Here is a 115,343-nt window from a genome sequence, read left to right on the forward strand (position 1 = left end):
GGCTTAACCATACAACACCCAAGGGGTTTTATCTCGCAAGAGACGACGGACTCCACAAACACTTGAATCGTGTATTGAGAACAAAACTAGTTAACTTTTCCAGATTGCTATTTACGGCCATGAGGCGGTAAATAAACCGAATTTGCTTGGCGACCATAGCGTTATGGACCCACCTGATCCCATGCCGAACTCAGTAGTGAAACGTAACAGCGCCGATGGTAGTGTGGGGTCTCCCCATGTGAGAGTAGGACATCGCCAGGCTTCAAATTTTGAAATTGGTCTTTGACGAATTTCGACACGTAATTGTGTGCTGGTATGGCTCAGTTGGTAGAGCGCACCCTTGGTAAGGGTGAGGTCCCCAGTTCGAATCTGGGTACTAGCACCATCTATTTTTTCAGCGACAATAGCACAATGGTACCACCTGATCCCATGCCGAACTCAGTAGTGAAACGTTGTAGCGCCGATGGTAGTGTGGGGCCTCCCCATGTGAGAGTAGGACATTGCTGAATACCTCTTTAAAACCCAGCCTTCGGCTGGGTTTTTTCATTTCTGCTCTTTGCGTTTTCCTCCCTATTGCTCGGTTTTTATTATCGCCTCATTAAGTTTCTTCATCATATCTCCTCTTCCCATCAATTCTTTTTACCTTGTTTTCCTTGCATGTGACTGCAAACTCTTATAGTTTTATTTGGATATCTGGACGTCTAAACTTCTTATGTCGTTTATCTGTCGTCATTGGGTTCTATGTTTAAGGAGTAAACTCAGATGCCAATTAAGATCCCGGATCGCCTTCCTGCGACTGATGTCTTACGTAGCGAAAACATCTTTGTGATGTCTGAAGCGCGTGCTGCCAGTCAGGAAATTCGTCCGCTGAAAGTCCTGCTATTAAACCTCATGCCAAAGAAGATTGAGACGGAAACCCAATTTCTTCGTTTGCTTTCCAATAGCCCATTGCAGGTTGATGTTGAATTACTACGTATTGATAATCGACCGACAAAAAACACGCCGACAGAGCATCTGGATACTTTTTATCGTCAGTTTGAGATGGTAAAAGAACGCAACTTTGATGGCCTGATCGTCACGGGAGCCCCACTGGGCTTGGTCCAATTTGAAGATGTGTTGTATTGGGAAGAAATTCAAACCATCATGGCGTGGGCAAAAGAGCATGTCACCTCGACACTCTTTGTGTGTTGGGCTGCACAGGCGGGACTGAAGTTACTCTATGATTTGCCCAAGCGAACACGCAAAAGCAAACTCTCGGGTATCTATACTCACCGTTCTTTGGATTGTCACCACCCTTTGCTGCGTGGTTTTGATGATTCATTCTTAGCGCCGCATTCGCGTTATGCAGACTTTTCGCCAGAATACCTACAGCAACATACGGATTTGGATATTCTCGCCACCTCCGCGCAAGCAGGGGTATATCTGGCATCGACTAAAGACAAACGCAATGTGTTTGTGACGGGTCACCCTGAGTATGATGTGGATACCTTACACAATGAATATATGCGGGATATGGGGGAGGGGATGGAACCGATGATCCCAGTGAACTATTATCCGGATGATGACCCTGAGCAAGCACCGATTGCGAGTTGGCGTAGTCATGGGCATCTGCTGTTTGCGAATTGGTTGAATTACTGTGTTTACCAGCAGACACCGTATGATTTGGACCGCTTCTCCGAAGCGAACTTTACCAAAGATGAATAGCACGACATTGCTAAGATGAAGATGAGAAAAAGGCCTGTTGAGACAGGCCTTTGTTTTATCTGTGTATAGAGGGAGGATGCTTATATGATCAATGCGGCTGTTTGGCTTCCCATGCTTTAGCTTTATTGATCAGCGGCACAATGGTGGAGCCTTGGATCAAAATAGAAAACACCACTACCGAGTAGGTCATCACCAGAATGATTTCCCGCACATCAATGTTCTTTTCTGGGATGACCATAACGCCTGCGGGGATCGCCATTGCCATCGCCAGCGCAAGGCCTCCACGTAGTCCCCCCCAAGTTAAAATCCTAATGGAATACGGATTATAGTCGCGGTAGCGTTGAAAGCCGACATAGGCCAGTTTCACGCTCAGATAGCGACCTAACAGAACCAATGGAACCGCCAGTACCATCAAGATCCAATCTTCATGGTGGAAAGTAAAGAGCAGCATGCTCATCCCGATAAGCAAGAACAGCACTCCATTGAGAAATTCATCCACGAGCTCCCAAAAATGATCGAGATGCGCTTCGCTTTCTTTGGAAAAGCCAATGTAGCGTGTCCAGTTACCGATCATGATCCCCGCGACGACCATGGCCAATGGGCCAGACACATGGATGACGTCGGCCAAGGCATAGCCGGCTGTTGGGATCCCTAATGTCAGTAGTAATTCCATGGAATGGTCATTGGTGGCACAGATCAGGTAATGGAAGAGTAGCCCGAGTACAAAGCCATAAATAATGCCGCCAATCGCTTCCTGTAGGAATAATTGTCCGACCCCCATGACCGTTGGGGTATGGTCACCAAACGCAATCGTGAAAAGGGTGACGAAAATGACCAACCCGAAGCCGTCGTTAAATAAGGACTCCCCTTCTATTTGGGTTGAAATGCGTTTTGGCGCGTGGAGTTTTTTGACAATGGCAAGCACAGCGATGGGATCCGTGGGAGAGATCAGGGCACCAAACAACAGGCAGTAGATGAACCCTAAGGGGATGCCGATGAGCTGACAAATGCCCCATAGCGCCCCACCAATAAAGAAGGTCGAGAACAATGTTGCACCGAGCGCCAATGTGGTGATTTCCCACTTTTGATCTTCAAGGTGAGGCAGTTTGATCCCCAGGCCGCCAGCAAAGAGCAAGAAACCTAAGATCCCTTTTAAGAGAAAGTCTTCAAAATTGATTTCAGTTAGGTGTTCGGCGGCAATGGTATCGAGATGGAACCAGCCACTTTGACCGGCGATGATGATAATGAGAGAAAGGATCAATGCGCCAGCAGTAATGGCGATAGTGGTCTGCATTTTTCCTATTTTGCTATTAACAAACGCAATGAGCATTGCAGCGGCGGCAAGAAAACAGAGGGTGCTGTAGACTGACATTCCGTGACCTCTAGGTGGAAGCTAAGTAAAGCATTTAATTGTAATAAAATATAAATCCATCCTATACCGATAGCCATGATTAATTTATCGATACTTTGCATTATTTATTCCATGAGACATACGATAGACGTCTAGATTTCCATTCTTGCTATGGTAGGATGTGAAATAGCTGTAACATTAAAGAAGGATGAATGTGGTGTTGACGAGCAAGGATGTACTTAAAAAGCGGATAAATGAGCAGATCTTGATCATTGATGGTGGCATGGGCACCATGATCCAGGGCTATAAGTTGGAGGAGCAGGATTACCGTGGCACACGCTTCGCGGATTGGCCTTCCGATCTCAAAGGGAACAACGATTTACTGGTTTTGACCCAGCCGCAACTTATTCAAGATATTCATATCGCCTACCTTGAAGCCGGGGCGGATATCCTTGAAACCAACACCTTCAACGCGACCACCATTGCGATGGCGGATTACGACATGGAAAGTCTGAGCGCCGAAATTAACTTGGTGGCCGCGCAGTTAGCCCGTGCCGCCGCCGATGAATGGACGGCAAAAACGCCGGACAAACCGCGTTTTGTCGCCGGTGTATTAGGCCCGACGAACCGTACTTGCTCTATCTCTCCGGATGTGAACGATCCCGGTTACCGTAATGTCACATTTGATGAACTGGTGCAGGCCTACTCGGAATCCACGCATGCCTTGATCCAAGGTGGCGCCGATCTTATCTTGATCGAAACCATTTTTGACACCCTTAACGCCAAAGCCTGTACCTTTGCGGTCGAAACCGTCTTTGATGAGCTGGGTTATAGCTTACCTGTGATGATTTCCGGCACCATTACCGACGCCTCCGGCCGTACGCTTTCTGGTCAAACCACCGAAGCCTTTTATAACGCCTTGCGCCATGTTAAGCCGATTTCTATTGGCCTTAACTGTGCCTTAGGGCCGGATGAATTACGCCCTTATGTCGCCGAATTATCGCGTATCTCTGAATATGCCGTCTCTGCGCACCCCAATGCTGGTTTGCCGAATGCGTTTGGTGAGTATGATTTGTCGCCGGAAGACATGGCTGAACATGTGAAAGAGTGGGCGGAAAGCGGCTTTCTTAATTTGATTGGTGGCTGTTGTGGGACCACACCCGAGCACATTCGTCAGATGCATGCCGTAACAAAAGATATTGTACCGCGAGCGTTACCCGAGATCCGCGTGGCTTGTCGCTTGTCTGGGCTTGAACCGCTGACCATTGAAAAAGACAGCCTGTTTATCAACGTGGGTGAGCGGACCAATGTGACCGGTTCGGCGCGTTTTAAGCGGCTCATCAAAGAAGAGTTGTACGACGAAGCGTTGGAAGTGGCGCGTCAACAGGTGGAAAACGGCGCGCAAATCATCGATATCAATATGGATGAAGGCATGCTGGATGCCGAAGCGGCGATGGTGCGTTTCTTAAACTTGTGTGCGACAGAGCCGGAAATCGCGAAAGTCCCTATCATGGTCGACTCCTCCAAATGGGAGGTGATAGAAGCCGGTCTGAAGTGTATTCAAGGCAAAGGGATCGTTAACTCCATCTCTTTGAAAGAAGGTAAAACCAAGTTTATTGAACAAGCCTCGTTGATCCGCCGCTATGGCGCGGCTGTTATCGTGATGGCGTTTGATGAGGTCGGGCAGGCTGATACCCGTGAACGGAAACTGGAAATCTGTACCAATGCGTATCGGATCCTTGTGGATGAAGTGGGCTTTCCGCCTGAAGATATTATTTTTGACCCGAATATCTTTGCGGTCGCGACCGGGATTGATGAACACAACAACTACGCCGTCGACTTCATTGAAGCCGTTGCCGACATTAAGCGTGATTTGCCCCATGCGATGATTTCCGGTGGGGTCTCTAACGTTTCTTTCTCTTTCCGTGGTAACAATTACGTGCGGGAAGCCATTCATGCCGTGTTCCTCTACCACTGTTTTAAGCACGGGATGGACATGGGGATCGTCAATGCCGGTCAGCTTGAGGTCTACGATAATGTGCCCGCTAAACTGCGTGAAGCGGTGGAAGACGTGGTACTGAATCGACGCGATGACAGCACGGAACGTTTACTTGATATTGCCGCTGAATATGCCGGTAAAGACGTCGGTAAAGAAACCGATGCGTCAGCTTTAGAATGGCGAACGTGGCCGGTAGAGAAGCGGTTAGAGCATGCGTTGGTGAAAGGGATCACCGAATTCATTGTGGCAGATACTGAAGAAGCTCGTGTGAATGCGGACAAACCGTTGTCGGTCATTGAAGGACCGTTGATGGATGGCATGAATGTGGTCGGTGATTTGTTTGGTGAAGGGAAGATGTTCCTGCCGCAAGTCGTTAAATCGGCGCGTGTTATGAAACAAGCCGTTGCCCATTTAGAGCCTTTTATTAATGCGACGAAAGACGTTGGTTCCACCAATGGCAAAATATTATTAGCGACAGTCAAAGGTGATGTGCACGACATCGGTAAGAACATTGTCGGCGTGGTATTGCAGTGTAATAACTACGAAATCATCGATCTTGGGGTCATGGTGCCGTGTGAAAAGATCCTCAAAGTGGCGGTTGAGGAAAACGTCGACATCATTGGCTTGTCTGGCTTGATCACGCCGTCATTAGATGAAATGGTGCATGTGGCCAAAGAGATGGAGCGACTGGGCTTTGATTTACCGCTGTTGATTGGCGGTGCAACAACGTCAAAAGCCCATACCGCGGTGAAGATTGAGCAAAATTACCGTCATCCTGTGGTGTATGTGAATAATGCTTCACGTGCCGTCGGTGTTTGTTCCTCTTTGCTGTCGGAAACACTCAAGCCGGGCTTTGTAGAAAAACTGCAAGCTGATTATGACGTGGTGCGAGAACAGCATGCCCGGAAACGACCGCGCACCAAGCCTGTGACACTGGAAGCAGCACGAGCCAATAAGGTCGTGATTGACTGGGCTGGCTATACGCCACCGGCACCTGCCAAGCCGGGGATCCATGTATTTGATGAGGTTGATGCGGCTATTTTACGTCCTTATATCGATTGGACGCCTTTCTTCATGACATGGTCGCTGATGGGTAAATACCCTGCGATTTTCGATCATGAAGAGGTTGGGGAAGAAGCACAACGCCTGTTTAAAGACGCCAATGATCTGCTGGATCGTGTAATACAAGAAGGCTTACTCAAGGTACGCGGTATGTGTGGGCTGTTCCCTGCCGCCAATGTCGGTGACGACATCGAGGTGTATACCGATGAGTCACGCACGACGGTCGCGAAAGTGCTGTATAACCTGCGCCAGCAAACCCAGAAACCTAAAGGCTATAACTATTGCTTGTCGGATTACATTGCGCCGAAAGACAGTGGGAAGTTGGATTGGGTCGGTGGGTTTGCTGTCACTGGCGGCGTGGGCGAGCGTGAGTTAGCAGACGCCTATAAAGCAGCGGGGGATGACTATAACGCCATCATGATCCAGGCCGTGGCTGATCGCTTAGCAGAAGCTTTTGCTGAATATCTCCATGAGCAGGTACGTAAAGACATCTGGGGCTATGCGCCGAATGAAAACCTCAGTAACGACGCCTTGATCCGTGAGAAATACCAAGGGATCCGCCCGGCACCGGGTTACCCCGCTTGTCCAGAGCACACCGAAAAAGGCAGCTTGTGGGAATTACTAAACGTGGAAGAAACTATCGGAATGTCACTGACCTCCAGTTACGCAATGTGGCCGGGTGCGTCGGTGTCGGGGTGGTATTTTTCCCACCCAGATTCCCGTTACTTCGCGATTGCGCAGATCCAGCCGGATCAGCGTGACAGCTATGCGGATCGTAAAGGTTGGGATATGTTGGAAGCAGAGAAATGGCTGGGTCCGAACTTGTCTTAACGGCAGGCGTATCAAACCATGGTGGTGCGTTCAGGTATCCCCGTTTTGGTATAAGGCCGATATGAATCGTGTATAAAAAAGGCGCTCAGTGAGCGCCTTTTTTTATGTCGAATAACGAAGGATTATTCAAACAAGGTGTGGTGCAGTGTTCTTACCACATCGCGTGATTCTTCAGTATTAACCAAGAAACACAGGTTATGGGCACTGGCACCAAAACAGATCATGCGTGGGCTGTATTGCTCGAGCGCACCAAACACTTGCGTCGCAGCGCCTGGGGCGTCGCCTAGTTTATTACCGATCAGCGCGATTAAGCAGAGGTTTTGTTCCACTTCCACACGGCACAACTTGCTCAGTTCAGCGGTCGCGGCAGCCGGTAAATTAGGGGCACCGCCGCAGGTGTCGGTTTGATCCAGCGTCAGTGACACGCTGACCTCAGAGGTGGTGATCAAATCCACAGAGACTTTATGCTCGGCCAAAATGCGGAAAACTTCGGATAAGAAGCCGTAGGCCTGGAACATTTTTAAACTGGTTAGCGTGACCATGGTTTGGTTACAACGCAATGCCAATGCTCGGAATTTCGGCGGGGCAGTGACGTGTTGACGGATCCACGTACCGCCTTGTTCCGGTGCTTTAGATGAACCAATAAAGACCGGGATCTTTTGACGTACTGCCGGAAGCAGCGTTGATGGATGCAGGATCTTTGCGCCAAAATTTGCCATTTCAGAGGCTTCACTGAAGCTGATCTCTTTGATGGGTTTGGCATTGGCGGTAATGCGCGGATCGGTGCTGTACATGCCAGGGACGTCTGTCCAGATCTCTAACGTCTCAGCTTGAATGGCTTCGGCAACCAGTGCGGCACTGTAGTCACTGCCACCGCGACCGAGGGTCGTGGTTTGGCCGTGTTCATTGGCCCCAATGAAGCCTTGAGAAACGACAATCGACTCACTGAGCAACGGTTGCATGCGCTGTGTGGCTAACTGACGAATAGCATCAATATCGGGGATAGCTTTTCCATATTGGCTGTCGGTACGCAGAATGTGGCGAATATCGAAACGTGCAGCACTTGCGCCCATTTCATTGAGAATTTGGGTAAAAAGATGCGTAGAAAGCAGTTCGCCATGGGCAACCAACTGGTCGGTCAATTGCTTGGAAGGGGTATGCGAGGCGTGCTTGGCCAAGTCTGCGACTTGATCTAGCAGTTGTTGGATCTCACCCGAAATCGTTTCGGGGTGCGCCAGTTCATTCAGAATAGACTGATGAATAGTATGAAGTTGTTGTAGCCGCTCTGAGCGCTGCTCGTTATCGGCAATTCCATTTGCTAACTCAACCAGCAGATTGGTAACACCGGAGCATGCACTGATTAAAACCACTTTAGCTTGTGGGTTATTTTTAATAATGCTAGCACTACGGCTCATGGCGGCATGATCGGCTACGCTGGTGCCGCCAAATTTCGCTACAGTGATCGGCGGAGGAACAGTAAAGTTATTATCAACAAAGCTCACAACGAGTCTCCCAGTAAGATAGTAGAAAGTCTAATACAAAGGGGGATGACTCGGGATCAAGATCCCGACAAGTGTCAGGGGAATCTAGCAGTCAGATCTTGGTAGATGGCATGACCAGAAGCTCCCCACCTTTCTCGGTCATAGTCATGAGAAAGGTGACAGCCAGAAGGATTCAACCTTCATAGCCGATATGCCATGCCCCCTGTCATGCCATATCTCGGCGTTACTCCCCCTCTCAAGATTGCGTTGGGGTGGGGCCCCGCAATCATCGATACCTGGGTAACGCTCCTCTTCTGTTTTCACCGGATGTGCAGGTCAGCGTGTGTGCTGAATCTCAGTGCCATCTGGATGAACAAAAAATGTGCTTTATTGAAGCGGATTTGCCTATATCTTGTCAATTCCCTTTAGCAGTTTTTTGCAATTTTTTGCAAAAAACTGTCATAACTGAGTCATAACCTTGTGCGCTTCATCAGTAGATCAACAACCTAGACAGCAGGAACGACGATCAGCTGATATAGTCATTAGGGCATACGGTTCAATCCATACACATCTTTTCATGCAGACCTTCACGGAGGAAATTCCATGACTTTTGGCAGCTTTTACCCCCCTCAGCGTACGTTAATGGGCCCCGGCCCGTCGGACATCTCTCCGCAAGTGTTACAGGCGTTAAGTCGCCCGACGATTGGCCACCTTGACCCGCTGTTTATTGGCATGATGGATGAGCTGAAACAATTGCTGCAATATGCCTTTCAAACAGCGAACCCGTTTACGATTGCAGTCTCGGCGCCGGGCAGTGCTGGGATGGAAGCCTGTTTTGTGAATTTGGTCGAGCCGGGCGACACCGTGATTGTGTGTCGTAACGGTGTATTTGGCGATCGCATGCGGGAGAATGTCGAGCGTTGTGGTGGTATCGCCGTCATGGTGGATAACGCATGGGGTGAAGCCGTGGATCCGGCTTTGGTCGCCGAGGCGTTAACGACCCATCCGGAGGCGAAGATTGTTGCGTTTGTTCACGCTGAAACCTCCACGGGCGCATTGAGCGATGCCGAGGCGATTGCCAAGTTAGCACGCCAGCATGATTGCCTGACCATTGTGGATGCCGTGACCTCGCTCGGTGGTGTACCGTTGTTGGTGGATGAGTGGCAATTGGATGCGGTGTATTCCGGTAGCCAGAAATGCCTGTCGTGCGTACCGGGGCTGTCTCCACTGACGTTTTCGGCACGGGCGATTGAGAAAATTCAGGCACGTGAAACCCCCGTACAGAGTTGGTTCCTCGATCAAAGTTTGGTTCTGGGTTATTGGAGCGGAGAAGGTAAACGCAGTTATCACCACACGGCACCGGTGAATAGCTTGTATGCCTTGCATGAAGCCTTGGTGTTGTTAAAGCACGAAGGGCTAGAAAATGCCTGGCAACGTCATCGTGATATGCACCAGGTATTGCGGACAGGTCTCGAACAATTAGGGATCACTTTTGTGGTGGATGAAGCCCACCGTTTACCGCAGTTGAACGCTGTGTATATACCTGAAGGGGTCGATGATGCAGCGATTCGTGCCCAATTGTTGAATGACTACAACCTCGAAATTGGTGCAGGGTTGGGGGTGTTGGCGGGGAAAGCGTGGCGCATTGGCTTAATGGGCTATGCCGCGCGACGTGAAAATGTCGCCTTGTGCTTACGAGCATTGGAAGGCTGCTTGAAATAGCGTTCTGCTCGAACAAAAACGGCTACCTCAGGGTAGCCGTTGTTGTTTGACGATCAGGGTGCCGTTGTTGGTGCTGATTCTGTGGTGAATATCCATGTCGCGGCTTGACTTGGGAACAAGTACAACGCCTCTTGATGGATTTGCGCCGCTTGCGACGTATTACCGAGTGCCAGATAGGCACTGATCAGGTTTTTATACAGATCGGGACGCGGCCAGATTTTGGCTTTTTCTTGCGCCCAGGTGATGTACTCATTGATCATGCCAGCGTTTTGCGTTGCGGTGCCGATCTGCAATTGCGTCAGGTGCAGATCCCATTCAAACCGATTGTGCCACGCCCAAGGGTTATTCACTTTCAGCAGATAATCGACGTTGATAGGACGCGTGGTTTCATATTTTGTCAGTAAGTAACCGGAATACAAGGTCGTGGCCATGTAGCTGGTGATCGCCATCGGCAGCAATAACACCACCATACGCAGCGGCAGCAAGTGTTTGATAGATTTCCGGTAGTACTTGGCCGTCAGGTTATCCACCCAATAGATCAAGATGATGAAAATTAACCAGTGCACCAAGGCGTGGTAGAACGGGTACTCCAGCTGCGTGTGCAGGGTGATCGGGAAAAACAAGCCAACCAATGCGAGTTGGGTGCCTGCACGGGCTTTTTTGACTTTCAGTAACACGGCCGTGGCGGCGATCAACAATGCCAGCAAGGGCACGATGCCGCCTTCTGCGGCCCAAAACGCCAATTCATTATGCGGATGATCAAGTCCCGCCATGCCGGCGGGGCGCGTTGGATCTGCATGGTGCCAGTGCGCCGTTTGCGTTAGGTAGCTGACTTCAAAGGTGCCGTAGCCATAGCCGGTTAACGGCTTATTGAAGAACATATCTACCGCTTGTGGAATGTGCATAGCCCGTGCGCTAACCAAGCTTAAGCGTTCTTCTTGTGGTGACCAGTCGGTACTGCTGCTGAGTGTCCATGAGACAGTCAGGCCCAGTACGACCATCAAGGACCAGATACGCCATTGGGCTTTCGCGCCAAACTGACGTAAGTACGGCAACATCATCAGACTGCCGACAACGGCGGCCAGCCAGCCAGTACGTGAGCTGAGCACGACCAACAGTGGGATGGTGATCACCGGGGTTAGTAACAGATACAGGTGTTGCCACGACCATTTGCCGCGGTACATCGGAATACGCGCCAATAGATAGCCTGACAGGACCAAGCCTGTGGCGAGGAAAGAGGCCATCACATTGGGTTGCTGGAAGATACCGTAAGGGCGGTTAGCCACCGTGTCGTAGCCGATGGGGTTGCCGGGCTCCAGCAGTAAAAATTGCACCCAACCAAACAGTGCTTGGATCCAGACGGCCGCGAGGATCAGCCATAACAAGCGTTGGCGTTGTTTATGGGTAAAAGCAAACTGTTGCAGTCCGACGAAAAAGAGCCATCCCGCCCACAGTCCCAGAATACGCGGTAAGGCTTCTTCACTGACCGCTTGTGGATAGAAAAGGGGCAATGACAACAGCACGCAGCAGACAAACAGTGCCACGGTGAGTCGCGAATAACGCCAGACGTGTTGACGGAATATTTCTAACAGACCAAAGGTGATGGCGAAACCAAACGGGATCCAACTCAAGGCGTTAAAAGAGAGTTCCAGCCCCGATCCGCCAGGATTGTGCTGAAAATAGTGCATGGTGAACAAGAACAGAATGCCGAGTGAAACCAGAAAGGGTTTCACCATGGGTTTACTGATCCCTTTCTCTGCCAGTGTGGTGCCTTTGACATAGAGCACAGTCATTGTGGGTCCCTGTGAAAGTGAAATGAGAGAGCCGCCATCAAAATAAAACCGGGCCTGATAGCGGCCCGGTGCGTGGAGGTCTTATTATCTTGCGGATTATTGTACTGACGTTCCGCCTTGCAGCAAAGGTTTCAGGAAACGAGCTGTGTGCGATCCCTCGACATTTGCCACTTGTTCAGGCGTGCCTGTTGCAATGATTTCACCGCCGCCACTGCCGCCTTCCGGCCCCAGATCGATGATCCAGTCTGCGGTTTTGATCACATCCAAGTTATGTTCGATCACCACAATGGTGTTGCCGTGGTCGCGCAAACGGTGCAGGACGTTAAGCAGCTGCTGAATATCATGGAAATGCAGACCAGTGGTTGGTTCATCGAGAATGTACAGTGTCTTGCCGGTGTCGCGTTTTGACAGCTCTTTCGCCAGCTTCACCCGTTGCGCTTCCCCGCCCGACAGCGTGGTCGCGGCTTGTCCCAGACGGATGTAGGACAAACCGACATCCATCAAGGTTTGCAGTTTTCGCGCAATGGCCGGCACCGCATCAAAGAAGGCACGGGCGTCTTCCACGGTCAGCTCCAGCACTTCATCAATGGTTTTGCCTTTGTAGCGCACTTCCAGTGTTTCACGGTTATAGCGTTTGCCTTTACACGTATCGCATGACACATACACATCCGGTAGAAAGTGCATTTCCACTTTGATCATGCCGTCACCTTGGCAGGCTTCACAGCGCCCACCTTTGACGTTGAAACTAAAGCGGCCGGGTTTGTAACCCCGGGCACGGGCTTCTTGGGTACCGGAGAACAATTCACGGATCGGCGTAAATATACCGGTATAGGTGGCTGGATTTGAACGCGGCGTACGGCCAATCGGGCTTTGATCGATGTCGATCACCTTATCGCAGTGTTCCAAATCTTGGATTTCACGGTACGGTGCTGCCTGACCGCTGGTGGCACCATTTAGGTGATGGTGCGCGATTTTGAAAAACGTATCGTTGATCAGGGTTGATTTGCCGGACCCAGAGACACCAGTGATACAGGTGAATAAACCGACAGGGATTTCTGCGTCCACGTTTTTCAGGTTATTTCCTGTTGCGCCCAACAGTTTGATTGTGCGCTCAGGATCCATTGGGACGCGCTCGGCAGGAATGGCAATGGCTTTTTCGCCGCTGAGGTACTGGCCGGTCAAGGAGTCTTTGTTCGCGAGAATATCAGCGAGCTTCCCTTCGGCGATAATGTTGCCGCCGTGCACGCCCGCGCCTGGACCGATATCGATGATGTGATCGGCCATGCGGATCGCATCTTCATCGTGTTCTACTACGATCACGGTATTGCCCAGATCTCGCAAGTGGATCAGAGTCTGGAGTAAACGTTCGTTGTCACGCTGGTGGAGACCAATTGACGGCTCATCCAGCACATACATGACCCCAACCAGACCAGCACCTATCTGGCTAGCCAGACGGATACGCTGAGCTTCACCGCCTGATAGGGTATCGGCGCTGCGTGACAGATTCAGATAATTCAGGCCAACATTGATCAAAAAGGTCAGGCGATCCCCGATTTCTTTCAGGATTTTTTCCGCAATTTTGGCTTTTTGTCCCGTTAGGTTGAGTTGGCTAAAGAAGTGAACCGCATCGCTGATGCTCATTTCGCTGACGGTAGGTAAAGGGGTGTCGGCAATGTAGACATTGCGCGCTTCTAGGCGTAAGCGTGAGCCACCACAGCTGCCACAGGGTTTGGTTGACACGAATTTAGACAGCTCTTCGCGCACGGAATTGGATTCGGTTTCGCGATAGCGGCGTTCCATGTTGTTGAGGATCCCCTCGAACGGGTGGCGACGCACGGTAATGTCACCGCGATCATTGATGTATTTAAATTCGATCTCGGTGCGGCCTGAACCACTCAGGATCACGCCCTGCACGGTAGGTGCTAGGCTGTCAAACGGGGCTTCCACGTCAAAGTCGTAATGATCCGCCAGGGATTTGAGCATCTGGAAGTAGTAGAAGTTACGTTTGTCCCAGCCCCGAATGGCCCCGCCCGCTAAGCTGAGTTCGCCATTTTGGATCACGCGGTCAGGATCAAAGAATTGCTGCACCCCCAAGCCATCGCAGGTGCCACAAGCGCCAGCCGGGTTGTTGAACGAGAACAACCGCGGTTCCAGTTCTTGCATGCTGTAGCCACAGTGCGGACAGGCGAAGTTGGCCGAGAACACGATTTCGTCGTGTTCGCCGTCGGTCATCGGGCTGACGACAACGGTGCCGCCAGACAGCTCCAGTGCGGTTTCAAACGATTCGGCTAGGCGCTGTTGTAGATCGTCGCGCACCTTGAAGCGATCCACCACCACTTCAATGGTGTGTTTCTTGTGCAGTTCCAGCGTCGGTGGATCGGACAGATCACAGACTTCCCCGTCAATACGGGCGCGGATATACCCTTGCGCGGCAAGACCCGCCAGTGTTTTTACATGCTCCCCTTTACGGGCTTTCACGATAGGGGCCAGCAGCATCATCTTGCTGCCTTCTGGCAGTTCCAGCACCTTGTCGACCATCTGGCTGACGGTTTGGGCGGCCAGTTCCACGTGGTGGGTTGGGCAGCGCGGTTCACCAACACGGGCGTACAGCAGACGCAGGTAGTCATAGACTTCCGTGATGGTGCCGACGGTCGAACGTGGGTTGTGGGAGGTGGACTTCTGCTCGATGGAAATGGCCGGTGATAAGCCTTCAATGTGGTCGACATCGGGCTTTTCCATCAAGGACAAAAACTGGCGCGCATAGGCGGACAGCGATTCCACATAGCGGCGTTGGCCTTCGGCATACAAGGTATCGAAGGCAAGGGAAGATTTCCCCGATCCCGACAGGCCAGTGATCACGATCAGCTGATCCCGAGGCAGCGTAAGGGAGATGTTCTTGAGGTTGTGGGTACGGGCACCCCTGACTTCGATCTTATCCATATTAGTATGCTTACTATTGACTCATTGGTGAATGCGGCATTATGGCACAGGGCAATAGACCGCGAAAGAAAAAGGCTGTATAAAAACACAGTCAGCTGTATAATTATTGCGCGTAGTTAGGCGAAGGGGGAGACCAAGCGAGGCGGATCATATTTGGTGTTGATTCCTCTCCCTTACCTGTTCTCAACAGGCCGAAGCATGATAGACTGCGCGATTAAGTATAAACTTTCAATAACGGCTCCGTGATCAGCGTGAGTCGGTAATGAGATCGGAGAGAACTATGGCCAGTCGTGGCGTAAACAAAGTTATCCTAGTGGGTAACTTGGGTAATGATCCTGAAATCCGTTACATGCCAAGTGGCGGTGCAGTAGCTAACATCACTGTTGCTACCTCTGAGTCATGGCGTGATAAGAACACCGGCGAACAGCGTGAAAAAACTGAATGGCACCGTGTTGCGCTGTTCGGTAAATTGGCTGAAGTAGCGGGTGAATACCTACGTAAAGGTTCACAGGTTTACATTGAAGGTCAACTACAGACCCGTAAGTGGCAGAACCAGCAAGGCCAAGATCAGTACACGACTGAAATCGTGGTACAGGGCTTCAATGGCGTAATGCAAATGCTAGGCGGCCGTCAGGGCGGTCAAGGTGCCCCAATGGGTGGCCAGCAGCAGCAACAAGGTGGTTGGGGTCAGCCTCAGCAGCCTGCAGCACAGCAGCAGTACAACAACGCGCCGCAGCAGCAGAACAACAATTTTGCGCCAGCGCAGCAGTCTGCACCTCAGCAGCAGCCACAATCGCCTGCACCGCAGTACAACGAACCACCAATGGATTTTGACGACGACATCCCGTTCTAAGTCTTGCCTTTTTTGAAAGTGCAAAAATAGACGCTGTCTGTTAGCAGACATGAAAAAGCCCCGCATCATGCGGGGCTTTTTGCGTGATGGGGGAAAGTAAAAACGCGGTTATTCAAACAAGAAGAAGTAGCCGTAAGCGACGATAATGGCGGGTATCGAAGAGTAGAGGGTAGCCACCAGTGCGGCTTTTGGCGCGAGTGCAATGGCTGGGAACAGCGCATCGCCGTCATTACTGATTGCATTCCCAAGTTGTGCTGACAAAGGAACGGTGCCTGACAAGTACAAGCCGGTCACTAGAATTTGTGGTCCACAACCGGGAAGTAAGCCAATCAATACACCCATCAGCGGCAGTAGCAACAGCCAGTTCGAGAAGACGCTGGCCAGATCAAGCCCGCTCCAGTAGATCGTTAATTCAAACACCAGAAACGCGGCGATCACCCAACTGGTCACAAAGTGGGTGTCTTGCGCGACGCGTTGGAACAGGTTCGCAGTACGGTGTTTCGGATCTTCCGACACGGCAGATTCATAGTCGGTGATATCACGGCTAGTGGCCCACAGCAGCATGGCGATCAGTGCGGCGCCTGCGCCAATCAGGCTGATCGTCTGTGGGGGCAGATGGAAGACGGCATCGACATCCATTTGCAGCGATCCCATGATGGCGATGACACTGGCGGGTAACAGCATCCATTGCCAGAATCGGCCTTGCAGGTGGATCATCGGTTGGTTGGTGTGCCGTTTCGCGGTTGACGCTGACATGGCCGTTGCGTCGTAAGACGGCGCGGGCTCAATACGGGGTGAAGGTCGCAGAAAATCGGTGCCATGCAGGCGGTCGATAAGGCGTCCGCTGATCACCCCCACGACAAAGCCTAAGGCGATGACAAATAGGCCTGTGCTGGGCTCGGCCGCAATCAGCAGGAAGGCGGCATCCCCCATGGTGGCGGTCAGTACGGCCACGACGGCGCCAAAGCTCAGTTTGCCGCGAACAAATTGGGTGATCACCACGATGGCGCCGCCACAGCCGGGCAGGGCCCCCATGGCGGCGGCAAAGACGACTTGCCATCGCGCGCTACTCGCTAACAGGGTGCTGAGCTTGGTCGTCCGTTGGTTCAACTGTGCGGCCAGCGCATGGTAAAGGGTGAGGGTAGCGGCAACATACGCAGCGACTTGCCAGAAAGCATCCGACAAGACCGCAATGGTTAGCGCCCGGGTGCCGGCAGAGGCCGCCAGTAAGGCGATCAGAATGATAGGGAGGATCAGCCGTTTATTGGCTAAGCGGCCTAAAGGTTGGGGTAAATAGTGATTCAGTACTCTTGGTAACGACGCCATTCGAGTTCTCCGAATGTGTTCTGCGCAAAAAGGTGTCACCATTTAAATGTAACTGAGAATCATTATCAACTGTTTTTTGTTATTCCTTATCCTCTCACTCACTCACGGGTTTGGCTTTGGCTTTGATGAAATCAATGAACAGCTTGGTTTTGACGTGGTTGTAGTCCAGCTTCGGGTAATAGGCGTAAGCGGAATTGACTGGCTGGCGTAACGTTGGTAATACCGGCACCAGTAACCCTTTGCTCAGCTCTCGGCGTACCGTGTTTTCCCCGACTAAAATGATCCCCATTCCCGCCACCGCCGCCGCCAATAAAGCTTCCGGGTTTTGCGTGGTGAAATTGCCTTTCAGCCGCAAACGCACGTTATTCTCAAACACGTGTTCTTGCTCATGACCATGGGTGCCAAAGAGCAAACAGTTGTGCTGCATCAATTGTTCTGCCGTTGCAATGCACGGCTTGCCCTCAAGGTAACTGGGCGCCGCGTAAAAGCCCGGCTGGAAATCAAACAGCCGCGTGGCGATATAGCTGGCGGAGTTGAAATCGGTCAGGGTTTTACTGATGAACACATCCAAGTTGAGATCCGGCAGCTGGCCGGGCGTAATGGTGTGCAATTCGACCTGAATATTGGGGTAGGTTTCGATGAATTCCGCCAAATAATGCACCAATAAACGGCTGCCTGTCGCAAGGGGCGCACCAATGCGTAAGACGCCGCTGACATCCCCGTACGTGGAGGTGGTTTCTGCTAATAATTGTTGCCAGTCATCCAGCAGTCGTGCACTGCGTTGGTAGAACAAACGCCCGGCATCGGTCATGGTTAAACTGCGAGTGGTGCGCTTGAGGAGTTGGACACCGAGTTGTTTTTCCAGCCAGGCGAGCCGCTTTGACAATGCGGAACTTGACGTGTTGAGCCGGGTCGCGGCTTGTGCCAGTGAGCCTTGATCGACAACCATGACAAAGCTTTTTGTGCACGTGATCCAGTCCATGTAATCTTGCTTCCCCTCGAAGTACCCGTGGCGTGTGATGACGCCCTGTTGGATGAAGGGCTAACAGTAACATGATTGCTTTACCGCGAAAGTGTTTTTCTCCGCCGTTTAGGGCGTGATGAAAGGGGAAATAGTCGATCTTGGCACTGACATTGTGTGGCAGAGAATGGTATTTTGAAGGCCGTTTCCTGTCCGTATTGAGGCTGACATTGCGCTTTATGCTGTGGGAAGACAGGGATTACATTGACTGATTTTGGCGGACTATGAGAAAAGCATCGGGCATGAAGCTCAGCAACCGGTTGGTTGCCTTCGTTACATTGATTGTGATTTGCGCCATCTTTGTCATTTTCATTGGCGGCGCATTCAGTTTTCGTAAGCTGGGCCAGGATTATCTCACCCATTATTTAGATGGGATCGTCGAGGTGATCGATCAGGAAATGGCCGCGCCCGAGGGGGCGATATCGATGTCCCGTTGGCTGCCCAAATTGTTGAAAGCCAGCAATGTGACCGCGTTGGAAATCGGCAGCGAGACAGGGGTGGTGTATGCCTTCAAAGGGCTGGATAAATTGCCCGATCCCAGCATTCTCCACCACAGTGAATACACCCTCAAACATAACCCCGGCTTTTACGTCCGTCTGCAATCGTTGCCGCCCTATACCGAGTTTGCTTATTCCATCGGGGCGATGTCCTCTATCAGTTTAGCCATTGGGATCATCATTCTGGGGCTGATCTGGGGTGTCGACTGGCTGCGTCGTCAGTTGCACGGTTCAGAGTTATTGGAACAGCGTGGGCGCATGATCTTGGCCGGTCGCGTGGATGACAATGCGATCGGCGACGATCATGAGTGGCCGGGCACCGCCAGCCTAGCCTTGGATCTGATGATCGCCGAGCTCAAAGATGCCCGCCAAGAGCGCAGCCGGTTTGATACCTTCATTCGTACCCACACTTTTTTGGATCAACTGACGGGCGCGGCGAACCGCGTGTTGTTTGATAGCCGCTTGCAATCGATGCTGCAAGATCAGGAAAACCACGGCGCGGTGATTGTGATCCGCATTGCCGACTGGGATGAACTGGTTAGCGATCGGGGCCGTGAAGTGGCCGATGAGCTGATCCAAGATGTCGGGGTGATCCTGTCTAATCTGGTACAGCGCTACCCAGATACCGTGTTAGCCCGTTACTTTGATGCCGAGTTTGCCATTTTGCTGTCCCAGCAATCGGTGAAAGAAGTCAAACTGTTCACCAACCAGATCATGCATGCCCTTGACCGTTTAGTGCCCGCGACGCCGTTAGAACCGGATAACTGGTGTCACATCGGAGTGACCTTCTGCACCAGTGGGGAGCGCCGTGGCCGTGTGATGGATGAAGCCGATATGGCGCTACGCAGCGCGCAGTTGCAAGGCACGAATAGTTGGTATGCGTTCAAGAAAGATCAGCAATTTGAGGATGCACGAGGCAGTGTGCGCTGGCGAACTCTGCTCGATACCATTTTTAATCGGGAAGGCCCTATCTTGTATCAACAGCCGGTTGTCATGTTGGATGAGCAGGTGCTGCACCGTGAATTACTGTCTCGGATCCGGGATGAAAACGGCATCTTGATCAAAGCGTCGCGCTTTATGCGTGCCGTCGAACAAGTCGGGTTCAGTGCCCGCATGGATAAGCTGGTGGTCGCTCAAACCTTGCGGCTGCTCAAGCAAGAGACCGCAACGGATGATCTGTCGGTTAACCTCAGTGTTGAAGCGTTGCTGGATAAATCATTCGTGAAATGGTTGCGTAACGAACTGCTGCAAACGCCACGGACGGTCTTGAACCGTTTATCGTTTGAGATCCCGGAAGGGGCACTGGTGAAACACCTGGATGCCATGCGTCCCATCTCGCGCATGCTGGTGGGCTTGGGCTGTAAATTGGTGGTCGATCAGGCCGGCCGTACCATTGTCAGCACGCACTACATCAAAGACCTTCGGATTGATTACATCAAGCTGCATCGATCTTTGGTGAGAGAAATCAACTTGCGCCAAGAGAATCAGTTATTCGTCAGGAGTATGCTAGGGGCTTGTGCCAATACTGACGCTAAAGTTATTGCCGTTGGGGTCGAAAACGCTAAGGAGTGGTATGTTTTACAGCAGCTGGGTGTCAGTGGTGGACAAGGTCGCTTCTTTGCACCTGAATTATCGGTCGAAAAAAGAACATCTTCTAATGATAAATTACTGAATATGTTTCATAAGCCCTCATAATTGTTCGGTAAATAACGACGAATTCAGGTAAACGCAGATATACTGGCCAAAAACTTGACGTACCTTCCAGTTTTTAGCGGTAAATCACACCTGTTTGTTTCATTGTCGTCGCGAATGCCGAGTTGTTTTAGAAGCCTGAAATGTTATCAATAAAAGTATTAAAGCAGAAAAAGCAATCCTCTGTGGCCGGCATCGCGCTGTTCGCGGATCGGCTGGCCTTGGTTTATCAGGTGGAGGCCGCATGGCTGACCGATGAAGAACCGATCCAAGGGATCACCGAGTGGCCTGAAGCCCTGTGTCGTTTACTCGACCGCCATCCGTTAAAAGGGTACGCCCTGCGCGTGGTACTGGGGCATGGTCTTTATCAGAGTATGCTGATTGATAAGCCGGAACTGCCCCGCGAGGAATACCCGACCGCCTTGCCGTTTCTGGTGCGTGAACTGGTTAATGAATCGCCCCAAGATTTGGTGGCCGATGGCTTTACCGCACCACTGAAAGAACGCCTGCAGGTATTCTGCACCCAACGCCGTCCTCTCGAATTACTTGCGCAAGCCTGCATTGATGCCGGTTACACGTTGTTGTCCGTGTCAGCCGAAGAAGTGGTGTGGGGGCAGTTAACGCACCCACAGCAAAGTCAGTTGCTGCTGCATCGTCGCGGCAATGACAACCTACAATTATCCGCTTTTAAACAACAAAGCCTGTGCTTTCAGCGTCAGTTGCGGGGCTTTGCATCGCCCCTGCTGCCGGTTGATAGCGATCCCGCAATCAATACCGCACTGCAACTTGATGGCTTGGCGCTGGAGTTGCAACGTTCGCTCGATTTCCTCAGCGCGCAATTGCGCGATGCGCCGATCACCCAGTTAGTGATGTCCTGTGATGGGGATGACGATCAATGTTTGGCGCAGGCACTGAGTGAGCGCCTGAGTGTCAACGTCGTTTCCGTGAAGCCGCCCCATGAGGCCTTACACAGCAACGCCTTCCGTATTGCCTATGCCGCAGTGATTGAGCCGGCAGAAAGTGGGATCAATTTTTACAGCGATACGTTACGCCCGAAGGTCGAGATCTTGACCTTCACGAATATGATCATGAGCTGGGGGATTATCGCTGTGGTGCTATCCGGTTATGCCAGCTGGCAGGGGTGGCAGCAACATCAATTGGCGCTACAGAAACGCGATGCTGACTATGAATCAGCACAAGTTCAGTTGCAAGTTCAGCAGACGAAATCGGCACTAACGCAACGCACCCCAAGTGCGTTGAAAATGCAACGCGCCGACCAACTGGCGTTGAAGCTAGCGAGTAAACAAGCTGTGCTGGCGGTGATCAGTCAGTATGACCAGCGTTTACAAGTGGGCTATGCGGCGATGATGCAGCAATTAGCGCAGGTTAAAAGCCCCGATATTGCATTGCAAGCGATTCAAGTGACAGGGTTGCAGTTGAGCTTATCCGGCGTGGCGCGCACGCCAGATGCCGTACCGACGTGGGTACAAAAGTTTCAGCCGTATCCTGCGTTGAATCACCGCCGTTTTAAGCAAATGAACTTGGAACGCAAGCCGGACAACACATTGTCGTTCACACTGCGAGCGGAGGCGGCGTCAACGACAGCCGCAACAGGAATGAAACAATGAAATACTGGCAAGCTTGGAGTGATAAATTTTCCGCCCTGACGCGCAGAGAGCAATGGCTCATCGCCCTGACCGGATGGGTGGGGTTGTTGTCTGTGGGCATACTCGGTGTGATAGAGCCGCAAATGAAGGCGCTCTCACACGAACAAAGTGCCTTGGTGATGCAGCGCAATGCCATTGTCACTCATCGAAATGCGTTGATCGTGCTGGCACGGCAACTTTCTGCCGATCCGAATATGAAAGTGGATCAACGTATCGCGCAAATTCAGCAAGAAAGTGAAGCACTGGACAGTCAACTTGGCGATCGAATCGCCAGTTTAGTGAGTCCTGCTGAGATGACACTTTTTATGGAACAAGTTTTGCATCACTCCTCCCGCTTAGTCTTGCAGAACCTCGTCACCTTGCCGCCCAAAAAACTGTTGGGTGAGGCGAATATGACACAAGACTATTACGTACATCCTTTGCAACTCACCTTTCGTGGGCGGTATTTTGATGTCGTTGCGTATTTGGCTGAGTTAGAAGCGTTGCCGGTGAAATATTATTGGCAAAGTTTGAATTATCAGGTGGAGCACTACCCCTGGGCGACGGTCGAATTGGTGGTATATACCTTGGGTGAAAGTGAGGCGTTCATTGGTGGTTAATCCGGTAAAGCGTGCTGCGACAATGTGCGTGGTGGTGCTAGCGAGTGTATTTACACCGCCCAGCGTTGCACAAGATGATCCGACCGCGCCGTTAAGCTGGCAAGCGCTAACCGCCCCCGTTCGTGCAACGAAGACGGTGCGCTTGCCCCAATTACAAAGCATTGTGTGCCAAGAGACGGTGGCATCGCAGTGCTACGCTATTTTAAATGGCCGCACGCTGGCGCTAGGCGCCCGCATTCAGGGATACACCTTGTCTGCCATCACAGAAGACGAAGTACGGTTAGCGCGCGGTGGTCGTCAGTGGCGACTGCGTTTGTTCGCCGATAACGTCATAACAGAATAGAACGAGAAGTGATTAATATGCGTGGATTAGTCGTAGTAGCGCTCATTGCTTCTTTGGCAGGATGTGCTGCCAATATGGGACACCGCGATCCGGTGGCAGTGAAAGGGGCGCTGAATCAAGCCGCCAATGAGGCTCACAGCCGGCCGCTGATGGCGTTGCCCGATTCCGTGAATGCCGATTTGATGCCGATCATCACCGGTCAAGATGCGATCTCCGCGCTGCCGATGGAAAAACGTTTTCGCGTCAACGCCCACAATGTGGATGCGAAAGCCTTCTTTGGCAGTTTGGTGAAAGGCACGCCGTTTAACATGGTGATCCATCCCGATGTGAAAGGCCGTTTGTCGTTGTCATTGCGTGACGTGACACTCGATGAGGTCTTGGGCGTGGTCTCTGATATCTACGGCTACCATACCACCCGTCAGGGCAATATCATTCAAGTGTTTCCCGCCACGCTGCGCACGGAAGTGATCCCGGTGGATTACTTGCAGCTGCAGCGTCGTGGCGTGTCCTTGACCTCACTGACCACCGGTTCGATCACCAACGGAGACACCGGTGGCGGCAGCAGCGATAGTGGCAATGACAGTGGTAATAGCAAAGGCAGCAGCACGACCACTGGCGGTACCACCATTGAAACCGTGTCGGAAAGTGATTTCTGGCGTCAGTTAGAGTTGGCGGTACAGGCCATGATTGGGGCTGGCGAAGGGCGTAGCATTGTGGTGTCGCCACAAGCCAGTTTGATCTCGGTGCGTGCTTTCCCGAATGAGTTGCGTGAAGTGAAAACCTTTTTGGGGATGTCACAAGAACGCCTCAAACGCCAAGTGGTATTGGAAGCCAAGATCATGGAAGTGACCTTGAGTGATGGTTATCAGCAAGGCGTGAATTGGAGCAACATCACCAAAACGCTGGGCGGCACCGACGTGATTTTCGGTCGCCCCTCGGTGGGCGATACCTTGCCGGGCGGCAATGCGATTTCCGCGTTGCTGGGCGGGCAAACCAACATCACGATTTCAGACGGTAATTTTGAGGCGGTGTTGAGCTTCTTAGATACCCAAGGGGATCTCAATGTGCTGTCGAGCCCGCGTGTCACGGCGGCCAATAACCAGAAAGCAGTGATCAAGGTGGGTAGCGATCAGTATTTCGTGACCGATATTTCGGGCGGGGAAGTGAACAGTGACGGTGGCAGTGCCTCACCAGACATTGAATTGACGCCGTTTTTCTCCGGGATCTCGCTGGATGTGACGCCACAAATAGATAACGACGGCGGTGTGTTACTGCATGTGCACCCGGCGGTGGTCGATGTAGAAACCGAAGTGCGTGACATTGCCTTGGGCGACTCGTTTGGCACCTACAAATTGCCGTTAGCAAAAAGCTCTATCCGTGAATCGGACTCTATCATTTATGCCCGCTCGGGCGATGTGGTGGTGATTGGCGGTTTGATGAAAACGTCCACGATTGATCAGGTGAGCAAAGTGCCACTGTTGGGCGATATCCCGGCATTGGGTCACCTGTTCCGCAACGTGAATAAACTGCAATCCAAGACCGAACTGGTCATTTTGCTGAAGCCGACGGTAGTGGGTGAGCAAACGTGGCAGCAGGAAATTGAACGTTCCCGCGCTTTGGTGAACGAGTGGTTCCCAAGCGAGGGATAAACCATGTATCAAACCCATTTCAATATGGTGTCAGCCCCGTTCGGTCTGACACCCAACACCCAACTTTTTCATGCCTTGCCACCGCACCTCGAAGCGATTGAAACCACCTTGTCTGCCTTGCGCATGGGCGAAGGGATCATTCAGATCGCCGGGGAAGTCGGCACGGGCAAAACCTTGGTCTGCCGCATGCTGATCAACCGTCTGCCTGCGCATATGGATCTGGCCTATTTGCCGACGCCGGCGTCATCGGGGCACGCGTTACGTTTGGCGTTGGCGCGTGAGTTAGGGCTCGCGTGTGTCGATGCTGAATCGGTTCGTGTCGCGTTGAACGATGAAGCCCGATTGATTGAGCAGTTGCAGCAGACCTTATTGCAACGTAAAGCGGCCGGCCGTGCCGTCGTGGTGATGATCGATGAGGCGCAAGCCTTGCCCGACGATGCGCTGGAAGCCATTCGTCTGCTGGGCAACCTCGAAACCGAACAGGATAAATTGCTGCATATTGTGCTATTCGCGCAGCCAGAATTGGATAGCCGTCTGGCGCAACATCACCTGCGCCAGTTTCGTCAGCGGATCACCTTTCGCAGTGAGCTACGACCGCTGACATTAGAAGAAACCGTGGCCTATATTGAGCATCGTTTAGCGAAATCCGGCTGCTATCAGCCGTTGTTTGAGGTGGCGTTGTATAAAGCCATTTGGCGGGCCAGCCAAGGGATCCCACGTTTGATCAATCAGTTGTGCCATAAAGCCTTATTGGCCGCATGCAGTGATCGGCGGGATGAGGCCAACCGCGCTGCGGTACTGATGGCGATACGAGATACCGTGGGTGCGCGCCAGCCGCGCTGGACGTACCCCGTTTTATGGGGATGGCAGTAGCCACATGAGTGAATTAAATAAAAAGCTGCAGGCATTGAGCCAGAAGCAAGGTGTGACGCTGTCTGATTTACAACCGGCCATCATCAAGCCGTTGCCTCGCGCTGTTTCATGGCGTTGGTTGGGGCTGGGTGTGTTGGCGATGAGCCTGACGGGTGTGATTGGCTGGTGGTTGGGATCGGCGGCAAGCCGGACGGAAACGGCACCTGTTGAGCCTGCGCTCTCGATGACAGCACGGTCAACAGCATCGACGGAAATACCGACTCAAACGGCAGTCGCGACGAAACCTGTAGACTTGCCTGCAAAGCTACCTATTGCTTCGCAGAGCGATGCACAAAGTGATTCACAAATAGATCTGCAGACTGCGCTTCCGGTTGAGGTTGCTGTTACACCTAAAACTGCGTCTGAAGCCATGGACGTCGCGCCGCCTGTTTTAGAAAACGTTACCGAGGAAAACGCCACCGCAGACAAACCGGCGGTGAAGCCATCTCCGGTGGAACAACCTGTGGTCAAAGAAACTGCCTTGAAAGTTCTCTCGGTGGACAAGCCAGGTGTCGATAAGCCGAGTATCGATAAGCGGATTGTAGTGAAGCCGATTGTAGAAAAGCCAGCGGCACCTTCTCAGCCGAGCGTGGCGGAAAAGCCAGTTAAAAAAACAACAGAGCCGGAGGCAGAAAAAACGCCAACTTCGCCTGCGGGATTAACCATTGAAACCGTGGACCTCGACGCAGCAGCCTTGGCACAACTGGAATACAAAAAAGCCGAGAAGGCCCTGAAGCAAGGGGACAGCCGCAACGCCATGACGGCCTTGGAAGCGGCACTGGCATATCGGCCGCACTGGGTGCTCGCGCGTCAAAAACTGGCCGCCTTGTATTACGGCCGTCAGGATACGCGCCGTGCCATGGCCGTATTACAACAAGGCTTACAGCTCGATAGCGGGCAGTCTGAATTACGGGTGACCTTGGCCAAATTGCTGGTCAATGAGTCGCAACAGCAGGCGGCCTTGAGTGTCTTGAATGCGTTACCGAAAGACGGTAACAGCCGTTATCTGGCCATGCGAGGGGCGCTCGCCCAGCAATTGCATCAACCCGCATTGGCTTTGAGCAGCTACCAGCGCTTGGTCGCGGATCACCCGTATGATGGTCGTTGGTGGATGGGCTTGGGCATCGCCTTGGAGCGCAGCCAAGCGTCAAGTACCTCAACGGCGCACAGTACGCCAATCACGACGGAAAAAGTGCGCCATGCCTATCAGCAAGCCTTGCTGATGGGGCAAATTTCCAACCAATCACAACAATTTATTCAGCAGCGCTTAGCGGTGCTGAGCAGTCAGAAGGGATAACCGTGCCAATCCGATTACGCAAACGCCTTGGGGATCTGCTGATTGAAGAAGGCATCGTCACGGCCGAGCAGATAGAGCAGGCGCTGGATAACCAGCAGTCGAGCGGCCGCAAACTGGGCGATACCCTGATCAGCATGGGCTTCTTGAGTGAGCAGCAAATGCTGCAGTTCTTGTCACGCCAGTTAGACATTCCTTTGGTGGATCTCAACCGGGTCTCGGTGGATCTGGAAGCGGTCACGTTATTGCCTGAAGTGCATGCCCGACGCTTGCGTGCCTTGGTGATTGGGGAGCGCGATGGCACCGTGCGGGTCGCCATGAGTGATCCGGCCGACTTGGCGGCGCAAGAAGCCTTGTATAACCAGCTGGGGGATTACCGGGTCGAATTGGTGGTCACCCCAGAACGCCAGTTGATTGCTGCGTTTGATCGCTATTATCGCCGTACCCAAGAAATCGTGTCGTTTGCCGAGCAGCTGCAGGCTGAGCATCAGCACATTGCGGACTACAGCTTTGGCCTTGACGACGATGACAGCAACGATGTCACCGTGGTGAAGTTGATCAACTCGCTGTTTGAAGATGCGATTCAGGTCGGCGCGTCGGATATTCACATTGAGCCTGACAGCGATGTGTTGCGGATCCGTCAGCGGATCGATGGCGTCCTGCATGAAACCCTGATCAATGAATCGGGTGTCGCTTCGGCGCTGGTATTGCGCCTGAAGCTGATGAGCAGTTTAGACATTTCAGAAAAGCGACTGCCGCAAGATGGTCGCTTCAACCTGAAAGTACGTGGCCAGTCGGTGGATGTGCGTTTGTCGACCATGCCCGTGCAACATGGCGAGTCGGTGGTGATGCGTTTGCTGAATCAATCGGCGGGGATCCTGAGTTTGGATCAAGTCGGCATGCCTGCGGATATTCTGCAGCGCTTCCGTCGCCAATTACGCCGCCCTCACGGCATGATCCTGGTGACCGGGCCAACCGGTTCGGGTAAAACCACCACCTTGTATGGGGCGTTGAATGAACTGAACAAGCCGGGAAAAAAGCTGATCACCGCCGAAGATCCGGTGGAATACCGTTTGCCTCGTGTGAATCAGGTGCAGGTGAACAACAAGATCGGCCTGACCTTCTCGACCATTTTGCGTACGTTTTTGCGTCAGGACCCCGATATCATTTTGGTCGGGGAAATGCGTGATCAGGAAACGGTGGAAATCGGTTTGCGATCGGCGTTAACCGGTCACCTTGTGCTGTCTACGTTGCACACCAATGATGCGATCGACAGTGCCTTGCGCATGATCGACATGGAAGCGCCCGGTTATTTGGTCGCGAGTGCGGTGCGTGCCGTGTTGGCGCAGCGTTTGATCCGCCGGGTATGCCGTGATTGCCATGAACCGGCCACGCTCGAACCCGCACAACAACAGTGGCTGGCTGCCCGTTTTCCAGAGGCGAGGCTACAGCGTTTCCACCGTGGGCGAGGGTGCCAGAGTTGTAACTTTACCGGCTACCGTGGACGTGTCGGGGTGTTTGAATTGTTGGAAATGACCCCTGAAATGATGGACGCCCTGCGAGCCGGCAATACCGTGTTGTTTGGTCAGTTAGCGCGCTTGTCTGAGGGCTATCAACCTTTGGTGGAGTCAGCGATGGCCTTGGCCCGAGAGGGGATCACCAGCATTGAGGAAGTGTTGATGCTGGGTGAAGGCGATGAATTCGTGTAACCGACAGTAAGACACACACCGCCCCCCAAAAAAGAAGCAGGATATAACCATGCCGGTCTTTACCTACCGTGGCCGTGGCAGCAAAGGCGAGCTGCTGCGCGGCCAGATTGACGCCGCCTCAGCCGATGCGGCGAGCGACAACTTGATCCGCCAAGGGATCATCCCGTTAGAGATCCGCGCCCGTCCGGCGCAGGCGATAAACATGGACTGGGAGTCGATGTTCAAGCGCCCCGTTCCATTGGATGTGTTGGTGATCTTCTGTCGTCAGCTGTACAGCCTGACCAAAGCCGGCGTGCCGTTGCTGCGATCGATGCGCGGCTTGAGCCAAAGCGCCAGTCATCCACTGCTCAAAAGCGCCTTGGAATCGGTGGTGATTGAGTTGACCAACGGTAAATCCCTGTCAGCCGCGATGAAAATGCATCCACGGGTTTTCTCTGGCCTGTTTGTGTCGATGATCAGTGTCGGTGAGAACACCGGCCGCTTGGATACCTTGCTGCTGCAATTGGCGCAGTATTACGAGCAGGAAGTGGAAACCCGCCGCCGAATTCAATCGGCCATGCGTTACCCGACCTTTGTGATCAGCGCTATTTTGCTCGCCATGGCGGTGCTGAACATCAAAGTTATCCCGCAGTTCTCCTCCATGTTTAGCCGCTTTGGCGTTGATTTACCCTTGCCTACCCGCATGCTGATCGGTTCGTCGAACCTGTTCGTCAATTACTGGCCGCTGATGCTTGGCGGCATGATTGCCAGTTGGCTGGGTGTGCGGTTATGGCGTCAAACCCCCAAAGGGGCGGAGCGTTGGGATCGATGGCGACTGAAAGCGCCGATAGTGGGGGATATCATCAATCGTGCCCAATTATCGCGCTTTTCCCGGACATTTTCTTTGATGGTTAGTGCCGGTGTGCCGCTGAACCAAGCGATCCAGATGTCAGCGGAAGCCCTAGGCAACCGCTATTTGGAAAACCGTTTAATTGCAATGAAACAAGGGATTGAAGGGGGTAACAGCATTGCCAATACCGCCAGCCAATCTGGCGTCTTTACCCCGTTAGTGCTGCAAATGATCGCGGTTGGGGAAGAAACCGGTCAGGTGGACGAACTGTTGCTCGAAGCCGCCGATTTCTATGATCGTGAAGTCGATTACGATCTCAAAACCCTGACGGCCAAGATTGAGCCCCTGTTATTGCTGGTGGTGGCGGGCATGGTGCTGATGCTGGCGTTGGGGATCTTCTTGCCGATGTGGGGGCTGCTCGATGTCGCGCGCGGCGCTTAAACGGGAATATGCCCCATTGATGGTGTGGTTGTTGCTGATTGTGGTGATCGTAGCGGCTTTATTCGCCCAATGGCCCCGTTTGCAACAGGCGACAGACGCCACGCGTGTCAAATTGCTGACGCAGACATTGTGGCGTAGCGCGGTCAGTTTGCGTCAAAAATGGGAAATTGAAAACAAGCCAGTAGATGCATCGCTAGGAGGTATTCATTATTCCTTTACGGAAAAAGGATGGCCGGTAGTATCCCATAATGGGCGAATTGATTGTGGTAAAACATGGGTTTTGCTGTCATCCCGTATTCAACCGGTTAAATACACGAAGGTGGTTGAAAAAAATGAAGTGAGATCAATCTATTATAATTCGTGTTATTACCAGCTTGAAGATGGAAAAGGTGTGGCATTATTTTATGAAAATGAGACAATATTCATCAGCAATTTTTTGACGCCCTTCCAAGAGTAGCGGTGTTGATTTGACAAATTAAAATCGGGCTCAGGGAAGAATGAAAAAGCAAACGGGTTTCTCGTTAGTGGAATTGGTGATTGTGATCATCGTGGTCGGTCTCTTGGCCGTGGCTGCCTTGCCGCGCTTTTTGAACGTGACAGATGAAGCCAAGAAAGCCGCCATTGAAGGTGTCGCGGGCGGGTATGCGACCGCGGTGCTATCTGTGCGTGCCCAGTGGGAAGCGTATGGGCGTCCACAAACCGACGGGCGTAACAATGTCAGCTATGACGGCACCGATTTCTTTCTGACCCAAGCCAGTGATGTGCCCTCTCCCAGCATCGGTTACCCGATCGCTTTGTCCAGTAAAACCGTGGAATCGATGACCGCGGATGATTGCGTGGCTCTGATGGACAATTTGTTGCAAAACCCGCCTAAAGTCACCCGCGTTGCCGCCGATGTACCTGAGGGCGATTTTCTGTTCTTTACCGATCTTGTCGTTGAAGACAGCCAGAATGCTTGTCGTTACTACCAATTGGCCTCTGCCGGTAGTGATGGCAGTGGCTCTACCAATGTGACCTCGGGTCATTACTTTACTTACCAGCCTGCCAAGGGTTTGGTGCAGACTGACATACGCTAAGCGTACTATTGAATGTAAATGGAGAATGTTATGAAACGTCAAGGCGGCTTTACGCTGATTGAGATGGTAGTGGTTATCGTGATCCTGGGTATTTTGGCCGTGACCGCTGCCCCACGTTTTTTGAACCTGCAAGATGATGCGCGCGCAAGCTCATTACAAGGCCTGAAAGGCGCGATTGATGGTGCGGCAGCGATTACGTATGGTCGTGCTGCAATTGAAGGGCAAGAAACGGTTAGTTCAGCAACCACCACTCAAGGTGCAATTCCTATTGCTTTTGGTTATCCACAAGCAACATCCGCAGCTTTGAATAAGGTTGTTAACGGTCTTGATGATTGGAAGCATGATACTTCTATTACTGGTAATAAGATTGCATATACTTACAAAGGTAATGCTTCTGCAGGTCAATGTATTGTGACTTATACACAAGCGGTTGATGAGAATACGCCAGCTAAAACCGAAATTACTTTTGGTGCTGGTTGTAACGCAGCTACTAATTAATTGCCATATAGAGCTCTTCGGAGCTCTATTGCCAGAAGCCATCATCGGTGGTGGCTTATGGCAATAGGTTCTCTTCTTTTCGGGTGATTCATGCCCCTTCATCCTGCTCCTCGGGCCGTACAACAAGGCTTTACGCTGATTGAACTGATCGTGGTGGTGATCTTGCTCGGGATCCTGGCGGTCACCGCTTCGTCACGCCTGATCGGGCGCAGCAGTTTTGATGCCATCGTGGTGCGTGACCAAGCCATTGCGTTAGCGCGTCAGATCCAGCGTGAAGGAATGGATGTGGTGAATAACCCACAAACGCCGACATACTGTGTGGCACTGCAAATTCGTCCTGATAAATTCGGTGCCCCCGCTTGTTCTGGTGCACATTCGGCAACGCGTTTTTTGATCGCTGAACGCGATCAGGTGAGCTTTCGCGTGAGCCAACCGGCACGGCAGAGTATGACACTCTTCTTTGACTGGCTCGGTCGCCCAATGACGGTCGAGACAAACCCGTTTCAACGTGCCTGTACCCCCAACCGTTGTGAAATTGCGATCACAGCCAAGAATGGCGAACAAGCCATGTTGTGCATTAACGCCGAGGGGCTGATCAATGACTGCGCGATTTAGTCCGGTGCCTCGTTCATATGCCTCTTCCCGTAAGATAGTTTCCCGCATCACGGCGTCGCGTGGTTTTACCCTGATTGAAAGCATTGTCGCCATCGTGATCTTGGCTATCGCTATGGTCACGATGACCAGTTTCCTGTTTCCGCAGGCTGAGCGTTCCGTCACGCCGTATTATCAGGCGCGCGCGGCTGCGATCGCCAATGCCTTCCTCAATGAGATGCTTGCCCGCCAGTTTGATGAATTCTCCGATCCTTATGGTGACAGTCGGGTGCGCTGTGGTGAAGTCGGTCAAGACGATAAGATTGTTACGTGCAGCGTGCCGGAGGCGAACGGCGTTTGGCCAAAAGATCACGCGATGGAATATTTTGAATATCGTGATCCGAACAGCAACCTGCCATTGGGTTACGGCTTAGTGCCTTCGGTGGCCAATGATGTCGATGACTTTCACGGCTGTTGGGGAGAGCTGTCTTTGTGCCAACAGCGTGATGACGCAACACGTTATCCGTGGCGAGGATTCATCGAAACCTTGCTCGATGATCACAGTGGCCGCTTGGACGATTACAAGAACATGACCGTCACCGTGGATGTGCGTTACGACACCGGCTTACAGCCTGTGAACGGGCAGAGTGCTGCACAGGAACTGGAACAGGCACTGCGCCACAAGCGGATCACCGTGACGGTGGATACGGGTCGCTATGGTCAGTATGACGTGGTCGCCTACCGGAGTAACTATTAATGGCGAAGCGGAAATCATGCCCGTCACGTTCGGCACTGAGCGGATTTACCCTGATTGAAATGGTGGTGTCGGTGGTGATCCTTGGCATTATCGTGCTGGGCATTGGGAGCTATTTGCAATGGGGGGCGCAAGGGTATGTCAGTACCGTCAGCCGGGAGCGTTTTCAAAGTGAAGCCCGTTTTGCGCTGGAAAAAATGACCCGTGAACTTCGCCATGCCGCGCCGAACAGTGCCTCTCGAGAGATTATCAATGGGCAGCATTGCATCGCGTTTTATCCGATTGTTGCAGCGGGCTTTTATGTGGGAGCCGCCGATGCTTGGCCGTTGCAGGTGGTGCCGACTCTCGGTTCAGTGGATGACTGGGTGGCGTTACCGAAAGGAAGCTTAGCCTTGGCCGTTGGCCTTGCAAATGCTGCAGAGTACGATAACCCTGATTTTCGTATTCAAGGTGTGACGCCGGATGAGAATGGTGATGCGTCGAAAGTGTGGGTACGGTTAGCGAAGCCGTTGGCCTCCCGTTCGCCAGCGCAGCGCGTTTACGTTTATGGTGATGCAGTGCGTTATTGTCAAAGGGGCCACCAATTGGTGCGGGAGCAAGCCAGCACCGCGACGCCAATCATGAACCATGTGGCGATGTTTGAGATCACCGCCTTGAGTGCCGGGTTGGAAAACAACGGCATGGTGCACGTGCGTTTGCGTACGGTTGACCCGCGCAGTGATGAGGCCTTTCGTTATGATCATACGGTGCAGGTGTTAAATGTCCTTTAGTGTACGTCCCTCGGTGTCTTATCGTCGCCAGCGCGGCAGTGCCTTGATCGTGGCAATTTTTCTGATCACCGTAATGGGACTGTTGGCGGCGGCGATGATCCGTATCGACAGCACCAGTCAAACCACCACGACGCATGAAGTGTTTGCCACCCGTGCATGGTATGCCGCCCATTCGGGCAATGAATATGTGCTCAGCCAGTTGTTTCCCCTCGGGCGTCACGATGCCGATGCGACAGCGTGTAAAACGTACACCTTGTCGGCTGCCGCGTTTTCCTGCCAGCAGGTGACAGTGACGTGTCAGGCCATGGAATACCAAAACGGTGCAGGGCAAACAGCTCACCGTTATCAGTTAGAAAGTACCGCGACCTGTGGGACGGGGGCATTGGCGACAACCCGTGTGCAGGAAGTGTGGGCAAAAGAGATTGAATAAGATGATGAAACGATATGCTGCGTGGTTGCTGGTCATGATCTGGGGATTATTGAGCACACCTGCATTCGCGATATTAATTGATTCTGCGAATTATTGTGAGTTATTTCCGGGGCCAGTACAGACGTGGCAGGGTAATAAAAATAATTATCATACATCGAGCCGTGCCAGTGTGATTATAGATGCAAAGGATCATCAAATCGGTTTTAGCAATCAAATCGTTAATGACTTATATCCCGATAGTACTGGCTTTGAGCCAGATACGAATATTTTCGGCCAATGCGAATTTGATGAGGTATCTAAAAAGTGTCTTTTAAACGGGAAAATGGCGGAAAACCGTTTATTGACATGGGAGGCTCCGAAAACAGGGCACATTTACTCTAAAATAGTTGCTTCTGGTGAAACGTATACTGCATTGCCGGGAACCTATTTTCGGGGGATAAACTCTTATCATGAAGGTATCGTTGTAAATAAAAACGGGCATCTGGTTTTGCCTGAAGGCGAGTATTGGTTTGATAGTCTTAACCTTATCGAAGGAGGGAATTTAACCATTATTGGGCATGTTGTTATTCATGTTAAATATCGTCTTCAAGCGAGTGCGGCGATCAATACTAATCAGGCGACAGATAATTTAACGATTCTTGCGTATTACATTGAAAATACACATGATGGTAGTTATCAAAAAGCTAAATCATGCCCCTTGCCTTTGGTACATGGGCCGAGCTTTCCTCCCGAAGTCGCGCTGGATTACGCAGTCAACTTGAATAATGCTGGACGAGTACGAGGGCGTATTTATTCACGAGGTCCTGTGACGTTATCCAATGAAACTTTCATTCGTGGTGCTATCACGTCGTGTCAGTTACAGATGACAGAAGAGTCACAGGTCATTGGTGACAGTGTGTGTTTCGCCCCCAAAGAATACTTCATTGAAGTCACGCCCGAAAAAGACGAATCCCTCACCTGTGATCGCCAGAAAGTGACGGTGCGGGTCCTCGATAAAAATGGGCAAGTAGCTACCGACTATACCGGCCAAATTAACCTTTCTACGTCGCTGACTAATGCCAATAAAGCGGAGTGGTTTACCGCTGAAAATGATGGTCAATCACTGGGTGATGCGAAAGACCGCCGAGAAATCACTCCGATTCATGGGCAGAAAACACTGTGGCTCAACAGTAATTACATCGGCAACATCACCGTGACGGCAACCCTATCGACGGATGATAAGAAAACTGACATCGGTACTTTCTTGTTTGTCCCTTATGGGTTTGAAATCGCGGAGGGCGAGATTCCGTTGGTGGCGGGTAAACCGCAAGACGTAGAGATCAGAGCGTTGACGTGCGCCACTCCGTCATCCCCATCCGATAACGATGAGAATGTCGCGAAGGGCTATGAAGGTCGTCGAGAACTGACGTTGAACACACTGTATGACGCGCCAAGTTCGGGGAGTAAGCCTGTCGAACTGGCTCCTCAGAATACGGATAATTGGCAGAAAGATAAGATCATTTTGTCCTTTGTCAGTGGTAAAGCGAAAGCCAAACTGCGTTATCTTGATGCGGGTAAAGTGCGTCTAGCCATGACTGATGAGCGATGTACAACATCAGATTGTGCGGTGCTTCCAGCCTCTCAACGTATGGGATTTCGTATTCCAGAAAACTGGCAAGGGATCACCGGATCCTTATCCATTAAATCACGTCCCTATACGTTTGCTTTGTGTGATGCCCCCGATGCCCTTTCCATTGAGCAAGCGAAAGGAACGGCTTCGAATACGGAAAACGCGTTTGTGGCGGCAGGGGAACGGTTTGCCACACGTGTAAAACCGGTGATATGGACAGAGAGTGATGCCGGTAAGGACAACATCGATCCTAATGGTGATGCGACCAAGTTGGTCGATACGCGCAACCTGTGTGGGCGAAAGGAAACCACGAATTTTTATCATGCACAGGCACCAGCCGCGACCGTGCAGCTGTCGATCCCAGCGGGAAACAATGCTAAGCCGCATTCGCCGAATGTGATAGGTGCGCGACCTGGGGTCTTGACCAGTCAATCATTGTCGCATCAGCAGATAGTGAATAACCCGTTTTATGCCAGCTGGAACGAAGTAGGCAGCATCCAACTGCGAGCGGGAGTGGACGGTACGTACTTAGACATGAAAGTGAATGTCGGTTATCGTCCCGTCGGACGTTTTTATCCTAAGTTCATGGCGGTGGATCCGAACCAAAGTGGTATGACGTATCCCAAGGGGCAGGGTTTTGTGTACATGAATCAGCCGTTAAATGGCCGGTTAAAGGTACAGGCACTCAATCAACAGCGTGAACCGACCTATAACTACGGGCATTTTTCAGCGGGGAATAAAATCGGGATCCAAGTGGTTGCGGTCGCGCAGAATACCCCTGACGGTACAGGCAATCGTCTGACGGAGCGGATGGATTTTTCTGAATGGGACCGTGTGGCGGGAAACGGTTGGCAGCGCAACTGGGAACAAGAAGCCATTATCGTGCCAACCGCACCTTTGCTCTTTACCCGTTTAAATGTGATACAAGGCGTTGCTGCGAGTCGGTTTGGAACCACACAACCGGATGGGCCGTATCGCGTGAGCTTGGGGATCGCCCCTCAAGAATCGGACAATTGTTCACAAATTGGTTGTCCGGTATTGGACGAACCTAAGATAAAGGTCTTTAACTGTCAGGTGGGCAGCGTATGCAGTGATACTTTCCCTGCTAAATCATTTGCAACCTTTACCACGCGTTATGGTCGTATGGTGATGGATGACACCGCAGGACGGGCCGGCACTCCACTGGCGATCCCGCTAAGGGTAGAGCACTGGAACGGCAGCGCGTTCATGGCGCATGACGAGGATAACGTTTCTGCCTTTGATGGCCAGTATTACTGTAAGCAGATCCTGATGCAGTCTGATACCAGTGTCGACAGTGATACCCTCATGTCAGGGGGCGGAGTGGTGGAGAAGGGCGTTGCCGCGTCAGGCCAATTATTGGCACACCCGCATGATCTGCCGCAGTACCGTGAGCAAACCCGTTTTTGGCAGAAGTTGGTGGATCAAACGCCCGCACGGGAGGCGGCCAATGATCCCGTTATCTTATGTGAGCCAGGCGCGGTCGATCGCAACGGCGAATCGCAGCCGTGGTTGTTATACAACTGGCGTCAACAAGGTGACGAAAACCCGTCAGCGTTGGTGACGTTTGGGACGTATCGGGGTAACGATCGTGTTATCTATCGGGGGGAAAAGGGCATGAATTTTAGGCTGCCGTAAATAAAATGACGATCTGTGGCAGGTTTGACAAAGCTTACCTTGTCTCGATCCGCCCCCCTTGATACATTTAGCGCAATTTAACGAATTTGTGATCTTGCAGGATTAGCCGAAGACTATGTTTAAAAAACTTCGTGGCATGTTTTCTAATGACCTGTCTATTGACTTGGGTACCGCCAATACCCTTATTTATGTCAAAGGACAGGGCATCGTTCTCGATGAACCATCAGTAGTGGCGATCCGTCAGGATCGTGCTGGAGCAACAAAAAGCGTGGCCGCAGTCGGTCATGATGCCAAGCAGATGCTTGGCCGTACTCCGGGCAATATCGCGGCGATCCGCCCGATGAAAGACGGTGTCATCGCGGACTTTTATGTGACAGAAAAAATGCTGCAGCATTTTATCAAGCAGGTTCACGACAATAGCTTATTGCGTCCAAGCCCTCGCGTACTTGTGGCTGTTCCTTGTGGTTCTACCCAAGTTGAGCGCCGTGCGATCCGTGAATCCGCACAAGGTGCAGGTGCACGTGAAGTGTACTTGATTGACGAGCCAATGGCGGCTGCGATCGGCGCGGGCATGCCTGTGTCTGAAGCGACCGGCTCGATGGTGATCGATATCGGTGGTGGTACCACAGAAGTGGCGGTGATCTCACTGAACGGTGTGGTGTACTCGTCTTCTGTCCGTATTGGTGGTGACCGTTTCGATGAAGCGATCATTAACTACGTGCGCCGTAACTACGGCAGCCTGATCGGTGAAGCGACCGCTGAGCGTATCAAGCATGAAATCGGTTCGGCGTACCCGGGCGATGAAGTGCGTGAAATCGAAGTGCGCGGCCGTAACCTTGCTGAAGGTGTGCCACGTAGCTTTACGCTTAACTCAAACGAAATTCTTGAAGCATTGCAAGAGCCACTCACCGGTATCGTGTCAGCGGTGATGGTTGCGCTTGAGCAGTGTCCACCAGAGCTGGCGTCTGATATTTCAGAGCGCGGTATGGTGCTAACAGGCGGCGGTGCGCTATTGCGTGATCTTGATCGTCTGCTTACAGAAGAAACCGGTATTCCAGTGGTCGTGGCCGATGAGCCATTGACTTGCGTCGCGCGTGGCGGCGGTAAAGCACTGGAAATGATCGACATGCACGGTGGCGATCTATTCAGCGAAGAATAATGCCCGTTCGGGCATATCGATAAACAGGTTATAGCGTTACATGAAACCTATCTTTGGCAGGGGGCCTTCCCTGCAACTGCGCCTGTTTCTTGCCATTTTACTGTCGGTTGGCTTAATGCTGGCCGACAGTCGTCTTGATGCCTTCGCCAATGTCCGTTATTTGCTGAATACGGCGATTGCGCCGTTGCAATATGCAGCGAACTTGCCGCGTGATTTTCTTGATGGCGTCTCTGGACAGTTCAGTTCGCACCGCCGCGTATTGGCCGAAAATAAAGCCTTACAGCGTGACTTATTGGTGCAGCAGAGCGATGTCTTATTGCTTGAGCAATTGAAACAGGAAAATCAACGTTTACGAGAGCTATTAGGCTCCCCGTTTGTGCGTGACGAAAAGAAATTAATTGCCGAAGTGATGGCGGTGGATTCTGACCCTTATAGTCATCAAGTGATGATTGATAAAGGGCGTGTCGATGGCGTGTATGAAGGCCAACCGGTGATCAATGAAAAAGGGATCGTCGGACAAGTTTCGTACGTGGGGGCGCACAACAGTCGCGTGCTCTTGCTGATTGACCCGAGCCATGCCATTCCCGTGCAAGTGGTGCGTAATGACATTCGCGTGATCGCGTCCGGCAGTGGCCAGATCGATCAGATCCAATTGGAACACGTCCCAAGCAGTACCGACATTGAAGTGGGGGATCTGCTGGTCAGTTCCGGATTAGGCGGGCGATATCCCGAAGGGTATCCGGTGGCGCATGTGACGGAATTTTCGTTTGATAACAAACGGCCGTTTGCGCAAATCAAGGCAAGACCCACGGTACAGTTTGATCGCCTGCGCTACCTGTTGTTAGTGTGGCCGACCGAACGTGAAACCCTGACAGATGGAGACTTTGCGGGTGGCAAATAGTCGAGCTCATGGCCGTCTTTGGATTTGGCTGTCGTTTTTAGTGGCCTTGATCTTACAAGCTGCGCCTTGGCCGGGTGAGTTGGAACCCTTCCGTCCGTCATGGGTGATCCTGATAACGTTTTACTGGGTGCTGGCACTGCCGCATCGGGTGAATGTAGGTACCGCATTGGTGCTCGGGTTATTGTGGGATCTGATGTTGGGCTCCACGTTGGGCGTGCGCGGGCTGATGATGTCGGTGCTGTGCTATATCGTGGCATTGAATTTTCAGGTGTTGCGGAATCTCTCATTGTGGCAACAGGCCATCCTCATTGCTTTGCTGACGTTAGGCGGCAAACTGGTGGAGTTCTGGGCGGAGTATCTGGTGTCAGTGATCAGTTTTGATCCGGAAAGACTCTGGGCCGTGCTGCTAAACTTCCTGTTGTGGCCATGGTTATTTCTGCTGTTACGGCGAATGCGTCGTAAGCTCTCAATTCGTTAAATAATATTCCCAATGCGATCTGTTCGATGCTAGGGTGTGATCCTATACATCGAATGAAATTGGACGGATCGCATTGATTTATCACACCAAACTGTATGAGTGATATCATGTCGACGCCACAACTGTATCTGGCCTCCGGTTCGCCTCGCCGTAAAGAGCTTCTCACCCAATTAGGCTATCGTTTTGAACGGGTTGTGGTCGATGTTGAAGAACAGCATCAAGCCGGCGAAGCGCCTGCAGACTATGTCCAGCGCCTGTCGCGAGAAAAAGCGATGGCAGGGGTGGCCGAAGTGGCCGATAGTCACCCGGTTCTCGGGGCCGATACCATTGTCGTGGTGGATGAAACCATCCTTGAAAAACCCCATGATTTTGCCGATGCCCAACGCATGCTGCAGTTATTATCCGGCCGTCGCCATCAAGTGATGACCGCCGTGACCCTTGCCACTCAGGCACAGCAGCAGACGCAACTTGTGATCACAGATGTGTGGTTCAAAACGTTGTCCGATCACGAGATCGCGACCTATTGGCAAAGCGGAGAGCCCCAAGATAAAGCCGGTAGTTACGGCATTCAGGGGATTGGCGGCAAGTTTGTCGAGCGTATCGATGGCAGTTATTACGCTGTGGTGGGGTTACCGTTAGTGGAAACCGACATCATGGTTCAAAACTTTTTAAGTTTATCAAATTAGAGGCAACCATGAGCACAGAGCTGCTGATTAATGTAACGCCGAGCGAAACGCGCGTTGCGATGATTGAGGCCGGTACGCTGCAGGAAGTTCATATTGAACGTGAATCCAAGCGCGGTATCGTCGGCAATATTTACAAAGGTCGCGTGAGTCGCGTGTTACCGGGCATGCAGGCCGCATTTGTGGATATTGGCCTTGATAAAGCTGCTTTTTTGCATGCATCAGACATTGTGCCGCACACGGAATGTGTAGCAGAAAACGAAAAACAACAATTTCAGGTGCGCGACATTTCTGAACTGGTTCGCCAGGGGCAGGATCTGGTCGTGCAGGTCGTGAAAGATCCCCTCGGTACCAAGGGGGCGCGTCTGACGACAGACGTGACATTGCCATCACGTTACTTGGTGTTTATGCCTGGGGCGAGCCACGTGGGTGTCTCGCAACGTATTGAAAGTGAAAAAGAACGAGAGCGTCTTAAGAGCGTGGTGAACGCGTATTGTGACGATCTTGGCGGCTTTATTATTCGTACTGCCGCGGAAGGGGCAAGTTCAGACGAAATCGCACAAGATGCCGCATTCTTGAAGCACTTGTGGCGCAAAGTGCTGGAACGCCGTGCGAAGTACAAGCCGAAGTCGATGCTGTATGGTGAGCTGGGGTTGGCGCAGCGTATTTTGCGTGACTTTGTCGGCACCGAATTGGACAGCATTTTGGTGGATTCCCGTTTGGGCTTTGAAAAGCTCAAAGAATTTACCGATGAGTTTGTGCCCGAGTTGAGTGAAAAGCTGGAATATTATGCCGGGTCACAGCCGATCTTTGATCTGTATGACACTGAGAATGAAATTCAGCGTTCACTGGATCGTAAAGTCGAGTTGAAGTCCGGCGGCTATTTGATCATTGATCAAACAGAAGCAATGACGACGATCGACATCAATACCGGTGCGTTTGTAGGTCGCCGCAATTTGGAAGAGACCATCTTCAACACCAACATTGAAGCGACCAAAGCGATTGCACGTCAGCTGCGTCTGCGTAACCTTGGTGGGATCATCATTATTGATTTCATTGATATGGCGTTAGACGATCACCAGCGTCGCGTGTTGAGTGCCTTAGAGCAGGCGTTGTCGTATGACCGCGTGAAAACCAATATCAACGGCTTTACGCAGCTCGGCTTGGCGGAAATGACCCGTAAGCGTACGCGTGAAAGCATTGAACATGTCTTGTGTGGCACCTGTCCAAGCTGTGAGGGACGTGGTACGGTGAAAACCGTGGAAAGCGTATGCTACGAGATCTTACGTGAAATCACGCGAGTGAACCGTGCGTATGATGCGGATCGCTTCGTGGTGTATGTTTCTCCTGCAGTGGCGGATGCCTTGGTGGGCGATGAGTCTCACGCATTGGCAGAGCTGGAAGTTTTCATTGGTAAACAAGTGAAAATCAAAGCAGAGCCGCTGTACATCCAAGAGCAGTTTGACGTCGTCATGATGTAACAGCGAGGCAGTTGAGTGACAACAGTTCCAGTTCGTCTGGTACGTGGATTGATGTGGCTGGTACTAACGGTGTTAGTACTGGCCGCAATTGCGATTAGTGGTCTGCGTTTTATCCTTCCCCAGCTTAATGATTACCGCGAGCCCATCCGGCAGTGGGCCTCTGAGCAGGCCGGTCTGCGTCTGGACATCGCCCATGTCGAAGGACATTGGCGCAATTTAGGTCCTTCCCTTGTTTTACAAGATGTCAGCGTCACCATGCCGGATCAGCCTGATTCGTTAGTGCAGGTGGGGGATGTCTCTTTTCAATTGGATGTACTGACATCGCTATGGCGTTTGCAGCCGGTCTTTCAGGATCTGCGCATTGACCGCTTACGGCTCGATGTCACCGGTTTTCAATCTGCGCCCGACACGGCATCAGCCAACGAAGACGATGAACAACTCGCCACCCTGAAACGGTTGGAAGAGGTGTTATTTGTTCAGTTAGGGCAGTTCTCACTGCGTAACTCGGCCATTACCTTTATGTCGCCCGCCGATGAGCGGTTGACGGTCGAAATTCAAGCCCTGAAATGGGATACCCTGCATGACCAACGCCGTGCCGAAGGGGTGATCAGCATCGCTGATACCCATTTCAGTCAGGTGGAAGTGATGGCTAACTTGTCAGCTAAGCAATCGTGGTCAGAGCAATCCGGACAAATCTACCTGAATGCGCGCAACCTGTCGTTGACGCCATGGCTCAATAAGCAGCGCGTCAGCGAGGCTGAAATCACCAGCAGCAACATTAATGCACAAGCGTGGCTGACCGTGGCGGATGGCCAACTGCAACGTTCCCGGTTGGTGTTGGACGATACCTTTCTGCGCTGGACAGGCAAAGACGGCGACCACCGTTTCCGTGTGCGTGAAGGGCAACTGAGCCTGCAACCCGTGCTGGAAAACGGCGTCCCTGCAGGCTGGCGCATCGATAGCGACAAGTTGGCCCTGCAAACCGACCAGGCCGATTGGCCGGCGTTGGACGTGGCGGTGCAATGGTCATCGGCGGGGTGGCACGTCGCGCTGAATACCTTGTCGTTATCGCACCTGCGCCCGTTGACCGAGTTGTTGCCGTTGGACGCCAGCGTGACGGAAGCCATCCCCCAGTTACAGCCGCGTGGCCAGATCCACGATCTTCGCCTGGCCAGTGACGCACAGGGTGTGCCGCGTTTTTCATTTGAGGTAGAACAACTGGGGCTGACCCACTGGGAATATGTACCGGGGTTCAATAAATTAAATGCCCATGTGGCCGGTGATGCGGCGGGGGGGCGTGCCCACATCACGCTACAAAAAGACAGCATGCCATATGGCGACATGTTTCAGGCCGCGTTGCCGATCCGCAATGCGGATGTGACCGCATACTGGCAGATGGACGCCCAAGGCTGGCGCTTATGGAGCGACAAGCTGGCGGTCTCCACCCCAGATTTGAGCGTGGACGGGCAATTCCGTTTGGATTTCCCTACCGACTCGCCCGCGTGGTTGTCGTTTTACGGCGAAGCCAGCATTCGTCATGCCGGTGAAACCTGGCGTTACCTTCCGACGCAGGCGTTGGGGCATGAGTTGACTGATTACTTGTCAGCGGCGATCCGTGGCGGTCAAACGAAAAACGCGCCACTGCTATGGTATGGCGAGTTAAACGCGTTTCCGTACGCCCAGCATGACGGTGTTCTTCAGGTCTTTGTGCCCTTGCGTAACGGTGCGTTCAGCTTTGATACCGCGTGGCCAGAACTGACGGATTTGAATTTGGATCTGCGGTTTGAAAATGACTGGATGTATCTCGATGCCCGCCATGCCAAAACACTCGGTGCGACCGCTTCGCGTGTGACGGGGGGCGCGGAACTGGCCGAAAATGGCCACCTGAAACTGACGGTGGATGTGGCCGCAGACGGTGAGCAAGTGCGTGATTACATGTTGGCAACGCCCTTGGTGGATTCTGTCGGCGCCGCATTGACCACGGTACAGGTCAGCGGGCCGGTGACCTCCCAGTTCAAACTCGATATTCCGTTTGACGGCAGCGATGTGCGTGCGTGGGGTAAGGCGACCCTGAACAATAACCACGTGGCCTTGAATGCGCCGCCGATCCCGCTGGAGAACGTCAGCGGTGTGGTGCATTTTGATAACGATAAAATTAAGGCGGATAACTTCACGGGCACGACGCTCAATCAACCGGTGAGCTTGGGCTTTACCGGTCAGAGCGTCGTGACCAAACGTGTGACGACAAAAAACAGCGAAAGCGGTTACCGTGTCGATGTGAATTTACACGGTGACTGGGACATGGCTGCCTTGCAGAAAACACTGGATGATCCGTTATTGGCGCATGTCAGTGGACGCAGTGCGTGGCAGGGACATGTCGGTGTGGATTTACACGACACCGGGTTTACCTATCAAGTAAAAGCGGATGCCCCGCTGACACACATTCGCAGTCAATTACCGTATCCCCTTACCGTGACGACGCCGACGACACAGCAGGCATTGCGCTTGGCCGTGACGGGCAATGCCAATACGCTAACCAGTACACTGACCGCACCGGATGCGACATATCAGGCGCAGTTCAATTTGATCCCAGAGAAACTGGTGATTGAAAGCAGTGAACTCACGGTGGGGAACGCAAAACGTCACGCGTTACAGCGTGGGGTACACGGGGTCGATATTGACGGCGTACAGGTGGATGCTGACCGTTGGATCAGCTTGGTCGGTGAGATCCAAGACAAGATGGCAGCGACATCTCACCGTGATACCGCGTCGGCGATGCCGGATATTCCGCTGCCGAACCGCGTGCAAGCGAAGGTAAAGCAGTTGACCTTGGCGGGGTTAGATTGGCACAAGGTGGCCTTGTCGTTGAGTCAGCGTATGACGCAAGACAACGCGTGGCAGATGAATATCAACAGCCGTGAACTGATCGGACACGCCTTGTGGCCGGAAGGTCAACCACTGCGGGTCGAGTTAGACAGCCTGCACCTGAATTTGCCGGAAACGGAGACCCCAAAACCGAAAGGACGTTATCAGCCGCAGCGCGATGTGCCGCCCGTGACGGACTTTGATCGCAGCATGATGGCCAATGTACCTGACGTGGATCTGCTGTTGCATGACGCGTGGTTGCAAGGCTACCGATTGGGTAAAGTGTCCGGGGAGCTGCGCCGCGAAGATAACATGCTGGCGCTGAGTAATTTTACCGTGAACTCCGGTGCCACGATCTTGAACTTAGACGGTAACTGGACGCTGAATGGCGATCACAGTGAAACGCAGCTGGCGTTTGATGTTGAAGGGAAAAACAGCTCAGATATTATGGGGCGTTTTGGTATTTCCGGTGGGATCCAAGGCGCCGAATTTAGCACCTATGCCTCGATTCAGTGGCAAGGGGCCCCGTGGTCGATGCACCGTGAAACCTTAACAGGTGAAATGAAATCGGAAACCGGCCAAGGGGTGATCAGCGACATTGGCGGTGCCGGACGGTTGTTAGGCCTGTTCAGTATCGATTCGATTGTGCGCAAAATGCAGCTCGATTTTTCCGGCATTTTTGATGATGGCTTGGCGTTTAATTACATTCGCGGTAGCGGACGGATTGAAAATGGCCAGTTTGAAACCTCTGACATTAAAATGCAGGCGCTGGCAGGGGATATGTTTATCCATGGAAGTGCTAATCTTGTCAATGAGACGGTCGATGCGCGCGTGAAGTTCATTCCGGACTTTACCTCGGGGATCCCCGTTCTGACGGCGTTTGCGGTAGCCCCTCAAGTGGCGATTTATGTGTTTGCCATTTCGACCGTGTTGTCGCCCGTGGTGGATGTATTTACGCAGATTAACTATTCGGTTCAAGGGCCGATTGATGCCCCGACCGTGACCGAACAATCGCGCTTTACCGGCGAGTACCAAGTGCCAGAATCGTTAACAGGCAAAGACGCGCCTGAGAGCAAAGACAAACCGTGATCGCTCACCGCATGCGGGGGGACGGAATGTCTGCCGTATAACAACGGCAGGCCATGAGACAAAGGAGAATGTGGTGGCGAAGTTTGGCATTGTACAGATGACATCGAATGCAGATCCGGAAAGGAACCTTCTGCATTTGAAAAAGAAAGTAAAAGGCCTGCAGTTGCAGGGCGCGAAGGTCGTGATCACGCCAGAAAATTGTTTGGTGTTTGGTTCACATGCCGATTATCAGCGCCATGCCGAACCTTTGGGCAGCGGCCCGCTGCAAGCGGAAGTGGCCGCCATGGCACGCCAGTTGGGGATTTGGATCCTGATTGGCTCCATGCCGATTTTGCGCGACAACGGTGCTATCACGACCACGGCGTTGCTGTTTGACGATCAGGGGATCTGTCAGGCGGATTACGACAAGATCCACATGTTTGATGTGGATGTGGCCGACCAACACCGCCGCTATCGCGAGTCGGATACGTTTCAGGCAGGCAAGGCCATCAAGGTGGCAGACACGCCTTATGGCAAAATTGGCCTCTCAATCTGCTATGATGTGCGTTTCCCTCAACTGTACGCCGCTTTGCGTGAGCAAGGGGCCGAAATCATTGTGGTACCCGCTGCCTTTACCAAGGTCACGGGTCGAGCGCATTGGGAAGTGTTGCTACGGGCGCGCGCAGTGGAAACCCAGTGCTGGGTGGTTGCGGCGGCACAATGGGGTGAGCACAATGAATCACGGGAAACGTGGGGTCACTCCATGATCGTGGATCCGTGGGGGCAGATCGTAACCTGCCAACAACAAGGGACCGGCGTGATCATGGCGAACATCGATTTGGATCTTTGTCAGACCATCCGAACAAATATGCCATTGGTGAAGCATGCTCGATTGGGCGTTCACCATCGCGAGTGCTAACCGACACCGGTCGGGGAGCCATTAACACAAGAGCAGAATAAATGACGCTGGAAATTGTAGAAAATACCATGCTGGCCCAAGCGGGATTGGGACGCGAAGAGCTGAATCGTACGCTAGGGCTGGTGGCAGCACGCGATGTGGATTATGCCGATGTCTATTTCCAGTCATGCTGGCATGAGTCCTTGGTGCTGGAAGACAGCATCATCAAAGATGGCTCATTCAACATTGACCGTGGCGTTGGGGTACGTGCGGTGTCGGGGGAAAAAACCGGCTTTGCGTATTCTGATCAAATTAACTTGTTGGCACTGACACAAAGTGCCAAAGCGGCGCGCGGGATCACCCGCAGCGGCGGTGATGGCAAAGTACAGGCGTTCACGCCGTATGCGCCGAGCGACATTTATGCCCCGGTAAATCCGCTAAACAGCTTTGATAAGTACCAGAAAATTGCTTTGCTTGAAGAGATTGACCGCTATATTCGCACCAAAGAGCCAATGGTGACAGAAGTGTCGGTCAGCATTAACGGTGTGTATGAGCAAATTTTGGTGGCGGCACTGGACGGGACGTATGCGGCGGACATCCGTCCGTTGGTGCGTTTGTCGATCAGCGTGCTGATTGAAAAAGGCGATAAGCGTGAACACGGCAGCGCCGGTGGCGGTGGTCGTTACGGTTATGAGCACTTCCAGCAAGAAGTAGACGGCAAGTCGATTGCCCTGACGTACGCCGATGAAGCCTTGCGTCAGGCTCTGATCAACATTGATGCCGATGAAGCCCCTGCCGGTACTATGCCTGTGGTTTTGGGTGCGGGCTGGCCAGGCGTGTTGTTGCATGAAGCAGTCGGTCACGGGTTGGAAGGGGATTTCAACCGTAAAGGCTCATCCATGTTCTCAGGCCAGATGGGCCAGCAAGTAACATCGAGCCTGTGTACGATTGTTGATGACGGTACGCTGAAAGATCGCCGTGGTTCTATCAACATTGATGATGAAGGTGTCCCAGGTCAATACAACGTATTGGTCGAAGGTGGCAAGCTGAAAGGCTACATGCAAGATAAGCTGAATGCCCGTTTGATGGGGGTGGCACCGACAGGTAACGGCCGTCGTGAGTCGTACGCGCATTTGCCAATGCCACGCATGACAAACACTTACATGTTACCGGGCGAGCATTCGCCGGAAGAAATCATCGCCAGTGTGAAGAAAGGGGTGTACGCACCGAACTTTGGTGGTGGTCAGGTGGATATCACCTCCGGTAAGTTTGTGTTCTCAGCTTCAGAAGCGTACTTGATTGAAAACGGTAAGATCACGCGCCCAATCAAAGGGACAACCCTGATTGGTAGCGGTATTGAAGCCATGCAGCAAGTGTCGATGGTCGGTAATGATCTGGAGATTGACCGTGGCGTGGGTGTTTGCGGCAAGGCCGGTCAAAGCATCCCTGTGGGTGTGGGTCAGCCAACGCTGAAAGTGGAATCGATGACGGTCGGCGGTACGCAGTAAGCGACGACGGTTTGTTGTGATTTCTTCGATATAAAAATGCCAGCCCTTGGGCTGGCATTTTTGTTTTTACAGGTCAGCGTATTAATCTGGCAGGTACAGCTTTCTGAGGATCTGGAAGATCTCACGGTATGCTTTACCGGGTTTTTCTTGTGCCACTTCTTTCGCCGCTTGACGCATCAGCTGACGCAGGTGCTGGCGATCAGCATCTGGGTGGTCAACCAGAATGGCATTCAGCATGCTGTCACCATTTTCAATCAGCTTGTCACGCTTTTTCTCTAGCTTTTGAAGCATCACGGTGGTTTGTGAGTGCTTGTTGTTCAGCTTGTCTAGCGCGACTTGGATCGGCTCGATGTCCACTTGGCGCATCAGTTTACCGATACGCTGTAGCTGGCGACGACGGGCTTCGTTTTTAAAACGCTGCGCATCTTTTACCGCTTCAAGCAGATCTTCATCCAATGGCACTTTAGCAAGGGCGCCTGGCTTCAACTCAACCAGTTCCTCCCCCATTTTTTGCAGGGCGTCCATGTCGCGCTTCATCTCAGATTTACTGACCCAGATGATTTCTTCTTCTGGTTCCCATGGGGCTTTTTGATTTTTACGGCTCATAACGGGCTCATGGCTATTGCATTTGGTTTTTATTTTACCAGTTTAATCACGATTTGGGGCGCAAAATCCACCTTGGCGGTGTTATCCTAATAGTAATACCGACTTCATGGGCTGATTTCGCGGCTTTCTACGAGGCGGCGGATCAATCCATTAGAGAGAATTTAAGAGTATGGACGTGAAAGAACAGGTTGCTCAACAACGTGTTGAACTGGAAGCGGCGGTAGCGAGAGCCCTTGAGCTTGCAGGGCAAAAAGCCGATGCGGCTGAAGTGGCGATCAATAAAACGACCGGGATCAGTGTCTCGACGCGCATGTGCGACGTCGAGAATGTCGAGTTCAACAGTGACGGTGCGTTGGGTATCACGGTGTACCGTGGTCAGCGTAAGGGCAGTGCATCAACGTCTGATTTAAGTGAAGAAGCCATTGCACAGACGGTGGCGGCCGCGCTGGATATCGCGCGCTACACGTCTGAAGACCCGTTTGCCGGTCCTGGCCCTGCTGAAATGATGGCACGTGAGATCCCTGATCTGGATCTGTTCCACCCCGACGAACCTGAGCCGGATCATGCTGCGGAAATTGCGGCCCGTGCTGAACAAGCGGCCTTGGACTTTGATCCGCGCATCAAGCAAAGCGATGGTGCCAGCTACGACAGCCATTACGGTATCCGTGTGTACGGCAACAGCCATGGCATGTTAGCCAGTTATGCGTCAAGCCGCCACAGCACCAGTTGCTGTGTGATTGCCCAAGGCAAAAACGGTGAGATGGAGCGTGACTACAGCTACACCACAGCACGTCGTGTACAAGATTTATGGCTGCCAGAAGCGGTGGGTCTGCATGCCGCAGAGCGTACCGTTGGCCGTGTTGACCCGCGTAAACTGACCACACGTCAGGCGCCTGTGATGTTTGCGGCCGATATTGCGACCGGGTTATTTGGTCACCTTGTGATGGGGATCAGCGGCTCGAACTTGTACCGTAAATCGTCTTTCTTGCTGGATCAGTTGGGCGAGCAAATCTTCCCGGATTGGTTGAACATCAGCGAGCGTCCACACATTTTACGCGGTATGGCGAGTACGCCGTTTGATAGCGAAGGCTTGGCAACGCGCGACTGTGAAATCATTCAAAACGGTGTGCTTCAGACATACCTGATGACCAGCTACGCCGCCCGTAAAATGGGCAGTCAGCCAACCGGTCATGCGGGCGGGATCCACAACTGGATGGTGAACTCGACGGGCGAAAGCTTCGAGCAGCTAGTGAAGAAAATGGATCGCGGCTTGTTGGTCACAGAGTTGATGGGACAGGGCGTGAATGTGGTAACGGGTGATTACTCACGCGGTGCGGCAGGCTTCTGGGTCGAGAACGGTGAAATCCAATACCCCGTGAGTGAAATTACCATTGCCGGTAACCTGAAAGACATGATGCAAAACATTGTGGCAATTGGCACTGACACGGAAATGCGTAGCCAGATCCAAACGGGCTCTATGTTACTCGATAGCATGAAGATCGCCGGCGAATAACGATAATCGTCGTTAAACGTTGAATAAAAAAGCGAGCCCTGAGTGGCTCGCTTTTTTTATGCTTATTTCGAGTGTCGAGGAGAAGAGGTCTAAGTGAAGCCCTTTGGGCGTCAAGTATCCGGTGATATTAGACCAAGAACAGCGTGGCCAAGCCGAGGAATACGGACAGACCCACCATGTCGGTGATGGTCGTTAAGGCCATGCCGCCGGCCAGTGCCGGGTCGATATTCATTTTCTTGAGCATGATGGGCACACAGACCCCTGCCGCCCCTGCGACGACTAAGTTGGTTAACATGGCCCCCGCAATGATCGCGCCTAACACAAGGTTGCCTTTCCATAGAACGACAACCCCGCCAATAATCGCGGCCCACAGGATGCCATTGATTAAGCCGACGCGTGCTTCTTTGCTCAACAGCCAGCGGGTATTACTGTCACCGATGTGACCCACGGCTAACCCACGGATCACCAAAGCGACGGTTTGGTTACCGGCCACGCCGCCCATGGACGGTACGATGGTCATCAGGATGGCAATGGCGGCCATTTGTTCTAGGGTCTCTTCAAACATGTTGGAGACAGAAGCTGCGGCCAGTGCAGCAAGCACATTGACCCCGAGCCAGATGCTACGGCGCTTGGCCGATTTCACCACGGGCGCAAAGGTATCTTCGTCATCATCCATACCGGCCATACTCATCATGGAGTGCTCAGCATCTTCACGGATGATATCGACTACGTCATCGATGGTGATACGACCGACCAGTTGATAATGGGCATCGACCACGGGCGCGGACAGCCAGTTACGACGCTCAAACAGGTTCGCGACTTCGCCGTCGTCCATTTCAACCGGGATCGCTTCATCGGCATCTTCCATCACGTCATGGATTTCAATGTCCGGCTGGGTGGTGATCAGGGTGGACAGCGAGAGATAGCCGATCAAGGTTTCATTCTGATCAACCACGTACAAGGCATCGGTGGCTTCGGGCAGTTCGCCTTTCATGCGCAAATAACGCAAGACCACATCGGCGGTGACATCCCCGCGGATAGTGATGAAGTCGGTGCTCATCATCCCGCCGGCGGTTTCTTCTGGGTAGGCGAGGGCTTTTTCGACCCGATGACGGTCAGTGGCATCCATTTGTGCCAGTACTTCTCGGTACTTACGATCCGGCAGGCTACGTAAGACGTACGCCACATCATCGGTTTCCATGCCTTCGGTGACTGCGGCCAGTTTCTCGGGCGCCATCTGCGCTACGATACCGTCTTTGACGTCTTCCGACAGTTCGTCAAGGATTTCACCTTGTTCTTCGGGATCGGTCAGTTGCCACAGGACTTGACGTTCTTTGGGGGGCGAGGCTTCAAGCAGGTGCGCAATGTCTTCCGGCTCCATGTCTTGGAGCAGGCGACGGACATGGACAAACATGCCATTTTCTAGCGCTTGATTCACTTCTTGTAGCGTTTGATGCGTGTGGTCTTGATCGATGCTATCGGCCATTGCTTGCGGTACCCCAAATAACTCAGCTGCGAAATACCCCGAAGATGCCTCGGACGTTCAGGAATGCTGGGTGTCGCCAGAGTGGCGAAATATTACCCTGAGGTATAACGGCGCAATAAGCTGAATTTTAACGCAATAGCGAGGTGGTTGTCTCACCAGATCTGAGAGGAAATGACGAATTCACCGAATATTTTCGGAGAGAGGGCTGGGTGATAGCAGCGGATAGGGTGATTGTCGCCTCGCCGCCTGTTTTACGAGAGCGTACGTTGAGCAGAGAGGCGGATGGTGTGCGCTTATTGCTCTTCGTCAAAGCCGGCTTCGATCAACTCACTGACCGCCGCCAGCGCTTCTGACGCATCGCAGCCTTCGGCACTGACATGCACTTGCTGTCCTTGTGCAGATTCCAGCATCAAGAGCCCCATCACGCTGTCTGCGGAGGCACTTTTCTCGCCGTTGCTGATGGTAATGGCGGCCTGAAAACTTTGGGCTAATTCGACCAGTTTAATGGCGGCACGGGCATGCAGACCTAAGCGGTTTTTGATGAACAGTTCACGTGAGGCAAAGGTCATGATGACGCTTCCAACGTACGGTGGCGGACTTGTACTTGATGCCCTTCATAGCGGAAGTGTTCAGCCAACTGTTGGGCAATATAGACCGAGCGGTGTTGCCCCCCGGTGCACCCAATGGCGACGGTGAGGTAGCTGCGGTTATTTTTTTCCAGCATGGGTAACCACGTTTCAATGAAGTTGCGCACCTGATTGGTCAGTTGGTGCACTTCCGGGTGGCTGGATAAATATTCTTTCACCCCTTGATCAAGGCCGGTCAGTGGCTTGAGCTCTGGCACCCAGTGCGGGTTGGGTAAAAAGCGTACGTCAAACACATAGTCGGCATCGGTCGGCAGACCGTGTTTAAACCCAAAAGATTCAAACACCATGATCAGTTCACGGGCATCACGGCCCAGCACGCGGGCACGGACGGTTTCACTCAGATCATGGATAGACTGGTTGGTGGTATCGATCACCAAATCCGCACATTCTTTCAGCTCGCTCAACAAGGCGCTTTCCGATTGAATGGCTTGCTCTAGGCTCATGTTCTGGCGTGACAGAGGGTGCAAACGGCGGGTCTCGCTGTAGCGTTTGACCAAGGTTTTGTCGTCGGCATCCAAGAAGATGACGTTCACATCCACGTGCTCGCCCAAGGTATCCAGCGTTCTGCGGATATCATCCTGCTCGTCAGGCATATTACGCACATCAATGCTGACCGCGACGTTCTGCTCATCCCCTTGAAGGGTATTGATAAACTGCGGCAGTAAGGTCACGGGCAGGTTATCAACGCAGTAGTAGCCCAGATCTTCCAACACCCGAAGGGCGATGGATTTACCGGATCCGGAGCGTCCGCTTACGACCATTAACATCATGGTTGGCTGTCCTCAACATTCTGTGTGGGTGTCAGGATCATTATGAATCACTGGTGAGAATGTGATAAAGCTCTTCATCACTTTTTGCCGTGCGAAGCTGCTTAAGGATGTGTTTGTTGCTGAGCTTTGCTGCCATGCAAGACAGGGTTTGGAGGTGTTCTTTGCATTGTGCATCTGGCACAAGAAGGGCAAAGAGCAGATCGACAGGTTGGTTATCAATGGCATCAAATTGAATAGGATCTTGGCATTGGATCAATACCGCAATGGCGTGTTCGCTGTTATTTATTCGACCGTGGGGAATGGCGATGCCGTTGCCGATCCCGGTGCTGCCCATTTTTTCTCGGTTGAGCATACACTCAAACAAGGGCTGGGGGTTTTGGTCGAGGTGCTCGGCAGCGATCTCACTGATGATTTCCAAAGCACGCTTTTTACTCGAGCAAGGGACTGCACTCTTGGTGCAGTCCAGACTCAATACATTACTCAGTTGCATGATTTAATGACTGTTGAGTTTATCTTTGTGTTTGTTTAATTGACGCACCAGTTTATCAGTTAATGCGTCAATCGCGGCATACATATTTTCAGAATCCGCTTTAGCGTGGATTTCTCCCGCGTTAATGTGAAGGGTCGCCTCCGCAACTTGTTCCAACTTCTCAACGTTCAAAATGACATGGACATTGTTAATTTTATCGAAGAACCGCTCTAGCTTATTGAACTTGGTTTCCACGTAATCGCGCATGGCTGGCGTGATTTCGATATGGTGCCCAGTGAGATTAATTTGCATAGACATCTTCCTTCTGTTGGCGTCTGCTACAGCAGACGTTTTCGCTGGTTAGACGGTGGGATCCCCAGTGATTCTCGGTATTTGGCAATGGTCCTTCTTGCCACCATGATCCCTTGTTCCGCCAGGAGTGTTGCTATTTTGCTGTCACTCAGTGGCTTAGCCTGATTTTCGGCGGCCACCAGCTTTTTCACTAACGCGCGAATGGCCGTCGATGAACATTCGCCCCCGTTGTCGGTGCTGACGTGACTGGAGAAGAAGTATTTCAGTTCAAAGATCCCACGCGGGGTATGCATGTATTTCTGCGTGGTGACGCGTGAAATCGTGGACTCGTGCATGTCGACGGCCAGCGCGATGTCATTGAGTACCATCGGCTTCATGGCTTCTTCACCAAATTCAAAGAAGTCTTGCTGGTGTTCGACAATGCAGCGCGCGACTTTTAATAGGGTATCGTTGCGGCTTTCCAAGCTTTTGATCAACCACTTGGCATCTTGCAAGTGCGATCGAATAAATTGGCTGTCTGCACTATTGCGGACGTTTTTCCCCATTGCGGCGTAGTGTTCGTTAACACGAATACGCGGTACGCTGTCGGGGTTAATCGTGACCACCCAGCTGCCGTTGTCTTTAAATACGGACACATCCGGTACGACGTATTCGGTTTCTGTGTTAATCACACGGTTGCCCGGACGCGGGTCAAGGCCGTGGATCAGTTGCATCACCTGCTTAAGCTCCGGCTCTTTGAGTTTGGTGTCACGCATGAGTTGGCGGAAATCGCGGTTGGCAAGCAGATCAATGTAGTCGTTTAGCAGCATCTTCGCTTCAGGCAGCCAAGGCGTATCGAGCGGGAATGTCGCCAATTGGAGCAGTAGGCATTCTTGCAGATTGCGCGAGGCTACACCCAGCGGATCAAATTGTTGTACCCGTTTCAGTACCGCTTCCACTTCATCGAGTTCCACTTCATCATCCCCTAAGCTGTCGAGAATGTCGTCTGTGGAGCTGGTGAGGTAGCCTTTCTCATCAATGGCATCAATGATGGCGGTGGCAATGGTGAGGTCGGTCTCGCTAAAAGGGGTCAGGTGCACCTGCCACATCAGGTAATCTTGCAGGCTTTCTGTGGTTTCCCCTTGATAGACGGGCATTTCATCATCGAACGCGAGGCCGGTACTGCCGGAGTTGGCGCTGTAGACATCGTCCCACGTCGTATCAACAGGAAGATCGTCAGGCATCTCGTTTTGGCCTAACGCATCCGCGCTGTCTAAATCGTCGCTGTTACGGGCGGCTTCTTGCTCGGCGGTGGGCGTGTCATGCTCGTTATGGTGATTGCCTTCGTCACCGGTCAAGGTTTCGTGCGCACTTTCCTCAAGTTCCAGCAGGGGATTGGCGTCCAAGGCTTCCTGTATCTCTTGCTGCAGATCCAGTGTCGATAATTGCAGCAAGCGGATAGCTTGTTGCAATTGCGGCGTCATTGCCAATTGTTGACCAAGTTTAAGCTGGAGCGAGGTTTTCATATGTCTGCATGTACCTTATTGTTATCGTTGGTATTGGCGCCGCGTGGTTGGCAATAGCCGAGGCTCACAAGGGCGTGAGTACGGGCGCCTGGTACGTCCTACTTCTAACTATAGACGGAACTGGTCACCCAGATAAACCCGTTTCACGTGTTCGTCATTGAGCACTTCGGTAGGGGTTCCGTGGGCGATTAATTGCCCTTGGCTGACGATATAAGCTTGCTCACAGACATCGAGTGTTTCGCGTACGTTATGATCGGTGATTAGCACGCCTAAACCGCGATCACGTAAATGCTCAATGATCTTTTTGATGTCGATCACAGAGATAGGATCGACCCCGGCAAACGGCTCATCCAAGAGAATGAATTTCGGGTTCGCAGCCAACGCTCGGGCGATTTCCACACGACGTCGTTCACCCCCTGATAGTGCCATACCTAAACTGTTGCGAATGTGCTGTATGTTGAATTCATCCAACAATTCTTCCAGTTTGTCCTGACGCTCGGCTTTGGATAATTCTTTACGGGTTTGCAGAACCGCCATCAGGTTGTCATGCACACTCAGCTTGCGAAAAATGGAGGCTTCCTGCGGCAAATAGCCGATCCCCATGCGTGAGCGGTTGTGCATCGGCTGCAGGCTGATATCCACATCATCGATGGTGATGGAGCCCGCATCACGTGCCACCAGTCCGACGATCATATAGAACGAGGTGGTTTTACCGGCACCGTTCGGTCCCAGTAGGCCGACGATTTTGCCGGAATTCACTTCTAGGCTGACATCGGACACGACCTTACGGCCGTTATAACTTTTGGCGAGATGTTCTGCTTTTAAGGTTGCCATATCAGGTTCTTCTTATTTCTTGTTCATCTGGTTAGGCTGCAAGATGGTCGTCACACGTTGTTTCTTACCGCTTTCAGCCACCAGTTTTTGCTCATCAATCTTGTAAGTGATGATCTTGCCTTTGATCTCGCTGCCTTCTTGGATCAATACAGCGTTATCCGTCATCTTGAGAAATTCGGTGGCGGTTTCGTAGCGCATCTTATTGGCGGCACCATCAATCGGTTTGCCGTCATCCATGATCTGATGGAAGGTGGCTGGCTTACCGTAAGCGTCGATGGTTTCCTGACTGTCTTTCCCTGTTTGGCGCGTAACAACCACTTTGTCGGCGCGAATATCAATGCTGCCTTGGCGCAGCACAACGTTGCCGCTGAAGGTCACGATATTTTTTTGAATATCAAGCTCTTGGTTGTCCGAGTCAATGTAGATCGGTTGCTCGGTATCATTGCTCAAGGCCCAGCCTGGGGCGCTGAGGCAGAGGCAAAGCAAGGTCGTCAGTTTATAAAGCTTCATATCTACCTTTTACATTGTTCAATAGGGTGGCGATGCTGCGGTCCATATTGCCTTTCATTCCCGTCCCTTCATTTTGGAAGGCGTCACCGGTAATGGTGACCTGATCCGGGGTATCAAAATCTTTACTGATCAGATCAAGACGCAGTGTGTCAGTCTGGATCACTTTTATCGCGGAGGCGGGCAGTAAGTTGAAAATGCGGACATTGCCCGTCATTTGCAGTACCTGCTCATTATCCAATCGCGCTTGATTGGCGCTGATCCGCCACTCGGTTTCCATCCCATCACGGTAAACCCATAACACGGGTTCGACAAAATCCGTATTGCCACTTTGACTGAAGTGCTCAAGGTAATCGGCATCAATCTGGTAGCTACGCAGGCCCGATTCGTTAAACGTGGTATTGCTCACCGCTTTACCGGTAAACATCGGTTTTTCTGCGTCTGGGCTTACCTGAATATCTTCCTGCCAGTGTTTCTCCAGCAGGTAGTAGCCGGTCCATGCACATACTACTAACAATAATGCATAGAGTAGCCGTTGTAAGGTCATATACTTAAGCCTTTATGTTTATCTAATTCTCCTTTGGCTTCAAGGATCAGATCGCACACTTCACGCACAGCGCCATAACCGCCGTTAATGCGGGTGGTAAGATCTGCGCGTTGACGCAGGAGAGGGTGGCCATCTGCCACACAGACGGATAAGCCGATTTGCTCCATGACCGGCCAGTCAATCAAATCATCGCCAATGTAGGCGGTGTGCGCAGGGGCAATCGCCAGGCTGCGACAAATCGCCTCGTACGCCGCGACTTTGTTGTCCTGTCCTTGGTAGACATGAGTAATGCCTAAGGCTTTCATGCGGTTTTCGACAATCGCGGATTGACGCCCCGTGATGATCGCCACTTCGACGCCGGCCGCCATCAGGCATTTGATGCCATACCCGTCACGGGTATGGAAGGTTTTCAGCTCTTCGCCGTCATTGCCCATGTAGATGCGGCCGTCAGAGAACACCCCATCGACATCGCAGATCAGTAATTGGATCGTGCGGGCACGGTCAAAGACCGCGGCATTGACGGGGCCATAAAGGGTCTCAACCTGCATCACATTACTCCTGCTTTCAATAAATCATGCATATTCAACGCACCCACTAACTGACCGTTGTCGGTCACCAGTAATCCATTGATCTTGCGATCTTCCATGGTTTTCAACCCTTCTGCCGCCAAGACGTCAGGACGGATTGTCGCCGGGTGACGGGTCATGACATCGCCAATCGCGGTGTTGTGGATATCAATTTTGTTATCCAGTAAGCGACGTAAATCTCCGTCGGTGAAGATACCGATTAATTGCTGCTCATTATCAATGATAGCCGTCATCCCCAATCCTTTACGAGAGACTTCCAGCAGGGCATCTTTGATGGTGTCGTGTTCACGGACAATCGGCAGACGCGCATCCGTGTGCATCACATCGCTAATGCGCAGCAGCAGTTTACGCCCTAGCGCTCCACCGGGATGAGAAAGGGCAAAGTCGTCAGCGGTAAAGCCACGGGCTTCCATTAACGCAATGGCCAACGCATCCCCCATGGCCAAGGTGGCCGTGGTGCTGGAGGTCGGGGCGAGGTTCAATGGGCAGGCTTCTTGGTCAACCGTAATTTGCAGGTGTACCTGTGACAGCTTAGCCATGCTTGATTCAGGTTTGCCGGTCATGCTGATGAGCGGGATCCCGACACGTTTGACGACCGGAAGCAGCGCCAGTATTTCAGAGGCTTCGCCCGAGTTAGAAATCGCCAAAATCACATCTTTTTTGCCGATCATGCCCAAGTCGCCGTGGCTGGCTTCACCGGGATGCACAAAAAAGGCCGGGGTACCGGTACTGGCCAGTGTGGCCGCAATTTTGTTGCCGATATGGCCGGATTTCCCGATCCCCATGACAATCACTTTGCCTTCCACGCCAGCAATTAACTGGCAGGCTTGCGTAAAACTGCCATTGATATACTGGGTCAGTTTTTGCAGTGCTTTGGCTTCAATCTCTATGACCCTGCGGCCAATATCGCAATAATCAAACGTTTCAAACATAGTCTAGCTCTCCATTAAGCGGCTAGATTATAAAGCAGATAGCCTTGATAGGCGATAAAGGCTGTCAGGAGAATCAGGCCTTCGGCGCGATTGATCCGGCGACGTTTCCCTAAAGCCATCAAGACTAACAAGACAGACACACCGAACATGACCCAGTAATCACGGCCCATGACATCCGCATTCAGGACATCAGGGTTGAGTACGGCCGGGATCCCCATCACCGCCAAAATGTTAAACACGTTGGAACCGATGATGTTACCGACTGCCATGTCATCTTCCCCTTTGGCGAGGCTGGCAATGGAGGCGGCAAGTTCTGGCAAGCTGGTGCCGACGGCGATGATGGTCAAGCCAATCACCAAGTCACTCATGCCAAAGTACTTGGCGATGGTGACGGCAGAATCAACCAGCATACTGGCGGCATACGGCAGTAAGACCAAACCGATCACGGTCCAGATCAGGGCGGCTTTATTGCTGACCCCTTCTGGGATCTCCGATTCTTGTTCGTCCGCGAGCGGGTCGCCTTCCGCTTTGGCTTGGCGGCTGATCTTTAGCATTACCAGCAAGAAGATGACAAACAGAAGAATCAGTAACACGCCTTCCCAGAAGCCGAGATAGTTATCCCACATCAACAGACCGGCAATGATTGTGACACCCATCATGAGGGGGAGTTCACGGCGAATAATAGCGGAGCTGATGGAAAGAGGCTTGATAAGGGCGGTGATCCCGAGGATCAAGGCAATATTGGCGATGTTGGAGCCCAGTACGTTACCGATCGCGGTGTCGGTTTTACCGTCAAGGGCGGCAGTGGCGGATACCACCATTTCTGGGGCGGAGGAGCCCATGGCGAGGATGGTCATCCCGATCACCAGAGGTGTCACACCAAAGTTTTTCGCAAGCGCCGCAGCGCCGTAAACAAGTCGATCTGCACTCCATACCAGTAATCCTAAACCGATACAGAGAAACACGATGGCTTCTAACATTGTCGTCCCTTATGTCATTGAGGTTGGCGATGGCTACGATCCACGAAGGGATCAGCGTTAAGCCAAGATGAATGAAATAGTTACACCTGTTTATTCAGGTATAAGTGATCAATTTTGACGGTTCACTCGATAAAAAGAAAGCAAAAGGGCAGGAGAAATGTGTGCGGGGGTGAGGTTTCTACAGAATGTGCGCCTTGCCTCGTCGTTAGGGGCATAAACGACTCAAAAGAAAGCAGAAGTCAGCATTCTGCGGGGGAAGCAGGCTACATCAAGCGAGGTTTGGAGGAGGCGGTGATGACGAGGAGGGGGCAAGAAATCACAGACTTCTTACAGTTCATGTCTTGAGTTGGTTGCATAATGTACCTATCATCAATGCAGACGGTTAAATGATTAATTCTATTCAATTAATACCATTTTGACGCTGTCAGACAGCATGGCTGACGGGCGGAATGGTGTATTAAGGGACGTATGGAGCAGACAGAGGCGCTGGTATCGATCCGGCATATGACCTTTTCGCGCGGGGAACGTAAGATCTTCGATGATATTACGCTGGACGTGCCCAAGGGCAAGGTCACGGCGATTATGGGGCCGTCAGGGATCGGGAAAACCACCCTGTTGCGCCTGATTGGCGGACAAATCCAGCCAGACAGCGGCGAGGTCTGGTTTGACGGCGACAATATTCCAGCCCTTAAACGACAGGCCTTGTACCAAGCACGTAAAAAAATGAGCATGTTATTCCAGTCCGGTGCGTTGTTTACCGACATGACGGTGTTTGACAATGTGGCGTTTCCACTGCGCGAGCACACGCAGTTATCGGATGATTTGATCCGTACACTGGTGCTGCTGAAATTAGAATCGGTGGGCTTACGGGGGGCGGCGGCATTGATGCCGAATGAACTCTCTGGTGGGATGGCACGACGTGCAGCGTTGGCCCGTGCGATTGCACTTGATCCCGATTTGATCATGTATGACGAACCGTTTGTCGGCCAAGACCCGATTACCATGGGGGTATTGGTGAAACTGATCCGCGAGATGAATCAAGCGTTGGGCAGTACCTCGATCATTGTGTCACACGATGTGCCGGAAGTGATGGGCATTGCCGATCACGTCTATTTATTGTCGGGCGGCAAAATTATCGGGCAGGGTTCCCCTGAAGCATTGCGGCAGAACCCGGATCCGAAGGTTAGACAGTTCTTGGACGGGGATGCCGATGGCCCGGTGCCTTTCCAGTACCCTGCCACGGCGATTGAGCAGGATCTGTTTGGTTTTGAGCACAAGGATCAGTAAGTCATGATAATGGATTTTATTGCCCAGCTGGGCCAGCGTGCCATGGCGCGTTGTCAAGCGGTGGGGCGAGCGAGCTTGATGCTCTATGGCGCCATTGTGTGCCGTCCGCAGCCCAAGAAAATGTTTCCGCTGCTGATGCGCCAACTGTACTCCGTTGGCGTGTTGTCGGTGGCAATCATTTTGGTCTCCGGCTTGTTTATCGGCATGGTGTTGAGCTTGCAAGGGTATATCGTGCTGGTGGACTTTGGTGCGGAAACCAGTCTGGGGCAGATGGTCGCCTTGTCACTGTTGCGTGAATTGGGGCCGGTGGTAACCGCCTTGCTCTTTGCTGGGCGGGCGGGTTCCGCGTTGACCGCAGAAATCGGGTTGATGAAAACCACCGAGCAGCTATCGAGCATGGAAATGATGGCGGTGGATCCACTGCGTCGCGTGATTGCCCCGCGTTTTTGGGCTGGGGTGATCTCCATGCCGTTGCTGACCATGATTTTCTGTGCCGTAGGCATTTGGGGCGGTCAGTTGGTCGGCGTGGAATGGAAAGGCATTGATTTAGGCAGCTTCTGGTCGGTGATGCAGTCCTCGGTTGAGTTGGGCTACGACATCGGCAACAGTGTGATTAAGTCGGTCGTCTTTGCGATCACCGTGACTTGGATTGCGGTGTTTAATGGTTATGATGCCCAGCCGACGTCGGAAGGGATCAGTCGTGCCACCACCCGTACCGTGGTGAATGCGTCATTGGCCGTCCTCGGTCTAGACTTTGTACTCACCGCGTTGATGTTTGGTAGCTAATGCTACACGTTAGCAGCGAAAGCGAATTGGCGTGGGTCAACATGACCGCGAAGCGGTAATAACAGGAATGTTCAGATGCAGCAAATGAGAAAAATCGAATTATGGGTAGGCAGCTTTGTACTGGCTGGGTTTGCTGCCTTATTGGTACTGATTTTTAAAGTCGCGGATGTGCAAAACATCGGGGGCGGCGAAACGTACCGTTTGCAGGCGCACTTTGACAATATCGGTGGCCTGAAAGTCCGTTCTCCGATCAAAGTCGGGGGCGTGACGGTCGGGCAAATCACCGATATCACCTTAGACAAAGACACTTACACCCCGTTGGTGACATTGGCGATTGATAAACAATACGGCTATTTCCCTGAAACCAGTTCAGCGGCCATTTTGACATCCGGCCTGTTGGGTGAGCAGTATTTGGGGATTGAACCGGGGTTCATCGATGACGATATTTCGATGCTCCAAGATGGCGATCTGATTGAAGACACTAAATCTGCGTTGGTGTTAGAAGACATGATTGGCCAAGTGATGTATAGCCTCAGCGGCGATAGCAAATAAGAGGATCTAAAGATGAGATTATTGCGATACGTAGTACTGCTTTTAGTGGCTTTGTCGCCATTAGGGGCAACAGCGGCACCGATTGCTCAAACGGATCCCTATATGATGATGGAGCAAGTGTCGACCAAGACCTTTGCCCGTTTGAAAGCCGAGCAAAGCCAGATCCAACGTAACCCTGAGTTGTTGCGCCAAGTGGTGCGCCAAGAATTGTTGCCTTATATCAATGCCCGCTATGCGGCGTATAAGGTATTGGGTCCACAGCTGAAGAAAACCACGGCGACACAACGTGATAATTTTGTCTCAGCCTTTACGGAGTATCTGATCGCGTCTTATGCCCAAGTGCTGACGCAATACACCGATCAAGACATCAAAGTTGAATCACGGAAAGCCGTTCCGGCGAACCGTACCGTGGTGTCTGTGCGTGTGGACATTGTGGATAATAAACGTCCGCCGATCCGCTTGGATTTCAAATTGCGTCACAACAAGAAATCCGGCCAATGGCAAGCGTTTGATATGGTTGCGGAAGGGATCAGTATGATCTCAACCAAGCAGAGTGAGTGGAGCGGCAAATTACGCACCGAAGGGGTGGATGCCGTGACCCGAGATTTAAAAGCCTTAGCGGCCAAACCGATCCGCCGTGAGGCGGAAAACAATGACTAAGCCGAAGATTGAGTGGCGAGTTCAGGAAAATGGTTATTACTGCTTGTCAGGGGCATTGGAACGTGACACAGTTCCAGCTTTTTGGCAGCAACGGCAAGCATGGATGCCGCAGGATGCACAGGTCACGCTTGATCTGGCCGCGCTTACTCGCGTCGATTCTGCCGGCATGGTCATGTTGCTGCATGTATACCAGCAGCTCCGCCAACAAGGCGCGGAGCTGAGATTTTTGAATGTGCCCGAGCAGTTATTGACACTGTTGCGCTTGAGTCACGTCGAATCAATGTTAGCGGCTTGCATCAAGTAAGTCGCAAAGAGGAAAACTTGTGGAAATCTCTGAAATTAAACACATTCTGGAAAATGCCCTCGCACTCGATGAAGTGATCGTCAAAAGTGAAGGCAGCCACTACGAAGTGATTGCGGTCGGCGCTATGTTTGACGGCATGAGCCGAGTGAAAAAACAGCAGGCGATTTATGCCCCGCTGATGGGACAGATTGCTGCCAATGAAATTCACGCCTTAAGTATTAAAACGTACACGCCTGCAGAGTGGGCGCGTGATAAAAAATTGATGTCGCTGTCCTAAGAGGTAAATGATGCAGAAGTTTCGAATCCAGGGCGGTGGTCCATTGTGCGGCGAAGTCTCCATTTCTGGTGCTAAGAATGCAGCGTTGCCTATTTTGTTTGCCGCTTTACTGGCGGAAGAGCCGGTAGAAGTGGCCAATGTGCCACAATTGCGTGATATCGACACGACCATGGAGCTGTTAAGCCGATTGGGCGCGAAGGTCACACGTAACAACGGATCTGTACATGTAGATGCAGGCCCGGTGAATGAGTTTTGTGCGCCGTATGACTTGGTGAAAACCATGCGTGCGTCGATTTGGGCGCTTGGCCCATTGGTGGCACGTTTTGGCCAAGGCCAAGTGTCACTACCGGGTGGGTGTGCTATCGGTGCGCGTCCTGTGGATCTACACATTCACGGCCTTGAGCAGTTGGGTGCGCAGATCACACTGGAAGAAGGGTATGTGAAAGCGTCTGTGGATGGCCGTCTGAAAGGCGCGCATATCGTGATGGACAAAGTCAGTGTGGGCGCAACTGTGACGATCATGTCTGCGGCGACCTTGGCTGAAGGCACTACCGTGATTGAAAATGCCGCGCGTGAGCCAGAAATCATCGATACCGCTGATTTCTTGAATACGCTTGGCGCGAAAATTACTGGTGCGGGCACCGACACCATCACCATCGAAGGTGTTGAACGTCTGGGCGGTGGTTACCACGAAGTGGTGTCTGACCGTATTGAAACCGGTACTTTCTTGGTGGCGGCGGCGGTGTCTGGCGGTAAGATTGTTTGTCGCAATACCCGTCCTTCGTTGTTGGAAGCGGCGCTTTCTAAGTTGGAAGAAGCGGGTGCGAAGATTGAGACCGGTGAAGACTGGATCAGTTTGGACATGACGGATCGCGAGCTGAAAGCCGTGAACATCCGTACTGCGCCACACCCGGGTTTCCCGACCGATATGCAAGCGCAGTTCTCGTTGTTGAACTTGGTTGCTAAAGGCACAGGGATCATCACTGAAACGATTTTTGAAAACCGTTTCATGCACATTCCAGAGCTGATCCGCATGGGCGCACGCGCTGAGATCGAAGGTAATACTGTGATTTGCGGTGATACTGACGGCTTGAGCGGCGCACAAGTGATGGCAACAGACCTGCGTGCTTCTGCAAGTTTGGTGATTGCGGGTAGCATTGCTGAAGGCGAAACCATCGTTGATCGCATCTACCACATTGACCGTGGTTACGAGCACATTGAAGATAAATTCAGTGCGCTGGGCATGAAGATTGAGCGCATTAGCGCCTAATCGACATCCTGACGGTTGAAACGAAAAAGCCTCGCATTCATTGCGAGGCTTTTTTGTGTCTGTTGATTGCTGAATGTGTGTCTTGCTGGGCTGGCTGAGGGCAGGGTTAGTAGCCGTTGGGCTCATCACCAATTTCCACCGTGAGGGTCTCTGGGTGCCCGTTACGCAGTACTTTCATGGTCGCTTCGGTACCTGGGCGCAGCTCGGTGACGATATCGAGCACATTACGGCGGTCGGTGACAGGTTTGCCGTCAATTTCAATCAGGATATCTTGCACTTTGAAGCCGGCTTTTGCCGCAGGACCGGTGGGATCCATGCCCATCACGATGATCCCGCGTACTTGGTCGGCATCGTACAGACGTGCCATTACCGGATTAATGTCACGCGCTTCGATCCCGATATAACCACGGATCACGCGGCCATCCGCAATCAGCTTGTTCATTATTTTTTGCGTTAACTCATACGGGATCGCAAAAGAGATCCCGTAGGTTTCAATGTCGGTTGCTTGCTGGAAAGAGGCGGTGTTAATGCCCACTAACTCACCACGCGTATTCACCAGTGCGCCACCGGAATTGCCTTCATTGATGGCGGCATCGGTTTGCAAGAAATCTTGGCGGCCATAGAAGCTCATGCCCGAGCGACCGGTGGCAGAAATGATGCCATAGGTGGTGGTTTGTCCGAGGTTGTACGGATTACCGATCGCCAGCACCACATCGCCAACGGCTGGGATATAAGCGGTACTCAGTGGGATCACGGGCAGGTTATCGGCTTGAATTTTTAGCACGGCTAAATCAGTACGTTGATCTTTACCGATCAATTGGGCGGTGAGAATGCGACCATCTTGCAAGGCAACGATCACTTGATCCGCTTCGGCGACGACATGGTAATTGGTGACGATATAGCCTTTGTTGCTCATGATCACGCCCGAGCCTAAGCCTTGGGTGCTTAGCTGCAAGCGATCATCGGCGTTATAGCGACGGTTATAAATATTGACCACGGCTGGTGAGGCACGTCGCACCGCGTAGTTAAAGGAGAGTTGCGTTTGGCTGTATTCAATCGGTGCAACTAAATCTTTAGGGCTATCAAACATTTGGCTGCGTAAGTCAGGGAAAACCACCAGCAGTGCAATGGCCGTGACGATACCAAGCAGAATGGATCGACCCAAAAATGCCAGCATGTATGCTCCCTTGAAGATTAAACCACCTATTATAGCCGACGAGAGTACCACTACCTCGGGCAGATACCAACTTCCACCAAATTTAATTCAGCGTAGAAGGTTATTTTTGCAGGGATAATTCACCGGGTCATGTTATGCCATGAAACAGGGCCCGGTGAAGCGTGCGAAAGGGTTAGCGGATGATCAAATACAGGATATTGCCTGCGCGTTTGACTTCCAGTGCCAGCACATTCGGGTTGCTGTCGAGGGCTTTGCGGAGCTCGCCCAGGTTGTTAATTGGCTGACGGTTGACCCCCAGAATGATGTCATTTTGTTGTAAACCGTAACGGGCTGCCATTGAGTTGTCCGTCAACTGGGTGACTTTCACGCCTTTTACGCCATCCTCCGCGGTAGTATTGGCAAATTCAGCCCCTGCCAGCCCCGGATGCAGGTTATCCGCTTTGACTTTGTTGACGGTGGCTGATTGCAGCATCACGGTTACGTCACTGTCTTTGCCGTCACGGACAATGCCTAATGTGGCTTTTTTACCGGCGCCCAGGGTCGCAATTTTGGCGCGCAATTCGCCAAAGGTGCGGATTTGCTTACCGTTGACCGACACGATGATGTCACCGGCTTTTAGGCCCGCTTTTTCGGCCGCGGAATTGGGCATCACTTGGTTGATGAACGCCCCGTGGTTGGTTTCATAACCAAAGGCTTCAGCCAGTTCAGAGGTCAGTTCGCCCCCTTGTACGCCTAATACGCCACGTTTAACTTCCCCGTATTCCAAAATCTGCTCGGTGAGGTTTTTCACCATGTTGACTGGAATGGCGAAGCCAATCCCGACGTTGCCGCCGTTCGGGCCAAGAATGGCGGTATTGATCCCCATGAGCTCACCATTCAAATTCACCAGCGCGCCACCGGAGTTACCGCTGTTAATGGCCGCATCGGTTTGGATGAAGTTTTCAAAGTTCTCGATATTCAATCCGCTTCGGCCGAGGGCGGAAATGATGCCAGATGTCACGGTTTGACCGAGGCCAAACGGGTTACCGATCGCCACCGCGAAATCGCCGACACGCAGCTGATCAGAGTCGGCCAGCGTAATTTCGGTCAGGTTTTTGGCTTCACTTAATTTCAGTAAGGCGATGTCAGACATTTCATCACTGCCAATCAGTTCGGCGGTGATCTCTCTGCCATCATGCAGCTGTACTAAGATTTTATCGGCGCCACCAATCACATGGTGGTTCGTCACGATATAGCCTTTATCGGCATCCACAATCACGCCCGAGCCTAAGCCACGGAAAGGGCGCTCTTGCACTTGTTCGTCCGGGAAGTCGGGGCCAAAGAAAAAGCGAAAGCTATCGGGTAGGCGCTGGGTCGACACATGTTTACCTTCAACGGCGATGCTGACGACGGCGGGCGTAACATGTTCTAGCATAGGGGCAAGGCTAGGAAGCGGTTGGCTGTTCACCGATTGGGGAAGGGCGGCCGTTGCCGTTAGTGGGGTAATAACAGAACTGATGCTGAGTGCGAGTGCACTACATACAAGCAAAGGTTTTTTCATTATTACTAAACTCCGATTTTCAAGTCCAATGACAGCCATAGTACCCTATTATAAGGGTTTAGCTGCATTAGCTCTGACTTGAAAAGCGGCGTTTAGTTCCTGCATTTAACACCCAAGTGCTTGAAATTCACTTGGGTGTCCGGTCACTCACGGGCGTTAGCTGGCCTTTGGGGCTTCCACTTCTGCGTCGTGTTGATCGTTGAACAGACCGGTTGCGCCATTGGCGTAATCACGGGGTTGATCTTGTGAGGAGTCCTTGGCAGCTTGGTTGCCTTTTACCGCTTCCAGTGTGCTGATACGACGGGCAAACGGATTATCTTGATCCGGCAGGTTGGGCATCAACTCCGTTGAGGTTTTCGCCATGTGCTCGTACAGCTTGCTGTAGTCTTTCGCTATGTTATCCAACAGCTCTGAGCTCTGTGCGAAGTGGTCGACTAATTCCTGACGGAATTGCTCCAACTCGTACTTTGACTTATCGAGTTCTTTTTTCAGTTCTTTTTGTTGTTTTAACCCCTTGTTGTTCAGGCGTGTGGCAAAGGCACCCACAATCGCACCTGCAAGAAAAACAAGAAGCGCATAAATCCAAGCCATGAATAACTCCTTTTGACTTTTAAGTAACAGGGGACAGTGACCATGGCAACCTGCTAAGCGGTCGTCTAAAAGTACTCAATGAACACTGACATTCCTGTTGTATAACAGAAAGATTAATGGGTGCTGAACTGGCATCCCGTTAATCGAATTTGTACAGATACTATACATGCACATCGACGTGCATGGTACTATCTCTGTCATTTCGGATACCGATTTGCGTGGAGCAAGGATGACCCCACAAGAAAAATACCAACACGACCTCCAACGTTGCGATTTCATTACCGATCCTGCGCAAGCCTTAGCGGTGCGCCATCTGGATGATCTTTACCATCGCTTACTGATGCCCATCCCGCCCGCGGCACCGCTGACATGGGTTGATCGCTTGTTGCGTCGCCCGGCGCCGCCCATGAGCACCGAAAAAGGGGTGTACCTGTGGGGGGGCGTTGGTCGCGGAAAAACCTACTTGATGGACACTTTTTTCGACTGCTTGCCCCTTGAACGTAAGCTGCGGGTGCACTTTCACCGCTTTATGCACCGTGTTCATGAGGAACTCGCGCAGTTGGATCAACAGGCTGATCCGCTGGAATGCGTGGCCGATCACTTTAAAGCCGATGCGGACGTTATCTGCTTTGATGAGTTTTTTGTGTCTGACATTACCGATGCCATGATCCTCGGCACCTTGTTTGAAGCGTTGTTTGCCCGAGGGATCACGTTGGTCGCGACGTCGAATATTCCCCCGAACGATCTCTACCGAAATGGCTTACAGCGGGCCCGCTTTTTACCGGCCATTGCACTCTTGGAGGCGAACTGCGAGGTGCTGAATATCGACTCTGGCATCGATTATCGATTAAGAACGTTAGAACAAGCAGAAATCTATCATTATCCACTGGATGCGCAGGCTGAGCGTAACATCGCGCAATACTTTGAACAGCTCACTGTTGCCCCGCGCCATACCAATAAAACCATCACTATCCATCACCGTGACATCCCGACCCGCCATGAGGCGCGCGGCGTGGTGCACTTTGATTTTGCCACCTTATGCCAAGGGGCACGCAGTCAGACCGATTACATGGAGATCGCCCAGTTGTATCACACTGTATTGTTGTCAGAGGTGCAGCAAATGGGGGAAGACGAGAGTGACGCGGCGAGGCGTTTCATTGCATTGATTGATGAATTTTACGAGCGTAATGTGACGGTAATTCTGTCTGCGGAAGTGCATTGGGAACAGTTATATATTGGTCAACGGTTGGCGTTTGAGTTCCAACGCTGCTGTTCCCGTTTGGTGGAAATGCAAAGTCATGATTACTTAGCGCAACCCCACTTGGGGTAGGGGATAAACAGGTTTAGTCCGTCTAAATGGAGATAAAAACCCTGAGATAAGCCCGCTTTTTAGCTCTAAATGGATGAAAGAGAAAAAATCTGATTTTTTTTTCAAAAAAAGGTGATTTTTTCTCCACCCTTCCCTATAATCTTGCGACCCACCGTACCTGTATCGGCAGAAGCCGAGAGTGCCAACCACTCGAAGGGGTGATGACTGGGGCTCTGTACAGATGGAGCATATTCTGCTCCTGTAAAGTGAAACTATTTAATTTTGGGTAATAATTAGCATGAAAACTTTCGTTGCTAAACCAGAAACCGTAAAACGTGACTGGTATGTTGTTGACGCTGAAGGCAAAACTCTTGGTCGTCTAGCAACTGAAATCGCATCTCGTCTACGTGGCAAGCACAAGCCGGAGTACACTCCGCACGTTGACACTGGTGACTACATCGTAGTTATCAATGCTGAGAAAGTAGCAGTAACTGGTGCAAAGCGTACAGATAAAATGTACCACCACCACACTGGCTTCATCGGCGGCCTTAAGTCAATCAGCTTTGATAAGCTAATTGCTAAGAAACCAGAAATGGTTATTGAAACTGCTGTTAAAGGCATGCTTCCTAAAGGTCCTCTAGGCCGTGCAATGTACCGTAAGCTTAAAGTTTACGCTGGTACTCAGCACAACCACGCTGCACAGCAGCCTAAAGTACTAGACATCTAATTGGGAATTATGACAATGGCAGAGAATCAATACTACGGCACTGGTCGCCGCAAGAGCTCAGCTGCTCGTGTTTTCATTAAACCGGGTACTGGCAACATCGTAATCAACAAGCGTAGCATCGAAGAATACTTCGGTCGCGAAACTGCTCGCATGGTTGTTCGTCAGCCACTTGAGCTAGTTGAAATGACTGAGAAACTAGACCTATACATCACTGTTAAAGGTGGTGGTATCACTGGTCAGTCTGGTGCTATCCGTCACGGTATCACTCGTGCTCTTATGGAGCTTGATGAGACTCTACGCCCAGCTCTACGCGCTGCAGGTTACGTTACACGTGACGCACGTAAAGTTGAACGTAAGAAAGTTGGTCTACGTAAAGCACGTCGTCGTCCACAGTTCTCTAAGCGTTAATTATTACGCGCCAGATTTTTCTGGTTACTGTGTACAGAAAGCTCAACCTTCGGGTTGGGCTTTTTTTTGTCTCTTTATTTGTCTTTTTACATTCTCGCAACAATGTCGCCTTTGTCGGGGTATGCACTATGCCTTGCACCGATGGCTGAAAATGACAAAAACGCCCCCATCAACAGTTGTTTGTAACCCACTTTAAAACAAAAAGAACATACCTCTCACATTTGTTGCCAAAAGGTAGCTTTATCTTGTCAAAAAGTAGGCTTTTCTTTATCATTTGGTGTGATAAGCAACAGTTATAAAGCGCCTTGAGTCTGCCAAGATTGCAGGCTCGTCTGTTGCTTTTTTTCGTTGAAAGTTAGCCGCAAGAGCTCCAGGGACGCATAAGGACATAAATAAGAATCCGAGCGGGAGCACATGGGAGAATGTTGGATGAGCAATGCGCCAGTAAGTAAGGGCCGACGCCGCTTCCTGACTGCGACGACTTCGGTTGTTGGAGGCTTAGGGGCCGCTGCGGTCGCTGTGCCTTTTATCAAATCATGGAATCCGAGCGCCAAAGCGAAGGCTGCTGGGGCACCTGTCGAAGTTGATATTAGCAAGTTAGAAGATGGGCAAATGGTCCGCGTTGAATGGCGAGGCAAACCGGTATGGGTTGTCCGTCGTAGTGACGCTATCTTGAGTGAGTTAGGCGGCCATAATGGTCAACTCCGTGATCCGTCCTCGACGGAACCACAGCAGCCTAATTACGCCCAAAATGAATTTCGTTCCGTTAAGCCGGAAATCTTTTTAGCCGTGGGGATCTGTACTCACCTCGGCTGTTCCCCTACCTATTTACCGGACTCGTTCACTGAGCAAGTGAATGGGGTCTCGGCCGGTTTCTTCTGTCCGTGTCATGGTTCTAAATTTGATATGGCAGGGCGCGTTTTTGCAGGCGTACCCGCGCCACTTAACCTGGTTGTCCCTCCGCATGTTTTTGTGGATGACAATACCATTTTAGTGGGTGTCGATGAGGAGGCCGTGTAATGCAAGCATTAGCAGGATGGATTGAAAAACGTCTGCCAGTGATGAATGCCTATAAAAAGCATTTGTCGGAATACCCGATGCCGAAGAACTTCAACTTTTGGTATCTGTTTGGATCGCTGGCGATGTTGGTGTTGGTGAATCAGATCCTGACTGGGATTTGGCTGACCATGAACTATGTGCCGTCAGGTGAGGGGGCGTTTGCCTCTGTGGAATACATCATGCGTGATGTCGAGTACGGTTGGTTATTGCGTTATATGCATTCGACTGGGGCCTCGGCATTTTTTGTGGTGGTGTACCTGCATATGTACCGAGGGTTGATCTACGGCTCTTACCAGAAACCCCGTGAGCTGTTGTGGCTGTTCGGGATGTTGATCTTCTTGGTATTGATGGCAGAAGCCTTTATGGGTTACTTACTGCCTTGGGGCCAGATGTCTTACTGGGGCGCACAGGTGATCATTTCCCTGTTTGGTGCCATTCCGGTGATCGGTGATGATCTGACATTGTGGATCCGCGGTGACTATGTGATCTCCGGCGCGACCCTCAACCGTTTCTTTGCCTTACACGTGATTGCGTTGCCGATTGTCCTCTTACTCTTGGTGGTATTGCACGTCTTGGCGTTGCACGAAGTGGGCTCCAATAACCCGGATGGGATTGAGACCAAGCTGCCAAAAGGCGCCAAAGGTGACGACTACAAAACCCAGTTCTCGTTCCATGAGTACTACAGCAAGAAGTACGACATCATTGACTCAGTTCCTTTCCACCCTTACGGGACGGTGAAGGATTTGGTCGGGGTGGCGATCTTTGCCTTCTTGTTTAGCTACGTGATCTTCTTTAACCCAGAAATGGGCGGTTACTTCCTTGAGCCACCTAACTTTGAAGCCGCGAACCCGTTGAAAACCCCTGAGCATATTGCGCCAGTGTGGTATTTCACCCCGTTCTACGCCATTTTGCGTGCGGTGCCGGATAAGTTACTCGGGGTCATTGCGATGGGCGCGTCCATTGTGGTGCTGTTCCTGTTGCCGTGGCTTGATCGCTGTAAAGTGCGTTCATACCGTTACCGTAGCAAGTTGCACCTGGCGAATATTGTCCAGTTCACGATCAGCTTCGTGGCGTTGGGTATTCTAGGCGCACTGCCTGCGACCGCGACTTACACGTTGCTGGCGCAGATCTTCAGCTTCCTATACTTCATGTTCTTCGTTTTACTGTTCTTCTACAGTAAAAACGAGCCGACGAAACCGCTACCAGAGAGGGTGACATTCAAATGAAAAAGTTGATGATGATCCTTTTTGCTTTGCTGCCATCTTTGGCGATGGCGGCCGGCCCGTCGGTGCCGCTGGATCCGGCCAATAATGATTTGGCCGATAAAGCCTCGTTGCAGCGCGGTGCGCAAACTTTCATGAACTACTGCTTTGGCTGTCATGCCACGCAGTACCAGCGTTATGAACGTATCGCGATGGATCTGGATATTCCGGCGGCGTTGATGAAAGAGCATTTAATCTTTGATCCGAATGCCAAAATCGGGGATTTGATGGTCAATGCCATTCCAACGGAGTACGCCGCAGCCTCGTTCGGTGCACCGGCCCCAGATCTGACCATGGTGGCACGGGTACGCGGAACAGATTGGCTGTACACGTATCTGCGTTCGTTCTATGCCGATCCAAGTCGTCCCTTTGGGGTGAACAATGTGGTGTTCCCAAGCGTGGGGATGCCGCATGTACTCGAAGAGTTGCAAGGGGTGCCGAGCAAAGTCTACGAGACCCGCTTGGTGGATGGCGAAGAAATCCAAGAATATGTTGGGATCAAATCAGATGGCACAGGGGAGCTAAACCAGGAAGAGTATGATGAGGTCGTGCGTGACTTAGTCAACTTCATGGAATACGCCGCCGAACCAATGAAGCTTGAGCGTCAGCGTTTGGGTTATTGGGTGATGGGCTTTATCGTTGTATTCTTTGTACTAACATTACTGTTGAAGAAAGAGTATTGGCGTGATGTCCACTGATCGGGTAATCTAGTGGGTTAGATTCTCGCAATGGGGGCAGGCGCCCCCATTGTTTTTTGTGTATTTAAATATACTGGAGGGGTTAATGGCTGTTGCTGCCAATAAACGCTCGGTGATGACTCTGTATTCTGATGCTTCTGACATCTACAGCCATCAGGTGCGTATCGTACTAGCAGAAAAAGGTGTGAGTGTTGAAATCGAGCTGGTTGATCCAAATAACCTGCCGGAAGATCTACTTGACCTGAATCCGTACAACTCAGTGCCGACCCTGGTTGACCGTGAGCTTGCACTTTATCAAGCAAGCATCATTATGGAGTACTTGGATGAGCGTTTCCCTCATCCGCCATTGATGCCTGTTTATCCTGTTGCTCGCGGCAACAGCCGTTTAATGATGTACCGCATTGAGCGTAACTGGTACACATTGGCTGAGAAAGTGAACAAAGGATCAGCAGACGAAGCTGATAAAGCCCGTAAGCAACTTCGTGAAGAATTGCTGGCGCTTGCTCCTGTGTTCGCTGAGTTCCCTTACTTCATGAGCGAAGAGTTTAGTCTTGTTGACTGTTACTTGGCTCCGCTACTGTGGCGTTTGCCTGAAATGGGTATTGAGCTGACAGGCGCTGGCTCGAAGGAAGTGAAAGCATACATGACACGTGTTTTTGAGCGTGATTCATTCCTTGCTTCACTGACTGAAGCCGAGCGTGAAATGCGTCTGGCTGGACGATAATGCAGATGGACAATATGACACCACGCCGTCCTTATTTGCTGCGTGCATTTTATGACTGGTTGGTGGATAACGATCTGACGCCTCACTTGGTGGTGGACGCGACATTGCCTGGCGTGCGAGTGCCAATGGAATTTGTCAGCGATGGTCAGATTGTCCTGAATATAGCACCACGTGCCGTGGGCAACTTGGAACTGGGTGATGAGGCGATCAGCTTCAGTGCCCGTTTCAGTGGTCGTCCACATTCTGTGCATGTTCCTATGTATGCTGCGTTAGCAATATACGCCCGTGAAAATGGGGCAGGAACCATGTTTGAACCGGAACCGGCTTATGCGGATGGCTCGATTGAGTTTGATGATGAAGACGGGGAAGACGATGACATTGAGATGTCAGTGGTTTCACCATTGGCAGAAGTGACAGAAGAAGCGGAGGATCATTCAGATGATGAGCCACCGCGCCCACGTGGTCGCCCAAGCCTGCGTGTCGTGAAATAAGTGATACCTTGCCAATAAAAAAACGCAGCCTAGGCTGCGTTTTTTCTTTTCTGTTTCTCTGTATATTGCTGCGGTTTACGGCTGTGGGTACTCGAACACCTTCACCACTTTCTTCACCCCAGAAACATTGCGGGTAATATCGGCCGCCACATTGCCTTGGTCGGGCGTGACGTACCCTAATAGATACACCGCTTGGCCTTCTGTGATCACCTTGATGCTGATGTCGCGCAGCCGCTTGCTGGCAATCAATTGGCTTTTCACTTTGGTGGTGATCCAGCTATCTTGGCTGACTTCACCCAGTTGTGGTAGCGGGCGGATCTGCAATTCGTTATACACAAACTGCACATTGGCGATAGCACGCACCTGTTGCTCTAACTGCTGGCTAATATGGCTATCAACTGCCTGACCGACAAGCAACACTTTGCCTTCAACAGACACGGTATTGACGCGCGTCTGGCCATTAAACGGCGGCTTGTTCGCTAACCCTCCGACTTCCATTTCAATTTGCGTATCATGCCATTGCTGCCAGCCGGAGCGGGTATCTGCCGGATCAATGATCGAACAGGCTGAGAGCAGTGGAAAAAGAAAGAGGCACACTAGCCTGCGCCAATTACGGGAAATCATCCTGAATACCTTAAGCGTCGTGGTGAGGGAACAAAACCTTATCAATCAGATCACAGAGACAGTGTACCGTCAGCAGGTGGCCTTCCTGAATACGGGCCGTACGTTGGGAGGGAATACGGATTTCCACATCGTGGATGCCCAGCAAGCCGGCCATCTCACCGCCGTCTTTACCGGTCAGTGCAATGATGGTCATGTCACGGGTCAGTGCCGCTTCCATCGCCTTGATGATGTTTTTACTGTTACCGCTGGTAGACAGCACAAACAGAATATCGCCTGCCTGGCCTAATGCGCGCACCTGCTTCGAGAAGATCTCGTCGTGGTGGTAATCGTTCGCAACGGCTGACAGCGTAACGGTATCCGCCGTCAGTGCCAATGCCGGCAGGCTAGGGCGTTCGGTTTCAAAGCGGTTGATCAGGCAAGAAGCAAAATGCTGAGAGTTCGCCGCCGAGCCGCCATTACCACAGCAGAGGATTTTATTGCCATTGAGCAGGCTTTGCACCATTGCCTGAGTTGCTTTGGATATCGCATCGGGCAGAGCCTCGGCGGCAGCAATTTGGGTTTGGATGCTTTCGGTAAAACTTTCTTTGATGCTCTCTAGCATGGATCAACCTTCTACTAAGGTGTTGGTAAGCCATTCAATTATCGGTGGTGTCCCTGTCAGGGTGACCACATCAAATCGAAATTCGGTGTGTTCAATAGCATGGCCGTGTTTTTGTAGCCAAAAAAAGGCGGCACGTTTCAGCCGTTGCTGTTTGCGCCAGTTTACCGCGTCTGCGCCCGAACCGTAATGGTTGTTTTTACGGAATTTCACCTCAACAAAGACCCAACAGTGACGATCTCGCATGATCAGGTCGATTTCACCACTGCGGCATTGAAAATTGCGTTGGCAGGCAATCAGGCCATGGCGGCAAAGGTATTGCTCCGCCATGGCCTCATAGTGTTGCCCTTGCAGGCGTTTATTGCGCAGGTTCAATACCGTCCCCGGCAAACGTTGCCCAGCTCAATTCACGCTGTACCACACACTGGTTATCCAAGCTCAGTAGGCCCGTGTTACCTTGCGTGGTGTAGTTATCGACCACGCGCATTTGCGGCAATTCCGTGATCATCTTATAAGCATCCATCCCGAAGGCGTGCAAGCGGATCTCGGTGTTATTGCTCTTTGGCCAGAGCTCATCGAAGTTGGTCATGAAGTGTTGGTTAGCATTCACTAACAATGGGATGTCACTGAACTCAATCCCGCGGATGTCCGTGGTATTCACCTTGCGGTTCGGGTAGCTACGTGAGCTTGCGTACAGACGCGGTAGCGTGACGCCCGGGTTCACAGCCACATCAATAAACGGCTTCAACAGCGTCAGTTCATTGATATTGGCAATCATGTACACCGCATCGGTATCACGACGGCTACGTGGCTGGCCTTCCAAACTGTTGGTACCGAGCACCTGCTTCATTTGGTCAATGCGCGCTTGACTGTCGGTTAACCCGAACACGGCAGCGATCTCTTTTTGGATCTGCTGGCGAGAGCTGAACTGACGTTGCGCTGGCGTATTGCCGGTCAGTTGCTGCCATTGCTTGATGAATGCATCACTGACACGTTGACCAAAGCGGTTACCCGGCGCCAGTACCATCGGGAAGCGGTGGCCTTCAGCAAACAAGTGACGGGCTGCTTGCTCGGCTTCTTGCTCAGGCGAGAGCGCAAAGTAGCAGGCATTGCCTTTGTTCATCGTGCTTTGATCCGGTTCGTTCAGCGCCAATAGGGTGATTTGCCCCTTGTTGGCTTGTTGGAACTCAGTGATTTTTTCTTTGCGCAGAGGCCCGATCACCATCTGAACGCCTGTTTGTTGCAGCTTCGCCATGATGGTTGAAATTGACTCTGCTTCCGTGTCGTACACGGTCAGCTCGGTCTCAGCCGCGCGGCCTGAATCATCCAGCATCGCGTTGATGAAGCCATCACGTACCGCTTTACCGGATTGCTCAAAACGGCCAGACAGTGGCAGTAACAGCGCCACGTTGTCGACTTGGGCGATATCTAGAGAAGTAATGGCTTCCAGATCCGCAGGCAAATATTGGTTGGCGGGGTGGTAAGGGTGCTGGGCCAGCCAGTCTTCCACCATGCTTTTCAATTTCGCCGGGCGTTGTGCGTAGGTATTTTTCAGTACCGCTAACTGTACCCAACCACGCAGCACACTTTCATCGTCGCTGAAGGTGAGGGTTTGCAGTTGGTTGTTATTGTACAGCGTAAGGCTCTGCCAGAGCTGCTGCCAGTTTGCCGCTTTTTGTTCAGGGCTGAGGTACTGATCTAATGTGGTACGCTCACGCGCAGCCGCGAGGGGCTGCTGCGTTTGAGCAAACAGTTCTGCACGCAGCATGTGATAGCGGACATACTGGCTCTTGGACAGTGTCCACCAAGGCTGGAAGTTCAGACTGTCGAGTGCCGCTTGTGGCTGACCTTGCTGGTAACGCAGTGTCGCGCGCGCCAGTTGCCATTCCGCCAGCTGGACGGGGCCAAGGTTCATTTGGCTCAAGCGCTGCACTTGCTGTTCTGCTTGCGCCCAGCGGCCTTCCTGAATGAAGGCTTTGAGCGCCAGAATGTGCCAGTTGATGCTTTCTGCACCTTCGCTTGATTCGGCTTTGATCAGATAGTTGGCCGCGGTATCGCTAGCGGCGACGGTGATATCAGTGGCAACGACGGGTTGATCGCTCGTAGAAGCACAGCCTGCCAAAATCACGGCAAGGGCTACAGGGGCGAACAGTCGTGATACACTTTTACGCTTATGGGTAAAATTGAGCATTGAATTCATTCAACTGTGACAAATTACTTTCTATATTAATTGCAGATGAGATCTTAAACAAATGAGTGAGACCAATTCATGCACGGTAGACATCGCAACTTTGTACATCGTCCCAACACCAATTGGTAATTTGGCAGATATTACACAGCGTGCATTGGACGTGTTGGCGAATGTGGACCTGATTGCCGCAGAAGATACGCGCCATACATCCCGGCTACTAACCCATTTTTCGATCTCGACCCGCACCTTTGCGCTTCACGATCATAACGAACAGCAAAAAGCTGACTATTTGATCGAGAAACTACAGGGTGGTACCAGCATTGCCTTAGTGTCGGATGCCGGTACGCCATTGATCAGTGATCCAGGATACCATCTTGTGAACCGTTGTCGTCAGGCGGGGGTTAAAGTTGTGCCGTTACCGGGGCCGTGTGCTGTGATCACCGCGCTCAGTGGGGCAGGCTTACCGTCTGACCGTTTCAGCTTTGAAGGCTTCTTACCGCCGAAAAGCAAAGGCCGCCGTGACCGTTTCCAAGCGTTGGCTGATGATGAACGCACGATGATTTTTTATGAGTCTCCGCACCGTATTACCGAGTCTCTGGCGGATATGCTCGCGGTACTGGGGCCAGACCGTCAGGTGGTGTTAGCCCGTGAGCTGACCAAAACCTACGAAACCATTCATGGCGCCCCCTTGGGTGAGTTGGTGGAATGGATCGCCCAAGACAGCAACCGTACCCGAGGGGAAATGGTGTTGCTGGTGGCCGGTCACCGTGCTGAGAAAGAAGACTTGCCCTCGGAGGCATTGCGCACCGTGGGTCTCTTGACCAAGGAGCTGCCATTGAAAAAAGCGGCCGCATTGGCGGCTGAGATCCACGGCGTGAAGAAAAACGCGCTGTACAAGTGGGGCTTGGAGCATCTCGATTAATTCGAGCGGCACAACAACCCCGACAGACTGAAAGTGCGGTGGGGAATACGAAGAGAGGGTTGCGTTGAAGCGCACTTGGTATGCAGTGGTGCCACGCGAATTGCCCGCATTTGCTGGCTTTTTGAGCACATCTGCATTGAGGGGCTTTTTTCACTGGTAACGGCGTGCCAAGTCTTATACAATCCGCGCCTGAGTTGGCCAAGGTAATCGCTGCTTCGTTGATGTCCTTCGGGAGACTGACGAGGGGGAGGAAAGTCCGGGCTCCATAGGGCAGGGTGCCAGATAACGTCTGGGGGGCGCGAGCCTACGACCAGTGCAGCAGAGAGTATACCGCCGATGGCTCATTCTTCGGAATGATGCACAGGTAAGGGTGAAAGGGTGCGGTAAGAGCGCACCGCGCGGCTAGTAATAGTTCGTGGCACGGTAAACTCCACCCGGAGCAAGACCAAATAGGTCCCTAATGGCGTGGCCCGCGTTGGGGACGGGTAGGTTGCTTGAGCCTGTGAGTGATTGCAGGCCTAGAGGAATGGTTACCACCGCGCAAGCGGATACAGAACCCGGCTTATATGGCCAACTCACCACTTTCAGTATAAAAGGTGATGCGATGCTTCTTCGGAGGTGACGCATTGCCTTTTATCGTATTCAGCCCCTCAAAAATTTCCCCGCCGTTTTTGCTCGAATGACATATCGGTGCTAAATATCAATAGATTGTTAGAAATGTGGGTGCTGGCTTGACATCTTTTTTGTCAAATACGTACACTTTGCCATGGGAATTTGCGGCAAATGCTATTAAAACGGCATTTTAAAGGCTTAAGCTGCTGAATTTCTTTCCTAATATATGTTTACGTCTGGCCGTCGGCTACCTCCTTTATGGTTTGGCGGGCTTTCACAAGAGCTGAATGAATCCTTATGTCTGAACAGTTTGCGCACGTCTCCGTCTTACTTCATGAATCCGTTGATGGGTTGGCGATTAAGCCCGATGGTATCTATATCGATGGTACTTTCGGCCGCGGTGGTCACAGCCGCTTGATTCTTTCTCAGTTAGGCGAAAACGGTCGTCTTTACAGTATTGACCGTGATCCACAGGCGATTGCGGAAGCTGCAAAAATTACTGATCCACGCTTTAATATCATCCATGGTCCGTTCTCGGGCATGGAAAAATACATGGAAGAGCGTGATTTGATCGGCCGTGTGGATGGCGTGCTGCTTGATTTGGGTGTGTCATCGCCTCAGTTGGACGATGCTGAGCGTGGCTTTAGCTTCATGCGTGACGGTCCGTTGGACATGCGTATGGACCCAACCTCTGGCCAATCGGCGGCTGAATGGCTGGCGCATGCAGAAGCTGACGACATTTCGTGGGTACTGCGTGAGTTCGGTGAAGAGCGTTTTGCCAAGCGTATTGCGAGTGGCATTGTTGAATACCGTGAAAACGCAGAGAACGAGCCGTTAACGCGCACGACCCAATTGGCGAAGCTAATTTCTGACGTGTCACCGTTCCGAGATAAACACAAGCACCCTGCTACGCGTAGCTTCCAAGCTATTCGTATCTACATCAACAGTGAGTTGGATGAGATCGAAACGGCACTGAACGGGGCGATGCATGTGCTGGCGCCAGAAGGCCGCTTGTCGGTGATCAGTTTCCACTCGCTGGAAGACCGCATGGTGAAGCGTTTTATTCGTAAGCAAAGCAAAGGGCCAGACGTGCCTGCCGGTTTGCCGCTGACGGAAGCGCAGATCAAAGCGCTAGGATCAGCGTCGTTGAAAGCCGTGGGTAAAGCCATCAAACCAAGCCGTAATGAAGTGGGTGAGAACGCGCGTTCTCGCAGCTCGGTATTGCGTCTGGCTGAGCGTCTGTAGCCCTATGAAAACAGCACCGGAACCTTCAGACAATCTTGCTAAAATCATTGGCAAGGATCTCCTGACCATCGGGCGGATTCCGCTTTTCCTCTTGGTTCTGGTGTTGTGCTCTGCTGTTGGGGTGGTCTTGATCACTCACAACTCCCGCCAATTAATTGCCCATCAAGAACAGTTGCTGATCGAGCGTGATCAGCTCGATATCGAATGGCGCAACCAAATTCTCGAAGAAAATTCACTGGCTGAGCATAGCCGCATTGAGCGCTTGGCCGAGGACGAAATGCAAATGCATCGTCCATCCCGCGACAGTGAAGTCATTGTGCAGTAATGAAATTGAAGACTCTATTAAAGCGTTCATCCAAACAAAATCAGCGTCGCCAGAAAGCGCCACCGGCATTCATTCCGTGGCGCTTTACTGTCATTTGTGGGTTTGTCGTCTTGGCGCTGATGGCATTGATCGGGCGTGCGGCCTATATCCAAGTGTTGGAGCCCGGCAAATTGATCCAGGAAGGCGACATGCGTTCGCTTCGGGTCAAAGCCATGCCGTCTGCCCGTGGGATCATTTCCGACCGTAACGGCGAGCCGCTGGCCGTCAGTGTGCCTGTGCAGGCCGTGTGGGCCGATCCGGTCCAGATCTTCAAAGATGGAAAGCAGCTACAACGTGAACGCTGGTATGCGCTGGCGGATGTGTTGGGCTTAGATCGTCAGGAACTGTTGGCACGCTTAGAGGCCAACAAAAAGCGCCGCTTTATTTATTTACAACGTCAGGTGAGCCCGGCGATGGCCGCGTATGTCGGCAAGCTGAAGCTGCCCGGCATTGGACTAAAAGACGAATCACGCCGCTTCTATCCGGCAGGGGAAGTCAGTGCCCACCTGATTGGTGTTACAGGCATTGACAGCCACGGTCTGGAAGGGGTGGAGCGCACCTATGACGGTTGGCTGACCGGCGAACCGGGCCGACGTACGGTACGTAAAGATCGCTACGGTCGCGTGGTGGAAAATATCTCCCTGAAGCAGCGTGAACCGGGCAAACCGTTGAGTTTGAGTATCGATCAGCGTTTGCAGGCGGTGGCGTACCGTGCCGTGAAGCAAGCGGTCGCGGACTATCAAGCCACGTCGGCCTCGATTGTGATGGTGGATGTGCGTACCGGTGAAGTGTTGGCCATGGTCAATGCCCCATCCTATAACCCCAATAACCGTGAACAACTGCAAAGTTACCGCATGCGTAACCGCGTGATCACCGATGCGATGGAGCCGGGATCCACCATTAAACCGTTTGTGGTGTTGGCTGCGCTGGAAAATGGCGTAGCGGATGAAAATACCGTGATTGATACTGGCAATGGTTTGATGCAGATCGGCGGTAGCCGCGTGCGTGATGTTTCTCGCGTTGGTAAAGCAAACCTTGCTCGAATTTTACAAAAATCCAGTAATATAGGCGTCAGTAAGTTGTCACTGGCGATGCCGATTGATGCCGTGTTGGGCATGTACAGCAGCGTGGGATTGGGTGATGCCTCCGGGATCAACTTGATCGGTGAGGCGCAGGGTTTCTTCCCGGATCGCCGCCGCTGGTCTGACTTTGAACGTGCCACACTCGCGTTTGGTTACGGTATCTCCGTGACGCCGATCCAATTGGTGCGCGCGTACGCCACGCTCGGTGCGATGGGGATGAGTCGACCGTTGTCGATCCTCAAAACCGAGTCCGTGGTACCGGGACGACAGGTCGTCTCGGCGGAGGAAACACGTAAGCTTTTGAATATGCTAGAAACGGTCACCCACAAAGAAGGCAGTGCGAAACGTGCTGCGGTACCGGGTTATCGTGTGGGTGCTAAAACCGGTACGGCGAAAAAGGCCGTGGCGGGGGGCTACAGCGATGAATACATTGCGATGACGGCGGGTATTGCCCCGATCAGTGAGCCTCGTTTGGCCATGGTCGTGGTCGTTAACGAACCGCAAGGGGATAAATATTACGGTGGTGCGATTGCTGCGCCGATTTTCTCTGAAGTGATGGAAAGTGCCCTACAAATTTTAAATATCCCGCCGGATGCGGGCACCCTCGAAGAATTGAACCTCGTGAACCATAGAGATCATACCGATGCCGGAACTTAAGCAACAGACTCAACTTGGCGCGTTGTTGGCGCCATGGCTCCATGGACAGGTGTTACCACCGTCCTTGTCGGCATTCTCCGTGAGTGGCATGATCTTAGACAGCCGCCGCGTGCAATCCGGTGACCTGTTTGTCGCCGTGAAAGGCCACAGTGTTGATGGACGTCAGTTTATTGCCAAAGCGATTGAAAACGGCGCTGCTGCCGTCCTGACGCATACCGATGACGAAACGTTTTTCCTGACAGAGCAAGGCGGCGTCGCCGTGATTGCACTGCCACATCTTAATACGCAGCTCTCTGCGATTGCCAAACGCTTTTACGGCGCGCCGGATGAAGCCCTTGAGTTGATCGCTGTCACCGGCACCAACGGCAAAACCACCATTAGCCAGTTACTCGCACAGTGGGCAAATTTGATTGGCCATCAGGCGGGCGTCATGGGCACCACTGGTAACGGCTTGCTTGGGCAGATTGTGCCAGCGGCAAACACCACCGGTAGTGCGATTGAGATCCCGCTTGTGCTGGCAGAGATGGTGCAGCAAGGCGCCGATTATGCCGCGATGGAAGTGTCCTCGCATGGGTTGGTGCAGGGGCGCATTAGCGCGTTGCAGTTCCAGGCCAGTATCTTCACCAATTTAAGCCGTGATCATCTTGATTATCATGGCGATATGGCCAGCTATGCCGAGGCCAAGAAAACCCTGTTTACCGCCCATCAGTGCGGTGTGGCCATTATCAATGCTGACGATACCGTCGGACGTGAGTGGTTGCACACCTTGCCAGAAGCCGTGGCCGTCGCCCAAGACAAAGCCCACCTTGAAGGCCTGACCGGGCCCGCTTTGTGGCTGGAGCAGGTTCACTACAGCACCCAAGGGGTGACGGTACGCTTTGACTCTAGTTGGGGCGCTGGCGAGTTGAGTGCGCCATTGGTGGGCGCCTTCAATGTGATGAACCTGATGTTGGCCTTAGCGACCTTGCTGGCAACGGGGCGACCTCTTGCCCCCTTGCTGGCGAGTGCGCCGCAGTTGACGGCAGTCACCGGTCGCATGGAAGTTTTTCAAGCCCCTGACAAACCTATGGTTGTGGTTGATTATGCTCATACGCCAGATGCCTTGGAAAAAGCATTGCAGGCATTGCGCGTCCATTGTGATGGTCAATTGTGGTGTATTTTTGGTTGCGGCGGTGATCGCGACACCGGTAAGCGTCCGATGATGGCGCAGATCGCCGAACAGTTAGCGGATCGTGTGATTTTGACCGATGACAATCCCCGCAGCGAAGATCCTGCCGCCATTATGGCGGATATGCTGGCTGGCTTGACCGCACCAGAAACGGCCGCTGTCGTGCACGACCGCGCGCAGGCCTGTGAGTGGGCATTTACCCATGCTGGCGCAAACGACATCATTTTGGTGGCGGGCAAAGGGCATGAGGATTATCAAATTCTGGCGGATCGCACCATCCATTATTCGGATCGCGAAACGGCACAAGCATTACTGGAGACGCACGCATGATTCAGGTTTCACTTTCCCACCTTGCTCGCGTATTAGCGGGCGAGTTGGTTGGCGACGATGCCGTGATTGATGCGGTATCGACCGATACCCGTCAGATTGGCGATCGTACCGTCTTTATTGCCCTGAAAGGCGAGCGTTTTGATGCGCATGATTTTTGTCAAACGGCACTTGAGAATGGCGCAGTGGCCTTGTTGGTTAGCCAGCACTTACCGGTGGCCTTGCCACAGGTGGTGGTGGCAGACACGCATGCGGCGTTAGGCCAATTAGGGGCATGGCTAAAAGCGACCATGGAAACCGAGCATGGCCTGACGACGCTGGCGCTGACCGGCAGTTGCGGAAAAACCACCGTCAAAGAGATGGTGGCCGCGATTTTGGCGGAGAAAGGCAAGGTACTGGCGACGGCCGGTAACTTTAACAATGATATTGGCGTGCCGCTGACCTTATTGCGCCTGACCCCGACCGATGAGTTTGCGGTGATCGAACTGGGGGCGAACCACCAGAACGAGATCGCTTATACCACCCATTTGGTGAAACCGCGTGTGGCATTGGTGAATAATCTGGCGGCCGCTCACCTTGAAGGATTTGGTTCACTGGCTGGTGTGGCGAAAGCCAAGGGGGAAATTTTTGAAGGGCTGACGGGCGATAACGCCACGGCCATCATCAATCTGGATTCCCATTCTCAAGCGACTTGGCAGCCATTGCTGGCCAACCATGCGTTGGTGACCTTCTCTGCCACGCAAAAAAATGCTGATTTTTCTGCTGATGACATAATTATTAACAGTCTTGGCCGTGCATGTTTTACAATGCGCACCCCTTCAGGATCGTTTCCTGTCAGCTTAACGATTGCTGGTCAGCATAACGTGTCTAACGCGTTAGCTGCGGCGGCGATGGCCATGGCGGTTGGTGCGACACCGGCGCAAGTACAAGCCGGTTTGGGGCAAGTGACCAGTGTGAAGGGGCGGGTCGACATTACCGAACCGCGCGCGAATTTGCGCCTGATCGATGATACCTACAATGCCAGCGTGGCTTCCGTGAAAGCGGCGATCGATTTACTCGACAGTTTTGCCGGTCAACGTTGGTTCATCTTCGGTGACATGGCGGAATTGGGCGATGACAGTGATGCTTTGCACCGTGAAGTGGCAGAGCATGCACAAGATCGCGGCTTGGCGGTCATGACGTTTGGACGTGCAAGCCACGTGGTGAGCGCGCTGAACGGCGGCCGTCATTTTGACAATAAAGCGGAGTTGATTGCGGCGTTACAACAGCAACTCGACTCACAACTCAATGAACATAACCTCCAAGTGACAGTGTTGGCAAAAGGGGCGCGTAGCGCTCGCATGGAAGATGTGATTGTCGCACTGCAGGAACAAGAAGCATGATTTACTGGTTAGCCGACTTACTAGAACCGACTTTTCCTTTTTTCCGTCTGTTTGAATACCTGACGTTCCGCGCCATCATCAGTATCTTAACGGCACTGATGATTTCGTTATGGATGGGCCCACGTTTGATCGCTCGTTTGCAGATGTTGCAGATCGGTCAGGTGGTTCGCCATGATGGGCCTGAATCGCATTTCAGCAAACGTGGTACACCGACGATGGGCGGGATCATGATCCTCGCTGCGATTGCGATCACCGTCTTGTTATGGGCTGATCTCAGCAACCCGTATGTCTGGGCTGTGCTGGTGGTGATGCTCGGCTTCGGCGCTGTCGGTTTTGTCGATGATTACCGCAAAGTGGTACGCAAAAATACCGATGGCCTGATCGCGCGGTGGAAATATTTCTGGCAGTCCGTGATTGCGCTGGGCGTGGCGTTTGCCCTGTACGTGCATGGTCAAGATACGGTGGCGACGCAATTGGTGGTGCCGTTCTTTAAAGACGTGATGCCGCAGCTGGGTCTGTTCTACATTGTTTTCACTTACTTTGTGATTGTCGGTACCAGTAACGCGGTGAACCTGACCGATGGCTTGGATGGCTTGGCCATCATGCCGACCGTGATGGTCGCGGGCGGTATGGCATTCATTGCGTGGGCAACCGGCAATGTGAACTTTGCTGAATACCTGCACATTCCGTATTTGAAAGACGCCAGTGAACTGGTGGTGGTGTGTACGGCGATTGTCGGCGCAGGCTTGGGCTTCTTATGGTTTAACACCTACCCAGCACAAGTGTTTATGGGCGATGTCGGCTCATTAGCATTGGGTGGCGCACTCGGCACGATTGCGGTACTGGTACGTCAAGAACTGCTATTGGTGTTGATGGGCGGTGTGTTCGTGATGGAAACCGTGTCAGTGATCCTGCAGGTCGGTTCTTATAAGCTGCGTGGCCAGCGTATTTTCCGCATGGCACCGATCCATCACCATTATGAATTAAAAGGTTGGCCAGAGCCGCGCGTGATTGTGCGTTTCTGGATCATTACATTGATGCTGGTACTGATTGCACTGGCGACATTGAAGGTACGATAAATGAAAGGCTTAGGTGGCGTAAATAAGGTTGTTGTGATTGGGCTGGGTATGACGGGGCTTTCCGTTGTGCATCACCTGATGCGACTGTCCCCGTCCTTGGATATTAAAGTGATTGATACCCGAGACACGCCACCCGGCCATGACCAGTTGCCTGCGACGGTCGCCTTGTGCTGCGGCCAGTGGGATATGGACTGGTTGCTTGCCGCTGACATGATCGTCGCGAGCCCGGGCATTGCGCTGGCGACACCGGAGTTGCAAGCGGCGGCGCATGCCGGTGTCGAGATCGTTGGTGACATCGAATTGTTTGCCCGTGCGGTGGATAAGCCAGTGGTCGCGATTACCGGCTCTAACGGCAAAAGCACGGTGACCAGTTTGGTCGGTGAAATGGCCAAAGAAGCCGGGATCAACGTCGGCGTCGGTGGCAACATCGGTTTTGCGGCGTTGGATATGCTGGTAGAACAACACGATCTTTACGTGTTGGAGCTGTCCAGCTTCCAGCTTGAAACCACGTCTTCATTGGCACTGAAAGCGGCGGTGTACCTGAATTTATCCGAAGATCATATGGATCGCTACCCGGGCGGTTTACGCCAGTACAGCGAAGCCAAAATGCGCATCTTCAATCACGCAGAGCGAGTGGTATTCAACCGTGATGATCGGGCGACCCAGCCAGATATTAATACGGCGATGACCAGCTTTGGCTTTGATGATCACGCTTACGGTCTGGTTTCCGTGGACGGTCGTGAATGGCTGGCGATTGATGGTCAGCCGTTGATGCCGGCCAATGATATCGCGTTGGTCGGTCGTCATAACGTGGCAAACAGCTTAGCGGCGCTGGCATTGGCCGATGCGGTAGACATTGATCGTGATGCAGCATGTCGCGCATTGCGTCGCTACCAAGGACTCGCGCACCGCTGCCAGTTGGTGGTGAACCATGCGGGTGTGCGCTGGGTCAATGACTCGAAAGCCACCAACCTCGCCAGTACAGAGGCAGCCCTTAAAGGCTTAAACCTTGAGGGAACCTTGCACTTGTTGGTGGGCGGTGACGGCAAAGGCGCGGATTTTTCTGCGTTGTCCCCGATCTTGGCGGCGATGGATGTGCGCTTATATTGCTTTGGTCGTGATCGTGATGCGTTTTTGCCATTGGCCGCGCATAGCGTGGCGGTGGAGACGCTAGCGGACGCCACGGCACTGGCCGCAGCCCAGGCGCGCCAAGGCGACATGATCATGCTCTCGCCCGCGTGTGCGAGTCTGGATCAGTTTGCGAACTTCATGGCGCGCGGTGACGCGTTTGTTGAGCAAGCGAAAGTGCTGCAATACCGCATTGGTGAGACACACTGATGCGAGTGGCAATCAAAGACGCGTTCAGCGCGTTTTTCGGTGGCGTGTCCGATTGGCTGACCAAGCCCGCGGCGCAGGCACCGTACGATCGTCAATTGGTGTGGATTGCATTGGCACTGATGATCACCGGCTTGGTGATGGTGACCTCGGCCTCGGTGCCTGTCGCGACGCGACTGACGGATTTCCCTTTTTACTTTGCCTTGCGTCATGCGCTGTTTCTGACACTGTCGCTGTGCTTGGCGTCGATGGTGGTGATGATCCCGCTGGATGACTGGCGCAAACACAGTTGGTGGATGTTGTTAGGGTCCGGTTTTTTGTTGATTGTGGTGCTGGTCGTCGGCAGCTCCGTCAACGGGGCATCGCGTTGGATCCCGCTCGGACCGTTTAACCTGCAGCCAGCAGAGTTGACTAAACTGACGCTCTTTATTTATCTCGCCGCGTATCTGGTGCGCCAATACGAGCAAGTGCGAGAAAGTTTCTTGGGCTTTATCAAACCATTGGTGATCCTGTTTATCTTGGGGGTGCTCTTGTTGGCACAACCCGATCTCGGCTCATCCGTTGTTATGTTTGTGACCGTGATTGGTATGCTCTTTATTGCGGGCGCTAAAATCTTGCCGTTCATGGTCATGCTGGCACTGGCCGTGGTCGGCATTGGCTTGCTGATCATTTTTGAACCTTACCGTTTACGTCGTGTGACCTCCTTTATGGATCCGTGGGATGATCCGTTTGGCAGTGGCTACCAGTTGACGCAGTCACTGATGGCGTTTGGCCGTGGCGAATGGTTCGGGCAAGGATTAGGGAACTCGATTCAAAAACTGGAATACTTGCCGGAAGCCCACACGGACTTTGTTTTCTCCGTATTGGCGGAAGAGGTGGGGCTGGTTGGGGTCACCGTTGTCTTATTGCTGATTTTCTCCTTGGTGGCAAAAGCACTGATCATTGGCCGCCGTTGCCTGCAAACGGAGCAGTTGTTCGGGGGCTTTCTCGCTTTTGGCTTTGCGTTCTGGTTTGCCTTCCAGTCACTGGTGAATGTCGGTGCGGCAGCGGGCATGGTGCCGACCAAAGGCTTGACCCTACCATTGATCAGTTACGGTGGTTCCAGTTTATTTATTATGGCGACCGCGGTCGCGATTTTGATCCGGATTGATTTCGAGCAGCGATTGGCTGCCAAGAATATGCCGGAGCCGACAACAGAAGAACCAAACAATGAACAAGAATAAACGCTTGCTTGTGATGGCAGGAGGCACCGGTGGCCATGTTTTTCCGGGGCTGGCCGTCGCGAAGCAGTTGCAGCAAGAAGGCTGGGAAATCCGCTGGTTAGGCACGGCTGATCGCATGGAAGCTGACTTAGTGCCGAAACACGGCATCGAGATTGATTTCATCAAAGTCAAAGGCCTGCGCGGGCAGGGCATTGTGCGCTTACTGGCGGCACCGTTTAAAATTATCAGTGCCATTTTTCAGGCGCGTCGCTACATCAAAGCGTGGCAGCCGGATGCGGTGCTGGGTATGGGCGGCTATGTCAGCGGCCCGGGTGGGGTGGCGGCGTGGTTGTCGGGGGTGCCGGTTATTTTGCATGAGCAAAACGCGGTGGCAGGCCTGACAAACCAGTGGCTGTCACGCATTGCCAGCGGTGTGCTGCAAGCCTTTCCGGGCGCCTTTGCGGGCCGTGATGTGGTCGGGAATCCGGTCCGTCAGGATGTGGTGGCACTGGCGCCGCCAGCGGAGCGCTTTGCGGGGCGTGAAGGCCCTATCCGCGTGTTAGTGATGGGGGGCAGCCAAGGCGCGCGCATTCTGAATCAGACCCTGCCAAAAGTGGCAGAGTTACTGGGCGATCGCGTGACGATTTGGCATCAAGCCGGTAAAGGCGCACAGGCCGAGACCGAGCAAGCGTATCGTGAACACACCGCATTGCCTCACAAGGTCACCGAATTTATTGATGATGTCGCGAGCGCGTATGCGTGGGCTGACATCGTGGTATGCCGTTCAGGCGCGTTAACCGTATCTGAATTATCGGCGGCCGGTCTGGGCGCTATTTTTGTGCCTTTCATGCATAAAGATCGCCAACAGGCATTGAATGCCGATCATTTGGTGCAGTGTGGTGCTGCTTTGATGATTGAGCAGCCGGATCTGACCGTAGGCGGGTTAGCCGCCGAATTAGAACAATTAGACCGTGCGCACTTGCAAACCATGGCGCAAGCCGCACGTGATGCCGCGATCATTGATGCCGACAGCCGTGTTGCTGACGTGATTAAATCGCTAGCTAAGCATTAAGACGAGACAAAGTGATGAGTAAACTGGATAACCAACAACTAGCAAAAATTCGAACCATGGTGCCAGAGATGCGCCGCGTAGAGCGTATTCACTTTGTGGGTATCGGTGGTGCCGGTATGAGTGGCATCGCAGAAGTTTTGGTGAATGAAGGTTACCGGATCAGCGGATCTGATCTGGCGCCCAATCTCGTGACCCAGCGCCTAGAAAGCAAAGGCGCGTCGATCTTCTTTGGCCATCAGGCGGGGAATGTTGAAGGGGCGAGTGTGGTGGTGGTCTCGACGGCCATTGATCAAGAAAACCCTGAGCTGGTGGCAGCACGCGAACAGCGTATTCCTGTGGTTCGCCGTGCCGAAATGCTGGCAGAGCTGATGCGCTACCGTCACGGTATTGCGATTGCCGGTACACACGGTAAAACCACGACAACCGCACTGGTTACCCAGATTTACTCAGAAGCCGGTCTCGATCCTACGTTTGTTAACGGTGGCTTAGTGAAAAGCGCAGGCACCAATGCGCGCCTAGGGTTAAGCCGTTACCTGATTGCTGAAGCCGATGAAAGTGATGCCTCTTTCTTACACCTGCAACCGATGGTGTCAGTGGTCACTAACATCGAAGCGGATCACATGGATACCTACGGCGGCGACTTTGAAGTCTTGAAGCAAACCTTCGTGGACTTCCTGCATAACCTACCATTCTACGGTCTGGCGGTCGTCTGTGTGGATGATCCCGTGGTACGCGAACTGTTGCCTCGCATCGGTCGTCCGGTGATCACGTACGGATTTGCCGAAGATGCTGATGTGCGTTTGGTGGATTACCATCAATGCGGTCAACAGGGGCATTTCACTATCTTACGTAAAGACAAACCTGCGCTGGCAGTCACCCTGAATATGCCGGGTAAACACAACGCCCTGAATGCAACGGCAGCGGTGGCGGTGGCAACAGAAGAAGGCGTGGAAGACCGTGCGATCATTCAAGCCTTAGTGGAGTTCCAAGGTACGGGTCGTCGTTTTGACCATTTAGGTGATTTCGATACCGGTAACGGTAACGTAATGCTGGTGGATGACTATGGCCATCACCCAAGTGAAGTGGATGTGACCATTCAAGCCGCACGTGCCGGTTGGCATGATAAGCGTTTGGTCATGGTGTTTCAGCCACACCGTTACAGCCGTACGCGCGATCTGTATGACGATTTTGCCAATGTCTTAGAGCAGGTGGATGTGCTGGTGATGCTGGATGTGTACGCCGCCGGTGAAACGCCGATCGCGGGGGCTGATGGCCGTGCGCTGTGCCGTACCATTCGCGGGCGCGGTAAGATTGATCCGATTTTTGTGCCGAACACAGAAGCACTACCGGCAGCATTGGCCAATATTCTGCAAAATGATGATTTAGTTCTGACACAAGGTGCCGGTGATGTAGGCAAAATTGCCCGCCAGTTGGCTGACATGAAGCTGAATGTCGCAGAGATGCGCCAGCACTAAGATCCCAACCAGCGCACGATTTACGGTATCTATATTGCATATAATTTATGCTTTGAGCATATAATTAATGTAAAGTCCACGTTCGATACCGTTTTTCGTGGACTTTGCTCTCAGGAATCGCAATACAGGTGTTGGAGAGCTTGAACTTGCTCGGTATAATCTGTCAACTTTACCCAGCATAATTGAACGATATTTGAAGATAAGACCTCAATCATGGTTATTTCTGGGTAATTATCGGCTATTTAATCAAGGTTAAACTAATTATGGCTGATAGTGTCTTAAAAAGAATACCGTCGATCCCGCCTTGTGCCCGTAAGCATTGGGGCGGGATCGGATTTTTTCTCTTTGTGATTGGCTTTGTGGTGTGGCTGTTTAGCGCCGCCATACAGTGGATGACGGACGCGAATCGGCTGCCGTTATCACAGCTGGTGATCCAAGGGGAATTGCACTACCTGACGCCCAATGATGTGCGAACAGGGATCCAAAAGCTTGATCACCTCGGCAGTTTCATGACGCAGAATGTCGATGACATTCAGCACGTTTTAGAAGCGATGCCGTGGGTTGCGCAAGCCGCAGTACGCAAACAATGGCCCGATACACTCAAAGTGTACTTGGTCGAACAACAGCCTGTGGCGTCTTGGGATAACCAGTTCTTGGTCAATCCCGACGGTGTCGTGTTTACCGCACCGATGGCACAAGCCGGACAAAATTTAGTGGCATTGTCAGGGCCTGATGGCTCGAGCCAGGAAGTGCTGACGGTGTGGCGAGAAATGCAACCGATGTTACAACGGGCAGGGTTTGATATTGCTCAGCTTGCATTAAACGAACGGCGAGCCTGGCGTGTTTGGTTAACAAACGGCATCAGGCTTGAACTGGGGCGCAGTGAGCGAATGGAGCGATTAGAGCGCTTCATCAGCTTGTCCCCGGAATTGGAGCAGCAGGGAAAAGCCATCGAGTACGTAGACTTGCGCTATGACACAGGGGCCGCTGTCGGCTGGGTGACCGACCCAGATACACACAACAGCAAGTAGTCCCGGCTTGTCCGTAAACCTGTTTGGTTTAATCGAACAAATAAGAGCGTACGCTAATGACGAAGGCAGCAGATAAAAAACTGATAGTCGGCCTAGATATTGGCACTTCCAAAGTCTGTGCTTTGGTCGGGGAAATCTTACCTAATGGTGAAGTCAACGTCATAGGGGAAGGCAGTAGTCCATCGAATGGAATGGACAAAGGCGGTGTGAACGATCTTGAATCGGTTGTAAAGTCGGTACAAGGCGCGATCAACAAAGCTGAACTCATGGCTGACTGCCAGATCACCTCGGTATATTTGTCATTATCAGGCAAGCATATTCGTTGCCAGACAGAAGAAGGCATGGTGCCGATTTCTGACAAAGAGGTAACGCAAGACGACGTTGATAATGTTATCCATACAGCGAAGTCAGTAAAAATCAGTGATGAACATAAAGTTTTACATGTAATCCCTCAAGAATTTGCTATTGATTACCAAGAGGGAATTAAAAACCCGGTGGGTTTATCGGGGGTACGCATGGAGGCCAATGTTCATCTGATCACGTGTCACAATGATATGGCACGCAATATTGTGAAAGCGGTTGAGCGCTGTGAACTGAAAGTTGACCAGTTAATTTTCTCTGGGTTAGCGGCCAGTTATGCAGTACTTACCCCGGACGAGCGTGAGCTCGGCGTGTGTGTCGTTGATCTAGGTGGCGGCACCATGGACATTGCCGTATGGACAGGGGGCGCGCTACGACATGCCGCAGTGATCCCTTATGCCGGTAATGTTGTGACCAGTGATATTGCTTATGCCTTTGGCACCCCATTGGGGGATGCGGAAGAGATTAAAGTGAAATATGGCTGTGCATTGAGTGAGTTAGTGAACAAAGACGCGAAGGTCGATGTCCCGAGTGTTGGCGGTCGCCCTTCTCGTAGTTTGCAAAGCCAAACGTTAGCGGAAGTGATAGAGCCTCGCTACAGTGAATTGCTGGGGCTCGTTAATCAGAAGCTCATCGAAGTACAAGAACAACTGCGTAATGCGGGGGTAAAACACCAGTTAGCGGCAGGTATTGTCTTAACCGGTGGGGCGGCACAAATGGAAGGATTGGTGGAATGCGCAGAGCGTGTCTTCAGCAATCAAGTCCGGGTCGGTTTGCCACTGGATGTGACCGGACTGACCGAGCACGTTCAATTCCCGCACTATGCGACGGCAGTAGGTTTACTGCATTACGGAAAGGATAGTCAGACATTTGATGGCAGTGACATTGAACCGAAACGCTCTGTTTCTGGTTTATTCACCAAAGTTAGTGGCTGGTTTAGCAAAAATTTTTAGAACCTGATGCGAACAGGATGGACGGAGAGAACACATGTTTGAACCGATGATGGAAATGTCTGACGAAGCGGTAATTAAGGTCATTGGCGTTGGCGGCGGCGGCGGTAATGCTGTCGATCACATGGTACGTGAGTCAATTGAGGGTGTTGAGTTTATTACCGTGAATACGGATGCTCAGGCCCTACGTAAAAGCAGTGTCAGCACGGTAATTCAGATCGGTGGCACGATCACGAAAGGTCTGGGTGCAGGCGCGAATCCACAAGTGGGTCGTGACTCCGCACTGGAAGACCGTGAAGCCATCAAAGCAGAGCTACAAGGCTCTGATATGATCTTCATTGCAGCAGGCATGGGGGGCGGTACCGGTACCGGTGCGGCACCAATCATTGCTGAAGTAGCGAAAGAACTGGGCATTTTGACGGTAGCGGTGGTCACAAAACCATTTAGCTTTGAAGGCAAAAAGCGCATGGCATTCGCGGAACAAGGGATCGAAGAGCTGTCAAAGCACGTCGATTCATTGATCACCATTCCTAACGAGAAGCTGCTGAAGGTCCTTGGCCGTGGCATTACCTTGTTAGACGCTTTCGCAAAAGCTAACGACGTATTGAAAAATGCGGTTCAAGGCATTGCGGAGCTGATCACGCGCCCTGGTATGATTAACGTCGACTTTGCTGACGTACGTACCGTCATGTCTGAAATGGGTCATGCGATGATGGGCAGTGGCGTGGCGACCGGTGATGACCGTGCGGAAGAAGCGGCTGAAATGGCGATTTCTAGCCCATTGCTAGAAGACATCGACTTGGCGGGCGCGCGTGGTGTGTTGGTTAACATCACGGCCGGTATGGACATGCGTCTTGACGAGTTCGAGACAGTGGGTAATACCGTGAAAGCCTTCGCATCAGATAACGCGACCGTTGTGATTGGTACCTCTCTGGATCCGGACATGACTGATGAACTACGTGTGACCGTAGTGGCGACCGGTATCGGTAAAGAGTGCAAGCCTGATATCACGTTAGTGACATCATCAAAGCCTGTTCAGGCAGTAGCACAGGATAAACCTGTTGCTGCGCCAGTGGTTGAAGATGCGAAGCCACAAACGCCAGCACCATCGGCGTCTGTTGCTGACTCTGCAGGCCAGGCAACGGCAGCAAAAGCCAAGCCACAAGCTGATCACGATTACCTCGATATCCCTGCGTTCTTGCGTAAGCAAGCCGACTGATCAATGTAATTGATTTGGGAAATTGGTCACAAAGTGATATGATATCGGTCCTTGTTCTTATTTTTTGCAAGGATCTGGGCCGATATTTAGGCAAAACAATAGTTGAGAAAAGCAGATGATCAGACAACGTACACTGAAAAGCATTGTGCAAACGACTGGGGTGGGTCTTCACTCTGGGCGTAAAGTCACGCTTATTCTTCGTCCGGCTGCTGCCAATACAGGGGTGATTTATCGCCGTACAGACCTAAATCCACCTGTTGATTTTCCAGCAGATGCGAGTTCTGTGCGCGACACCATGTTATGTACCGCCCTCGTGAACGAGTCAGGGGTGCGTATCTCAACTGTTGAGCACTTGAATGCGGCGCTGGCTGGTATGGGGATCGATAACGTGATTATCGAAGTGGATGCACCTGAAATTCCGATTATGGATGGTAGCGCCAGTCCCTTTATTTACCTGTTGCAATCTGCCGGTATTGATACGCTGAATGCCCCGAAACGTTTCTTACGTATTAAGAAAACGGTGCGCGTTGAAGATGGCGACAAATGGGCAGAACTCCGTCCTCATAACGGTTTCCGTCTGGATTTTGCGATCGATTTTAACCATCCGGCCATCGATGCAGAGCAGCAGCGTTTAGTGTTAGACTTTTCTAGCCAATCTTTTGTTAAAGACATTAGCCGCGCACGTACGTTTGGATTTATGCGAGATATTGAATACCTTCAATCGCAAAATCTGGCGTTGGGCGGTAGCTTTGACAATGCGATCGTGTTGGATGATTACCGTATCTTGAATGATGACGGCTTGCGTTTTGACAATGAGTTAGTGACGCACAAAGTACTGGATGCCATTGGTGACTTGTACATGTGTGGCCATAATATCATTGGTGAAATGGTCGCCTTCAAATCAGGCCACGCCTTAAACAACAAGTTGTTGCGTGCGGTGTTGGCGAATCAAGAAGCCTACGAGTGGTCTACCTTCACGGATGAGCAACAAGTCCCTGTGACGTTTGCTCAGCCAGGCATGGTCTTCGCCTAAGCTTATACTTGCTAAGTACGAATTAAAAAAACGCCGGACGATGTCCGGCGTTTTTGTTTGTCTCTAGGCTTGTTATGATTCGCTGTTTTCCCCTACGGTACCTCGCCACTCGCCACTCGCCACTCGCCACTCGCCACTCGCGTACGTCGTACCTCTATCTCTCTTATTTTAGCTTTTATTGCGGTTCGCTAACGCTGCGATACGCTCCAGCCGCACCCGGATTTTATCGGGAGCACTCTGCGCGGTTTGACGCAAATACGCTGCCGCTTGCGGGGTGATAGGCTTGCGCACAATATCCGGCACTTTCTCCGTCTTTTCTTGCTGAACGGCAGCCAGCTGTGGATTCACCTTGATCTCAATGCGCGTCAGGCTCGGCAGCAGTTGTGCCCGCAGGGTATTGCTGAGGGTGTTACGCTCATAATTGAGTCGCATGGACCATGCGGCAGAGGCGGTTTCGATGATCAGCACGCCTTGGCGAAAGTTACTGACCCGGCAATGCTCGGCACACGCAAGGTGCGCTTTTACTGCTTTGTCTAGCTGACTTAAGGCGATAGCGCGTTGCTGAATATTGCCGATGGGGGTGTCTTCCAGCAAATGGCCGGGCGTTTGAGGGCGATGATCACGCATTACTGACGCTTCCTAGGCAAAAAAGTCGGGGCTTAGTTCTAATTTTGCGAATATGGTAAACCGTGTGGGGGATTAGCCATAGGCGGCACTGTGAATATGTCTTATTATAACCCGCTTAGGGGTACTGTGGCGAAGGCTGTCTGTCACGTGCAGTATGCGATGCTGTCGGTATGAACGGGCAGCAACGATCTGGAAAACTCCGGGTTTGTTTTCATTTTTCCCTTGAAATGATTGAATCAGACCACAATATCATTGTTATGCGTAGTTTTTCGGGTCAGCTTCCGTTGTCATACCAAATGGCGGATTTAGACGGGACAGGGATGGTAAATCCAAATTTGCACACCGTGTGGCATTTGGTGAATCCCCGTTGAAAAATTCAGATTTAGCAATTCAGCCATTTATGCAGCTGAAATAACAAGAGAAAACGGCAAAGCCATGTTATCAAAACTACTGACCAAAGTTATCGGTAGCCGTAACGACCGCACTCTGCGTCGTATGCGCAAAATTGTAGATCAAATCAACAAGCTTGAGCCTCAGTTTGAGAGCCTGCTTGACGAAGAGCTAAAAGCCAAAACGGTTGAATTCCGTGAGCGCCTTGATCAAGGTGAAGAGCTCGATCTGCTACTACCAGAAGCCTTTGCAACTGTCCGTGAAGCCTCTAAGCGTGTCTTCGGCATGCGTCATTTTGACGTGCAGTTGATCGGCGGTATGGTGCTGAACAACTGTCAAATTGCAGAAATGCGTACCGGTGAAGGTAAAACCTTGACCGCAACCTTACCGGCTTACCTTAACGCCTTGACAGGTAAAGGTGTTCACATCGTTACCGTGAACGACTACTTGGCCGCGCGTGACGCCGAAACTAACCGTGCCCTGTTTGAATTTTTAGGCATGACCGTCGGCGTGAACGTACCGAACATGCCGCCACAAGCGAAGAAAGACGCGTACGCCGCTGACGTGTTGTACGGCACAAACAATGAATTCGGTTTTGACTACCTGCGCGATAACATGGCCTTCCGCCCAGAAGACCGTGTACAGCGCGAACGTTTCTTTGCCGTGGTCGATGAGGTGGATTCCATCTTGATCGATGAGGCGCGTACACCGTTGATCATTTCCGGTCCTGCTGAAGACAGCTCTGAGCTGTACACCAAGATCAACTTGTTGATCCCACAATTGGTGAAGCAAGATCAAGAAGACAGTGAAGAATACCGTGGCGAAGGCCACTACACCGTCGACGAGAAATCCAAGCAAGCGCACTTGACCGAAAACGGCCAAGAGTTTGTGGAAGATCTTCTGAAAGAAAATGGCATGATGGCGGAAGAAGATACGCTGTACTCGCCAGCCAATATCAGTTTGCTACACCACGTGAATGCGGCATTACGCGCCCACGTGCTGTTTGAGCGCGATGTCGATTACATTGTAAAAGACGACGAAGTCATCATTGTTGATGAACACACCGGCCGTACTATGCCGGGTCGTCGTTGGTCTGAAGGTCTGCATCAGGCGGTTGAAGCCAAAGAAGGCACGAAGATCCAGAATGAAAACCAAACGCTAGCGTCTATCACGTTCCAGAACTACTTCCGTTTGTACAACAAACTGTCCGGTATGACCGGTACGGCAGATACGGAAGCATTTGAATTCCAGTCTATTTACGGCCTGGAAACCGTGGTATTGCCAACCAACAAGCCTATGATCCGTGATGACATGGGTGATTTGGTCTACATGACCGAGCTGGAAAAGTTTGCGGCGATCAGCGAAGACATTAAAGAGCGTGTTGAAAAAGGCCAGCCGGTCTTGGTCGGTACGGTCTCGATTGAAAAATCAGAATTACTGTCTAAAGCCCTGAAGAAGCAAGGCATTAAACACGAAGTGCTGAATGCGAAGTTCCACGAACGCGAAGCGGATATCGTGGCACAAGCCGGTGCATTGGGTGCCGTGACGATTGCGACCAACATGGCTGGCCGTGGTACGGATATCGTATTGGGTGGCTCATGGCAGACGGAAGCGGCGAAGCTTGAGAATCCAACTGACGAGCAAATTGCCCAGATCAAAGCCGATTGGCGTGTTGCACACGATGCCGTATTGGCAGCGGGTGGCTTGCACATTATTGGTACCGAGCGTCACGAATCGCGTCGTATCGATAACCAGCTACGTGGCCGTGCAGGTCGTCAGGGTGATGCTGGTTCTTCGCGCTTCTATCTGTCGATGGAAGATGGCCTGATGCGTATCTTTGCCTCTGATCGTGTATCCAACATGATGAAGAAGCTGGGTATGGAAGAAGGCGAAGCGATTGAGCACCCTTGGGTGACCAAAGCGATCGAAAACGCCCAGCGTAAGGTAGAAGGCCGTAACTTCGATATTCGTAAGCAATTGCTGGAATTCGATGATGTTGCCAATGATCAGCGTAAAGTCGTGTATGAATTGCGTGACGAGTTGATGAATGCCGAAGACATCAGCGACATGATTGAACAAAACCGTGAAGACGTGATTTTGTCTGTCATTGATGCGCACATTCCACCGCAATCGCTGGAAGACATGTGGGACATTGCTGGTCTTGAAACGCGCTTGAAAGATGACTTCGATCTTGAATTGCCAATTCAAGAATGGCTAGATACCGAAGACAAGCTGTACGAAGAAGCGTTGCGTGAGCGTATCGTTGAGAAGGCTGTAGAAGTCTACCGTCACAAAGAAGAAGTGGTTGGCGCGCAAGTGCTACGCAACTTTGAGAAAACGGTGATGCTGCAAAACCTTGATACCTTGTGGAAAGAGCACTTGGCCGCGATGGATCACCTGCGCCAAGGTATCCACCTACGTGGTTACGCGCAGAAGAACCCGAAACAAGAATACAAGCGTGAATCGTTTGAGCTGTTTGAAGGCATGCTGGAAAGCTTGAAGTCTGATGTGATCGCCATCTTGAGTAAAGTGCGCGTGCAGCAGCAGGAAGAGGTTGAGCGTGTCGAAGAGGAACGTCGTCGTTTGGCGGAAGAACTGGCCCGTCGTCAGCAATTCCAGCACCAAAATGCGGCGAGCCAAATTGCCGATGAAAGCGCTGAAGAGGGTGACGATAGCGCCCCTTACCAGCGTGATGAGCGCAAAGTGGGCCGTAATGAGCCTTGCCCATGCGGCTCTGGTAAGAAATACAAACAGTGTCATGGTCAAATCAACTAATTGTTGAGATACCAGACAACAAAAGGCCGCGTATGCGGCCTTTTGTTTATCTGCTTATCTGTTTATATTTTCGAAACAAGCCGATAAGCAGCAGAATAAGAAAAAAGCAGAACTGGTCAACATAGATAGGGTTGAGTGTGGATAAGAAGCAAGTGTGGATCTCGGCAGGGATCATTTTAAATACGACACAGGACAAAGTGTTTATCACCCGCCGTGCAGCGACCGCGCACAAGGGCGGTTTTTGGGAGTTTGCAGGTGGCAAAGTGGAAGCGGGTGAAACGGCGGAGCAAGCGGTGATCCGTGAGTTACACGAAGAAGTGGGCATAGATGCGACTGCGCTTGAGCATTTCATGGCCTTAGCGCATGAATACTCCGATAAAGCCCTGACGTTTGATTTTTTCCTGATCACCGCGTTTACCGGCGAAGCATACGGCAAAGAAGGTCAACCCGGCGAATGGGTGGCGTTAGATAAACTGCAAGACTACGCGTTTCCGGAAGCCAATGCGGTGGTGTTGGATAAACTCATGGCGCGGGTTGTAAGCTGACAATGATTGGGTAAGCTGTGGTCCTGTGGTCCTGTGGTCCTGTGGTCCTATTTAGGAATACAGCAAGCCATTTATCCTTAGGGCCACAGAGCCTGTTAACCGCTTTTAATATCCCATATCTTCCGACCAGCCATCAGAGTCTGATAGATCCGGTGCGCCTGGGATGGCTTTTTCTTCTTCGGCCCATTCGCCCAAGTCAATCAGTTGGCAGCGTTTCGAGCAAAACGGGCGGAAGGGGCTGGCGTCACTCCATACGACCTTGGCTTGGCAGGTTGGGCATTTTACCACCGTGATAGGGGTAGCAGCAGGGGGCGTTGACATGAGAAACCTCAGCAAATCGTTAGTTGAAATTCAATCGTGTCCGCTATGCTGGTGCCTTCTTCAAAAGGCAGAAAGCGAATGGCAAAGCGACTGCGATGGCCCGATATCATAGGATAAACCCCATGGTTTGGGCAAATATCGAGGCGCAGTAAATTGGCCTTATCGGCTTCATGTTGAAAGAACCCGCCACGCGCGACACATTGCTGTGTTTGTCCGGCACCACGGATCAGGCGAAGCAACAAAGTGAGCGCCACATTCAGCGCACGGATACTGTCGAGCCAGCGCTGAATATCGACCCGCTGTTGTGCCGGCGGTAAATGTAACCAATGATGCAAAATAGGTAGGTCAAAACAGCAACTGCCGCCGGGAATGGATAAGCGCTGTTTGATTGCGCCCAGAAAACGATCTTCCCGCAGATCTTGGCCCAAGCGGTTGGTGGCCAACAAATGACGGTGCGCCAATTGCAGATGATCAAGGTGCTCACGCAGGGCGGTTTGATCAACGCCATCGATATTCAGCCATTGCTTGAGTTTGGTGCGTTGTTTTTCTAGATCTTTGGCTAGCTCTGTTTTGAGCTGGCTTTGTTCCAACACTTCCAACAAGTCAAATAAACCACGAAAGAACACTTGGTGTTGCCAAGGATCGCTGAATGCACTCGTCTGCTTGATTTGACGGATCAAAAATTCCAGCCGTAAATAAATGCGGGTTTTCTCATTTAGCGGGTGCTCAAAGCGGTTCATTTGCATATCCATGTATCCCAAGGCGTGAAATATCCCACAGTGTGTAGCGATGAGTGTGTCGTTAGTCGTGTGACGGTGGTGCCGTTTACTCGCACAGTGCAAGGTACTGTTGGTGCAGGGCGGCCACTTGTTGTGGTAAATCGTCACCGTTGCCATTATTGCAAATCACATCATCCGCGGCGGCCAAGCGATCTTGTCGCGAGGCTTGTGAGGCCAATATTTGCTTCACTTGCGCGGCCTCGACCTTATCGCGCTGTTGGGTGCGGGCGACTTGTAAGGCTTCGTCCACATCCACCACCAATAAGCGATCCGTCAGCGTTTGCAGGTTGTTTTCCACCATCAGCGGCACCACCAACAGGCAGTATGGCGAGCGGGATTGTGCAATATCCGCCAGCATTTTTTCACGGATCATCGGGTGCAATAACTGATTGATCCAGTCTTTCAATGCCGGCTCGCTGAAAATGGCTGATCGTAGCTTAGCGCGATCAAGATGGCCGTCTGTCAGCAAGATGTCAGCACCTAATTTTTCTTCGATGGCACGCAGGCCCGCCGAGTCCGGTTCGACCACTTGTCGGGCAATGATATCTGCATCAATAATATCAATCTGATAAGCCGCAAACAGATTAGCGACGGTGGTTTTACCGCTGCCAATCCCGCCCGTAAGGCCAATGACAAGGCGCATGGTTTACATTCCTAAATAGCTCGAGAGGTACCAGTTTACCAGAGGTTCGCCCCATAAGATGGCAATCCACCCCGCCAGCGCCAGATACGGGCCAAAAGAAAACGGCGTTTGGCTGTCAGACTGCTGCATCCGCATCATGATTAGGCCGCAGATCGCCCCCAGTAGCGAAGACGTCAGCACCACAAACGGCAGTAATTGCCAGCCTAACCATGCGCCGAGCGCAGCCAGTAATTTAAAGTCACCGTAGCCCATGCCTTCTTTACCGGTGATTAGCTTAAACAGCCAATAGACGCTCCACAGCGAGAGGTAACCGGCCATCGCGCCGATTACTGCATCTTGCAGGCTAAGCGGTGAATAGCCGATCACGGCCAGTAAGATCCCCGCCCACATCAGCGGCAGGGTGATTTGATCCGGCAGCAGCATGTTATCGATATCGATAAACGCCAATGCGATCAGGGCAAAGCTAAAGAAAATGACCGCGATCGCCCATTCAGAGGTCGGCAAGACCAGCGCGACCGTCAGGGCGACTAACGCGGTAAAGGCTTCGACCGCCGGGTAGCGAGCACTGATCGGCGTTTGGCAATGCTTACAACGGCCTTTTAACACCAACCAACTGATGACCGGAATGTTTTCCAATGCGCTGATCGGGTGTTGGCATTGCGGGCAGCGGGAACGCGGCACACTCAAATTGAACGTGGGTTGCGGCTCGGCTGCTTCACCGCTGGGTGCTGTCTCAGGGAAATATTCCGCACATTCGGCTTGCCACTGGCGTTCCATCATGATTGGCAGACGGTAAATCACCACATTGAGAAAACTGCCGATCAGCAGCCCGAAAATGGCAGCAAAAACGGGAAACAACCAAGGGGTCAGGGTGAGCAAGTCCATGTACGATCTCTCATCGGTATTGAAGGGGGAATATTGTAGGGGAATTGAGGTTGAGATCCTAGAATCTCAACCTTTTGTGCAGTAGCGCGTTAACCAATCACACTCATAAGGGTAAAGATTGGCATATACATAGCGACGAGTAAGCCACCGATAAGCCCCCCCAGAACGATGATGATTAGCGGTTCAAGTATTTTTCCAAGGTTATCGACTGTGTTATCAACTTCTTGCTCATACAAGGTGGCCATTTTATTGAGCATGTCATCGAGTGAGCCGGATTCTTCCCCGATCATGGTCATCTGCAGCATCAGTTCGGGGAAAATGTCACACTGACGCAGGGCAATGTGCAGCGGCATCCCCGCCGCCGTATTAGCATGGGCTTCCATAGCTGCTTGTTCAATGTGTAAGTTACCGGTGGTTTTAGCGGCAGATTGCAAGCCACTGAGCAAGGGGATACCGGCACTAAACGTCGTCGCCAAGGTACGAGCAAAACGGGCGACCGTGGCTTTAAGAAGTACCCCGCCGATAATAGGGATGCGTAGATTGAAGCGGTGTACCGATAGTTTAGTTTTGTCAGAGCGCTTATATTGGTAACTGAAAAGAACGATAAAAGTAGTTAAACCCAAAGCCAAATAGAGGCCATAGGCAATGAGCCAATCTGACATATCAATGACAAGCTGGGTAAAAGCGGGAAGTTCAGCCCCAAAGCCCTTAAAAATAGAGGCAAACTGAGGAATGACAAACACCAACATCATAATGGTGACACCGATGGCTGTCAGAGTCACCATGGTGGGGTAAATCATCGCCTTGATGACTTTTTTGCGCATCTCTTCGTGCTTTTCACGGTAGGTGGCAATACGCTCAAACACTTGGGCTAAGTGACCGGTTTGTTCACCGGTGGCAATGAGGTCGCAATAAAAATTATCAAATAAGGGAGAACTGGTGCGCATGGCGCGCGCCAGTGAGGACCCTGACTCAACTTGAATCGCTACCTGTGACAATACGGCACGCGCTTCGGCTTTATGATGGCTATCCGCCATGAGTTTGAGTGCTTGTACTACCGGCACTCCGGATCCGACCATGGTGGCGAGCTGGCGGGTGATGGCGGTGATGTCGGTAGCTTTAACCTGATTACGCAATTTGCTCAACGTTGAGGGGGCGCGATGTTTAAGCTTTTTGACCTGAATACGTTGCTCGGTCAGTTTGGCGCGCACTTCTTGCTCTTGAAACCCCAACATGACACCAGAGAGTTTTTTCCCTGCTTGGTTCACCCCACGCCAGTGGTAATAACGAATGCGGCTGGCTTGTGCCATACTGTGACTTCCTTGTTAAACATGATAAAAATAACGTGCTGCACGGTATGCGTTATCGTGGGTTGAGTATCCGGTTCATCAGCATCACCCCAAACCTCAACCCATGCACTCGGCCATTAGGCAAAGTGCAGCACGCGTTGTAATTCGCTCAGGCTGGTGACGCCGTCGCACAGTTTCTCGACCCCGGCTTGTTGCAAGGTCATCATGCCTTGCTGGCAAGCAAGGGTTTCCAGTTCTAACGTCGTGGCCTTGGCCATGAGGGCTTGGGCTAGTTCACGGGAGAAAGGCATGACTTCATAAATGCCGACGCGGCCGATGTAGCCTTTGTTGCATTCGTCGCAGCCGAGTTCGCTGGCTTTATACACCACCTGAAAGGCGGGGATCTTGAGTTTTTCTCTTACAAAATCATCAAGGTCATCGACCAATTTGCAGTGTTTGCACAAGCGGCGTCCCAAGCGCTGAGCAATGATCAGACTCAGTGAGGAGGCCAAGTTAAAGTCTTCAATGCCCATGTTGGTCAAGCGGGTGATGGTTTCGGCGGCTGAGTTAGTATGCAGGGTAGAGAGTACCAAGTGACCGGTTTGGGCGGCTTTTACCGCAATACCACCGGTTTCAATATCGCGGATTTCGCCGACCATCACCACATCCGGGTCTTGACGTAAAAATGAACGCAGGGCTTCGGCGAATCCTAGACCGACCGTGGTGTTGATTTGTACCTGATTAATGCCCGGTAAGTTGATTTCCACTGGATCTTCCGCCGTCGAAATGTTGCGCTCATCGGTATTGAGAATCTTCAAGCCGGTATACAAGGAAACAGTTTTGCCGCTACCGGTCGGGCCGGTCATTAGTATCATCCCCTGCGGTTGTTTGAGCGCATCGAGGTAGGCCTGCTTTTGTTGGGGGTTATAACCGAGAATATCGATGTCTAAGTTGGCGCTGGAGCTGTCCAAAATACGCAGCACCACTTTTTCGCCCCACAATGTGGGTAAAGTCGACACGCGCAAATCGATCGCCAGTGTTGGCGAAATTTTGAGTTTGATCCGTCCATCTTGTGGCTGACGGCGCTCGGCGATATTGAGCTTTGACATCACCTTTAAACGGGTCGACAGTCGGCGCGACAGCGTAGCCGGTGGCGTGGCATGTTGATGCAAGATCCCGTCACAACGCAGCCGAATGCGGTAGGTTTTCTCATACGGCTCAAAGTGAATGTCCGAGGCACTTTTACGTACCGCATCGAGCAGAATTTGGTTGATATAACGGGTGACTGGCGCGGTATCGGTACTGATGTCAGTCGCTTCTTCGACGGTTTCACCGTCACTGAGGTCGACCAAGTCGCCTAAGTCACTGTCGCTGACGCTGGGTTGGCGCTGGGCACTTTGGCCGTCAATGTCGCTGCCGTAAACACGGCGAATGGCGGCTTCAAGCTGTTTGTGATCGAGCAGCAACGGTTCAACGCTTTTGCCGGTGGTAAAGCGAAACTCATCCAGCGCATCGTTCAAGGTGGGGTCGCTGAGACCAATGAACAAAGTGCTGTCAGTGGCATGGAGCGGCAACACTTTATGACGCAAGATAGGGTCGCGCAGATTGAGGTTTTTACAGCAGTCAGCGTAGTCGTATTGGTGAACATCGACTTGGGCGATGGAGAAAATCAATTCCAATTGGCGAACCAATTCACCACTGGTGAGGATCCCCAGTTGTAACAAAGCCGAGGGAACAGAGGTCCCCTCAGCTTGTATCATGTCCACCACCTGCTGCTGCTCTGCCTGACTAATCAGATTAGCCTGATGCAGAATGGAAGCGAGGTTGGTGTGCATTATGCGCAGTTGCCTGGTTTTAGTTTTGCATCTGCAATTGTTGTTGTGCAAGTCCACACGCCAGTTGCCATAGTACGGCTAAGAGTAATAATCTTAGTGTTAATAGCTGGTGATGAATTGGCAAAAGTGTAAACCATTGTTGATGTCGTTGGATCAACGGTAAATGAAATTGCCCCTTTAGAACCGGCTGCAGAACCATTAACATCAGCAGGAGTAGCAGGGAATACACCATTATTCAATACGTGATCTTCAACATTAGTTTTTAGTGCTGCTAATTCACCGAGGCCAGTATTCGCTTCAGCTTTTGCTACGTAGTCTTGGTATGCTGGAATAGCAAATGCGCTCAAAATACCGATGATTGCAACAACGATCATCAATTCAATCAAGGTAAAACCTTTTTGCATCTTTCTTACTTGCCCTTTCATGTTTCTTTCCTTTTTAAATTTTCCAAATGTTTAGCTAACAAGCCGAAGAGTAATTTCGGTAGGGGAAGGATATGCCCTTAGCACAATAGGCAGAATTCACTAACATTGATTGCTCGGCTCAGTCTAAAAAAAAACCAAACATGTTACATGCATTTCATTTCATACTGCGATTGAGTGTGAGCTTTTTCGCCCTATGGAATCAAAATCGGGGTGTTTTCTGACTCACTTCGACGAGGTGGAAGTGGTGAGGAAAAAGACAAAACGGGCAACATTGAGACAATGATCACTATGATGCCCTACTTTTAAAAAGGAGATAAGGAGGTCGAGACGGTTATTTCGGCTGGAAGCGCATGGAAAGATCCATGGCGCGCAGGTGCTTGGTCAGTGCACCAACGGAAATATAGTCGACCCCGGTGCTCGCCATCTCGCGGATGGTCTCTAGGGTGACGTTGCCGGAGTTCTCTAGTGCTGCACGCCCGGCATTGAGTGCCACGGCCTCGCGCATCATGTCTAAGGTGAAGTTATCCAGCATGACAATGTCAGCGCCCGCGTCAATGGCTTGGCGCAGCTCATCCAGCGTTTCGGTTTCTATTTCTACCGGCTTGTCGGGGCATTGGGCTTTTGCTGCAAGAATAGCCGCGGCAATGCCGCCACAAGCAATGATGTGGTTCTCTTTAATGAGGTAAGCATCATACACACCGATGCGGTGACTGAAACCGCCGCCACAGGTCACGGCATATTTGAGCGCGCTGCGCATGCCGGGAATAGTTTTGCGGGTGTCGAGTAAGCGACAGCCGGTGCCTTCCAGTTGGCTGGAATAGGCCGAGACTGTGGTGGCACAGCCTGATAAGGTCTGAATAAAGTTCATTGCGGTACGCTCGCCAGTAAGCAAGGCGCGTGAGGGGCCAGTCAGCGTACACAGGGTTTGATTCGGCTGCACGCGATCGCCGTCTTGGACGTGCCATTCAATTTTGACGGTACCGCCAAGCTGGTGGAAGACTTCTTCCGCCCATTGTTGACCGCAAAAAATACCCTGTTCGCGCGTGATGAGAGTTGCCACATCGTGGCTATCAGCGGGGATCAGGTTAGCGGTAATGTCGCGGCTGGCGTCAATGTGGCCATGCTGGCCGATGCCGAGATCTTCATGTAGCGCATCGGCGACGGCGCGGCGGATCTCGCCAGGAAGTTGTTGTTTGAGCGCCTGTAGGCGAGTGGCACTGTCGTGTGTCTTTTCCATTTGAGTCATGACAAGTCCATAGCAAGAGAGTAGAAAGAGCGGTTCGATACCGCATTGTTCACGATGAAAGCATACAGGGAGGGGAGAGGAGATCCTATAGTTGTTGCGGGAAAATCGGATAAGGCAGAAGCTATGGTCCTATGGTCCTATGGTCCTATGGTCCTATGGTCCTATGGTCCTATGGTTCAGAAGAGTCATAGAGGATCGAGTGTTAAGTGAAAGCGGGATGATTGGAAAGACTTGACTTGTTTTCGTGGCTCAGCGAGTCTGCCTCGAACCTCGAACCTCGAACCTCGAACCTCGAACCTCGAACCTCGAACCTCGAACCTCGAACCTCGAACACAGGACTTTTCCATGTTTACGATTAATCAGCATCACTGGCTAGAAGGGGTGAAGCATGTCCCTTCCCCGTTTTATGATGAACGGGAAGATGAAGACGATATCTCTTTATTGGTGATCCACAACATCAGTTTACCGCCCGGTCAGTTTGGTGGCCCGTATATAGAGCAGCTGTTTACTGGGCAATTGGATCCTGCGGTGCATCCTTATTTCACGTTGATTCATAAGTTTCGTGTCTCAGCTCACTGTTTAATCCGTCGCAATGGCGATATCATTCAGTTTGTGCCGTTCAATGGTCGCGCTTGGCATGCGGGTTTCTCGCAATTTGCTGGGCGTGATAAATGTAATGACTACTCGATAGGGATCGAGTTAGAGGGCACGGACACCCTTCCTTATACCTCTGCACAATATAAGACGCTGTCGGCATTAAGCCGTGTGTTGATGGTGCACTATCCACGGATTGATAGCGGTCGGATCACGGGGCATGAATTTATTGCGCCGGGACGAAAGACAGATCCGGGCCTTGCGTTTGATTGGTTCGCTTACAAGTCATCGTTGTGATCGGTGACCTGCCCTGTGGCGTTTGGCGACAGGGTTCGCCTCTTTATTTCGGCTGAGGCCGGTGTGGCTCTGCGGTTTTTTGACTTTTCGTGGCTTTGTCTTTGCCTCTCTATCTGTTGATGACTTTTGCTCAACATGTTTTAACAAGATTTCACAAGTTGAAATTTTTGTTAAATCCACCTCCATTCTATGATTTCAATCAAGTTGTCGGTAGACATCTTCAATTATTTCTGTAAAATTTCTCTCAACCGTTAATTGGTAAGACCAATTACCCGCAGTAATGCCGGACTGTCTAGAGACGTAATAAGTACAACGAAGACACAATAATAAATGACTTATAAACGCATTCGCCAACCCAAGCTTTCAGATGCTATCGAGCAAGAACTCGAGCGACTGATCCTGGAGGGAACCTTATCCCCCGGGCAGCAGTTGTTGCCTGAGCGTGAGTTGGCTAAGCAGTTCGATGTCTCTCGTCCTTCCGTTCGCGAAGCGATCCAGCGTTTAGAAGCCAAACAGTTACTGACCCGCCGTCAAGGTGATGGCACCTTTGTTAGCGAAAAACTGTGGCAGCACTTTTCTGATCCGTTACTGGCGCTGTTGTCGGCGCACCCTGAAACCCAGCGTGATTTGCTGGAATCCCGTCATGCACTAGAAGGCCTTGCTGCCTACTATGCAGCTTTGCGGGGGAATGATGACGATTTTACCCGTATCCGCGCGTGTCATACGCGGATACAGGACGCTCAGCAACAAGGCGATTTATCGGCCGAAGCCGCCGCTGTGATGCAGTACTTGATCGCGGTAACCGAATCCGCCCATAACGTGGTGCTGCTGCATATCATGCGCAGCCTGATACCGTTGCTGGAGCAAAACATATTACAAAACTTTGAGCGCTTGAACCGCCGCCCTGAGGTGGTGGAAAAAGTGCGAAATCACCGAGCCACTATTGTCCAGGCGATCGTTTCGGGCGAGCCCGAGCGGGCCCGTGAAGCATCGCATGCACATTTGGCTTATATCGAGGAAACCCTGTTGGATTTATCGCGTGAAGAGAGCCGTCGTGAACGCTCACTTCGTCGGGTTCAACAACGCAAGGACGGGCTGGATTAATACTGCTCATTACAATGAAAGAGTGGTCGTAAACAGTCGCGACATTGTTAGTTTTGTAGATTATCAACGAAAGGATAGATCGCATGTCTGAAGTCATGAAAAATGACGTGGATGCACTGGAAACTCAAGATTGGCTTGAAGCCCTTGAATCAGTCGTTCGTGAAGAAGGTGTAGAGCGCGCCCAGTTCCTACTTGAGCAAGTACTGGACAAGGCTCGTCTTGATGGCGTAGATATGCCAACAGGTATCACTACCAACTACATCAACACCATCCCAGCCGATAAAGAGCCTGCGTATCCGGGTGATACCACGCTTGAGCGCCGTATTCGTTCCATTATCCGTTGGAACGCGATCATGATCGTACTGCGTGCTTCGAAGAAAGATTTAGACTTGGGTGGCCACATGGCATCTTACCAGTCTGCGTCTGCGTTCTATGAAGTCTGCTTTAACCACTTCTTCCGCGCCCCTAACGAGGTGGACGGCGGTGATTTGGTTTACTACCAAGGTCATATCTCTCCAGGTATTTATTCTCGTGCGTTCGTTGAAGGTCGTCTGACTGAAGAGCAGCTAGATAACTTCCGTCAAGAAGTCGATGGTAAAGGTATTCCTTCTTACCCGCACCCGAAATTGATGCCTGAGTTCTGGCAGTTCCCAACCGTTTCTATGGGTCTTGGCCCGATTTCTGCTATCTATCAAGCACGCTTCCTGAAGTACTTGGAAGGCCGTGGTCTGAAAGAAACGGGCGCACAGCGCGTGTACGCGTTCTTGGGTGACGGTGAGATGGATGAGCCAGAATCACGCGGTGCGATTTCTTTCGCTGCCCGTGAAAAGCTGGACAACCTTTGTTTCCTTATCAACTGTAACCTACAGCGCCTAGACGGCCCGGTTATGGGTAACGGTAGCATCATTCAAGAACTAGAAGGCCTGTTCAAAGGCGCTGGTTGGAACGTTGTTAAAGTGATTTGGGGTAGCAACTGGGATTCTCTACTTGCGAAAGACACCACCGGTAAACTTCTTCAGCTAATGAACGAAACCATCGATGGTGACTACCAGACATTCAAGTCAAAAGACGGCGCTTACGTGCGTGAGCACTTCTTCGGTAAGTACCCTGAAACAGCTGCACTTGTTGCAGACATGACCGATGATGAAATCTTTGCGCTTAAGCGTGGTGGTCACGATTCATCTAAGCTGTTTGCTGCATTCAACAATGCAAAAGAGACAAACGGCAAGCCAACGGTGATCCTGGCGAAAACCGTTAAAGGTTACGGCATGGGTGAAGCCGCAGAAGGCAAGAACATTGCGCACGGCGTGAAGAAAATGGACATGACCCATGTTCAACACCTGCGTGATCGTCTAGGTCTAGAAGACCTGCTTTCTGATGAAGACATGAAGTCACTTCCTTACTTGAAGTTGGAAGAAGGCTCTGCAGAGTACAACTACCTGCACGCTCGTCGTGATGCGCTACACGGTTACACACCTAAGCGTCTGCCTAAGTTCACACAAGAATTTAAGGTACCTGAGCTAGAAGATTTTGCCCCACTATTGGGTGAGCAAAAGCGTGATATCTCAACTACGATGGCTTACGTACGTACGTTGAACATCTTACTGAAAGATAAAAACATCGGTAAGAACATCGTGCCAATCATCTGTGATGAAGCCCGTACGTTCGGTATGGAAGGCCTGTTCCGTCAGGTGGGTATCTACAACCCGCACGGTCAGGAGTACACCCCAGAAGATAAAGGCATCGTTTCTTACTACAAAGAAGCAACGTCTGGTCAGGTACTGCAAGAAGGTATCAACGAACTGGGTTCAATGGCATCGTGGGTAGCGGCGGCAACGTCTTACAGCACCAACGATCTTCCAATGATCCCGTTCTACATCTACTACTCAATGTTCGGTTTCCAACGTATTGGCGACATGGCATGGCTAGCGGGTGACCAACAAGCACGTGGCTTCCTATTGGGCGCAACAGCCGGTCGTACCACGCTAAACGGTGAAGGTCTTCAGCACGAAGATGGTCACTCACACATCATGGCGAACACAGTACCGAACTGTATCTCTTACGATCCAACGTTTGCTTACGAGCTAGCGGTTATCATGCAAGACGGTATCCGTCGCATGTACGGTGAGAATCAAGAGAACGTTTACTACTACCTAACAGTAATGAACGAAAACTACGCGATGCCAGCGATGCCAGAAGGCGCAGAAGAAGGCATTCGTAAGGGTATCTACAAGCTAGAATCTTACGCCGGTGAGAAGAAAGTTCAGTTGATGAGCTCAGGTACGATCATGAATGAAGTGCGCAAGGCCGCACAGATCCTGAGCGAAGAGTACGGCGTAGCGTCTGACGTTTACTCTGTGACCTCTTTCAACGAACTGACGCGCGATGGTCAGGATGCAGAGCGTTTCAACATGCTGCACCCAGAAGCAGAGCAGAAAGTCCCTTACATCACAACGGTACTGGGCAATGAGCCAGCTATCGCTGCGACGGATTACATGAAGAACTACGCAGAGCAAGTACGTGCGTACATGCCTTCTGAGTCGTACAAAGTGTTGGGTACTGATGGCTTCGGTCGCTCAGACAGCCGTGCGAACCTACGTCGTCACTTTGAAGTGAATGCAGGTTACGTGGTTGTGGCTGCACTGACTGAACTGGCTAAACGTGGTGATATCGAGAAATCTGTGATTGTTGAAGCAATCAAGAAATTCGACATCGACGCAGACAAGATCAACCCGCTATACGCGTAAGAGGCAATTAAACATGGCAATCGAAATTAATGTACCGGACATCGGTGCGGATGAGGTTGAAGTTACTGAGATTCTTGTGAGCGTAGGCGACAAGGTTGAAGAAGAACAATCTCTTATCACAGTAGAAGGCGACAAGGCTTCTATGGAAGTACCGGCTTCTCAAGCGGGTATCGTGAAAGAAATCAAGATCGCAGTGGGTGACTCTGTCTCTACTGGTTCTCTTATCATGATCTTTGAAGCAGAAGGCGCAGCAGCGGCTCCTGTGGCAGAAGCACCAGTAGCGGCACCTGTTGCAGCAGCTGAGCTGAAAGAAGTGCACGTACCGGATATCGGTGGTGATGAAGTCGAAGTGACTGAAATCATGGTTGCCGTTGGCGACAGCATCGAAGAAGAGCAATCGCTTCTTACTGTTGAAGGCGACAAGGCTTCAATGGAAGTGCCAGCACCGTTTGCGGGCGTGCTAAAAGAAATCAAAATTGCAGCGGGCGACAAAGTGTCTACCGGTTCATTGGTTATGATCTTTGAAGTTGCAGGCTCTGCGCCGGCAGCGCCAGTTGCACAAGCAGCGGCACCTGTAGCGGCACCTGTAGCGGCACCTGTAGCGGCAGCTCCAGCAGCCTCTGCAGCGAAAGACGTACACGTGCCAGACATCGGCGGTGACGAAGTTGAAGTCACTGAAATCATGGTTGCGGTTGGCGATACAGTAGAAGAAGAGCAATCTTTGATCACTGTTGAAGGCGACAAAGCTTCAATGGAAGTGCCTGCACCGTTCGCGGGCACCATCAAAGAAATCAAGATCGCAGCGGGTGACAAAGTGTCTACTGGCTCACTGATCATGGTATTTGAAGTGGCCGGCACTCCGGTGGCTGGCGCAGCACCTGTTGCGGTAGCGGCACCGGCGGCTTCAGCACCAGCTGCAGCGCCTGCGGCTCCGGCAGCAGCACCTGCAGCAACGGGCGAATTTGAAGCGAACAACGAGTACGCGCATGCGTCTCCGGTTGTACGTCGTCTTGCGCGTGAATTCGGCGTGAACTTGGCGAAAGTGAAGGGCACGGGCCGTAAGCACCGTATCTTGAAAGAAGACGTACAGAACTTCGTTAAAGATGCACTTAAGCGTCTTGAGTCAGGTGCTGCAGCGTCTGCTTCGGGTAAAGGTGATGGCGCAGCATTGGGCCTACTGCCTTGGCCGAAGATTGACTTCAGCAAGTTTGGTGAAACAGAAGTTCAGCCGCTATCTCGCATCAAGAAGATCTCTGGCGCGAACCTGCACCGTAACTGGGTGATGATCCCGCACGTTACACAGTGGGACAATGCAGATATCACTGCGCTAGAAGCATTCCGTAAAGAGCAGAATGCCATCGAAGCGAAGAACGATACCGGCATGAAGATCACACCACTTGTGTTCATCATGAAAGCCGTTGCGAAAGCACTAGAAGCGTTCCCAGCGTTTAACTCTTCACTTTCTGATGACGGTGAAAGCCTGATCCTGAAGAAGTACGTGAACGTGGGTATTGCGGTAGACACGCCAAACGGTCTTGTTGTTCCTGTCTTTAAAGACGTGAACAAGAAAGGGATCTACGAGCTATCTGCAGAACTGGCAGAAGTATCGAAGAAAGCCCGTTCAGGCAAGCTAACGGCTGCTGACATGCAGGGTGGTTGCTTCACTATCTCGAGCCTAGGCGGTATCGGTGGTACAGCGTTCACACCAATCGTGAATGCACCTGAAGTCGGTATCTTGGGTGTGTCGAAGTCTGAAATGAAGCCTGTATGGAACGGTAAAGAGTTTGAACCGCGCCTACAGCTTCCACTGTCACTGTCATACGATCACCGTGTGATTGATGGTGCAGAAGGTGCACGCTTCATTACTTACCTAAACGGTTGTCTATCTGATATCCGCCGTTTGGTGCTTTAAGGTTTCCTATTGCGTTAACCCCCATGCCCGCTCGGCGGGCATGG

Annotated in this window: 101 protein-coding genes, 1 tRNA gene, 2 rRNA genes, 1 other RNA gene and 1 riboswitch; of the genes, 70 read left to right on the forward strand and 35 right to left on the reverse strand. The window is 51.9% G+C overall.

The window, feature by feature from the left end; translation table 11 throughout:
* Window positions 1-145 precede the first annotated feature (145 nt).
* From rrf (L4C36_RS03695) to metA, 4 genes are all read left to right on the forward strand, one after another.
* Window positions 146-261, forward strand: a 5S ribosomal RNA gene (gene rrf / locus L4C36_RS03695).
* A 48-nt stretch (window positions 262-309) separates the two neighbouring features.
* Window positions 310-385: transfer RNA gene (locus tag L4C36_RS03700), tRNA-Thr, on the forward strand.
* An 8-nt stretch (window positions 386-393) separates the two neighbouring features.
* Window positions 394-509: ribosomal RNA gene (gene rrf / locus L4C36_RS03705) — 5S ribosomal RNA — on the forward strand.
* A gap of 253 nt (window positions 510-762) precedes the next feature.
* Window positions 763-1,704 (forward strand): homoserine O-succinyltransferase MetA, encoded by a 942-nt coding sequence (gene metA / locus L4C36_RS03710; protein ID WP_428476440.1) that lies wholly within the window; start codon window positions 763-765, stop codon window positions 1,702-1,704.
* An 88-nt stretch (window positions 1,705-1,792) separates the two neighbouring features.
* Here the strand turns inward: metA and L4C36_RS03715 are convergent, their stop codons facing one another.
* Window positions 1,793-3,076: a cation:proton antiporter gene (locus tag L4C36_RS03715; protein WP_428476441.1), complete on the reverse strand. Its 1,284-nt coding sequence runs from the start codon at window positions 3,074-3,076 to the stop codon at window positions 1,793-1,795.
* A gap of 196 nt (window positions 3,077-3,272) precedes the next feature.
* On the opposite strand from L4C36_RS03715, the gene metH reads away from it, so the two are divergent.
* Entirely contained in the window at window positions 3,273-6,947 is a 3,675-nt protein-coding gene (metH, locus tag L4C36_RS03720) for a methionine synthase (protein WP_428476442.1), read from the forward strand.
* 122 nt (window positions 6,948-7,069) lie between these two features.
* Here metH and lysC read toward each other — a convergent pair whose 3' ends face one another.
* Complete coding sequence (gene lysC / locus L4C36_RS03725) at window positions 7,070-8,449, reverse strand: lysine-sensitive aspartokinase 3 (protein ID WP_428476443.1); 1,380 nt, start codon at window positions 8,447-8,449, stop codon at window positions 7,070-7,072.
* 110 nt (window positions 8,450-8,559) lie between these two features.
* A riboswitch (Lysine riboswitch) is annotated at window positions 8,560-8,750 on the reverse strand.
* Between the two features lie 281 nt (window positions 8,751-9,031).
* On the opposite strand from lysC, the gene L4C36_RS03730 reads away from it, so the two are divergent.
* Entirely contained in the window at window positions 9,032-10,150 is a 1,119-nt protein-coding gene (locus L4C36_RS03730) for a pyridoxal-phosphate-dependent aminotransferase family protein (protein WP_428476444.1), read from the forward strand.
* Window positions 10,151-10,203: 53 nt separating this feature from the next.
* On the opposite strand, the gene L4C36_RS03735 is transcribed toward L4C36_RS03730, so the two are convergent.
* Together L4C36_RS03735 and uvrA are read right to left on the reverse strand one after the other, a co-directional pair.
* Window positions 10,204-11,943, reverse strand: coding sequence for a PglL family O-oligosaccharyltransferase (locus tag L4C36_RS03735; protein ID WP_428476445.1), 1,740 nt, complete (start codon window positions 11,941-11,943; stop codon window positions 10,204-10,206).
* Between the two features lie 96 nt (window positions 11,944-12,039).
* On the reverse strand, window positions 12,040-14,883 hold the full coding sequence (gene uvrA / locus L4C36_RS03740) for an excinuclease ABC subunit UvrA (protein WP_428476446.1): 2,844 nt from the start codon (window positions 14,881-14,883) through the stop codon (window positions 12,040-12,042).
* Window positions 14,884-15,163: 280 nt separating this feature from the next.
* On the opposite strand from uvrA, the gene L4C36_RS03745 reads away from it, so the two are divergent.
* Window positions 15,164-15,736: a single-stranded DNA-binding protein gene (locus L4C36_RS03745; RefSeq protein ID WP_428476447.1), complete on the forward strand. Its 573-nt coding sequence runs from the start codon at window positions 15,164-15,166 to the stop codon at window positions 15,734-15,736.
* Between the two features lie 108 nt (window positions 15,737-15,844).
* On the opposite strand, the gene L4C36_RS03750 is transcribed toward L4C36_RS03745, so the two are convergent.
* Window positions 15,845-17,062 (reverse strand): putative manganese transporter, encoded by a 1,218-nt coding sequence (locus tag L4C36_RS03750; RefSeq protein WP_428476448.1) that lies wholly within the window; start codon window positions 17,060-17,062, stop codon window positions 15,845-15,847.
* Between the two features lie 94 nt (window positions 17,063-17,156).
* On the reverse strand, window positions 17,157-18,044 hold the full coding sequence (locus L4C36_RS03755) for a LysR family transcriptional regulator (protein WP_428476449.1): 888 nt from the start codon (window positions 18,042-18,044) through the stop codon (window positions 17,157-17,159).
* A gap of 263 nt (window positions 18,045-18,307) precedes the next feature.
* On the opposite strand from L4C36_RS03755, the gene csrD reads away from it, so the two are divergent.
* The 25 genes from csrD to tldD all read left to right on the forward strand — a co-directional run bounded on the left by csrD (window position 18,308) and on the right by tldD (window position 48,140).
* Window positions 18,308-20,275 (forward strand): RNase E specificity factor CsrD, encoded by a 1,968-nt coding sequence (csrD, locus tag L4C36_RS03760; protein ID WP_428476450.1) that lies wholly within the window; start codon window positions 18,308-18,310, stop codon window positions 20,273-20,275.
* Window positions 20,276-20,415: 140 nt separating this feature from the next.
* Window positions 20,416-21,900 carry a PilN domain-containing protein gene (locus L4C36_RS03765; protein ID WP_428476451.1) on the forward strand — a complete coding sequence of 495 codons (1,485 nt, stop codon included), beginning with the start codon at window positions 20,416-20,418 and terminating at the stop codon, window positions 21,898-21,900.
* Window positions 21,897-22,538, forward strand: a complete 642-nt coding sequence (locus L4C36_RS03770) for an MSHA biogenesis protein MshJ (RefSeq protein ID WP_428476452.1) — start codon at window positions 21,897-21,899, stop codon at window positions 22,536-22,538. Before L4C36_RS03765 ends, L4C36_RS03770 begins: the two co-directional genes overlap by 4 nt.
* Window positions 22,531-22,881 carry an MSHA biogenesis protein MshK gene (locus L4C36_RS03775; RefSeq protein ID WP_428476453.1) on the forward strand — a complete coding sequence of 117 codons (351 nt, stop codon included), beginning with the start codon at window positions 22,531-22,533 and terminating at the stop codon, window positions 22,879-22,881. Before L4C36_RS03770 ends, L4C36_RS03775 begins: the two co-directional genes overlap by 8 nt.
* Before the next feature lie 17 nt (window positions 22,882-22,898).
* Window positions 22,899-24,530: a pilus (MSHA type) biogenesis protein MshL gene (gene mshL, locus L4C36_RS03780; protein WP_428476454.1), complete on the forward strand. Its 1,632-nt coding sequence runs from the start codon at window positions 22,899-22,901 to the stop codon at window positions 24,528-24,530.
* Window positions 24,531-24,533: 3 nt separating this feature from the next.
* Complete coding sequence (locus L4C36_RS03785) at window positions 24,534-25,403, forward strand: ExeA family protein (protein ID WP_428476455.1); 870 nt, start codon at window positions 24,534-24,536, stop codon at window positions 25,401-25,403.
* 4 nt (window positions 25,404-25,407) lie between these two features.
* Entirely contained in the window at window positions 25,408-26,739 is a 1,332-nt protein-coding gene (locus tag L4C36_RS03790) for a tetratricopeptide repeat protein (RefSeq protein WP_428476456.1), read from the forward strand.
* A 2-nt stretch (window positions 26,740-26,741) separates the two neighbouring features.
* Window positions 26,742-28,445 (forward strand): GspE/PulE family protein, encoded by a 1,704-nt coding sequence (locus tag L4C36_RS03795; RefSeq protein WP_428476457.1) that lies wholly within the window; start codon window positions 26,742-26,744, stop codon window positions 28,443-28,445.
* 49 nt (window positions 28,446-28,494) lie between these two features.
* Window positions 28,495-29,715 carry a type II secretion system F family protein gene (locus tag L4C36_RS03800; protein ID WP_428476458.1) on the forward strand — a complete coding sequence of 407 codons (1,221 nt, stop codon included), beginning with the start codon at window positions 28,495-28,497 and terminating at the stop codon, window positions 29,713-29,715.
* Window positions 29,696-30,172, forward strand: coding sequence for a hypothetical protein (locus L4C36_RS03805; RefSeq protein ID WP_428476459.1), 477 nt, complete (start codon window positions 29,696-29,698; stop codon window positions 30,170-30,172). Before L4C36_RS03800 ends, L4C36_RS03805 begins: the two co-directional genes overlap by 20 nt.
* A gap of 40 nt (window positions 30,173-30,212) precedes the next feature.
* Entirely contained in the window at window positions 30,213-30,791 is a 579-nt protein-coding gene (locus tag L4C36_RS03810; RefSeq protein WP_428476460.1) for a prepilin-type N-terminal cleavage/methylation domain-containing protein, read from the forward strand.
* Window positions 30,792-30,821: 30 nt separating this feature from the next.
* Complete coding sequence (locus tag L4C36_RS03815; protein WP_428476461.1) at window positions 30,822-31,289, forward strand: type II secretion system protein; 468 nt, start codon at window positions 30,822-30,824, stop codon at window positions 31,287-31,289.
* 90 nt (window positions 31,290-31,379) lie between these two features.
* Window positions 31,380-31,904, forward strand: coding sequence for a prepilin-type N-terminal cleavage/methylation domain-containing protein (locus L4C36_RS03820; RefSeq protein WP_428476462.1), 525 nt, complete (start codon window positions 31,380-31,382; stop codon window positions 31,902-31,904).
* The gene (locus tag L4C36_RS03825; RefSeq protein ID WP_428476463.1) at window positions 31,888-32,637 is read left to right on the forward strand and encodes a type IV pilus modification PilV family protein; all 750 of its coding nucleotides are present in this window, start codon (window positions 31,888-31,890) and stop codon (window positions 32,635-32,637) included. Before L4C36_RS03820 ends, L4C36_RS03825 begins: the two co-directional genes overlap by 17 nt.
* On the forward strand, window positions 32,637-33,404 hold the full coding sequence (locus tag L4C36_RS03830; protein ID WP_428476464.1) for a PilW family protein: 768 nt from the start codon (window positions 32,637-32,639) through the stop codon (window positions 33,402-33,404). The genes L4C36_RS03825 and L4C36_RS03830 overlap by 1 nt, the downstream gene beginning before the upstream one ends.
* On the forward strand, window positions 33,394-33,834 hold the full coding sequence (locus tag L4C36_RS03835) for an MshP protein (protein ID WP_428476465.1): 441 nt from the start codon (window positions 33,394-33,396) through the stop codon (window positions 33,832-33,834). Before L4C36_RS03830 ends, L4C36_RS03835 begins: the two co-directional genes overlap by 11 nt.
* 805 nt (window positions 33,835-34,639) lie before the next feature.
* Window positions 34,640-37,099, forward strand: coding sequence for a DUF6701 domain-containing protein (locus L4C36_RS03840; RefSeq protein ID WP_428476466.1), 2,460 nt, complete (start codon window positions 34,640-34,642; stop codon window positions 37,097-37,099).
* Window positions 37,100-37,214: 115 nt separating this feature from the next.
* Entirely contained in the window at window positions 37,215-38,258 is a 1,044-nt protein-coding gene (locus L4C36_RS03845; RefSeq protein ID WP_281026299.1) for a rod shape-determining protein, read from the forward strand.
* Between the two features lie 40 nt (window positions 38,259-38,298).
* Window positions 38,299-39,159: a rod shape-determining protein MreC gene (gene mreC, locus L4C36_RS03850; RefSeq protein ID WP_428476467.1), complete on the forward strand. Its 861-nt coding sequence runs from the start codon at window positions 38,299-38,301 to the stop codon at window positions 39,157-39,159.
* On the forward strand, window positions 39,149-39,637 hold the full coding sequence (gene mreD, locus L4C36_RS03855; protein ID WP_428476468.1) for a rod shape-determining protein MreD: 489 nt from the start codon (window positions 39,149-39,151) through the stop codon (window positions 39,635-39,637). The genes mreC and mreD overlap by 11 nt, the downstream gene beginning before the upstream one ends.
* 107 nt (window positions 39,638-39,744) lie before the next feature.
* Window positions 39,745-40,323 (forward strand): Maf family protein, encoded by a 579-nt coding sequence (locus L4C36_RS03860; RefSeq protein ID WP_428476469.1) that lies wholly within the window; start codon window positions 39,745-39,747, stop codon window positions 40,321-40,323.
* Window positions 40,324-40,331: 8 nt separating this feature from the next.
* Window positions 40,332-41,801 carry a ribonuclease G gene (rng, locus tag L4C36_RS03865; RefSeq protein ID WP_428476470.1) on the forward strand — a complete coding sequence of 490 codons (1,470 nt, stop codon included), beginning with the start codon at window positions 40,332-40,334 and terminating at the stop codon, window positions 41,799-41,801.
* Between the two features lie 15 nt (window positions 41,802-41,816).
* Entirely contained in the window at window positions 41,817-45,755 is a 3,939-nt protein-coding gene (locus tag L4C36_RS03870; RefSeq protein ID WP_428476471.1) for a YhdP family protein, read from the forward strand.
* Window positions 45,756-45,828: 73 nt separating this feature from the next.
* Window positions 45,829-46,653 carry a carbon-nitrogen hydrolase family protein gene (locus tag L4C36_RS03875; protein ID WP_428476472.1) on the forward strand — a complete coding sequence of 275 codons (825 nt, stop codon included), beginning with the start codon at window positions 45,829-45,831 and terminating at the stop codon, window positions 46,651-46,653.
* Between the two features lie 41 nt (window positions 46,654-46,694).
* The gene (gene tldD / locus L4C36_RS03880; protein WP_428476473.1) at window positions 46,695-48,140 is read left to right on the forward strand and encodes a metalloprotease TldD; all 1,446 of its coding nucleotides are present in this window, start codon (window positions 46,695-46,697) and stop codon (window positions 48,138-48,140) included.
* Window positions 48,141-48,221: 81 nt separating this feature from the next.
* Here the strand turns inward: tldD and yjgA are convergent, their stop codons facing one another.
* On the reverse strand, window positions 48,222-48,746 hold the full coding sequence (gene yjgA, locus L4C36_RS03885) for a ribosome biogenesis factor YjgA (RefSeq protein ID WP_428476474.1): 525 nt from the start codon (window positions 48,744-48,746) through the stop codon (window positions 48,222-48,224).
* Between the two features lie 169 nt (window positions 48,747-48,915).
* Between yjgA and pmbA the strand changes: the two genes are divergently transcribed.
* Window positions 48,916-50,259, forward strand: a complete 1,344-nt coding sequence (pmbA, locus tag L4C36_RS03890) for a metalloprotease PmbA (protein WP_428476475.1) — start codon at window positions 48,916-48,918, stop codon at window positions 50,257-50,259.
* 127 nt (window positions 50,260-50,386) lie between these two features.
* On the opposite strand, the gene mgtE is transcribed toward pmbA, so the two are convergent.
* From mgtE to L4C36_RS03950, 12 genes are all read right to left on the reverse strand, one after another.
* Window positions 50,387-51,745 carry a magnesium transporter gene (mgtE, locus tag L4C36_RS03895; RefSeq protein WP_428476476.1) on the reverse strand — a complete coding sequence of 453 codons (1,359 nt, stop codon included), beginning with the start codon at window positions 51,743-51,745 and terminating at the stop codon, window positions 50,387-50,389.
* Window positions 51,746-52,038: 293 nt separating this feature from the next.
* Window positions 52,039-52,314: an HPr family phosphocarrier protein gene (locus tag L4C36_RS03900; protein WP_428476477.1), complete on the reverse strand. Its 276-nt coding sequence runs from the start codon at window positions 52,312-52,314 to the stop codon at window positions 52,039-52,041.
* Window positions 52,311-53,162: an RNase adapter RapZ gene (rapZ, locus tag L4C36_RS03905; RefSeq protein ID WP_428476478.1), complete on the reverse strand. Its 852-nt coding sequence runs from the start codon at window positions 53,160-53,162 to the stop codon at window positions 52,311-52,313. Before rapZ ends, L4C36_RS03900 begins: the two co-directional genes overlap by 4 nt.
* Before the next feature lie 40 nt (window positions 53,163-53,202).
* Window positions 53,203-53,652 (reverse strand): PTS IIA-like nitrogen regulatory protein PtsN, encoded by a 450-nt coding sequence (ptsN, locus tag L4C36_RS03910; RefSeq protein ID WP_428476479.1) that lies wholly within the window; start codon window positions 53,650-53,652, stop codon window positions 53,203-53,205.
* 3 nt (window positions 53,653-53,655) lie between these two features.
* Window positions 53,656-53,943 carry a ribosome hibernation promoting factor gene (gene hpf / locus L4C36_RS03915; protein WP_428476480.1) on the reverse strand — a complete coding sequence of 96 codons (288 nt, stop codon included), beginning with the start codon at window positions 53,941-53,943 and terminating at the stop codon, window positions 53,656-53,658.
* A gap of 26 nt (window positions 53,944-53,969) precedes the next feature.
* On the reverse strand, window positions 53,970-55,448 hold the full coding sequence (gene rpoN / locus L4C36_RS03920; RefSeq protein WP_428476481.1) for an RNA polymerase factor sigma-54: 1,479 nt from the start codon (window positions 55,446-55,448) through the stop codon (window positions 53,970-53,972).
* Between the two features lie 108 nt (window positions 55,449-55,556).
* Window positions 55,557-56,282, reverse strand: a complete 726-nt coding sequence (lptB, locus tag L4C36_RS03925; RefSeq protein ID WP_428476482.1) for an LPS export ABC transporter ATP-binding protein — start codon at window positions 56,280-56,282, stop codon at window positions 55,557-55,559.
* A gap of 12 nt (window positions 56,283-56,294) precedes the next feature.
* Entirely contained in the window at window positions 56,295-56,792 is a 498-nt protein-coding gene (gene lptA, locus L4C36_RS03930; RefSeq protein ID WP_428476483.1) for a lipopolysaccharide transport periplasmic protein LptA, read from the reverse strand.
* Window positions 56,779-57,336: an LPS export ABC transporter periplasmic protein LptC gene (lptC, locus tag L4C36_RS03935; protein ID WP_428476484.1), complete on the reverse strand. Its 558-nt coding sequence runs from the start codon at window positions 57,334-57,336 to the stop codon at window positions 56,779-56,781. The genes lptA and lptC overlap by 14 nt, the downstream gene beginning before the upstream one ends.
* Complete coding sequence (gene kdsC / locus L4C36_RS03940; RefSeq protein WP_428476485.1) at window positions 57,333-57,884, reverse strand: 3-deoxy-manno-octulosonate-8-phosphatase KdsC; 552 nt, start codon at window positions 57,882-57,884, stop codon at window positions 57,333-57,335. The genes lptC and kdsC overlap by 4 nt, the downstream gene beginning before the upstream one ends.
* Complete coding sequence (locus L4C36_RS03945; protein WP_428476486.1) at window positions 57,884-58,855, reverse strand: KpsF/GutQ family sugar-phosphate isomerase; 972 nt, start codon at window positions 58,853-58,855, stop codon at window positions 57,884-57,886. Before L4C36_RS03945 ends, kdsC begins: the two co-directional genes overlap by 1 nt.
* Before the next feature lie 14 nt (window positions 58,856-58,869).
* Entirely contained in the window at window positions 58,870-59,835 is a 966-nt protein-coding gene (locus L4C36_RS03950; protein ID WP_428476487.1) for a calcium/sodium antiporter, read from the reverse strand.
* 468 nt (window positions 59,836-60,303) lie between these two features.
* On the opposite strand from L4C36_RS03950, the gene mlaF reads away from it, so the two are divergent.
* The 7 genes from mlaF to murA all read left to right on the forward strand — a co-directional run bounded on the left by mlaF (window position 60,304) and on the right by murA (window position 64,971).
* The gene (gene mlaF, locus L4C36_RS03955; protein ID WP_428476488.1) at window positions 60,304-61,122 is read left to right on the forward strand and encodes a phospholipid ABC transporter ATP-binding protein MlaF; all 819 of its coding nucleotides are present in this window, start codon (window positions 60,304-60,306) and stop codon (window positions 61,120-61,122) included.
* Between the two features lie 3 nt (window positions 61,123-61,125).
* The gene (mlaE, locus tag L4C36_RS03960; protein ID WP_428476489.1) at window positions 61,126-61,908 is read left to right on the forward strand and encodes a lipid asymmetry maintenance ABC transporter permease subunit MlaE; all 783 of its coding nucleotides are present in this window, start codon (window positions 61,126-61,128) and stop codon (window positions 61,906-61,908) included.
* 75 nt (window positions 61,909-61,983) lie between these two features.
* Complete coding sequence (gene mlaD, locus L4C36_RS03965) at window positions 61,984-62,460, forward strand: outer membrane lipid asymmetry maintenance protein MlaD (protein ID WP_428476490.1); 477 nt, start codon at window positions 61,984-61,986, stop codon at window positions 62,458-62,460.
* A gap of 12 nt (window positions 62,461-62,472) precedes the next feature.
* Window positions 62,473-63,120 (forward strand): phospholipid-binding protein MlaC, encoded by a 648-nt coding sequence (mlaC, locus tag L4C36_RS03970; protein ID WP_428476491.1) that lies wholly within the window; start codon window positions 62,473-62,475, stop codon window positions 63,118-63,120.
* Window positions 63,113-63,424 (forward strand): STAS domain-containing protein, encoded by a 312-nt coding sequence (locus tag L4C36_RS03975; RefSeq protein WP_428476492.1) that lies wholly within the window; start codon window positions 63,113-63,115, stop codon window positions 63,422-63,424. The genes mlaC and L4C36_RS03975 overlap by 8 nt, the downstream gene beginning before the upstream one ends.
* A 19-nt stretch (window positions 63,425-63,443) precedes the next feature.
* Window positions 63,444-63,701 carry a BolA family iron metabolism protein IbaG gene (ibaG, locus tag L4C36_RS03980; RefSeq protein WP_428476493.1) on the forward strand — a complete coding sequence of 86 codons (258 nt, stop codon included), beginning with the start codon at window positions 63,444-63,446 and terminating at the stop codon, window positions 63,699-63,701.
* A gap of 10 nt (window positions 63,702-63,711) precedes the next feature.
* Window positions 63,712-64,971 (forward strand): UDP-N-acetylglucosamine 1-carboxyvinyltransferase, encoded by a 1,260-nt coding sequence (murA, locus tag L4C36_RS03985; RefSeq protein ID WP_428476565.1) that lies wholly within the window; start codon window positions 63,712-63,714, stop codon window positions 64,969-64,971.
* A 106-nt stretch (window positions 64,972-65,077) separates the two neighbouring features.
* Here the strand turns inward: murA and degS are convergent, their stop codons facing one another.
* The 3 genes from degS to zapG all read right to left on the reverse strand — a co-directional run bounded on the left by degS (window position 65,078) and on the right by zapG (window position 68,279).
* The gene (gene degS, locus L4C36_RS03990; RefSeq protein WP_428476494.1) at window positions 65,078-66,148 is read right to left on the reverse strand and encodes an outer membrane-stress sensor serine endopeptidase DegS; all 1,071 of its coding nucleotides are present in this window, start codon (window positions 66,146-66,148) and stop codon (window positions 65,078-65,080) included.
* A gap of 172 nt (window positions 66,149-66,320) precedes the next feature.
* Window positions 66,321-67,688: a Do family serine endopeptidase gene (locus tag L4C36_RS03995; RefSeq protein ID WP_428476495.1), complete on the reverse strand. Its 1,368-nt coding sequence runs from the start codon at window positions 67,686-67,688 to the stop codon at window positions 66,321-66,323.
* A 156-nt stretch (window positions 67,689-67,844) separates the two neighbouring features.
* Window positions 67,845-68,279 (reverse strand): Z-ring associated protein ZapG, encoded by a 435-nt coding sequence (gene zapG, locus L4C36_RS04000; protein WP_428476496.1) that lies wholly within the window; start codon window positions 68,277-68,279, stop codon window positions 67,845-67,847.
* Window positions 68,280-68,508: 229 nt separating this feature from the next.
* Between zapG and zapE the strand changes: the two genes are divergently transcribed.
* The 8 genes from zapE to sspB all read left to right on the forward strand — a co-directional run bounded on the left by zapE (window position 68,509) and on the right by sspB (window position 74,957).
* A complete protein-coding gene (gene zapE, locus L4C36_RS04005; protein WP_428476497.1) occupies window positions 68,509-69,609 on the forward strand; it encodes a cell division protein ZapE in 1,101 nt (366 codons plus the stop codon).
* Window positions 69,610-69,886: 277 nt separating this feature from the next.
* Window positions 69,887-70,315, forward strand: coding sequence for a 50S ribosomal protein L13 (rplM, locus tag L4C36_RS04010; protein WP_428476498.1), 429 nt, complete (start codon window positions 69,887-69,889; stop codon window positions 70,313-70,315).
* Between the two features lie 15 nt (window positions 70,316-70,330).
* Entirely contained in the window at window positions 70,331-70,723 is a 393-nt protein-coding gene (rpsI, locus tag L4C36_RS04015; protein WP_428476499.1) for a 30S ribosomal protein S9, read from the forward strand.
* 429 nt (window positions 70,724-71,152) lie between these two features.
* Window positions 71,153-71,743: a ubiquinol-cytochrome c reductase iron-sulfur subunit gene (gene petA, locus L4C36_RS04020; protein WP_428476500.1), complete on the forward strand. Its 591-nt coding sequence runs from the start codon at window positions 71,153-71,155 to the stop codon at window positions 71,741-71,743.
* Entirely contained in the window at window positions 71,743-73,008 is a 1,266-nt protein-coding gene (locus L4C36_RS04025) for a cytochrome b (RefSeq protein ID WP_428476501.1), read from the forward strand. The genes petA and L4C36_RS04025 overlap by 1 nt, the downstream gene beginning before the upstream one ends.
* On the forward strand, window positions 73,005-73,742 hold the full coding sequence (locus L4C36_RS04030; RefSeq protein ID WP_428476502.1) for a cytochrome c1: 738 nt from the start codon (window positions 73,005-73,007) through the stop codon (window positions 73,740-73,742). Before L4C36_RS04025 ends, L4C36_RS04030 begins: the two co-directional genes overlap by 4 nt.
* Window positions 73,743-73,827: 85 nt before the next feature.
* Window positions 73,828-74,466, forward strand: a complete 639-nt coding sequence (sspA, locus tag L4C36_RS04035) for a stringent starvation protein SspA (protein WP_428476503.1) — start codon at window positions 73,828-73,830, stop codon at window positions 74,464-74,466.
* Complete coding sequence (gene sspB, locus L4C36_RS04040; protein ID WP_428476504.1) at window positions 74,466-74,957, forward strand: ClpXP protease specificity-enhancing factor; 492 nt, start codon at window positions 74,466-74,468, stop codon at window positions 74,955-74,957. Before sspA ends, sspB begins: the two co-directional genes overlap by 1 nt.
* Before the next feature lie 75 nt (window positions 74,958-75,032).
* Here the strand turns inward: sspB and L4C36_RS04045 are convergent, their stop codons facing one another.
* From L4C36_RS04045 to L4C36_RS04060, 4 genes are read right to left on the reverse strand one after another with little or no spacing between them, the layout of a single operon-like run.
* Complete coding sequence (locus L4C36_RS04045) at window positions 75,033-75,554, reverse strand: BON domain-containing protein (protein WP_428476505.1); 522 nt, start codon at window positions 75,552-75,554, stop codon at window positions 75,033-75,035.
* 37 nt (window positions 75,555-75,591) lie between these two features.
* On the reverse strand, window positions 75,592-76,182 hold the full coding sequence (locus L4C36_RS04050) for a phosphoheptose isomerase (RefSeq protein WP_428476506.1): 591 nt from the start codon (window positions 76,180-76,182) through the stop codon (window positions 75,592-75,594).
* A 3-nt stretch (window positions 76,183-76,185) separates the two neighbouring features.
* Window positions 76,186-76,554 (reverse strand): YraN family protein, encoded by a 369-nt coding sequence (locus tag L4C36_RS04055; RefSeq protein WP_428476507.1) that lies wholly within the window; start codon window positions 76,552-76,554, stop codon window positions 76,186-76,188.
* Entirely contained in the window at window positions 76,538-78,370 is a 1,833-nt protein-coding gene (locus L4C36_RS04060) for a penicillin-binding protein activator (RefSeq protein ID WP_428476508.1), read from the reverse strand. The genes L4C36_RS04055 and L4C36_RS04060 overlap by 17 nt, the downstream gene beginning before the upstream one ends.
* Before the next feature lie 61 nt (window positions 78,371-78,431).
* On the opposite strand from L4C36_RS04060, the gene rsmI reads away from it, so the two are divergent.
* The 16 genes from rsmI (at window position 78,432) to lpxC (ending at window position 96,885) form a co-directional block, all read left to right on the forward strand.
* The gene (gene rsmI / locus L4C36_RS04065) at window positions 78,432-79,292 is read left to right on the forward strand and encodes a 16S rRNA (cytidine(1402)-2'-O)-methyltransferase (RefSeq protein WP_428476509.1); all 861 of its coding nucleotides are present in this window, start codon (window positions 78,432-78,434) and stop codon (window positions 79,290-79,292) included.
* A 191-nt stretch (window positions 79,293-79,483) separates the two neighbouring features.
* Window positions 79,484-79,873: RNase P RNA component class A (gene rnpB / locus L4C36_RS04070), an RNA gene on the forward strand.
* Window positions 79,874-80,201: 328 nt separating this feature from the next.
* A complete protein-coding gene (gene rsmH, locus L4C36_RS04075) occupies window positions 80,202-81,149 on the forward strand; it encodes a 16S rRNA (cytosine(1402)-N(4))-methyltransferase RsmH (protein WP_428476510.1) in 948 nt (315 codons plus the stop codon).
* 4 nt (window positions 81,150-81,153) lie between these two features.
* Complete coding sequence (gene ftsL / locus L4C36_RS04080) at window positions 81,154-81,474, forward strand: cell division protein FtsL (protein WP_428476511.1); 321 nt, start codon at window positions 81,154-81,156, stop codon at window positions 81,472-81,474.
* The gene (gene ftsI, locus L4C36_RS04085; protein ID WP_428476512.1) at window positions 81,474-83,252 is read left to right on the forward strand and encodes a peptidoglycan glycosyltransferase FtsI; all 1,779 of its coding nucleotides are present in this window, start codon (window positions 81,474-81,476) and stop codon (window positions 83,250-83,252) included. Before ftsL ends, ftsI begins: the two co-directional genes overlap by 1 nt.
* Window positions 83,239-84,750, forward strand: coding sequence for a UDP-N-acetylmuramoyl-L-alanyl-D-glutamate--2,6-diaminopimelate ligase (gene murE / locus L4C36_RS04090; protein ID WP_428476513.1), 1,512 nt, complete (start codon window positions 83,239-83,241; stop codon window positions 84,748-84,750). The genes ftsI and murE overlap by 14 nt, the downstream gene beginning before the upstream one ends.
* Window positions 84,747-86,129: a UDP-N-acetylmuramoyl-tripeptide--D-alanyl-D-alanine ligase gene (murF, locus tag L4C36_RS04095; RefSeq protein WP_428476514.1), complete on the forward strand. Its 1,383-nt coding sequence runs from the start codon at window positions 84,747-84,749 to the stop codon at window positions 86,127-86,129. Before murE ends, murF begins: the two co-directional genes overlap by 4 nt.
* The gene (mraY, locus tag L4C36_RS04100) at window positions 86,126-87,208 is read left to right on the forward strand and encodes a phospho-N-acetylmuramoyl-pentapeptide-transferase (RefSeq protein ID WP_428476515.1); all 1,083 of its coding nucleotides are present in this window, start codon (window positions 86,126-86,128) and stop codon (window positions 87,206-87,208) included. The genes murF and mraY overlap by 4 nt, the downstream gene beginning before the upstream one ends.
* Window positions 87,209-88,546 (forward strand): UDP-N-acetylmuramoyl-L-alanine--D-glutamate ligase, encoded by a 1,338-nt coding sequence (murD, locus tag L4C36_RS04105; RefSeq protein WP_428476516.1) that lies wholly within the window; start codon window positions 87,209-87,211, stop codon window positions 88,544-88,546.
* The gene (gene ftsW / locus L4C36_RS04110; RefSeq protein ID WP_428476517.1) at window positions 88,546-89,766 is read left to right on the forward strand and encodes a cell division protein FtsW; all 1,221 of its coding nucleotides are present in this window, start codon (window positions 88,546-88,548) and stop codon (window positions 89,764-89,766) included. The genes murD and ftsW overlap by 1 nt, the downstream gene beginning before the upstream one ends.
* On the forward strand, window positions 89,753-90,817 hold the full coding sequence (gene murG / locus L4C36_RS04115) for an undecaprenyldiphospho-muramoylpentapeptide beta-N-acetylglucosaminyltransferase (protein ID WP_428476518.1): 1,065 nt from the start codon (window positions 89,753-89,755) through the stop codon (window positions 90,815-90,817). Before ftsW ends, murG begins: the two co-directional genes overlap by 14 nt.
* Before the next feature lie 14 nt (window positions 90,818-90,831).
* Window positions 90,832-92,292: a UDP-N-acetylmuramate--L-alanine ligase gene (gene murC / locus L4C36_RS04120; protein ID WP_428476519.1), complete on the forward strand. Its 1,461-nt coding sequence runs from the start codon at window positions 90,832-90,834 to the stop codon at window positions 92,290-92,292.
* A gap of 263 nt (window positions 92,293-92,555) precedes the next feature.
* Complete coding sequence (locus L4C36_RS04125; protein ID WP_428476520.1) at window positions 92,556-93,323, forward strand: cell division protein FtsQ/DivIB; 768 nt, start codon at window positions 92,556-92,558, stop codon at window positions 93,321-93,323.
* A gap of 56 nt (window positions 93,324-93,379) precedes the next feature.
* On the forward strand, window positions 93,380-94,636 hold the full coding sequence (ftsA, locus tag L4C36_RS04130; protein WP_428476521.1) for a cell division protein FtsA: 1,257 nt from the start codon (window positions 93,380-93,382) through the stop codon (window positions 94,634-94,636).
* Between the two features lie 34 nt (window positions 94,637-94,670).
* Window positions 94,671-95,852: a cell division protein FtsZ gene (ftsZ, locus tag L4C36_RS04135; protein ID WP_428476522.1), complete on the forward strand. Its 1,182-nt coding sequence runs from the start codon at window positions 94,671-94,673 to the stop codon at window positions 95,850-95,852.
* 115 nt (window positions 95,853-95,967) lie between these two features.
* Entirely contained in the window at window positions 95,968-96,885 is a 918-nt protein-coding gene (lpxC, locus tag L4C36_RS04140; protein WP_428476523.1) for a UDP-3-O-acyl-N-acetylglucosamine deacetylase, read from the forward strand.
* Between the two features lie 168 nt (window positions 96,886-97,053).
* Here the strand turns inward: lpxC and L4C36_RS04145 are convergent, their stop codons facing one another.
* Window positions 97,054-97,512 (reverse strand): DUF721 domain-containing protein, encoded by a 459-nt coding sequence (locus tag L4C36_RS04145; protein ID WP_428476524.1) that lies wholly within the window; start codon window positions 97,510-97,512, stop codon window positions 97,054-97,056.
* A 435-nt stretch (window positions 97,513-97,947) separates the two neighbouring features.
* Here L4C36_RS04145 and secA point away from each other — a divergent pair, with 435 nt between their 5' ends.
* Together secA and mutT are read left to right on the forward strand one after the other, a co-directional pair.
* Window positions 97,948-100,677: a preprotein translocase subunit SecA gene (gene secA / locus L4C36_RS04150; protein ID WP_428476525.1), complete on the forward strand. Its 2,730-nt coding sequence runs from the start codon at window positions 97,948-97,950 to the stop codon at window positions 100,675-100,677.
* Between the two features lie 137 nt (window positions 100,678-100,814).
* Window positions 100,815-101,222 (forward strand): 8-oxo-dGTP diphosphatase MutT, encoded by a 408-nt coding sequence (gene mutT, locus L4C36_RS04155; RefSeq protein ID WP_428476526.1) that lies wholly within the window; start codon window positions 100,815-100,817, stop codon window positions 101,220-101,222.
* A gap of 105 nt (window positions 101,223-101,327) precedes the next feature.
* Here the strand turns inward: mutT and yacG are convergent, their stop codons facing one another.
* The 8 genes from yacG to nadC form a co-directional block, all read right to left on the reverse strand.
* Window positions 101,328-101,543, reverse strand: coding sequence for a DNA gyrase inhibitor YacG (yacG, locus tag L4C36_RS04160; protein ID WP_428476527.1), 216 nt, complete (start codon window positions 101,541-101,543; stop codon window positions 101,328-101,330).
* Window positions 101,544-101,551: 8 nt separating this feature from the next.
* On the reverse strand, window positions 101,552-102,289 hold the full coding sequence (gene zapD / locus L4C36_RS04165) for a cell division protein ZapD (RefSeq protein WP_428476566.1): 738 nt from the start codon (window positions 102,287-102,289) through the stop codon (window positions 101,552-101,554).
* Window positions 102,290-102,368: 79 nt separating this feature from the next.
* Window positions 102,369-102,965 (reverse strand): dephospho-CoA kinase, encoded by a 597-nt coding sequence (coaE, locus tag L4C36_RS04170; RefSeq protein ID WP_428476528.1) that lies wholly within the window; start codon window positions 102,963-102,965, stop codon window positions 102,369-102,371.
* 3 nt (window positions 102,966-102,968) lie between these two features.
* A complete protein-coding gene (locus tag L4C36_RS04175) occupies window positions 102,969-103,850 on the reverse strand; it encodes a prepilin peptidase (protein ID WP_428476529.1) in 882 nt (293 codons plus the stop codon).
* Window positions 103,851-103,939: 89 nt separating this feature from the next.
* On the reverse strand, window positions 103,940-105,160 hold the full coding sequence (locus L4C36_RS04180; RefSeq protein ID WP_428476530.1) for a type II secretion system F family protein: 1,221 nt from the start codon (window positions 105,158-105,160) through the stop codon (window positions 103,940-103,942).
* A 116-nt stretch (window positions 105,161-105,276) separates the two neighbouring features.
* Window positions 105,277-106,974 carry a type IV-A pilus assembly ATPase PilB gene (gene pilB, locus L4C36_RS04185; protein ID WP_428476531.1) on the reverse strand — a complete coding sequence of 566 codons (1,698 nt, stop codon included), beginning with the start codon at window positions 106,972-106,974 and terminating at the stop codon, window positions 105,277-105,279.
* On the reverse strand, window positions 106,974-107,399 hold the full coding sequence (locus L4C36_RS04190) for a pilin (protein WP_428476532.1): 426 nt from the start codon (window positions 107,397-107,399) through the stop codon (window positions 106,974-106,976). Before L4C36_RS04190 ends, pilB begins: the two co-directional genes overlap by 1 nt.
* Before the next feature lie 331 nt (window positions 107,400-107,730).
* Window positions 107,731-108,636, reverse strand: coding sequence for a carboxylating nicotinate-nucleotide diphosphorylase (gene nadC, locus L4C36_RS04195; protein WP_428476567.1), 906 nt, complete (start codon window positions 108,634-108,636; stop codon window positions 107,731-107,733).
* A gap of 354 nt (window positions 108,637-108,990) precedes the next feature.
* On the opposite strand from nadC, the gene ampD reads away from it, so the two are divergent.
* The 4 genes from ampD to aceF all read left to right on the forward strand — a co-directional run bounded on the left by ampD (window position 108,991) and on the right by aceF (window position 115,299).
* Window positions 108,991-109,536, forward strand: a complete 546-nt coding sequence (gene ampD, locus L4C36_RS04200; protein ID WP_428476533.1) for a 1,6-anhydro-N-acetylmuramyl-L-alanine amidase AmpD — start codon at window positions 108,991-108,993, stop codon at window positions 109,534-109,536.
* A 330-nt stretch (window positions 109,537-109,866) separates the two neighbouring features.
* Complete coding sequence (pdhR, locus tag L4C36_RS04205) at window positions 109,867-110,640, forward strand: pyruvate dehydrogenase complex transcriptional repressor PdhR (protein ID WP_428476534.1); 774 nt, start codon at window positions 109,867-109,869, stop codon at window positions 110,638-110,640.
* A gap of 83 nt (window positions 110,641-110,723) precedes the next feature.
* A complete protein-coding gene (aceE, locus tag L4C36_RS04210) occupies window positions 110,724-113,387 on the forward strand; it encodes a pyruvate dehydrogenase (acetyl-transferring), homodimeric type (RefSeq protein WP_428476535.1) in 2,664 nt (887 codons plus the stop codon).
* A gap of 13 nt (window positions 113,388-113,400) precedes the next feature.
* The gene (gene aceF, locus L4C36_RS04215; RefSeq protein WP_428476536.1) at window positions 113,401-115,299 is read left to right on the forward strand and encodes a pyruvate dehydrogenase complex dihydrolipoyllysine-residue acetyltransferase; all 1,899 of its coding nucleotides are present in this window, start codon (window positions 113,401-113,403) and stop codon (window positions 115,297-115,299) included.
* Window positions 115,300-115,343: the final 44 nt, after the last annotated feature.

The sequence above is a fragment of the Photobacterium japonica genome, assembly GCF_050337005.1.
Lineage (GTDB): Bacteria > Pseudomonadota > Gammaproteobacteria > Enterobacterales > Vibrionaceae > Photobacterium > Photobacterium japonica.

Bases quoted from the DNA above. Each gene is read 5' to 3' on its own strand.
- L4C36_RS04145 (WP_428476524.1), bottom strand. From the start codon at position 97,512: ATGCGTGATCATCGCCCTCAAACGCCCGGCCATTTGCTGGAAGACACC.
- L4C36_RS03800 (WP_428476458.1), top strand. From the start codon at position 28,495: ATGCCGGTCTTTACCTACCGTGGCCGTGGCAGCAAAGGCGAGCTGCTG.
- L4C36_RS03975 (WP_428476492.1), top strand. From the start codon at position 63,113: ATGACTAAGCCGAAGATTGAGTGGCGAGTTCAGGAAAATGGTTATTAC.
- L4C36_RS03735 (WP_428476445.1), bottom strand. From the start codon at position 11,943: ATGACTGTGCTCTATGTCAAAGGCACCACACTGGCAGAGAAAGGGATC.
- kdsC (WP_428476485.1), bottom strand. From the start codon at position 57,884: ATGCAGGTTGAGACCCTTTATGGCCCCGTCAATGCCGCGGTCTTTGAC.
- L4C36_RS03950 (WP_428476487.1), bottom strand. From the start codon at position 59,835: ATGTTAGAAGCCATCGTGTTTCTCTGTATCGGTTTAGGATTACTGGTA.
- uvrA (WP_428476446.1), bottom strand. From the start codon at position 14,883: ATGGATAAGATCGAAGTCAGGGGTGCCCGTACCCACAACCTCAAGAAC.
- nadC (WP_428476567.1), bottom strand. From the start codon at position 108,636: ATGGAAAAGACACACGACAGTGCCACTCGCCTACAGGCGCTCAAACAA.
- murF (WP_428476514.1), top strand. From the start codon at position 84,747: ATGATTCAGGTTTCACTTTCCCACCTTGCTCGCGTATTAGCGGGCGAG.
- L4C36_RS04180 (WP_428476530.1), bottom strand. From the start codon at position 105,160: ATGGCACAAGCCAGCCGCATTCGTTATTACCACTGGCGTGGGGTGAAC.
- mreC (WP_428476467.1), top strand. From the start codon at position 38,299: ATGAAACCTATCTTTGGCAGGGGGCCTTCCCTGCAACTGCGCCTGTTT.
- mgtE (WP_428476476.1), bottom strand. From the start codon at position 51,745: ATGGCCGATAGCATCGATCAAGACCACACGCATCAAACGCTACAAGAA.
- murD (WP_428476516.1), top strand. From the start codon at position 87,209: ATGAAAGGCTTAGGTGGCGTAAATAAGGTTGTTGTGATTGGGCTGGGT.
- L4C36_RS03845 (WP_281026299.1), top strand. From the start codon at position 37,215: ATGTTTAAAAAACTTCGTGGCATGTTTTCTAATGACCTGTCTATTGAC.
- ftsW (WP_428476517.1), top strand. From the start codon at position 88,546: ATGCGAGTGGCAATCAAAGACGCGTTCAGCGCGTTTTTCGGTGGCGTG.
- L4C36_RS03745 (WP_428476447.1), top strand. From the start codon at position 15,164: ATGGCCAGTCGTGGCGTAAACAAAGTTATCCTAGTGGGTAACTTGGGT.
- pdhR (WP_428476534.1), top strand. From the start codon at position 109,867: ATGACTTATAAACGCATTCGCCAACCCAAGCTTTCAGATGCTATCGAG.
- pilB (WP_428476531.1), bottom strand. From the start codon at position 106,974: ATGCACACCAACCTCGCTTCCATTCTGCATCAGGCTAATCTGATTAGT.
- mlaD (WP_428476490.1), top strand. From the start codon at position 61,984: ATGCAGCAAATGAGAAAAATCGAATTATGGGTAGGCAGCTTTGTACTG.
- rplM (WP_428476498.1), top strand. From the start codon at position 69,887: ATGAAAACTTTCGTTGCTAAACCAGAAACCGTAAAACGTGACTGGTAT.
- csrD (WP_428476450.1), top strand. From the start codon at position 18,308: ATGAGAAAAGCATCGGGCATGAAGCTCAGCAACCGGTTGGTTGCCTTC.
- L4C36_RS03785 (WP_428476455.1), top strand. From the start codon at position 24,534: ATGTATCAAACCCATTTCAATATGGTGTCAGCCCCGTTCGGTCTGACA.
- ftsZ (WP_428476522.1), top strand. From the start codon at position 94,671: ATGTTTGAACCGATGATGGAAATGTCTGACGAAGCGGTAATTAAGGTC.
- L4C36_RS03755 (WP_428476449.1), bottom strand. From the start codon at position 18,044: ATGGACTGGATCACGTGCACAAAAAGCTTTGTCATGGTTGTCGATCAA.
- L4C36_RS03995 (WP_428476495.1), bottom strand. From the start codon at position 67,688: ATGAAAAAACCTTTGCTTGTATGTAGTGCACTCGCACTCAGCATCAGT.
- rapZ (WP_428476478.1), bottom strand. From the start codon at position 53,162: ATGATGTTAATGGTCGTAAGCGGACGCTCCGGATCCGGTAAATCCATC.
- lptA (WP_428476483.1), bottom strand. From the start codon at position 56,792: ATGAAGCTTTATAAACTGACGACCTTGCTTTGCCTCTGCCTCAGCGCC.
- murE (WP_428476513.1), top strand. From the start codon at position 83,239: ATGCCGGAACTTAAGCAACAGACTCAACTTGGCGCGTTGTTGGCGCCA.
- murC (WP_428476519.1), top strand. From the start codon at position 90,832: ATGAGTAAACTGGATAACCAACAACTAGCAAAAATTCGAACCATGGTG.
- tldD (WP_428476473.1), top strand. From the start codon at position 46,695: ATGACGCTGGAAATTGTAGAAAATACCATGCTGGCCCAAGCGGGATTG.
- L4C36_RS04050 (WP_428476506.1), bottom strand. From the start codon at position 76,182: ATGCTAGAGAGCATCAAAGAAAGTTTTACCGAAAGCATCCAAACCCAA.
- L4C36_RS03945 (WP_428476486.1), bottom strand. From the start codon at position 58,855: ATGTTTGAAACGTTTGATTATTGCGATATTGGCCGCAGGGTCATAGAG.
- zapG (WP_428476496.1), bottom strand. From the start codon at position 68,279: ATGGCTTGGATTTATGCGCTTCTTGTTTTTCTTGCAGGTGCGATTGTG.
- lptB (WP_428476482.1), bottom strand. From the start codon at position 56,282: ATGGCAACCTTAAAAGCAGAACATCTCGCCAAAAGTTATAACGGCCGT.
- rng (WP_428476470.1), top strand. From the start codon at position 40,332: ATGAGCACAGAGCTGCTGATTAATGTAACGCCGAGCGAAACGCGCGTT.
- petA (WP_428476500.1), top strand. From the start codon at position 71,153: ATGAGCAATGCGCCAGTAAGTAAGGGCCGACGCCGCTTCCTGACTGCG.
- L4C36_RS03805 (WP_428476459.1), top strand. From the start codon at position 29,696: ATGTCGCGCGCGGCGCTTAAACGGGAATATGCCCCATTGATGGTGTGG.
- mlaC (WP_428476491.1), top strand. From the start codon at position 62,473: ATGAGATTATTGCGATACGTAGTACTGCTTTTAGTGGCTTTGTCGCCA.
- yjgA (WP_428476474.1), bottom strand. From the start codon at position 48,746: ATGAGCCGTAAAAATCAAAAAGCCCCATGGGAACCAGAAGAAGAAATC.
- ftsL (WP_428476511.1), top strand. From the start codon at position 81,154: ATGAAAACAGCACCGGAACCTTCAGACAATCTTGCTAAAATCATTGGC.
- hpf (WP_428476480.1), bottom strand. From the start codon at position 53,943: ATGCAAATTAATCTCACTGGGCACCATATCGAAATCACGCCAGCCATG.
- L4C36_RS04025 (WP_428476501.1), top strand. From the start codon at position 71,743: ATGCAAGCATTAGCAGGATGGATTGAAAAACGTCTGCCAGTGATGAAT.
- mshL (WP_428476454.1), top strand. From the start codon at position 22,899: ATGCGTGGATTAGTCGTAGTAGCGCTCATTGCTTCTTTGGCAGGATGT.
- L4C36_RS04060 (WP_428476508.1), bottom strand. From the start codon at position 78,370: ATGCTCAATTTTACCCATAAGCGTAAAAGTGTATCACGACTGTTCGCC.
- aceE (WP_428476535.1), top strand. From the start codon at position 110,724: ATGTCTGAAGTCATGAAAAATGACGTGGATGCACTGGAAACTCAAGAT.
- yacG (WP_428476527.1), bottom strand. From the start codon at position 101,543: ATGTCAACGCCCCCTGCTGCTACCCCTATCACGGTGGTAAAATGCCCA.
- degS (WP_428476494.1), bottom strand. From the start codon at position 66,148: ATGCTGGCATTTTTGGGTCGATCCATTCTGCTTGGTATCGTCACGGCC.
- mraY (WP_428476515.1), top strand. From the start codon at position 86,126: ATGATTTACTGGTTAGCCGACTTACTAGAACCGACTTTTCCTTTTTTC.
- L4C36_RS03900 (WP_428476477.1), bottom strand. From the start codon at position 52,314: ATGACCTTTGCCTCACGTGAACTGTTCATCAAAAACCGCTTAGGTCTG.
- zapE (WP_428476497.1), top strand. From the start codon at position 68,509: ATGACCCCACAAGAAAAATACCAACACGACCTCCAACGTTGCGATTTC.
- sspA (WP_428476503.1), top strand. From the start codon at position 73,828: ATGGCTGTTGCTGCCAATAAACGCTCGGTGATGACTCTGTATTCTGAT.
- L4C36_RS03860 (WP_428476469.1), top strand. From the start codon at position 39,745: ATGTCGACGCCACAACTGTATCTGGCCTCCGGTTCGCCTCGCCGTAAA.
- L4C36_RS03815 (WP_428476461.1), top strand. From the start codon at position 30,822: ATGAAACGTCAAGGCGGCTTTACGCTGATTGAGATGGTAGTGGTTATC.
- murA (WP_428476565.1), top strand. From the start codon at position 63,712: ATGCAGAAGTTTCGAATCCAGGGCGGTGGTCCATTGTGCGGCGAAGTC.
- rsmH (WP_428476510.1), top strand. From the start codon at position 80,202: ATGTCTGAACAGTTTGCGCACGTCTCCGTCTTACTTCATGAATCCGTT.
- L4C36_RS03750 (WP_428476448.1), bottom strand. From the start codon at position 17,062: ATGGCGTCGTTACCAAGAGTACTGAATCACTATTTACCCCAACCTTTA.
- aceF (WP_428476536.1), top strand. From the start codon at position 113,401: ATGGCAATCGAAATTAATGTACCGGACATCGGTGCGGATGAGGTTGAA.
- L4C36_RS03810 (WP_428476460.1), top strand. From the start codon at position 30,213: ATGAAAAAGCAAACGGGTTTCTCGTTAGTGGAATTGGTGATTGTGATC.
- zapD (WP_428476566.1), bottom strand. From the start codon at position 102,289: ATGCAAATGAACCGCTTTGAGCACCCGCTAAATGAGAAAACCCGCATT.
- coaE (WP_428476528.1), bottom strand. From the start codon at position 102,965: ATGCGCCTTGTCATTGGCCTTACGGGCGGGATTGGCAGCGGTAAAACC.
- metA (WP_428476440.1), top strand. From the start codon at position 763: ATGCCAATTAAGATCCCGGATCGCCTTCCTGCGACTGATGTCTTACGT.
- lptC (WP_428476484.1), bottom strand. From the start codon at position 57,336: ATGACCTTACAACGGCTACTCTATGCATTATTGTTAGTAGTATGTGCA.
- L4C36_RS03835 (WP_428476465.1), top strand. From the start codon at position 33,394: ATGTCCTTTAGTGTACGTCCCTCGGTGTCTTATCGTCGCCAGCGCGGC.
- L4C36_RS03730 (WP_428476444.1), top strand. From the start codon at position 9,032: ATGACTTTTGGCAGCTTTTACCCCCCTCAGCGTACGTTAATGGGCCCC.
- L4C36_RS04125 (WP_428476520.1), top strand. From the start codon at position 92,556: ATGGCTGATAGTGTCTTAAAAAGAATACCGTCGATCCCGCCTTGTGCC.
- mlaE (WP_428476489.1), top strand. From the start codon at position 61,126: ATGATAATGGATTTTATTGCCCAGCTGGGCCAGCGTGCCATGGCGCGT.
- murG (WP_428476518.1), top strand. From the start codon at position 89,753: ATGAACAAGAATAAACGCTTGCTTGTGATGGCAGGAGGCACCGGTGGC.
- L4C36_RS04190 (WP_428476532.1), bottom strand. From the start codon at position 107,399: ATGAAAGGGCAAGTAAGAAAGATGCAAAAAGGTTTTACCTTGATTGAA.
- rsmI (WP_428476509.1), top strand. From the start codon at position 78,432: ATGAGTGAGACCAATTCATGCACGGTAGACATCGCAACTTTGTACATC.
- rpoN (WP_428476481.1), bottom strand. From the start codon at position 55,448: ATGAAAACCTCGCTCCAGCTTAAACTTGGTCAACAATTGGCAATGACG.
- ptsN (WP_428476479.1), bottom strand. From the start codon at position 53,652: ATGCAACTGAGTAATGTATTGAGTCTGGACTGCACCAAGAGTGCAGTC.
- secA (WP_428476525.1), top strand. From the start codon at position 97,948: ATGTTATCAAAACTACTGACCAAAGTTATCGGTAGCCGTAACGACCGC.
- sspB (WP_428476504.1), top strand. From the start codon at position 74,466: ATGCAGATGGACAATATGACACCACGCCGTCCTTATTTGCTGCGTGCA.
- pmbA (WP_428476475.1), top strand. From the start codon at position 48,916: ATGGACGTGAAAGAACAGGTTGCTCAACAACGTGTTGAACTGGAAGCG.
- ftsA (WP_428476521.1), top strand. From the start codon at position 93,380: ATGACGAAGGCAGCAGATAAAAAACTGATAGTCGGCCTAGATATTGGC.
- L4C36_RS03830 (WP_428476464.1), top strand. From the start codon at position 32,637: ATGGCGAAGCGGAAATCATGCCCGTCACGTTCGGCACTGAGCGGATTT.
- mlaF (WP_428476488.1), top strand. From the start codon at position 60,304: ATGGAGCAGACAGAGGCGCTGGTATCGATCCGGCATATGACCTTTTCG.
- L4C36_RS03825 (WP_428476463.1), top strand. From the start codon at position 31,888: ATGACTGCGCGATTTAGTCCGGTGCCTCGTTCATATGCCTCTTCCCGT.
- L4C36_RS03715 (WP_428476441.1), bottom strand. From the start codon at position 3,076: ATGTCAGTCTACAGCACCCTCTGTTTTCTTGCCGCCGCTGCAATGCTC.
- ftsI (WP_428476512.1), top strand. From the start codon at position 81,474: ATGAAATTGAAGACTCTATTAAAGCGTTCATCCAAACAAAATCAGCGT.
- L4C36_RS03790 (WP_428476456.1), top strand. From the start codon at position 25,408: ATGAGTGAATTAAATAAAAAGCTGCAGGCATTGAGCCAGAAGCAAGGT.
- lpxC (WP_428476523.1), top strand. From the start codon at position 95,968: ATGATCAGACAACGTACACTGAAAAGCATTGTGCAAACGACTGGGGTG.
- L4C36_RS04175 (WP_428476529.1), bottom strand. From the start codon at position 103,850: ATGGACTTGCTCACCCTGACCCCTTGGTTGTTTCCCGTTTTTGCTGCC.
- L4C36_RS03820 (WP_428476462.1), top strand. From the start codon at position 31,380: ATGCCCCTTCATCCTGCTCCTCGGGCCGTACAACAAGGCTTTACGCTG.
- L4C36_RS03770 (WP_428476452.1), top strand. From the start codon at position 21,897: ATGAAATACTGGCAAGCTTGGAGTGATAAATTTTCCGCCCTGACGCGC.
- ampD (WP_428476533.1), top strand. From the start codon at position 108,991: ATGTTTACGATTAATCAGCATCACTGGCTAGAAGGGGTGAAGCATGTC.
- rpsI (WP_428476499.1), top strand. From the start codon at position 70,331: ATGGCAGAGAATCAATACTACGGCACTGGTCGCCGCAAGAGCTCAGCT.
- L4C36_RS03765 (WP_428476451.1), top strand. From the start codon at position 20,416: ATGTTATCAATAAAAGTATTAAAGCAGAAAAAGCAATCCTCTGTGGCC.
- L4C36_RS04030 (WP_428476502.1), top strand. From the start codon at position 73,005: ATGAAAAAGTTGATGATGATCCTTTTTGCTTTGCTGCCATCTTTGGCG.